Source organism: Streptomyces sp. NBC_01506 (genome assembly GCF_045040295.1).
Lineage (GTDB): Bacteria > Actinomycetota > Actinomycetes > Streptomycetales > Streptomycetaceae > Streptomyces.
This window is the reverse complement of record NZ_CP109422.1, coordinates 6,985,621-7,100,963: the sequence shown is the minus strand read 5'-3', so window position 1 is coordinate 7,100,963 and position 115,343 is coordinate 6,985,621. Positions and strand designations below refer to the sequence as shown.

General features: G+C 70.9%; 94 protein-coding genes, 1 other RNA gene and 2 pseudogenes (2 of these 97 only partly in view). 53 read left to right on the top strand and 44 right to left on the bottom strand.

From position 1 onward, the window contains the following. From OG329_RS31900 to OG329_RS31885, 4 genes and pseudogenes are all read right to left on the bottom strand, one after another. Positions 1-1,901 carry the 5' portion of a glycosyl hydrolase family 95 catalytic domain-containing protein gene (locus tag OG329_RS31900; RefSeq protein WP_405799847.1) on the bottom strand. The gene continues 889 nt to the left of window position 1, outside the view, so 1,901 of the gene's 2,790 nt are visible here — the first part of the coding sequence; its start codon is at positions 1,899-1,901; its stop codon lies beyond the left edge, outside the window. After that, positions 1,898-4,402 carry a PQQ-dependent sugar dehydrogenase gene (locus OG329_RS31895; protein WP_405799846.1) on the bottom strand — a complete coding sequence of 835 codons (2,505 nt, stop codon included), beginning with the start codon at positions 4,400-4,402 and terminating at the stop codon, positions 1,898-1,900. Before OG329_RS31895 ends, OG329_RS31900 begins: the two co-directional genes overlap by 4 nt. Positions 4,403-4,569: 167 nt before the next feature. Next, positions 4,570-5,940: pseudogene (locus OG329_RS31890) on the bottom strand (ThuA domain-containing protein); the annotation flags it as partial. Positions 5,941-6,239: 299 nt separating this feature from the next. Then, a complete protein-coding gene (locus tag OG329_RS31885) occupies positions 6,240-7,052 on the bottom strand; it encodes a hypothetical protein (protein WP_405799845.1) in 813 nt (270 codons plus the stop codon). A gap of 89 nt (positions 7,053-7,141) precedes the next feature. On the opposite strand from OG329_RS31885, the gene OG329_RS31880 reads away from it, so the two are divergent. From OG329_RS31880 to OG329_RS31870, 3 genes are all read left to right on the top strand, one after another. Continuing rightward, the gene (locus tag OG329_RS31880) at positions 7,142-8,530 is read left to right on the top strand and encodes a CoA transferase (RefSeq protein WP_405799844.1); all 1,389 of its coding nucleotides are present in this window, start codon (positions 7,142-7,144) and stop codon (positions 8,528-8,530) included. Positions 8,531-8,603: 73 nt separating this feature from the next. Then, the gene (locus OG329_RS31875) at positions 8,604-10,571 is read left to right on the top strand and encodes an SMI1/KNR4 family protein (RefSeq protein ID WP_405799843.1); all 1,968 of its coding nucleotides are present in this window, start codon (positions 8,604-8,606) and stop codon (positions 10,569-10,571) included. After that, positions 10,568-11,113, top strand: coding sequence for a GNAT family N-acetyltransferase (locus OG329_RS31870; protein WP_405799842.1), 546 nt, complete (start codon positions 10,568-10,570; stop codon positions 11,111-11,113). Before OG329_RS31875 ends, OG329_RS31870 begins: the two co-directional genes overlap by 4 nt. 125 nt (positions 11,114-11,238) lie before the next feature. Here the strand turns inward: OG329_RS31870 and OG329_RS31865 are convergent, their stop codons facing one another. Together OG329_RS31865 and OG329_RS31860 are read right to left on the bottom strand one after the other, a co-directional pair. After that, positions 11,239-11,526, bottom strand: a complete 288-nt coding sequence (locus tag OG329_RS31865; protein WP_405799841.1) for a hypothetical protein — start codon at positions 11,524-11,526, stop codon at positions 11,239-11,241. Positions 11,527-11,641: 115 nt separating this feature from the next. Then, the gene (locus tag OG329_RS31860) at positions 11,642-12,586 is read right to left on the bottom strand and encodes a Gfo/Idh/MocA family protein (protein ID WP_405799840.1); all 945 of its coding nucleotides are present in this window, start codon (positions 12,584-12,586) and stop codon (positions 11,642-11,644) included. Positions 12,587-12,696: 110 nt separating this feature from the next. On the opposite strand from OG329_RS31860, the gene OG329_RS31855 reads away from it, so the two are divergent. After that, the gene (locus OG329_RS31855) at positions 12,697-13,623 is read left to right on the top strand and encodes a DUF6891 domain-containing protein (protein WP_405799839.1); all 927 of its coding nucleotides are present in this window, start codon (positions 12,697-12,699) and stop codon (positions 13,621-13,623) included. Between the two features lie 412 nt (positions 13,624-14,035). Beyond that, entirely contained in the window at positions 14,036-14,641 is a 606-nt protein-coding gene (locus tag OG329_RS31850) for a winged helix-turn-helix domain-containing protein (protein ID WP_405799838.1), read from the top strand. A gap of 99 nt (positions 14,642-14,740) precedes the next feature. Here OG329_RS31850 and OG329_RS31845 read toward each other — a convergent pair whose 3' ends face one another. Together OG329_RS31845 and OG329_RS31840 are read right to left on the bottom strand one after the other, a co-directional pair. Then, positions 14,741-16,276, bottom strand: coding sequence for a PepSY-associated TM helix domain-containing protein (locus OG329_RS31845; RefSeq protein WP_405799837.1), 1,536 nt, complete (start codon positions 16,274-16,276; stop codon positions 14,741-14,743). 60 nt (positions 16,277-16,336) lie between these two features. Then, positions 16,337-17,038: a hypothetical protein gene (locus OG329_RS31840; RefSeq protein ID WP_405799836.1), complete on the bottom strand. Its 702-nt coding sequence runs from the start codon at positions 17,036-17,038 to the stop codon at positions 16,337-16,339. A 143-nt stretch (positions 17,039-17,181) separates the two neighbouring features. On the opposite strand from OG329_RS31840, the gene OG329_RS31835 reads away from it, so the two are divergent. The 4 genes from OG329_RS31835 to OG329_RS31820 all read left to right on the top strand — a co-directional run bounded on the left by OG329_RS31835 (position 17,182) and on the right by OG329_RS31820 (position 22,047). Next, positions 17,182-18,234, top strand: coding sequence for an NAD-dependent epimerase/dehydratase family protein (locus tag OG329_RS31835; RefSeq protein ID WP_405799835.1), 1,053 nt, complete (start codon positions 17,182-17,184; stop codon positions 18,232-18,234). Between the two features lie 246 nt (positions 18,235-18,480). Next, positions 18,481-19,752 carry a sensor histidine kinase gene (locus OG329_RS31830; RefSeq protein ID WP_405799834.1) on the top strand — a complete coding sequence of 424 codons (1,272 nt, stop codon included), beginning with the start codon at positions 18,481-18,483 and terminating at the stop codon, positions 19,750-19,752. Continuing rightward, the gene (locus OG329_RS31825; RefSeq protein ID WP_405799833.1) at positions 19,737-20,390 is read left to right on the top strand and encodes a LuxR C-terminal-related transcriptional regulator; all 654 of its coding nucleotides are present in this window, start codon (positions 19,737-19,739) and stop codon (positions 20,388-20,390) included. The genes OG329_RS31830 and OG329_RS31825 overlap by 16 nt, the downstream gene beginning before the upstream one ends. A 205-nt stretch (positions 20,391-20,595) precedes the next feature. Next, positions 20,596-22,047, top strand: a complete 1,452-nt coding sequence (locus tag OG329_RS31820) for a DUF1996 domain-containing protein (protein WP_405799832.1) — start codon at positions 20,596-20,598, stop codon at positions 22,045-22,047. 78 nt (positions 22,048-22,125) lie between these two features. Here the strand turns inward: OG329_RS31820 and OG329_RS31815 are convergent, their stop codons facing one another. Then, entirely contained in the window at positions 22,126-22,581 is a 456-nt protein-coding gene (locus OG329_RS31815; RefSeq protein ID WP_405799831.1) for a hypothetical protein, read from the bottom strand. A 131-nt stretch (positions 22,582-22,712) separates the two neighbouring features. Here OG329_RS31815 and OG329_RS31810 point away from each other — a divergent pair, with 131 nt between their 5' ends. After that, a complete protein-coding gene (locus tag OG329_RS31810; protein WP_405799830.1) occupies positions 22,713-25,835 on the top strand; it encodes an alpha-N-acetylglucosaminidase in 3,123 nt (1,040 codons plus the stop codon). A gap of 113 nt (positions 25,836-25,948) precedes the next feature. Further along, positions 25,949-27,958 carry a hypothetical protein gene (locus OG329_RS31805; RefSeq protein WP_405799829.1) on the top strand — a complete coding sequence of 670 codons (2,010 nt, stop codon included), beginning with the start codon at positions 25,949-25,951 and terminating at the stop codon, positions 27,956-27,958. 61 nt (positions 27,959-28,019) lie between these two features. Here OG329_RS31805 and OG329_RS31800 read toward each other — a convergent pair whose 3' ends face one another. Then, entirely contained in the window at positions 28,020-28,442 is a 423-nt protein-coding gene (locus tag OG329_RS31800) for a hypothetical protein (protein WP_405799828.1), read from the bottom strand. A 52-nt stretch (positions 28,443-28,494) separates the two neighbouring features. Between OG329_RS31800 and OG329_RS31795 the strand changes: the two genes are divergently transcribed. Beyond that, positions 28,495-29,271 (top strand): TetR/AcrR family transcriptional regulator, encoded by a 777-nt coding sequence (locus OG329_RS31795; RefSeq protein WP_405799827.1) that lies wholly within the window; start codon positions 28,495-28,497, stop codon positions 29,269-29,271. Here OG329_RS31795 and OG329_RS31790 read toward each other — a convergent pair. The 5 genes and pseudogenes from OG329_RS31790 to OG329_RS31770 all read right to left on the bottom strand — a co-directional run bounded on the left by OG329_RS31790 (position 29,253) and on the right by OG329_RS31770 (position 39,950). Further along, positions 29,253-29,897, bottom strand: coding sequence for a DUF4230 domain-containing protein (locus tag OG329_RS31790; protein ID WP_405799826.1), 645 nt, complete (start codon positions 29,895-29,897; stop codon positions 29,253-29,255). The two genes, OG329_RS31795 and OG329_RS31790, sit on opposite strands and share 19 nt — an antisense overlap. A gap of 196 nt (positions 29,898-30,093) precedes the next feature. Continuing rightward, complete coding sequence (locus OG329_RS31785) at positions 30,094-32,130, bottom strand: ATP-binding protein (protein ID WP_405802129.1); 2,037 nt, start codon at positions 32,128-32,130, stop codon at positions 30,094-30,096. Positions 32,131-32,271: 141 nt separating this feature from the next. Then, the gene (gene pulA / locus OG329_RS31780) at positions 32,272-37,563 is read right to left on the bottom strand and encodes a pullulanase-type alpha-1,6-glucosidase (protein WP_405802128.1); all 5,292 of its coding nucleotides are present in this window, start codon (positions 37,561-37,563) and stop codon (positions 32,272-32,274) included. A gap of 165 nt (positions 37,564-37,728) precedes the next feature. Then, positions 37,729-39,105: pseudogene (locus tag OG329_RS31775) on the bottom strand (alpha-amylase family protein); the annotation flags it as partial. Between the two features lie 278 nt (positions 39,106-39,383). Further along, positions 39,384-39,950, bottom strand: a complete 567-nt coding sequence (locus tag OG329_RS31770) for a CGNR zinc finger domain-containing protein (RefSeq protein ID WP_405799825.1) — start codon at positions 39,948-39,950, stop codon at positions 39,384-39,386. A 102-nt stretch (positions 39,951-40,052) separates the two neighbouring features. Here OG329_RS31770 and OG329_RS31765 point away from each other — a divergent pair, with 102 nt between their 5' ends. Then, positions 40,053-41,225, top strand: coding sequence for an epoxide hydrolase (locus OG329_RS31765; protein ID WP_405799824.1), 1,173 nt, complete (start codon positions 40,053-40,055; stop codon positions 41,223-41,225). A gap of 41 nt (positions 41,226-41,266) precedes the next feature. On the opposite strand, the gene OG329_RS31760 is transcribed toward OG329_RS31765, so the two are convergent. The 5 genes from OG329_RS31760 to OG329_RS31740 are packed head-to-tail and all read right to left on the bottom strand — an operon-like array spanning position 41,267 to position 47,295. Continuing rightward, positions 41,267-42,337 carry a LacI family DNA-binding transcriptional regulator gene (locus tag OG329_RS31760; protein ID WP_405799823.1) on the bottom strand — a complete coding sequence of 357 codons (1,071 nt, stop codon included), beginning with the start codon at positions 42,335-42,337 and terminating at the stop codon, positions 41,267-41,269. Then, positions 42,322-44,013, bottom strand: a complete 1,692-nt coding sequence (locus OG329_RS31755) for a glycoside hydrolase family 13 protein (protein ID WP_405799822.1) — start codon at positions 44,011-44,013, stop codon at positions 42,322-42,324. Before OG329_RS31755 ends, OG329_RS31760 begins: the two co-directional genes overlap by 16 nt. A gap of 55 nt (positions 44,014-44,068) precedes the next feature. Continuing rightward, positions 44,069-44,947: a sugar ABC transporter permease gene (locus OG329_RS31750; protein ID WP_405802127.1), complete on the bottom strand. Its 879-nt coding sequence runs from the start codon at positions 44,945-44,947 to the stop codon at positions 44,069-44,071. 5 nt (positions 44,948-44,952) lie between these two features. After that, positions 44,953-45,984 (bottom strand): carbohydrate ABC transporter permease, encoded by a 1,032-nt coding sequence (locus OG329_RS31745; RefSeq protein ID WP_405799821.1) that lies wholly within the window; start codon positions 45,982-45,984, stop codon positions 44,953-44,955. 36 nt (positions 45,985-46,020) lie between these two features. Then, positions 46,021-47,295 (bottom strand): extracellular solute-binding protein, encoded by a 1,275-nt coding sequence (locus OG329_RS31740; RefSeq protein WP_405799820.1) that lies wholly within the window; start codon positions 47,293-47,295, stop codon positions 46,021-46,023. Between the two features lie 383 nt (positions 47,296-47,678). Between OG329_RS31740 and OG329_RS31735 the strand changes: the two genes are divergently transcribed. Together OG329_RS31735 and OG329_RS31730 are read left to right on the top strand one after the other, a co-directional pair. Further along, entirely contained in the window at positions 47,679-48,758 is a 1,080-nt protein-coding gene (locus tag OG329_RS31735; RefSeq protein ID WP_405799819.1) for a LacI family DNA-binding transcriptional regulator, read from the top strand. Between the two features lie 74 nt (positions 48,759-48,832). Then, on the top strand, positions 48,833-50,011 hold the full coding sequence (locus OG329_RS31730; RefSeq protein ID WP_405799818.1) for a phosphatase PAP2 family protein: 1,179 nt from the start codon (positions 48,833-48,835) through the stop codon (positions 50,009-50,011). Here OG329_RS31730 and OG329_RS31725 read toward each other — a convergent pair. Then, positions 49,996-53,064 carry a bifunctional [glutamine synthetase] adenylyltransferase/[glutamine synthetase]-adenylyl-L-tyrosine phosphorylase gene (locus tag OG329_RS31725; RefSeq protein WP_405802126.1) on the bottom strand — a complete coding sequence of 1,023 codons (3,069 nt, stop codon included), beginning with the start codon at positions 53,062-53,064 and terminating at the stop codon, positions 49,996-49,998. The two genes, OG329_RS31730 and OG329_RS31725, sit on opposite strands and share 16 nt — an antisense overlap. A gap of 179 nt (positions 53,065-53,243) precedes the next feature. On the opposite strand from OG329_RS31725, the gene OG329_RS31720 reads away from it, so the two are divergent. From OG329_RS31720 to OG329_RS31705, 4 genes are all read left to right on the top strand, one after another. Continuing rightward, positions 53,244-53,756, top strand: a complete 513-nt coding sequence (locus OG329_RS31720) for a pyridoxamine 5'-phosphate oxidase family protein (RefSeq protein ID WP_405799817.1) — start codon at positions 53,244-53,246, stop codon at positions 53,754-53,756. Between the two features lie 142 nt (positions 53,757-53,898). Continuing rightward, positions 53,899-54,657, top strand: a complete 759-nt coding sequence (locus OG329_RS31715) for a sulfite exporter TauE/SafE family protein (protein ID WP_405799816.1) — start codon at positions 53,899-53,901, stop codon at positions 54,655-54,657. 86 nt (positions 54,658-54,743) lie between these two features. Further along, a complete protein-coding gene (locus OG329_RS31710; RefSeq protein WP_405799815.1) occupies positions 54,744-56,273 on the top strand; it encodes a hypothetical protein in 1,530 nt (509 codons plus the stop codon). Between the two features lie 6 nt (positions 56,274-56,279). Beyond that, entirely contained in the window at positions 56,280-56,975 is a 696-nt protein-coding gene (locus OG329_RS31705; protein WP_405799814.1) for an NUDIX hydrolase, read from the top strand. Positions 56,976-56,999: 24 nt separating this feature from the next. Here OG329_RS31705 and glnA read toward each other — a convergent pair whose 3' ends face one another. The 4 genes from glnA to OG329_RS31685 form a co-directional block, all read right to left on the bottom strand. Next, complete coding sequence (glnA, locus tag OG329_RS31700; RefSeq protein WP_405799813.1) at positions 57,000-58,361, bottom strand: type I glutamate--ammonia ligase; 1,362 nt, start codon at positions 58,359-58,361, stop codon at positions 57,000-57,002. A gap of 220 nt (positions 58,362-58,581) precedes the next feature. Further along, on the bottom strand, positions 58,582-58,968 hold the full coding sequence (locus OG329_RS31695; protein ID WP_405799812.1) for a VOC family protein: 387 nt from the start codon (positions 58,966-58,968) through the stop codon (positions 58,582-58,584). Then, positions 58,965-59,258 (bottom strand): ArsR/SmtB family transcription factor, encoded by a 294-nt coding sequence (locus OG329_RS31690; protein ID WP_405799811.1) that lies wholly within the window; start codon positions 59,256-59,258, stop codon positions 58,965-58,967. Before OG329_RS31690 ends, OG329_RS31695 begins: the two co-directional genes overlap by 4 nt. 67 nt (positions 59,259-59,325) lie before the next feature. Beyond that, complete coding sequence (locus OG329_RS31685) at positions 59,326-59,949, bottom strand: MarR family winged helix-turn-helix transcriptional regulator (RefSeq protein WP_405799810.1); 624 nt, start codon at positions 59,947-59,949, stop codon at positions 59,326-59,328. 136 nt (positions 59,950-60,085) lie between these two features. Between OG329_RS31685 and OG329_RS31680 the strand changes: the two genes are divergently transcribed. The 5 genes from OG329_RS31680 to OG329_RS31660 all read left to right on the top strand — a co-directional run bounded on the left by OG329_RS31680 (position 60,086) and on the right by OG329_RS31660 (position 64,403). Next, positions 60,086-60,505 (top strand): hypothetical protein, encoded by a 420-nt coding sequence (locus OG329_RS31680; RefSeq protein WP_405799809.1) that lies wholly within the window; start codon positions 60,086-60,088, stop codon positions 60,503-60,505. Between the two features lie 80 nt (positions 60,506-60,585). Next, complete coding sequence (locus OG329_RS31675; protein ID WP_405799808.1) at positions 60,586-61,233, top strand: DUF3105 domain-containing protein; 648 nt, start codon at positions 60,586-60,588, stop codon at positions 61,231-61,233. Further along, entirely contained in the window at positions 61,230-61,907 is a 678-nt protein-coding gene (locus OG329_RS31670) for a DUF305 domain-containing protein (protein WP_405799807.1), read from the top strand. Before OG329_RS31675 ends, OG329_RS31670 begins: the two co-directional genes overlap by 4 nt. 190 nt (positions 61,908-62,097) lie before the next feature. Beyond that, the gene (locus OG329_RS31665; protein ID WP_405799806.1) at positions 62,098-62,517 is read left to right on the top strand and encodes a CBS domain-containing protein; all 420 of its coding nucleotides are present in this window, start codon (positions 62,098-62,100) and stop codon (positions 62,515-62,517) included. Between the two features lie 125 nt (positions 62,518-62,642). After that, positions 62,643-64,403, top strand: coding sequence for an NAD+ synthase (locus tag OG329_RS31660; RefSeq protein WP_405799805.1), 1,761 nt, complete (start codon positions 62,643-62,645; stop codon positions 64,401-64,403). 16 nt (positions 64,404-64,419) lie between these two features. Here OG329_RS31660 and OG329_RS31655 read toward each other — a convergent pair whose 3' ends face one another. From OG329_RS31655 to OG329_RS31645, 3 genes are all read right to left on the bottom strand, one after another. Further along, on the bottom strand, positions 64,420-65,445 hold the full coding sequence (locus OG329_RS31655; RefSeq protein ID WP_405799804.1) for an endonuclease/exonuclease/phosphatase family protein: 1,026 nt from the start codon (positions 65,443-65,445) through the stop codon (positions 64,420-64,422). 192 nt (positions 65,446-65,637) lie between these two features. Further along, entirely contained in the window at positions 65,638-66,309 is a 672-nt protein-coding gene (locus tag OG329_RS31650; RefSeq protein ID WP_405799803.1) for a TetR/AcrR family transcriptional regulator, read from the bottom strand. 145 nt (positions 66,310-66,454) lie between these two features. Then, a complete protein-coding gene (locus OG329_RS31645) occupies positions 66,455-68,161 on the bottom strand; it encodes an MFS transporter (RefSeq protein ID WP_405799802.1) in 1,707 nt (568 codons plus the stop codon). Between the two features lie 175 nt (positions 68,162-68,336). On the opposite strand from OG329_RS31645, the gene panB reads away from it, so the two are divergent. The 3 genes from panB to OG329_RS31630 all read left to right on the top strand — a co-directional run bounded on the left by panB (position 68,337) and on the right by OG329_RS31630 (position 71,281). Beyond that, the gene (gene panB / locus OG329_RS31640) at positions 68,337-69,197 is read left to right on the top strand and encodes a 3-methyl-2-oxobutanoate hydroxymethyltransferase (RefSeq protein ID WP_405799801.1); all 861 of its coding nucleotides are present in this window, start codon (positions 68,337-68,339) and stop codon (positions 69,195-69,197) included. A 183-nt stretch (positions 69,198-69,380) separates the two neighbouring features. Beyond that, a complete protein-coding gene (locus tag OG329_RS31635; protein ID WP_405799800.1) occupies positions 69,381-70,415 on the top strand; it encodes an ATP-binding cassette domain-containing protein in 1,035 nt (344 codons plus the stop codon). Next, entirely contained in the window at positions 70,412-71,281 is an 870-nt protein-coding gene (locus tag OG329_RS31630; RefSeq protein WP_405799799.1) for an ABC transporter permease, read from the top strand. Before OG329_RS31635 ends, OG329_RS31630 begins: the two co-directional genes overlap by 4 nt. Positions 71,282-71,373: 92 nt before the next feature. Here the strand turns inward: OG329_RS31630 and OG329_RS31625 are convergent, their stop codons facing one another. Then, entirely contained in the window at positions 71,374-75,285 is a 3,912-nt protein-coding gene (locus tag OG329_RS31625; RefSeq protein WP_405802124.1) for an AfsR/SARP family transcriptional regulator, read from the bottom strand. A gap of 138 nt (positions 75,286-75,423) precedes the next feature. On the opposite strand from OG329_RS31625, the gene OG329_RS31620 reads away from it, so the two are divergent. Together OG329_RS31620 and OG329_RS31615 are read left to right on the top strand one after the other, a co-directional pair. Continuing rightward, entirely contained in the window at positions 75,424-76,224 is an 801-nt protein-coding gene (locus OG329_RS31620; RefSeq protein ID WP_405799798.1) for a site-2 protease family protein, read from the top strand. Positions 76,225-76,335: 111 nt separating this feature from the next. Then, a complete protein-coding gene (locus OG329_RS31615) occupies positions 76,336-76,983 on the top strand; it encodes an NAD(P)-dependent oxidoreductase (RefSeq protein WP_405799797.1) in 648 nt (215 codons plus the stop codon). Positions 76,984-76,998: 15 nt separating this feature from the next. Here the strand turns inward: OG329_RS31615 and OG329_RS31610 are convergent, their stop codons facing one another. Both OG329_RS31610 and npdG read right to left on the bottom strand, forming a co-directional pair. After that, positions 76,999-77,187 (bottom strand): hypothetical protein, encoded by a 189-nt coding sequence (locus OG329_RS31610; protein WP_405799796.1) that lies wholly within the window; start codon positions 77,185-77,187, stop codon positions 76,999-77,001. Positions 77,188-77,325: 138 nt separating this feature from the next. Then, on the bottom strand, positions 77,326-78,054 hold the full coding sequence (npdG, locus tag OG329_RS31605) for an NADPH-dependent F420 reductase (RefSeq protein ID WP_405799795.1): 729 nt from the start codon (positions 78,052-78,054) through the stop codon (positions 77,326-77,328). A gap of 150 nt (positions 78,055-78,204) precedes the next feature. On the opposite strand from npdG, the gene OG329_RS31600 reads away from it, so the two are divergent. Together OG329_RS31600 and OG329_RS31595 are read left to right on the top strand one after the other, a co-directional pair. Then, on the top strand, positions 78,205-78,876 hold the full coding sequence (locus tag OG329_RS31600; protein WP_405799794.1) for a hypothetical protein: 672 nt from the start codon (positions 78,205-78,207) through the stop codon (positions 78,874-78,876). A gap of 43 nt (positions 78,877-78,919) precedes the next feature. Then, complete coding sequence (locus OG329_RS31595) at positions 78,920-80,263, top strand: MFS transporter (protein ID WP_405799793.1); 1,344 nt, start codon at positions 78,920-78,922, stop codon at positions 80,261-80,263. A 428-nt stretch (positions 80,264-80,691) separates the two neighbouring features. Here the strand turns inward: OG329_RS31595 and OG329_RS31590 are convergent, their stop codons facing one another. Beyond that, positions 80,692-80,922, bottom strand: a complete 231-nt coding sequence (locus OG329_RS31590) for a hypothetical protein (protein WP_405799792.1) — start codon at positions 80,920-80,922, stop codon at positions 80,692-80,694. A gap of 70 nt (positions 80,923-80,992) precedes the next feature. On the opposite strand from OG329_RS31590, the gene map reads away from it, so the two are divergent. Together map and OG329_RS31580 are read left to right on the top strand one after the other, a co-directional pair. Continuing rightward, positions 80,993-81,850, top strand: a complete 858-nt coding sequence (gene map, locus OG329_RS31585) for a type I methionyl aminopeptidase (RefSeq protein ID WP_405799791.1) — start codon at positions 80,993-80,995, stop codon at positions 81,848-81,850. Positions 81,851-82,054: 204 nt separating this feature from the next. After that, on the top strand, positions 82,055-82,729 hold the full coding sequence (locus OG329_RS31580; RefSeq protein WP_405799790.1) for a heme oxygenase (biliverdin-producing): 675 nt from the start codon (positions 82,055-82,057) through the stop codon (positions 82,727-82,729). Positions 82,730-82,742: 13 nt separating this feature from the next. Here the strand turns inward: OG329_RS31580 and OG329_RS31575 are convergent, their stop codons facing one another. The 3 genes from OG329_RS31575 to OG329_RS31565 form a co-directional block, all read right to left on the bottom strand. Further along, a complete protein-coding gene (locus OG329_RS31575) occupies positions 82,743-83,411 on the bottom strand; it encodes a PhzF family phenazine biosynthesis protein (protein ID WP_405799789.1) in 669 nt (222 codons plus the stop codon). 105 nt (positions 83,412-83,516) lie between these two features. Continuing rightward, complete coding sequence (locus OG329_RS31570) at positions 83,517-85,091, bottom strand: HtaA domain-containing protein (protein WP_405799788.1); 1,575 nt, start codon at positions 85,089-85,091, stop codon at positions 83,517-83,519. A 66-nt stretch (positions 85,092-85,157) separates the two neighbouring features. Then, positions 85,158-86,555 carry an HtaA domain-containing protein gene (locus OG329_RS31565; protein ID WP_405799787.1) on the bottom strand — a complete coding sequence of 466 codons (1,398 nt, stop codon included), beginning with the start codon at positions 86,553-86,555 and terminating at the stop codon, positions 85,158-85,160. Positions 86,556-86,770: 215 nt separating this feature from the next. Between OG329_RS31565 and OG329_RS31560 the strand changes: the two genes are divergently transcribed. From OG329_RS31560 to OG329_RS31545, 4 genes are all read left to right on the top strand, one after another. Next, a complete protein-coding gene (locus OG329_RS31560; protein WP_405799786.1) occupies positions 86,771-87,820 on the top strand; it encodes a hemin ABC transporter substrate-binding protein in 1,050 nt (349 codons plus the stop codon). A 16-nt stretch (positions 87,821-87,836) separates the two neighbouring features. Continuing rightward, positions 87,837-88,943, top strand: coding sequence for a FecCD family ABC transporter permease (locus OG329_RS31555; RefSeq protein ID WP_405802122.1), 1,107 nt, complete (start codon positions 87,837-87,839; stop codon positions 88,941-88,943). Between the two features lie 94 nt (positions 88,944-89,037). Further along, positions 89,038-89,946 carry a heme ABC transporter ATP-binding protein gene (locus tag OG329_RS31550; protein ID WP_405799785.1) on the top strand — a complete coding sequence of 303 codons (909 nt, stop codon included), beginning with the start codon at positions 89,038-89,040 and terminating at the stop codon, positions 89,944-89,946. After that, on the top strand, positions 89,943-90,932 hold the full coding sequence (locus tag OG329_RS31545) for a hypothetical protein (RefSeq protein WP_405799784.1): 990 nt from the start codon (positions 89,943-89,945) through the stop codon (positions 90,930-90,932). The genes OG329_RS31550 and OG329_RS31545 overlap by 4 nt, the downstream gene beginning before the upstream one ends. Positions 90,933-91,032: 100 nt before the next feature. Here OG329_RS31545 and OG329_RS31540 read toward each other — a convergent pair whose 3' ends face one another. Together OG329_RS31540 and OG329_RS31535 are read right to left on the bottom strand one after the other, a co-directional pair. Then, complete coding sequence (locus OG329_RS31540) at positions 91,033-91,785, bottom strand: bifunctional DNA primase/polymerase (protein WP_405799783.1); 753 nt, start codon at positions 91,783-91,785, stop codon at positions 91,033-91,035. Between the two features lie 267 nt (positions 91,786-92,052). After that, positions 92,053-92,676 carry a TetR/AcrR family transcriptional regulator gene (locus OG329_RS31535; protein ID WP_405799782.1) on the bottom strand — a complete coding sequence of 208 codons (624 nt, stop codon included), beginning with the start codon at positions 92,674-92,676 and terminating at the stop codon, positions 92,053-92,055. Between the two features lie 165 nt (positions 92,677-92,841). Here OG329_RS31535 and ddaH point away from each other — a divergent pair, with 165 nt between their 5' ends. Beyond that, positions 92,842-93,699 carry a dimethylargininase gene (gene ddaH / locus OG329_RS31530; protein ID WP_405799781.1) on the top strand — a complete coding sequence of 286 codons (858 nt, stop codon included), beginning with the start codon at positions 92,842-92,844 and terminating at the stop codon, positions 93,697-93,699. Here ddaH and OG329_RS31525 read toward each other — a convergent pair. Next, positions 93,691-94,725 (bottom strand): small ribosomal subunit Rsm22 family protein, encoded by a 1,035-nt coding sequence (locus OG329_RS31525; protein WP_405799780.1) that lies wholly within the window; start codon positions 94,723-94,725, stop codon positions 93,691-93,693. The genes ddaH and OG329_RS31525 overlap by 9 nt on opposite strands. 215 nt (positions 94,726-94,940) lie before the next feature. Here OG329_RS31525 and OG329_RS31520 point away from each other — a divergent pair, with 215 nt between their 5' ends. Continuing rightward, on the top strand, positions 94,941-96,254 hold the full coding sequence (locus OG329_RS31520) for a hypothetical protein (protein ID WP_405799779.1): 1,314 nt from the start codon (positions 94,941-94,943) through the stop codon (positions 96,252-96,254). A gap of 127 nt (positions 96,255-96,381) precedes the next feature. On the opposite strand, the gene OG329_RS31515 is transcribed toward OG329_RS31520, so the two are convergent. Next, positions 96,382-97,704 carry a multidrug effflux MFS transporter gene (locus OG329_RS31515; RefSeq protein ID WP_405802121.1) on the bottom strand — a complete coding sequence of 441 codons (1,323 nt, stop codon included), beginning with the start codon at positions 97,702-97,704 and terminating at the stop codon, positions 96,382-96,384. 82 nt (positions 97,705-97,786) lie between these two features. On the opposite strand from OG329_RS31515, the gene OG329_RS31510 reads away from it, so the two are divergent. Both OG329_RS31510 and OG329_RS31505 read left to right on the top strand, forming a co-directional pair. After that, on the top strand, positions 97,787-98,851 hold the full coding sequence (locus tag OG329_RS31510; protein WP_405799778.1) for a Gfo/Idh/MocA family protein: 1,065 nt from the start codon (positions 97,787-97,789) through the stop codon (positions 98,849-98,851). 417 nt (positions 98,852-99,268) lie between these two features. Next, positions 99,269-101,437 carry a SpoIIE family protein phosphatase gene (locus OG329_RS31505; protein WP_405799777.1) on the top strand — a complete coding sequence of 723 codons (2,169 nt, stop codon included), beginning with the start codon at positions 99,269-99,271 and terminating at the stop codon, positions 101,435-101,437. 147 nt (positions 101,438-101,584) lie between these two features. On the opposite strand, the gene OG329_RS31500 is transcribed toward OG329_RS31505, so the two are convergent. Beyond that, positions 101,585-103,246, bottom strand: coding sequence for an alkaline phosphatase D family protein (locus OG329_RS31500; RefSeq protein WP_405799776.1), 1,662 nt, complete (start codon positions 103,244-103,246; stop codon positions 101,585-101,587). A 154-nt stretch (positions 103,247-103,400) separates the two neighbouring features. On the opposite strand from OG329_RS31500, the gene OG329_RS31495 reads away from it, so the two are divergent. Both OG329_RS31495 and OG329_RS31490 read left to right on the top strand, forming a co-directional pair. Beyond that, entirely contained in the window at positions 103,401-104,171 is a 771-nt protein-coding gene (locus OG329_RS31495; RefSeq protein ID WP_405799775.1) for an SDR family oxidoreductase, read from the top strand. Positions 104,172-104,229: 58 nt separating this feature from the next. Next, positions 104,230-105,150: a PhzF family phenazine biosynthesis protein gene (locus OG329_RS31490; RefSeq protein WP_405799774.1), complete on the top strand. Its 921-nt coding sequence runs from the start codon at positions 104,230-104,232 to the stop codon at positions 105,148-105,150. Between the two features lie 291 nt (positions 105,151-105,441). On the opposite strand, the gene OG329_RS31485 is transcribed toward OG329_RS31490, so the two are convergent. Next, entirely contained in the window at positions 105,442-106,473 is a 1,032-nt protein-coding gene (locus OG329_RS31485) for a hypothetical protein (RefSeq protein ID WP_405799773.1), read from the bottom strand. A 9-nt stretch (positions 106,474-106,482) separates the two neighbouring features. Next, the gene (locus OG329_RS31480) at positions 106,483-106,608 is read right to left on the bottom strand and encodes a hypothetical protein (RefSeq protein WP_405799772.1); all 126 of its coding nucleotides are present in this window, start codon (positions 106,606-106,608) and stop codon (positions 106,483-106,485) included. Positions 106,609-106,669: 61 nt separating this feature from the next. On the opposite strand from OG329_RS31480, the gene OG329_RS31475 reads away from it, so the two are divergent. The 6 genes from OG329_RS31475 to OG329_RS31450 all read left to right on the top strand — a co-directional run bounded on the left by OG329_RS31475 (position 106,670) and on the right by OG329_RS31450 (position 110,997). After that, positions 106,670-107,020 carry a hypothetical protein gene (locus tag OG329_RS31475; protein WP_405618642.1) on the top strand — a complete coding sequence of 117 codons (351 nt, stop codon included), beginning with the start codon at positions 106,670-106,672 and terminating at the stop codon, positions 107,018-107,020. 143 nt (positions 107,021-107,163) lie between these two features. Then, positions 107,164-108,510 (top strand): ABC transporter substrate-binding protein, encoded by a 1,347-nt coding sequence (locus OG329_RS31470; protein WP_405799771.1) that lies wholly within the window; start codon positions 107,164-107,166, stop codon positions 108,508-108,510. A gap of 406 nt (positions 108,511-108,916) precedes the next feature. Further along, positions 108,917-109,069, top strand: a complete 153-nt coding sequence (locus tag OG329_RS31465) for a hypothetical protein (RefSeq protein ID WP_405799770.1) — start codon at positions 108,917-108,919, stop codon at positions 109,067-109,069. 70 nt (positions 109,070-109,139) lie between these two features. After that, positions 109,140-109,595 carry a MarR family winged helix-turn-helix transcriptional regulator gene (locus OG329_RS31460; protein ID WP_405799769.1) on the top strand — a complete coding sequence of 152 codons (456 nt, stop codon included), beginning with the start codon at positions 109,140-109,142 and terminating at the stop codon, positions 109,593-109,595. A 602-nt stretch (positions 109,596-110,197) separates the two neighbouring features. Beyond that, positions 110,198-110,518 (top strand): DMT family transporter, encoded by a 321-nt coding sequence (locus tag OG329_RS31455; RefSeq protein ID WP_405799768.1) that lies wholly within the window; start codon positions 110,198-110,200, stop codon positions 110,516-110,518. Positions 110,519-110,565: 47 nt separating this feature from the next. Continuing rightward, on the top strand, positions 110,566-110,997 hold the full coding sequence (locus tag OG329_RS31450) for a DMT family transporter (RefSeq protein WP_405799767.1): 432 nt from the start codon (positions 110,566-110,568) through the stop codon (positions 110,995-110,997). 135 nt (positions 110,998-111,132) lie between these two features. Here the strand turns inward: OG329_RS31450 and rnpB are convergent. Next, positions 111,133-111,536: RNase P RNA component class A (rnpB, locus tag OG329_RS31445), an RNA gene on the bottom strand. 95 nt (positions 111,537-111,631) lie between these two features. Here rnpB and OG329_RS31440 point away from each other — a divergent pair. The 4 genes from OG329_RS31440 to eda all read left to right on the top strand — a co-directional run bounded on the left by OG329_RS31440 (position 111,632) and on the right by eda (position 114,770). Next, a complete protein-coding gene (locus tag OG329_RS31440; RefSeq protein WP_405799766.1) occupies positions 111,632-112,396 on the top strand; it encodes a MerR family transcriptional regulator in 765 nt (254 codons plus the stop codon). Continuing rightward, complete coding sequence (locus OG329_RS31435) at positions 112,393-113,223, top strand: hypothetical protein (protein WP_405799765.1); 831 nt, start codon at positions 112,393-112,395, stop codon at positions 113,221-113,223. Before OG329_RS31440 ends, OG329_RS31435 begins: the two co-directional genes overlap by 4 nt. 54 nt (positions 113,224-113,277) lie before the next feature. Next, a complete protein-coding gene (gene yaaA, locus OG329_RS31430) occupies positions 113,278-114,078 on the top strand; it encodes a peroxide stress protein YaaA (RefSeq protein WP_405799764.1) in 801 nt (266 codons plus the stop codon). A gap of 77 nt (positions 114,079-114,155) precedes the next feature. Continuing rightward, a complete protein-coding gene (eda, locus tag OG329_RS31425) occupies positions 114,156-114,770 on the top strand; it encodes a bifunctional 4-hydroxy-2-oxoglutarate aldolase/2-dehydro-3-deoxy-phosphogluconate aldolase (RefSeq protein WP_405799763.1) in 615 nt (204 codons plus the stop codon). Between the two features lie 46 nt (positions 114,771-114,816). Here eda and OG329_RS31420 read toward each other — a convergent pair whose 3' ends face one another. Beyond that, positions 114,817-115,343, bottom strand: partial view of a TetR family transcriptional regulator gene (locus OG329_RS31420; protein ID WP_405799762.1) — the 3' portion only. It continues 157 nt past the right edge of the window; 527 of the gene's 684 nt are visible here — the last part of the coding sequence; its start codon lies off the right edge, out of view; the stop codon is at positions 114,817-114,819.

Below are 115,343 nucleotides of genomic sequence, written 5' to 3'. Positions count from 1 at the left end.
TGGAGCGTCTGATTCCCGAGTCCGAGCCGGGCGGCCTGGATCGCGTCGTTGGCCCATACGTTCCCGTACGGGAACGGCCTGACGTTCCAGGTGTTGATCGCCTTCTGCTGGTCGGGATAGCCGATACCGGTGAGGTCGTACGGCCAGATCAGTTCGGCCGCGACATTCTCGTTGTTACGGGTCTGCGCGATCGGCGGGGTGTGCGGCAGATAGGTGTTCGCGCTCGTGTCGGACGGATACGCGATCAGGTTGTCCAGGATGTTCTGCCACTGCGGACGCAAGGAGGCGTCCAGGCCGAGTTGGTTGCTCGCCTTGATGGCGAGCGGGAACAGGGTGCGTACGGCGGCCACGTCCGTGATCGCGTTCGGCACGTTCCAGTACGTCTCGTGCGAGTGGGACGACGCGACGTAGTACTTACCGGTCGAGCTGTTGAACGACAGCTTCGCCTGGTAGAACTTGGCGACCTCGCGCATGAACGGATAGGCCGTGTTCCGCAGATAGTTGGTGTCGTTCGTGTACGTGTACTGGAGATACATGTTGTACGCGGCCTCGGTGCCGGTCGACCAGATGTTGTTCGTGTAGTCGCTGTTGACCGTGCCGCGCGCGTTGCCGTCCCAGCCCATCGTCTCCGGCACCCAGATACCGTCCACGTTGTAGCGGGTGCGGGTGTATGCCTTCAGCGCGTCGAAATTGCGGCTGTAGAGCTTGTTGAACCCGGCGATGAGATCGGTGTGGTTGGAGGCGAGGAACGAGTTGTAGATGTCCCGTTGATTCCAGTACCAGTACGCGTTGCTCCATTTCGTGGCGTCCCCGGTGGCCCGGAAGACGCCGTTGATGAAGTGCGCGGGATAGTTGCCGTATCCGGCCGCCGCGATCATGTACGTGGAGAGGTAGTAGACGTTCTCCATGTAGTCCGCTTCACGGGACCCGTTGGAGTACTGGACGAACGACTTCTGCCAGAACGCGTGCCACCAGTTGAGATAGGCGGCGTTGGTGTTCGTGTAGCCGGTGGCCTTGACCGCCGCGAGCGCGCGCTTGGCCTCGGCGACCGAGTCGTGGCTCGGCGCGTTGAGCCGGCTGCTCGCGGTGAACCAGATGGTGTAGCTGGAGTCCGGCGTGATCGACAGCCGCACCTTGCGGCCGTCCACGACACGCGCGGTGTACGCGGCGCCCTCCACGGTCGCGCCGAGGGTGTAGCCGAAGTTCTGCGGGTCCGACTGGCCCCGGCTGAGCCCGGCGCCGTTGGCGTCCGCGTACGTGGACACGGTCCGCCAGGTGTTGATGTCGGGCACATCACCGCTGTTGCCGAGATTGGCGACGTCCCACAGGCTCAGATCCAGCGTGATCGCCGAGACTCCGGAGCGGGTGTCCTCCACATGGATGCCCATGACCTCGGAGTTGGGCTGTCCCATCACCGTGACGGTGCGGTTGTTGTCGTACTTGGTGGTGAGGGTGCCGTCGTAGAGGGAAAGACGCTGCTGGAAGGTGGAGTAGCCGCTGTCCATCGCGGGGGTGGTGGACAGATTGAGCAGCCCGGCGCCGAAGGCCGTCTGCTGCGAGGTGTCCACGCCGGACACCTGCATGTTGAGGCCGTTGTTCTGCCAAGCCATCGCGCCCGTACGGCCGTTGCCGACCGTGAGGCCGTGCTTGGGCTCGGTGACCGGGCGGTTGTAGACGATGTCGTGCTTGGACAGATACTTCGCGTAGTCCACGTTCAGCGCGCCGGCCGAGGAGTTGAAGGCGTGGTCGGTGGGTGAGGCCATGGCCGGTGACACGCCGGACACGCCCGACAGGCCGGTCACCAGGCAGACGAGGACGAGGAACGCGCCGAGCAGGCGCGCGGCAGGTGTTCTTGTTCGTGTGCTGATCGTTGCTCTTGCTGACGATCTCGCGGTGGTCACTGTGCATCACTCCCACGGCCGGTCACGGTGACGGGACGGCTGATGCCGGGCCCGGTGAAGGTGTAGCTGTCCAGATCGAGAATGGCGCCGGAGCCGCCGGTGAAGACCACGAAGAGATCGCGCGGCTGCTCCACGGCTCCCGTGACGTCCGCGCTCACCTCGGTGTACGTCTCCCAGCCGCCCGTGTTGGGCACGGTCACCCGCGCGACGACCGGGCCGGTGATGGAGTCGTAACGGAAGGTCGCCACGTTCCCCGCCTTGTCGGAGGAGACCCGCGCCTTGAGGCCGGTGACGCCCTTGAGGCTCACCGGGTGGTACTTGACCCATTCGTTGTTCTGCACATCGCCCAGGCGTTTGCCGCCCTCGGCTCCGGCGGCCGTGATGATCTGCGGTCCGGAGAGCTGCGCGTAATGCTCCGCCTGCCACTTCTTGGGCCACAGGCTGAGTTCCTTCTCGCCGGTCAGCGGTACGGTGCCGGGCGCGCCGTTGTCGGTGTAGCTCGCCCGCACCACGTAGAACTGCGTGGCGTCGAGGCCGGAGTGGATCGGTCCGGTGTTGAACGTCGTGGAGCAGCCGGTGCCTTCGGCGACCTCGTGCGCGTGTTCCTGATGGCCCAGGGCGATCCGTACGATCACCTTCGAGCAGTCGACGGGGCCGTCCTGAGAATCGGTCGCCGACGCCGTGACGGTGACGTTCTCGTTCCACTCGAACGCGCCGCCCGCCGGTGGCTGCGAAATCGTCAGCGTGGGGCGGTTGTTGCCGACGACGACCGGGATCGTCGCGGTGCCGGTGCGTCCGGTGCCGTCGCTGACCGTGAGTCTGGCCTGGAAGCCGCCGTTCGAGGGGTAGGTGAAGGACGGGTTGGCGGCGGTCGAGTCGGTGCTGCCGTTGTCGGTGAAGTCCCACGCGTAGCTGAGCGGATTGCCGTCCGGGTCGCCGCTGCCCGCGCTGGAGAACGTGACGGCCAGTGGGGCGAGTCCGTTGTCCTTGTCCACGGACGCCTTGGCGAGCGGCGACCGGCCGCCCTGCACATAGTTGATCTTGTAGAGCCCGGCGTCCTCGGCGCCCGAGAAGTAGCCGCTGCCGTATTCGAGGAGATACAGCGAGCCGTCCGGGCCGAACTCCATGTCGATCGGGTGGACGAACTTCATACCGTCGAGGACCGGCTCGATGGCGGTCGGCGTACCGGTGGCGGCGTTGCCGTTGTTGAACTGCACCTCCTTGATCCAGTTGCGGCAGTACTCGGAGATCAGCAGCTTGTTGTCGTAGTACTGGGGCCACTTGACGTCGGAGTTGAGATTCGCGTCGTAGTGGTAGACCTCGGTGTGGTTGGGCGAACCGCAGCCGCCCGGCGTGTCGAGCTGCGGCCACTCCTTGCTGCCGCCGTGCTGCTCCCACACCAACGACGGCTTGGTGGGCGGCAGTTGCTGGATGCCCGTGTTGCGCGGGGAGTTGTTGACCGGGCCACTGCCGCCGCCGCAGGGGAACCAGCCGCGTGGCTGGTCGGCGGCGAAGTCCCAGTCGTTGTAAGCCACGTCGGGGCCGCCGCAGTAGGGCCAGCCGTAGTTGCCGGGGCCGGTGGCACGGTTGAACTCGTCGTACGCCGCGGGGCCGCGCGCGGGAATGGTGGCGCCCGCGTCGGGGCCGACCTCGCCCCAGTACAGGGTGTTGTTCGCCTTCTTGTCGACCCAGACGCGGTACGGGTTGCGTACGCCCATCACATAGACCTCGGGGCGGGTGCCCGCAGTGCCCTTGGCGAAGAGGTTGCCGTCCGGGACGGTGTAGGTGCCGTTGTCCTCCGGGTGGATACGGTTGATCTTGCCGCGCAGGTCGTTGGCGTTGCCGGAGGTGCGCTGGGCGTCGAACTGGGCGTGGCGGGACGGGCGTTCGTCGATCGGGGCCATGCCCTGCGCGTCGCCGCCGGAGTTGGTGTTGTCGCCGACCGCGAAGTAGAGATTGCCCGCCGTGTCCCAGGACATGGAGCCGGCCGAGTGGCAGCACATCTCACGCTCGGTCGGCCACTCGATGATCATGTCTTCGCCGGCCGGGGCGATGGTGTTGGTGCTCCGGCTGAAGGTGAACCGCGAGATCCGGTTCACCAGCGGGGTGCTCTTGGGCGAGTAGAAAAGCATCACCCAGCCGGTGGTGGCGAACTTCGGGTGCAGGGTGATGCCGATCAGCCCGTCCTCGAAGCGGGCGTCCAGCGGGAGGGTCAGCGCGACCGTGGTGGACCGGGTGGCCGGGTCGTAGAGGCGCACCTGTCCGCCGGCGGCGCTGGTGCCCCGGTTGATGTAGAGGACCTTGCCGTCGGGCAGTACGGCCAGCTCGATCGGCTCCCCCATGCCCAGACCGCCGTCCAGCTTGACCTTCTCGAAGCCGCTGGTGGGCGGGGGCGCGGCGGCTTTCCGGTCGGCTGTCTCGGCTGCTACGGCGCCGGGGGCCAGCAGCAGGGCGGCCAGGGTCAACAAGGCGGTCAGGTAGGCGACAGCGCGCGACAACACGGAACCTCCAGGGGCCGATCGCGGGTGGGGGCGCCCTGACGGCCCGGCGCGCGGCGGACAGCCGCGCGCCGGGTGGTCCGGGCGGTCGATCGATTACTGACTTACGTGCGTGCGTGCGTGCTTGCTTGCTTGCTGCTCGCTTGTCGGCGGGGCTACTGGCGGGAATCGCCGTCCCGCTTGATGCGGACGTCGCGGTAGTTGATGTCCAGACCGGCACCGTCGTTCTGGAGTCCGACATGGCCCAGCGCGATGTCACGGGTGCTGGTGTAGTCGTTTATCTTCACGCCGTTGAGATGGATCTCGACGTGCCGGCCGTGCACCGAGATCTCGTAACTGTTCCAGGTCCCGGGCGGGTTGAGCGCGGCGGCGCGGGCCGCCGGGTCGGGGGCCTGGAAGCTGTAGACACTCCCGGTGGTACGGGTCGGGTCCCCGTCCGACGCGTCGATCTGGATCTCGTGGCCGAGGTTGACCGGCTTCCACGGGTCGCCCCGCGGGTCGGGGAAGCCGATGAAGACACCGCCGTTGTCGTCACCCGGCATCATCCAGTCGGCCTTGAGCGAGTAGTCGGCGAACGGCGTCACCGGATACCAGAGCAGGCCCATGCCCCCGACGGAGGAGAGCGTGCCGTCCGCGAGGCTGAAACTGCCCGCGCCCGCCTGCCGCCACTTGTCGAGGCTGGCCCGGCTCCCGTCGAACAGCGGTGTGTAGCCGGTCTCCGGGCGGCAGTCGGCGGTCGTGGCGCGCGCGGCCGTCCGGATGCCGCCGAGCAGCATGGTGCTGAACGCCGGGTCCGCGTACGACTCCTCGGTGTGGCCGAGGCCGGTGTACCAGGAGCGTCCGCCCTGGTAGTCCTGGCACCAGGTGATCGGATGATCGCCCATGGTGCCGCCGCTGTACGACGTCTCGTCCAGGCTCGCGAGCACCTTGACCGCCGAGCGGGGATTGGCGCGGTAGTTGTACCACTCGTCGGTGCGGGTCCAGCGCTGCGGCAGATGCGAGGTGGAGGCGGACGCGCGGTCCTCGACCTTGACGGTGGCCTGCTGGGTGGCGGGGTGGGAGGCGAAGTACGCGCCGACCAGGCCGCCGTACCAGGACCAGTCGTACTCGGTGTCGGCGGCGGCGTGCACGCCGACGTAACCGCCGCCGTTTGCGACGTACGACTCGAAGGCCGTCTGCTGCGCGGCGTTGAGCACGTCGCCGGTGGTGGAGAGCCATATCACCGCCTGGTACTGCGCCAGGTTGGCGGCGGTGAACGCTCCCGCGTCCTCCGTGGCCGTGACGGTGAACCCGTTGGCGGCGCCGAGCCGTTGGACGGCGGCGATTCCGGCCGGGATCGCCGAGTGCCGGAATCCGGCGGTCCTGGAGAAGACCAGGACCTTGGTCAGGGGCGCGGCGGCGGCCGGGACGGTGGTGGTGGATGCCGGTGCGGCCGAGGCCGCTGCGGCGGGGGCCGTCTCCGCGGGCGGAGTCCGCGGTACGGCGACGAGCGACATGGCCGCCAGGACGAGCGCGATCAGGGCGCGGGACACAGGGCGCACTATCCGGTCCTCTCTCGAGACGCCCGAGGGCGCGGCTGAGCGAAGCGGTGACGGGTGATCTACGACGAGGCGGCGGCGTCGTCAGGCGTAGTGAACATCGGAGGTATAGGGGGGTCAAGGGTCGGCGCTGAACTATCCGAAGATTAGTTTTCCTCCATGACAAAATGGCGCCCTTGACTTCTCCCCTGGCGAAGACAGCGCTCAACAGCGCGGCCGGAGACGGGAATCGGCCACCGTCGATTGATCGGATCTTCACGCCGTCGTGGGTCGCGGCGGCGCTGTCGGCGGACGCGCCCCGTTCAGCCGAGGTCGAGGACGGGACGGATGCCGAACTCGTCGCTCATGTCCGCGCCCTCGGGGCCGTTGATGAATTCGGCCATGCCGGGGTTGCGGTTGGCGGTCGCCAGGGGCAGCCACCCCACGAAGGCGCCGTATCCGCCGCAGACCGCCTCGCCGCCGTCTCCGCCGTAGACGGATCCCGGATCGGAGGTCATCTCCGCCTCGTAGACATCACGGGCTATTCGCAGACCGAAGGCGTTCGGACGGCGCCGATGACCGGTCGGGTCGTCGTGATCGCCGTACGGGGACAGCTCCAGCGGACAGTCGGAGCCCCAGCGGAACAGCGTCTGCGCGCCCGCCCCGCAGGCGTGCTCCCACTCGTCCGGACCCGGCAGCCGCAGGCCACCCTCCAGGAGGAAATCCGTGACGGAATCGGCCTCTTCGGGAAGCTCGTGCGCCTCCACCGCCATCAGCACCGTCGGCACCGTGGCCGTACGCCTCGGACTCAGATAGCGCGCGAGATGGTCCACGAGGTCGTCGTCGAAGCCGAACCCACCGGCAAGGCTCTCGGTCCGGTACGAGTCGAGCTGTTCCGGCAGGGGCCGCCAGCCCGCCAGATCGAATCCCACCGTCACCTCGCCGCCGGGTATCAGGGCGAACCGCTGTCCCCCGCGCTCGATCACCGCACGGTGCAGAAGACCGCCCAGGTGGGGCGTGGCGTCGAACTCCACCAGTCGGCCGTCCGCCAGTCGCGCGGCTTCGCGCGCATGGTGGTGCGCGGCGTCCCGGTCCAGGGTGCGCCAGCGGTCGAAAGTCAGGTCGGCGAGAGACATGATGGGAATTCTGGCACCTGCCACTGACAACCCTGTCCCCCTGTGGAAAACAGCGGAACCCGCAGACCGGACAGAGAGGACCGACGCTCGTGACACAGGACATCGACGTGGCGACCGCGCACGCCTGGAGCGCTCTCGGCGGTGCCCCGGAGTCGGCGGGGAGGGTGACGTATGTACCGGCTCCCGGCGTGCTGCCGTCCCGGTTGCCCGTACGGCGGTTGGCGCGGGCGAGCGTGGGGGTCTGTTCCCTGGCCGCCGCCGAGTTGGTGGCGCTGCGGACCGGTCGGGAGGTACCGGCGGTCCGGGTGCACGAGGCGGCTGTCGGGGCGGCGTTCGTCAGCGAGCGCCACCTGCGCATCGACGGGCGGGCCTGGTCCCCTTTCGCCCCGCTCTCCTCGTTCTGGCCCACGGCCGACGGCTGGGTGCGGACGCATGCCAACTACCCGCACCACCGGGCCCGGTTGCTGTCCTCGCTGGGCATCCCCGACGACGGGGACGACGACGCGCTGCGGGAGAAGCTGGCCGAGGTGCTGCGGGCGCGGCCGGCCCGGTGGATCCAGGAGACGGTGTACGGCGCGGGCGCGCCGGCCGTGGCGGTGGCGGAGCCCGGGACGCGGAGATGGCCACTGATCGAGAGCCGGCGGGTGGGAGGCGGTGCGGGCCGCGCCGCCCGTCGTCGACTGTCGGCGGACGGCGAGTTGCCGGCGCACGGGGTGCGGGTCCTCGATCTGACCCGGGTCATCGCGGGACCGGTGGCCACCCGCACGCTGGGACTGCTGGGTGCCGATGTGCTGCGCGTCGACCCGCCCCTGCTGCCCGAGGACCCGAAGGCGCACGCCGACACCGGATTCGGCAAGCGCTCCACCCGACTGGACCTGGGCGCCCCGGCCGATCTGGCGGTCTTCCGCGAACTGCTCGACTCGGCCGATGTCGTGGTCCTCGGCTACCGCGCCGACTCGCTGGACCGCTACGGGCTCACCCCGGACACCCTGCTGGAGCGGTACCCCGGACTGATCGTGGCGGGGCTCGACGCGTGGGGCTGGACGGGGCCGTGGCGCGAACGGCGTGGATTCGACTCCCTGGTGCAGGCGGCGAAGGGGATTTCCCTCATCGAGCGGGGAGCGGACGGCCGGCCCGGCGTACTGCCCGCGCAGGCCCTGGACCACAGCACCGGCTATCTCCTGGCGGCGGCGATCCTGCGCGCGCTCGGCGAGCGTCATGACGACGGCGCGGGCCGGCTTCTGCGGCTCTCGCTCGCGGGGACCGCGTCGTGGCTGATGCATGACATCGAGCCGGAGCCGGCGAGTGAACGCCCGGAGGCGGCGGAGGCGAACGACCCCGAGGTGTGGATGGCGCGGACACCCTCGCCGTACGGCGAACTGCGGTACGTCCGGTCGCCGGTCAATTACGAGGGTGGTCCGGGTGATTGGGCCGGTCCGCCGTCGATGTGGGGTACGGACCCGGCGCGGTGGCTCTGACCCCGGCCCGCCGAATACCCCGGTCCGCCGGGTGTCCGACCGATTGTCAGTGGTCGATGTCACGATGAGTCACATGAAGAACGTGGGGTGGGGACAGTTTCTGGAGCGGTGGAGCGCGGAGTGGGCAGCCGCGCCGAGTACGCGAGAGGAAGTGGAGGAAGACGAGGGGGAGGGCGCCCTGGCGGAGCTGATCGAGGCGGGGCTCGGGTTTCCGCCTGCCGACGAGGAGCGGATCACCGCGCTGGAGCGGCGGCTCGGTGCGAAGCTCCCGCCGTCGTACCGCGCTTTTCTCGCGGTCTCCGACGGGTGGCGGCCCGCCGGGATCGCGGTCTATCTGATGGGCACGACCGAGGGCGTCCACTGGCACGGCGACCCGATGAACATGCGGGAGATGTACGAGGGAAATCTGACGGCCACGTCATCGGAGCCCGAGGTCCTGATGGCCGGGATGTGGAGCAGAGCCCTGCAACTGTCCGTCGACTCGGACATGACCGATGTCCTGCTCGACCCCGGCGATGTGAACGCCGAGGGGGAATGGGCGCTCTATGTCTACCGCGGCTATACGGGCGAGTATCCGGAGCGGTACGAGTCGTTCGGCGCGTTCATGCGGTCCGTCTATGTGGACTTCCACCAGGGCAACGGCGCGGATCCCGGCTTCGTCAATGACACGACGCGCGAGCTGGACGCGTCCCTGGAGCGGGCGCGGGTGGCCTGTCTGGCCGGGGAGGACATCGACCGGCAGATGGAGGTGCTGGCCGAGGCGGTCACGTACGGCAGACCGCGCGCCGTGAAGCCGCACCTCCAACTGACGGCGATGCTCCACCTGGGCGGCGTGCATTTCAACGGGCGCGGTCGTCTTGAAGACCCGCTGATCGAGAAGGAGTTCATGCCCCTCGCCGCGACGGACCACCTCCGTCACTACCGGGACGACGACTGGTTCCTGAGACCGTTCGACGAGGGTGAGCGGGACCGGGCGGCGGCGCTGCTGGAGCGGATTCGCGAGCGTACGTACGCGTACGAGACACCCGGCCCGTTCGGCGAGGCGGTCATCACGGCGCGGGAGCAGGCGCGTTGGGGTGACACGGACGGTGCGTGGCGCACGGTGGAGGCGGCGCTGGCCGAGTGGGAGCCGTACGAGGACGATCATGTCGCGCCCATAGGGCTGCTCGCCGATCCGCTCCTCGGGCCGCTCATCACGCCGGAGCGCGGACGGCGCGTCCTGTCGACACCTCGGGGCCCCGAGCGGGTCGCCGCTCCTGAGAAGCAGGCCGCGGACGGGCATCCCCCGGCAGTGCCGGACGGGCTCGCGTGGCTGGCCGACCGCGCGGGGCGTGAGCACTCGTACCGCTTCGTGCTCGCCGAAGGCGTCTCCCCCACGGAGTTGGCCGAGCGGTTGGGCGGCGAGACACTGCTGCCTCCGCACAACCAGGCGGAGACCCACCCCTGGCACGGCAAAGCCCGGGACGCACTGGACCGGGTCGGCTCCTGCGGGACGACGGACCGCGAGGAGGGGGGCGAGGACTGGAGCTTCGCGTTCAGGGACGGCACGTCGTCGTTCCCCTACCGACGGGTGAGTCCGATGGGCGAGAAGGCTTCGCGGAGTGGTGGGCGGGCGGTGCTGGTGTGGTGCGAGGTGCAGAGCGAGAGGTCCGAGACGTTCCCCGACGCTTTTCACTTCTCCTACTGCGAGGACGGGCGGGAGCGGTACGGATTCACGGTGCGCGGCGGGACGACGGAGCGGTCCGGGGATCTTCCGGACGCGCTCGATCCCCGGCACTTCTTCGCCGACGCGGGATCCGGCGCGGAACCGGAGGAGAAGCAGGAGAAGCAGGGGAAGGCGCGGGAAGAGGGACACGAGGGCGAGCGGAGGGCGCTCGCGGCCGTGGCGGAGATGTTCGGGCTCTCGCTGCCGCGCTTCGCGATCCAGCACGGGCGGCTGCACGCCGTCGCGACCGCACCGTGGACCAGGCCCCCCGGCCCGGGTGAGTCCCGAGTCCAGATCATGGTGCACCAGATCCCCGCACGGCGGCCCGAGCGATGAGCCGCGTCGTGGCGGAGGTCATCGGGACGCGGCGGCTGGTGCTGGTGCCACTGGGGGTGGAGCACGCGCCAAAGATGGCGGAGGTGCTGTCCGACCCGGCGCTGCACACCTTCATCGGCGGTGAGCCGGCGACCGCCGACGAGTTGCGCTCGCGCTACGCGCGCATGGCAGCCGGGCCTTCGGATCCGGCGGTCTCCTGGTGCAACTGGGTCATCCGGCTCCGGGAGGACGAAGAAAGCCGGAAGCAGGGGCAGTTGGCGGGGACGGTCCAGGCCACGATCCACCCGGCCGCCGGGCCCGAGCCGGGGCTGGTCGCGGAGATCGCCTGGGTGGTCGGGAGCGCCTTCCAGGGACGGGGCATCGCGAGCGAGGCGGCGCGCGGGCTGGTCGGCTGGCTCGGACAGCACTCGGTGCGCGAGATCGCCGCCCACATCCACCCCGACCACGCGGCGTCGAAGGCCGTCGCGCGCGCCGCGGGTCTGGAGCCCACCGACGAGTGGCACGACGGTGAGGTGAGATGGGTCGGCCGAGAAGCCAGGTGACACCGAGGAAACCCCCGTACGGAACCGGTGCGTCCACCAGGCCCGTACAGGGGTTTCGCCGTTGCGCTGTTTCGTCGTTGGGCGGTTTCGTCGTTGGGCGGTTTCGTCGTTCCCCGACCGCCCCGTCAGCGCCCGTAGCGGATCAGGGCGCGCACCATGCGGCACGTCGTGTCCGACGGCGGATGGATACCGATCAGCGACGCCGTCGCACGTATCTTCCGGTTGGTCGCGCTCGCCGGGTGATACACGCCCGAGTCGAGCAGGGCGATGGCGAGGCGCATGGCCTTCAGGCGGCGGTTGTGGGTCTCGTACCACTCACGGGGCTGTCCCGCGGGCAGTGGCTTGCGCTGCACGGACCTGGCTGCTGGCTGTGTGATGTCGAAAAGCTTCGTCGTGATTGTGGCAACGGCCATCGGCGACCTCCCGGCACGGTGGTGGAACCCTCACGAACACTGCCGATTCTACCGCCTCCCACTGACAATCGCCCCTGGCCAGACGGTGTTTGAGGCAGCGTTGAGGCAGTTGGGATCAGGCCGTCGTCCCGCGACCGATCAAGCCTTCCGCCTCGGCGAGGATCTCCGTCAGCCGCAGGCCGAACCGCACGTCGCACGCGTGCGGCAGGCCCGTGCGCGCCGCCGTGAGCAGCGCGTCGATCGCGGTGCCGAAGATGTCCGCCGGGTCGCCCCAGCCCTCGGGCAGGACCACCGTCCCGTGCTCGCCCCGCAGTTCGAGCCCCGCGCCCGCGCCCCGCTCCGGAGCGCTCAGGCTCAGCACCGCCGAACTCGCCACCCCCGACGTGTGCGTGAGCACCAGATGCGTGAGGTCGGGCTCGGTCCGTACGGCCGTCACACCCGTCACGTCGCCCAGGATCGGCAGCAGCGCGGAGAGCGCGTGCGGGCCCACGTCCCACAGGCCGCCCTTCTCGCGGCGCCAGGGCGAGTCGGCGTACGGGCTCTTGTCGCCCGCCCCGTAGAGCGCGCCGAGCCAGTGGGCGCGTGCGGTGAACCAGCCGCCCACGGCAGCCTGTTCCTCGACCCACCGCGCGGTTCCGGGGGCGAAGCGGAGCGTGCAGAAGACGAGGGAGGCGACGCCCGCGCGTTCGGCGGCTTCCGCGACGGCGCGCGCGGCGGGCACGGTCGTCGCGACCGGCTTGTCCATGAGGAGGTGGCAGCCGGCCGCCGCCGCGCGTACGGCGAGGGGCGCCTGGACGTCCGGCGGCAGTGCGAAGGCGACCGCGTCGCTCACGGCGAGGAGCGCGTCGAGCCCTTCCAGACCGCCCGCGCCGGGCGAACCGCCCTCGCCGGCGCCCGCGTACGCCGTGGTGTCGTGTGCGGCGGCGAGCGCGGTGGCGGCTTCGGGGCGCCGCCCCCACACGCCGCTGAACGCGACGTCCGGGTGGGCCGCGATGGCGGGGGCGTGGGTGCGCTCGGCCCAGGGGCCGGTGCCGAGGAGTGCGATGCGTAGCTTGCTCATGTGGATCAGTGTGCCGTCCGCGCCCCGGCCCGGCCCAGAGCGGGCGGGGACCGGATGGCCGCCAAACCGGGTTGGCGGTGTTGTCAGTGGCCTGTGCCACAGTGATTCCCATGCTGGACATCAGGGTGAAGACGGAGAACTGGCAGGAGTACGAGCGGATTTCGGCGGACCGGCTCGGGGAGCTGGTCGCGCGGATGGGAAGTGACGACGAACAGTTCGTGACCGCGGACCGGATCCCCGACCTGCCGTGCGTGTTCATCCAGGTGGCGCGTAACACCGACCGGAGCTACACGCTGGAGCACCGGAACGGGTCGGACGTCGACATGTTCGGCACGGAGCTGCCGGACGCGGAGTCGGTGGCCCGTCTCATGGTGGCGTGGGCCCGCCAGGAGCGCGGCTGGGACGCCGGTGTGGTCTGGCGGCAGGTGGGGCTGGCGGGCGGCGGCCCGGTGCCGGAGCTGGAGCTGGACGACACGACGCGGCAGGAGATCGAGGGGTACGTACGGGGGTTGATCACCTGTGGCTACGACGGGCGGCAGCGGCTCGCGGAGGACGCCGAGGAGTGGCTGGTGAACGGGGACGAGCGGCCCGTCTCCGCCGCGCAGGCACAGCGGATCGTGGACCGACTGTGGCTGGAGCGCGTCGAGGAGCAGGCCGGATGGGAGGGCGAGACCGACCCCGAGCGGATCGCGGCGGTGTTCGCCGGGCTGGACACACGGGGCATCGTGGCCCGCGAGAATTTCACCTGCTGTCGTAGCTGCGGGCTGGCCGAGATCGGCGCCGAGAGCGAGGCCGGGGACACCGAGGCGGTGCGCGGCTTCGTCTTCTTCCACGCGCAGGGCACCGAGCGGGTGGCGGCCGGGGGTGGGCTCTCGCTCTATTACGGCGGGTTCGACGGCTCGGAGGAGACCACGACGGCTGTCGGCCGGGAGGTCGCGGCGGCCCTGACGGACGCGGGTCTGGCGGTGAAGTGGGACGGGGAGCCGGGGACGGCGATCGAGGTCACGGACCTGGACTGGCGCAAACGGCTCGGCTGACGGGGGCGGGGTGGGGTGGGGTGGGGTGGGGTGGGGTGGGGTGGGGTGGGGTGGGGTGGGGTGGGGTGGGGTGGGGTGGGCCCGCGTGAACGGGCTGTGAATCCCATGAACAGCCCATGAAATCGCCAATGGATGTCCCTGCGCGTACCGACCCTTGAGAGGGCACTCCTGCTGCGCCCGCGTTTCTGCTTCAATGAGGTCATGGCCAGCCTTCTGCACGACGCGTCGGGTCGCATCGACCTTGAGCCGTTCTGGCCGTCCCGGCAGCATCACGACTTCGACCGGGTGTGTCGCCGCGCGAGGAACGCGTCGGCCCTCTAAAGCCTGTTCCCGGGCCTTCGGCCGTCGCGAATGACGTACGTCCCGTCCTGTCGACTCGACGACATCCTTCGCGCGAAAGAGCTGACCCCTCATGGCGAACTCCCGTCCCTTCTCCACCGTCACCGCCGCCACCGCCGCGGCCTCCTCCGCCACCTCCGGCCGGCACCGACTGCGGGCCGTCGACCGTGACGAGGTCGTACCGATCGGCACGGCCGGTGCGGCCAGCGCCGCCGACCGGCTCGTCGACTCCCTGCCGCCCGGCTCCACCTGGCTGCCGGCCCCGGCGCACACCCTGCCGACGCTGCCGGGCAGGCCCCCGATGATCGGCTATCTGGTGCTCGTACCGGCCGATCAGCACCCGGTGGCCACAGCCACCGCACACACGCCCGCGCCCGCCCCGGCTCCCGGCGCCGCCGAGGGACCCGTGCGGATCGACCCCGACGAGCGGACCGTCGAGGTGGACGGCCGGCCGCTGGATCTGACGTACCTGGAATTCGAACTGCTCGCCCATCTCGTGGCCCACCCCCACCGGGTGCACAGCCGCGACCAGTTGGTGACCACCGTCTGGGGTTACGGACACGTGGGCGACGGCCGGACCGTCGACGTGCATGTGGCGCGGCTGCGCCGGAAGCTGGGCGTCGAGCACCGCCACACGATCCGCACGATCCGCCGCGTCGGCTACAAGTACGCGCCGTAGGATCCCGCGGTCGCGGCACACGTGAGGCCCCCCGCCGGGCGAACCAACCGTTCACCCCCGGCAGGGGCCTCACTCAGGTGCGTACGGGCTACGTACGGGTTACGTACCGGCTCCCACCTTCGCCTCCGCCTCCGTCTTCGCGGCGCGCGCCCGCGCCCGCGCGACCACGCCGAGCACCACGTCCAGGATCAGGAACGCCACCAGCGTGATGCCGAGCAGCGGTACGAACCAGCCGATCAGCGCCGCCGCGGCGATCAGCGGCAGCAGCACGGACAGCGGCACCTTCCGCCACGCGCCGCGCGCCATGGGCCTGCCCACGCCCAGCTTGCGGTCCTGGGTGGGCCTGCGCTGCCACCACATGCGGTAGCCCCAGACGATCATCAGGATCAGCGAGAGGGCGAGGGCGGCCAGGAGCAGTTGGTTGACGACGCCGAACGTGAGGCCCATATGGGCGTCGATACCGATCCGGGTGAGCTGGGCGAGCAACGGGTAGTCGGCGAAGCGCAGTTCGTCGAGGATCAGTCCGGTGCCGGGGTCGACCGCGACGGAGTCCAGCCGGACCGGGAACTGGTTGTCGCGCTGCGCGACGACGTACGCCGTGCCGTCGGCGGGCGGTTTCACGCTCACCGGGCCGTCGAGTCCCGCCTGGCGCGCGGCGGTCAGGGCGTTGTCGATGCCGATGTCCATGCCCTGGTGGTCGCCGCCGGTCCCACCGGCCCCGCTGTCGCCGCCGTGGCCCTCATGACCTTCGTGGCCCCCGGCACCGCCCGCCGCGCCCTCGCCACTCTTCAAGGTGGCCGAGACGACGGGGGTGGCGCCGCCCAACTGGTCCTGCACGGCGCCGATGTTGGCGCCCGCGTACGTGGACCAGGTCAGCCCGGTCGCGGACAGCAGCAGGAATCCGGTCGCCGCCCAGATCCCGAGCGCGCCGTGCCGGGTGAGTGTTCCGCGGCGGCCGGTGGCGCCGGCTTCGGGCCGCAGCAGGGCGCGCTTCGCCCCCTTCGAGGTCCTTCTGCGGCCGGTCCACAGCAGCAGTCCGCCGAGCGCGACGACCCACAGCCAGCTCGCGGCCGTCTCGCTGTAGATACGGCCGGGTTCGCCGAGGTGCAGATGGCGGTGGAGTCCGGAGAGCCAGGTGCGCAGCGGGAGCGCCCCTGAACTGCCGTAGCTGTCCAGCTCACCGCGTATCTGGGCGGTGTGCGGGTCCACGAACACCGCCAACGACTCGCTCTCCTCGCTGTCCGGCATCGTCATCAGGACGCGGGTGGACTCCTCGCTTTCGGAGGAGGGCCAGACGGCGGTGATCTTGCCGTCGGGGTGCTTGGCGCGCGCGGCCTCGACCTGCTCGGAGAGCATGGCCGTACGGTCGCTGTCCGGGGAGCGCAGCTCCTGGCGGTAGACGATCTTCTCCGCCTGGTACGAGAGCGAGTAGAGCAGCCCGGTGGTGGCGGCGATCAGCAGGAGCGGGGCGACGAGCAGGCCGGCGTAGAAGTGCAGCCGCAGCACGAGCGGGCGCACGGCGCCCCACGTCGACACGGAGGCGGGGGCGGAGCCGGGGGCGGGGGGCTTCTTGACGGGCGGCTTCTTGCCGCTCGTTTTCTTGTCGGCGCCCTGTACGGGGTCGTCAATGGCCATGACTGTCCTAGGAGTTGGCGTGGCACGGGAAATCGACCCCCGGACCCCGCTCAGCTCAGCTCAGACCATGGCGGAAGCGGCCCCGGGGGCCGTCGTACGGATCACGGACACTCGTCCGTCGGGCGGCCCGCGCCGGGACACCGCGTGGGCCAGGACCGCGCCGCGCGGCCGGTGCGGGGCACGGGTGCGGTGCCGGGGCCGTACGGGCGGCGGCGGTACGGCGAGTGGCCGGGGCACGGCGAGGAGCAGCCGCAGCGGGGTGAAGGCGAAGGCGGCGACGGTCCGGCCGAGCCGGAAGAACGCGGCCTCGCCGCGGGCCAGCCAGAGCGCGCAGACGGCGCCCGCGAGCAGGTGGGCGGCGAGCATGCCCGGCGAGATGTCACCGGCGGCGGCCAGGACGGTGCCCGCGAAGCCGCTGTCGCCCTCCCCCACCCCCATGTCCGCGCCCGCGCCCATGCCCGCCGTCGCGTGGCCGGGCCCGTGGCCCCGCGACGGCATCGCGTCGTGCGTCCCCACGGCGGAGAACGTCATATGCAGCGCGCCCTGCGCGGTGAGCACGGCGGATCCGATGAATCCGATACCCCGGCGCCGTCCGCCCGCGAGCCATGACAGGCCGGTGAGCACGGCGAATGCCGCCGTAAGCACACCAAACGAAACTTCATGGGCAGACATGAACGAATGCCCCATCGCCGCCAGCGTCACGCACACCGCCGCGAAGATCGCGGCCCGCAAGGCGCGCATCGGCGACCGGGCATCTGTCATGGTGCGCTCATGCTGCCATCCCTGTGACGCGTGCGGCAGATGGTGTTAACGGCGCTGACCTGCTATGCCCGTGGTCACTCGGCGGCTCTGCCCGCAGCAGAAGAACTCCGGTGGCCGGACAGCCCCGTGGCAGGGTTTCGCACATGAGACTTCTGATACTGGGCGGTACTGAATTCGTCGGCCGTGCCGTGGCCGAGGCCGCGCTCGCGCGCGACTGGCAGGTGACCGTTTTCCACCGAGGACACCACGAGCCGCCGAAGGGCGTCGACGTCCTGCACGGTGACCGCACGGCCCCGGACGGACTCGCGGCCCTTACCGACACGACGGGTGGCGCGGCTCCCGATTGGGACGTGGTCGTCGACACCTGGTCGGGCGCCCCCTCGGCCGTACTCGACGCGTCCCGGCTGCTCGCCGATCGGGCGAGGCACTTCGCGTACGTGTCGAGCCGTTCCGTGTACGCGTACCCGACCCCGGCAGGGCTCCCGGAGACCGGCCCGCTGGTGGAGGGCGCTGCGGCCGACGCCGGGCGGCTCGACTACGCGCGGGACAAGCGCGGCGGCGAGCTGGCCGCCGAGGCGGTCTTCGGCGACCGCGCGCTTCTGGTGCGCGCGGGCCTGATCCTCGGCCCCTGGGAGAACGTGGGGCGCCTGCCCTGGTGGCTGGGGCGGATCGCGCGCGGCGGGCCGGTGCTCGCACCGGGTCCGCGTGACAACCCGTTGCAGTACATCGACGTACGCGATCTCGCCGAGTGGACCCTCGACGCGGCGGGACGCGGCCTCGGGGGCGCGTACAACCTGGTGAGTCCGCCCGGTCACACCACGATGGGCGAGCTGCTGGACGCATGCGTCGAGGCCACCGGCTCGACCACCGGCTCGACCACCGGCTCGACCACCGACTCGGCCACCGGCTCAACCGCCGAGCTGCGCTGGACGGACCCGGACACGATTCTCGCGGCCGGGGTCGAACCGTGGACGCAACTGCCGATCTGGCTGCCGCGCGGTGACGTGCACGACATGATGCACGCCGGCGACGTCTCCAAGGCGCTGGCGGCGGGGCTGCGCTGCCGGCCCGTGCGGGAGACCGTGGACGACACCTGGGCCTGGCTCCGGTCGATCGGCGGCGCGGCCCCGCAGCGCCCGGACCGCCCGTCTGTCGGGCTCGCGCCGGAGGTGGAAGCGGCGCTGCTGGGGTCGTGACCGGAGCGGTGCGGCGGCGGGTCCGTCCGGTCCGCCGGCGGGTCCGTCCGGTCGGCCGGCGGGGATGCCGGGGGTGTCCGAGTGGTGCTAGGTACACCACCGATTGGGGGCGAAGGCAGCTCACGTCGGACGGACCGCTCCCGGCAGACTGATGGTCGTGCCCGCCGGTCGGGCCGAGGACAACGAGCCGAGGCCCGGGGCCGATGGGGCGCCGACGAGGCACGGGCGACGAGGAGAGGAACGACGATGAACAGGACGAAGAAGGCGATCGCGGAGGCGGCCACGACCGCGGGCCGGGGGCTGGTGCTCGGGGTCACCGCCATCGCGGGGTCGGTCACCCTGTTCGTTCTCTCGGTCCTGTCGATCGTCTTCATCGTTCTCGGCATCGGCGTCTTCACCACCCCCCATGTCCTGGGGGCCGTGCGGGCGCACGCCAACCGGCGCCGGCTGCTGGCGGCCACCTGGTCGGACGTCAAGATCCCCGTTCCCTACCGCCCCATGCCCGCCGATCTGCGCTCCGGCGTCACCGGCCAGGTGGAGCGGACCACGCTGATGCTGAAAGACCCGGCGACCTGGCGGGATCTGGGGTGGCTGGTGGTGGACATGACGGCGGGCGCGGTCGTCGCGCTGCTCTCCATGGCGCTGCTCGTCTACCCGCTGGAAGGTCTCGTGCTGGCGGCCGGACTGTGGCGGGTCTTCGAGGAGGGCGGCGCCTACTGGTACGGCTTCGTCCCGGTCCACAGCCAGTTCACGGGCCTGCTGGCCGCCGCGCTGGGTGTGGCGCTCGGGGCGGTGGGCATGCGCTACGCCCACGACGTACAGCGCGGCTACTTCCTGCTGGCCAGGGCCCTGCTCGCGCCCGACTACGACCAGAAGCTGGAGCAGCGCGTCGCCCATCTCACCGAGACCCGGCACGACGCCGTCGACACCTCCGCCGCCGAACTGCGCCGGATCGAGCGTGATCTGCACGACGGCGCGCAGGCCCGGCTGGTCGCCATGGGAATGGACCTGGGCACGATCGAGGCGCTGATCGAGAAGGATCCGGCCAAGGCCAAGGAGCTGATCGCCAACGCCCGTAAGTCCTCCGCCGAGGCGCTGACCGAACTGCGCGACCTGGTCAGGGGCATCCACCCACCGGTGCTCGCCGAGCGCGGTCTGGGCGACGCGGTGAAGGCGCTGGCGCTGCGGCTGCCCGTGGAGACCGACGTACACGTCAGTCTGCCGGGCCGGGCCGAGGCTCCGGTGGAGTCGGCCGCGTACTTCGCGGTCAGCGAGATCCTGACCAACGCGATCAAGCACTCCGGCGCGGACCGGATCTGGATCGACATCAATCACGAGCAGTCCATGCTGCGGGTCGCCGTCGGAGACAACGGCGTCGGCGGCGCGAAGACCGGTTCCGGGACCGGGCTGAGCGGACTGGAGCGCAGGCTCGGTACATTCGACGGCATCCTGGCCGTCAGCAGCCCCGCGGGCGGCCCCACCATGGTCACCGTGGAGATCCCTTGCGAGTTGTCCTAGCCGAAGATCTCTTCCTGCTCCGTGACGGTCTGGTCCGGATGTTGGAGGCGTACGACTTCGAGGTCCTGGCCGCCGTGGAGACCGGACCCGAACTGACCAAAGCCTTCGCGGAACTGGAGCCGGACGTCGCCGTTGTCGACGTCCGGCTTCCGCCTTCGCACACCGACGAGGGGTTGCAGTGCGCGCTCGCCGCGCGCAGGGAGCGTCCCGGGCTGCCCGTGCTCGTCCTGTCGCAGCACGTGGAGCAGTTGTACGCGCGCGAGCTGCTGGCGGACGGCAACGGCGGCATCGGATATCTGCTCAAGGACCGGGTGTTCGACGCCGACCAGTTCATCGACGCGGTGCGCCGGGTCGCCGGCGGCGGTACGGCGATGGACCCCCAGGTCATTCAGCAACTGCTGTCCCGCCGGGCCCAGGACAAGCCGATCGGCCAACTGACGCCGCGTGAGCGCGAGGTCATGGAGCTGATGGCGCAGGGGCGGTCGAACGCGGCGATCGCCGCCCAACTCGTCGTCACGGAGCGGGCGGTGTCCAAGCACACGTCGAACATCTTCGGAAAGCTGGGGCTGCCGGTGTCGGACGACGACAACCGGCGGGTGCTCGCGGTGATCGCCTATCTGGACCGGGGACAGCGATAGCGACCCGGTGGGCGGGTCGGCCCGCGTGTGGCCCAAGGGGCTGCCGGGCGGGGTGTGTTGAGGGCATCCGCCCGGTTTGTTGCTGGAGATTTCTATGAATTCCTTGTGTGGCTGAACAGGCCGCGAATGCCGTCCGTATGGAACGGAGCGCTTCCTCCCCCCGCCGGAGATCCCCCAGAACCGGCACCGAAGCTTGAGGAGTTCCATGGGACGCACGTCAAGAAAACGCTCGACAGTGGCGAACCGGGCCATAGCGGCCTCGGCGGCCTTGATTCTGGGCGGGGGTGGGCTGGTAGCGGTAAATGTCTACGCATCCGCGGGAGAAGGCTCGTCCGGTCAGGAGCAGCGGATCCAGAATGCCGGACGCCAGATGTCCACCATCGACTGTCCCGAGGTCGCCAATGCGCTCACCAAGGTGCCGAGGCGGGCCCGTGCTCAGGTCGACCGGGAACTGGCCAGGATGGATACGCAGATCACCGCCGCGTACAAACGGTTCGCCGACAACAAAGAGCTGTTGGAGTCAGATCCGAAACTTACCGAGAAGAAGATCCTCAAGCCGTTGAAGCAGAAGAGGCTCGTCAGCCTCAAGCGCATCCGTTCCGCGCTCAAGCGTGCGGGGCATCCGCAGAAGAGTCTGGATTCGCTGGCCCCTTGCACCATGCGCCCCGATGACGGCACCAACGAGGGCGACCCGGGCGGCGGCCAGAACGGCGGCCAGAACGCGGGCCAGAACGGCGGTCAGGGCGGGGGCGACGGCGGGCAGCCTCCCGGCAACGGCCCCGACGCCTCCGACTTCGTCGACATCGAGTCCGTCGAGCCGAACGTCCAGCAGCCCCAGGAGCAGGAACAGGCTTCGACCGGCACCTTCACCACCGACTGCGGGCGCAACGAGAACGGCCTCTTCAACTCGGACAACGTCATCGCCGCGCCCGGCGTGAGCAACGGCGCCCACCACAAGCACGACTACATCGGCAACCAGGCCAACAACGCGTTCGCGAGCGACGACGACCTCGCCAACGGTGAGACGACCTGCAACGAGCAGGGTGACAAGTCCACCTACTACTGGCCGGTGATCCGCCTCCAGAACGGTCAGAACGAGGGCGACGCGAACGAGGACGGCGGCGGCAAGGACGGCAACGTCGGAGAGATCCAGACCCCGTCCGAGGTCACGCTGCAATTCGTCGGCAGCGCCACGTCGAAGGTCACGGCCATGCCCCGTTTCCTGCGCATCATCACCGGTGACGCGAAGGCGTTCGTCAACGGTGACGCCAACGCGAATGCCTCGTGGAGCTGCACGGGATTCGAGGACCGCCAGTTGAAGGACAAATACCCTATCTGCCCGGCCGGTAGCCAGGTGGTGCGTTCCTTCGCCTTCCAGAGCTGCTGGGACGGGCAGAACACCGACAGCGCGAATCACCGTACACATGTGGCGTTCGCCGACGAGAACGGTCAGTGCCAGGAGGGATTCCAGGCCATTCCGCAACTCAGGCAGCGGATCGTCTACGACATCCCGCCGGGCCCCGGATTCGCGGTGGACTCGTTCCCCGAGCAGTTGCACAAGCCCGTCACCGATCACGGTGACTTCATCAATGTCTTCGACGAGAACGTGATGAACAAGATGGTCGACTGCATCAACACCGGTAAGGAATGCAACTAGCTGCGGTGTGAGGTGATCCGCTGATCCGTGGGCGCCGGAGGGGCTGTGTGTACGTGGCCCCTCCGGCGCCTGCGCGCGTCAGCCCTTCTCGGGGTGCCCCGAGTGGTCCCCACCGCCGCCGTCACCGCCGCCGCCGTCGGTCCCCACGTGGTGCTCCGGGGCCGTCTCGACCGTCCCGCCCAGCTTGCCGCGCAGCGTCGCGACCACCTTCGCGTCGCCGCTGACGACCCACTTGCGGCCGACGAGATACGAACCGCCGTAGTCGTTGGCCTCGTTGATCCACTCGCGCAGACCGCGGTCGGTCGCGAAGGTGGTGAGGACGTATCTGCCGTCGCCCGTCTCGCAGTTCGCCTGACGCAACTCCTGCGCGTCGGTCTGCACGTTCGGGTCACAGGTAACCTGCTCGGCCAGTTGTTCGAGACTCCCGGTCGCCGTCTTCGGCACCTTCGGGTCCTCGTCGTCGTTCGCGCCGCAGCCGCTCAACAGGGCCAGGGCGAGCACCACCAGTGCCAGTCGGGGTCGCTCGGTACGCATTCGGCCATCGTGCCCTCTCCACAAGCCCCCGCGCGGGTGAACGGGGCATCACATCGTTGCCCGCCCCCTTCCCCGTCATTAACGTGCGCTCCGCACGCACCTGTTGTCACACCCGTAACAGAGGACCGCTGATGACCGAGCTGCCGAGTCCCACCAGCCACGCCGCCCCCTCCAGACGCGCCCTGCTGGCGGGCGCCGGAGCGATCGGTGTCGGTACGGCACTGACCACGCACTCCGTCGCCGCCGCCCGCCCGGCCGCGCCACCGTCCGCTACGGAGCCACCGTCTGCCCCCGCGTCCGCGATCGCCGCCGCCCGCGCCGCCGTGGAACGTCTGCTGCCCCGCCACGCCGACCAGTTCCGGTGGAAGGTGACGCCCGGCCCCGAGCGGTTCCGGGTCGCCGGGTCCGCGGGCCGGATCGAGGTGTCGGGCACCGACGCCGGTGTCCTGCTCACCGGGGTGCACTGGTATCTGAAGTACGTGTGCGGCGCCCATGTGAGCTGGTCGGGCAGCCAACTCGACCTGCCCGCCACGCTCCCCGCGCCCCGCCGCCCGCTGGAGCGCTCGGCGACCGTACGGCACCGGTTCGCCTTCAACGACACCCACGACGGCTACACCGCCCCGTACGCCGACTGGCCGCACTGGGAGGCGATGCTCGACATCCTCGCCCTGCACGGCTGCAACGAGGTCCTTCTCACCACCGGCCAGGAGGCCGTCTACCACCGGCTGCTGACCGACTTCGGCTACTCCGACACCGAGGCCCGCACCTGGCTGCCCGCGCCGTCCCACCAGCCGTGGTGGCTGCTCCAGAACATGAGCGCGTACGGCGGCCCGCTCTCCCCCGAGCTGATCGCCGCCCGCGCCGCGCTCGGCCGGCGGATCACCGACCGGATGCGCGAGTTGGGCATGTCCCCTGTCCTGCCCGGCTACTTCGGCACCGTCCCGGACAGCTTCGCCGCCCGCAACCCCGGCGCGAGGACGGTGCCGCAGGGCAGTTGGAACGGGCTGCCGCGCCCCGACTGGCTCGACCCGCGCAGCCCCGTCTTCGCCGAGGTCGCCGCCGCCTTCTACCGACACCAGCGCGACCTCTTCGGCGAGGTGAACCTCTTCAAGATGGACCTGCTGCACGAGGGCGGCAGCGCCGGGGACGTCCCCGTGCCCGACGCCGCCCGCGCGGTCGAGACCTCGCTCCGCGCGGCCCGCCCCGACGCGACCTGGGTGATCCTCGGCTGGCAGACCAACCCCGTACCGGCCCTGCTCGACGCCATCGACACCGACCGCGTGCTGATCGTCGACGGTCTGTCCGACCTCGACTCCGTGACGGACCGCGAGCGGGACTGGGGCGGCGCTCCGTACGCCTTCGGCACCATCCCCAACTTCGGCGGCCGTACGACGCTGGGCGCCAACTCCGACCGCTGGACGGATCGGTTCACGCGCTGGCGCGACAAGCCGGACAGCGCGCTCGTCGGCACGGCGTACATGCCGGAGGCCGCCGAACGCGACCCGGCCGCCTTCGAGCTGTTCAGCGAGCTGGCGTGGCGTCAGGATGCGGTGGACCGGGAGAGCTGGTTCCGCTCGTACGCCGATCTGCGCTACGGCGGCGAGGACCGCGCCGCGCGGGACGCGTTCGGTGTGCTGGCGGCGACCGCGTACCGGCTGACGACCGCCGACGGCCGCCCCGTCGACTCGCTGTTCTCCCGCCGTCCCTCCCTCACCTCGTCCGTCGGGACCGCCTTCGACACCGGCGAGTTCGACAAGGCGTTCGGCTCGCTGCTCGACGTGGCCCCCGCGCTGCGCGGCTCGGACGCGTACCGGCACGATGTGACCGAGCTGGCCAGACAGGCGCTCGCCAACCGGTCCCGGCTGCTGCTGCCGCAGTTGCGCGGCGCCTTCCAAGGAGGCGACGCCGACACCTTCCGCGCGCTGGCCGCGCTGTGGCTGAGACTGATGCGGCTGAGCGACACGATGGCGGGCTGCCACCGCTCGTTCCTGCTCGGGCCGTGGCTTCAGGACGCGAAGCGGCTCGCGACCGGTCCGGCGGAGGCCGCGACGCTGGAGTGGACGGCGCGCACGCTGATCACCACCTGGGCCGACAAGTCGGCCGCCGGGCACTTGAGCAACTACGCCAACCGCGACTGGCACGGCCTGCTCGCCGACGTCCATCTGCCGCAGTGGCAGGCGTATTTGGACGAGCTGGCCGACGCCCTGGCCGCCGGACGGGAGCCCAAGGTCTTCGACTGGTATGTGGACGAGGAGGCGTGGACACGGGCGCGCGACAGCTATCCGGTGCGGGCGACCGGTGACGCGTACCGGACGGCCCTGCGCGTACGGGACACCCTGGCCACCGCCCCGTACCAGGGCACCGTCACCGTCACCGCCGACCCGCTCGCCTTCACACCGGGCAGCACGGGCACCGTGCGGGCCGACTTCCGCTACGTCAACGGACTGCGCGGCACCGGCCCCGTCGACTTCGCGCTGACCGGCATCGAGGCCCGGCCGGACGGCCCCGCGCGACTGCCCGCCGTCGACCCGGCCGGCGCCGGGTCCGTCTCCTGGTCGGTGACGGCGCCCGCCGAGCCGCTGACGGTGCCGCTGCGGCCCCTGCCGTACGCGCTGGCGCTGGAGTACGGGCCGCGCGGCGAGGAGCGCGTGAAGGCCGTCCAGCGGGGCTCCGTGTATGTCGCGGGGCCACTGGCCGGGGACTGGCGCACCTACAGCAACACCGGGGCGGTCTTCGGGCAGCTCGGCGAGCGCTTCGCGGTCAACGGCGGCGGCCAGGACCTGTGGCGGGCGACCACACAGTTCGGCACGGCCTTCAAAGAAGGCGCGTTCAGGGACGGTGCGATCGTGACGGTGCGGGTGGACGCGCAGGAGAACACCGGGGCGTGGGCCCGCGCGGGCGTCATCGTCCGCGACCGCCTGGCGACGCCCGGTTCGCCCGGCATCGTCAACCTGGCCGTGACGCCGTCCAACGGGGTGGTGCTCTCGTACGACACGACGGGCGACGGCACGCTCGACACCTATCAGCGCGTCACCGGTGTCACCGCTCCGGTGCTGCTGCGACTGGCGCGCGCGCAGGGCCGGTTCACCGGTTCGTGCTCGACGGACGACGGCGCGACGTGGCGGACGGTGGCCACGGTGCCGGTACCGGGAGCGGCCGATGTCCAGGACGTGGGGCTGTTCATGAGCGCGACGAACGGGAGCAGCGGGCTGCGCGGCACGGTGGAGTTCAGCGGGTGGGCGGTCACGGGGTAGGGGTGTCCGGGCGGGCCGTGGTGCGGCCCGCCCGGTCGACGCGAGAGTGCCCAAGCCGCCTACCGCGTACGTCAGTTGGGTGACCATCCGACGCATCGCTCGTTCTGCTGAATGTGCCCCCATCCGACGCCGCCACGGCCACCACCGCCGTCACCACGCCCACCGCCCCCGGTCCCGCCCCCGGTCCCGCGGACCCCTCCCCCATCGACGTGGAGCAGGTCGAGGCCGCGCTCGTCGAGCACTACCAGCGGCTGGCGCGGCTCGCCTATCTCGTGCTGCCGCCGTCCCTGGGCCGTAACCGCCGCGTGCTGACCGCGCACGCGGTCGTCCAGCGTTCCCTGCCGCGCGGCCGTACGGCGGCGACGCGCGACGGCGGATACGCCTACGTACGCGGCCGGGTGCTGCGGCAGGCGCTCGACGCGGGGCGCACGCTGCGCCGCGCGGCGTGGCCCCGGCGCGCCCAACTGCCGCCGCTGCTGCCGCACGTGTGGGGACTGCGGCTGTTCCCGCGCTCGGGCGGCGCCGACGAACTCGCCCTCGACCGGCGCCTGTCGGCTCTCTCCGGGGGCGCCAGGGCCGCCTTCGTACTGAGAGGGCTGGAAAAGCTGTCCGACACGGAGGTACGCCGGCTGCTGACCGCCGCCGGGGTCGAGGACCCGCACGCGGCTCTCGCGGAGGCGGACGGTATCGGTACGAAGGACGTGGCGCTGCTGGAGTCCCCCGAGTTCGACCCCTGTTCGCTCCAGGCCCGCCCCACCGATCTGCTGCGGCGGCGCCAGCACGCGCGCGCGGCGGTCGCGGGCGTCGCCGCCGTGGCCGTCTGCGGCGCGCTCCTCGGGCTGCCCGGCGGCGGCTGGGGCGCCAACGGCGCCGCCGCGCCCGCGTACGCGCGCAACTCGGCGGCGGAGGCGGCCCTGGACCCGGCGAAGGTGCTGCGCGTCCCCGCGAACGCGTGGGAGACCTCCGCGCGTACCGACTTCTCCGTGTGGCCCACGCGCGGCGCGCTGGCCACCGACCGGCCGCTGCTGCGCAGGGCGCTGGCGGCCTGGGCGAGACCGGGCGCGTCGGTACAGGTCTCCTCGACACCGGGCACACCCGTGGGGCCGCCGATGGGACCGGCGCAGTTGCTGTACGCGGGCGAGGTCGACCAGGCGCGGGTGGTGCTGCTGTACGACGGGCTGCGGATCGCCCGGTACGCGGAACCTGGCACCGGCACCGGCCCGGTGGCGCTGGACTTCGCCCGCGTCGACGGGGCGGCGGCCGACACCGCGCCCGGCGCGGCCCCGGCCACGTACGCGCTGGTCGCCGGTCGCACGGACGGCAACGTGCGCTATCTGACGGCGCCCTGGGTGGCGGCCACGTCCGTACGAGACCTGCTCGACCCGACCGGCGACGCCCGGCCCCTGCGGCGCGGCGCGGACGGTGTGACGGACCCGCTGCCGGCGCCGGGCGCGAAGGGTGAGTGCGGGGCGTGGGATGTGCTGGAGGTGGCGGAGAAGGCGGCGGGCGGCGCCGACGCCAAGGCCGGAGCCGGGGCCGGAACCGGAGCCGTACGGCTGCTGTCCGATCTTGGCGAACTCGCGCCCGCGCGGCTGACGTCGGGCCCGCCGACCGCGCCCGCCGACGTGTCGGGCGACGCGGCGCGCGCCGCCTGGGCGCGTACGGCGTGTCTGCTGCCGGCGGTGCGTTCGCACGGTGTGCGCACCGTGAACTCCTGGCAGTACGCGAGCCAGCCCCTGCCCGAGTCCAACGGCGACGCGCGATGGGTGTGCACGCGCGCCGACACATGGCGCGGCACGGACAGCAGGGTGCTGGCGCAGTTCCAGGCACCATCGGCGAAGGCCGGGACACCGCCGCCGGGGGCGGTCGCGGCGCGGGCTTCGAGCACGGCGGCGTGCGGCGCGCGCGAGCCCCATGTACTGGCGGGCGTGCTGTGGAAGTCACGCGCCGGCCGGTGGTACGTGGTGGCGGCCGGCGGCGGCGAGTTCCGCTCCGTACGCGCGACCGGCGGCGTCACGGGCGACGCGCGGGGCGCACTGCTCGCGGTACCGGCGAAGCCCGGTGACCGCGCGGAGCTGGACGGGCTGCTGGCGGACGGCACCCGGGTGGGCGCGCTGCGGTGACGGGCGGGCCCGGTCGGTCGGTCCGTCGGTCCGTCGGTCGGTCGGTCGGTCGGTCGGTCGGTCAGGGCAGGAGCAGCCAGTCCGTGGCGAGCGTTCCCGCGAGGCCGAAGCCGAGCACCCAGGTGGCGAGGCGGGTGCGACCGTGCCTGCTGAGTTCGATGACGACACCGCACAGGATCATCGCGAACCCGTAGAGGCCGACGACGAGGACGGAGCTGCGGTTGGCGAGGCGTACGGCCAACAGGGCGGCCATGGTGACCAGAAGGACCGAGGCGACGACGACGCGGATGCGGCGGGCCTGGCGTGGGGTGAGGGCGTTGTCGTCGCCGTGGGCGTCGGGGGCGGGGGTGGGGGCGGGGGCGACGTCGGCCGCCAACTCCCCCTTGACCCCGGACTCCGGCTCCCTTTTGGCCCCGGATTCCGGCTTGGACTCCGGCTCGGATTCCGGCGATTCGGTGACCTCTTCCTGGTCAGATGCGCTCATGGTCGGCGAGCGTAACCGACAGGCTTCAGCCACCGACGGTTAGGCTGTTCATATGACGACCGTGGTCCGACGCAGAATGGGCGTCGAAGAGCGTCGCCGGCAACTGATCGGTGTGGCGCTGGAACTGTTCAGCCACCGCTCGCCCGATCACGTCTCCATCGATGAGATCGCGGCGGCGGCCGGCATCTCCCGGCCGCTGGTCTACCACTACTTCCCGGGCAAACAGTCGCTGTACGAGGCCGCGTTGCGGCGGGCCGCCGACGAACTGGCCGACCGTTTCGTCGAACCGCACGAAGGTCCGCTCGGCGCCCGGCTGCTGCGCGTCATGGCGCGCTTCTTCGACTTCGTGGACGAGCACGGCCCCGGCTTCTTCGCGCTGATGCGGGGCGGCCCCGCCGTGGGTTCGTCCACGGCCAACGCGATGATCGACGAGGTGCGGCAGGCCGCGTACGAGCAGATCCTGTCCCACCTCCGCGTCCAGTCACCGCCGCCCCGGCTCGAACTCGTCGTACGCTCCTGGGTGTCGCTCGCCGAGTCGACGGCGCTGCTGTGGCTGGACGGGCGCCGGATCCCGCGCGGCGAGCTGGAGCTGCAACTGGTGCACGACTTCGCCGCGTTGGCCGCGGTGAGCGCGGCGTACGACGACGAGATGGCGCGGATCCTGCTGCCGGTACTCGCCGACGAGCCGGCGGGCGGCCCGTTCGGCGATCTGACGGACCGCCTCACGGCCCTGGCGGCGACACTGCCGGTACCAGTACCAGTACCAGTACCAGTACCAGTACCGGTACCGCTACCGGCGCCGAGGCCGGGTCAGCCCGCCTCCCCGTAGACCACCGTCACTTCCTTGAAGCCGAGGGAGGTCAGCAGCCCCCGCAGCATGCTGGTGGTGTTCTTCTCGGCACGCTCGGTCAGTCCGCTGTCCTTCGCCGCGTCCTGGATGTGTCTGGTGGCGAGCTGAGTGACGGCGCGCTCGTCGGCCGGGTTGTCGGAGAAGAAGTCACCGAGCCGGTCGAGCAGTCCGCGCTGCTTGGAGACGGCGTACGACCGGTCGGCGTCGAGCGTGGCCCCGCCCAACCGCGCGTGCGGCAGCCGCAGTGTCGCGGTGGTGCGCTCCTTGTTGACCAGCACGTTCTTGTCGCCGATCCCGCCGAGGTCAACGTACGACCCCACGCTGCCCGCGCCCACGTACAGCGTGCGGCTGCCCTTGATGCTGTCAGGCAGGTACTTGGTGTCCTTCTCCAGATCGACCACGACCTGGAAGTTCCCGGACGCCGCCTGGTACCGGCTGAGATCCTGGATGGACTTGAGCAGTGTCGGCCCGGTGCGGTCCCGCGTCTCCTCGCCGAACACGTCGCCGAAGCCGGGCAGGAGATCGAGCCGGGCGCCGATCCCGAGCAGCACGACAAGCACCACGAGTGAGACGGGCAGTCTGATCCACCAGGGCGCGCTCGGCATACGTATCCCCCGGGTCCTGGTCCGGCCCTGAGGCTGTCGGGGGCTCTGTTCGGGGCCCGGTCGGGGACTCTGTTCAGGGTCTGGTTTCACGTCGGTGGACGTCATACCTAACGGGTTACCCGTCCAGCCGTGTTCACGCCAGGACAGGGTCGCAGCAAGTTCCACCAACTCGCCTGCAGGAAGGGAACGTTGGCCGTCAGGGCATCGGCCCGCGCAGGGCCCGTGCCAGATTCCGTACGCTGTCCTCCGACAGGCCCCGGCGGAATTCCCTCTCGTACGCCCGGTCACCCGCCGCCCCGCGCGCCCGGCGTTCGCATTCCGTGCGGACCGCCGCCAGTTCCGGGGTGCCGCGCTGGGGGTGGCCGACCATGTCCCAGTACGCCTGACCGGTGCCGTAGAGGCGGGCCGCCCGCGCGCCTTCGCCCTGGGCGGCGACCGCCGCCGCCAGCAGGTCGAGGCCGAGCGCGATGCCGAAGCTGTCGCGCAGTTGGTGTTTGCCGGCCAGCATCGAGCGGGCGTGTATCTCCGCCGCGTTCGGGTGGCCGCTCAGGAGGTGGACCAGCGAGAGCTGGTAGTCGGCGTACGAGCGGGTCCAGCACTCGCCGCGTGCCGCGCACTCCGCCCGGAGGGTGGCGGCCTCCGCCCCCGCCTCCTCGAGCCGGCCGAGACCGGTGAGGGCGAAGACGCGCACGAGGCGGCAGCGCAGCTCGGAGGCGTAGGAGAAGCCGTCGCCCCCGACGGCGCTCAGCATGCTGTCGGCGACCGTGTGGCCCGTCTGCGCGCCGCCGGTCATCAGTGAGGTGAGGCCGAGGAGGTACGCAGCCGAGAGCATGGACTCGGGGTCGTCGTCCCGCTGGGCGGCGGTGCCGCACTCTTCGCCGAAGCGGTAGGCCGCCTCGTGGTCGCCCTGGAGCATGACGGTCAGCCCCAGCGCCCACATGGCGCGGGTGCGGTCCGGGCCCGGCGTGTGGTCGGCGTCGAGCGTGCGCTCCAGATAGATCCTGGCCTCGTGGAGATGGCCGCAGCAGGTCCAGAAGAAGCCGACCCGGCCCGCCATCTCCAGCGCCGCCGCCGGGTCCGTGCCGAGCAAGTGGTCGAGGGCGGCGCACAGTTCGGAGTGGCTGTCGGCGATCCTGCCGTACCAGGCGACCTGGTCGCGGCCGAGCCAGCCGGCGTGCGCGCCTCGCACGAGCGCGGCGAAGTGCGTGGCGTGGCGGTCGGCGAGGGCGCGCTCCTCGCCGAGTTCGGCCAGCCACAGGGCGCCGTACTCGCGCAGTGTGTCAAGCATCCGGTAGGAGGTGCCGTCGCGGCGGATCACGGAGCGGTCGGCGAGCCCGGTGAGAGCGCGGGTGACGTCGTCGCCGGAGAGCGGCCCGCCGGCGCAGACGGCCCGCGCGTCGGCCTCCTCGATGTCGCCGCTGAACACGGCGAGTCTGGCCCACAGCAGCCTCTCCAGCGGCGCGCACAGTTCATGGCTCCAGCCGATGGCGGTGCGCAGGGCGCGGTGGCGCCGGGGCCGGGGGCTGTCGTCGGTGAGGACGTCGAGGCGGGAGGTGAGCCGGTCGGCGATCTCCTGGACGCTGTTCTCGCCGAGGCGCGCGCAGGCGAGTTCGAGGGCGAGCGGGATGCCTTCGAGGCGGCGGCAGATCTCCTGGGCCGCCGCCACGGTCGCCGGTTCGTCGAGGGAGATGCCGGGTACCGCCGTCGCGGCCCGCTCGCGGAACAGGGCGAGCGCCAGGCCCTTCTCGTCGCCGCCGGCCAGTGGCAGGGGTGGCACCTCGACGCGTTTCTCGCCCTGGGCGCCGAGCGGCTGTCGGCTGGTGGCGAGGACGGTGAGGCCGGGTGCGGCGCCGAGGAGGTCGGCGACGAGCTGGGCGCAGGCGCTCACGAGCCGTTCGCAGCAGTCGAGTACGAGCAGCAGCTCGCGGTCGGCGAGCCATTCGCTGAGCGCTTCGACGGGCATGCGCAGCGTGTGGTCGGAGAGTCCGACGGCGTCGGAGACGGTGACCAGGAGCAGCCGGTCGTCGGCGAGCGGCGACAGGTCGACCCACCACACGCCGTCGGGGAACGCCTCGGCGGCTCTGCCCGCCGCGCGCAGCGCGACTCTGCTCTTGCCTACGCCACCGGGGCCGGTGAGCGTGGTCAGCCGGTGTGTGCGTAACGCGCGTTCGACGGTGACCAGTTCGCTCGCGCGTCCGACGAAGCTGGTCGTCTCTTCGGGAAGGTGTCCCACCACGGGGACAGTCTGGCCCAGTCGGTGACCGGGGACCGGCCCCCGTGGTGAGAATCAGTCAAAAATGGGCGGGATCGGGCAGGTTGTGGGGCTCGTTGTCGGACACGTCGCCGAACCCCCGCCCGCTGCCGTTCCCTTCGCTCACCCGCCCGCCCGGAAGACCGCCACTGTCCGCGCCGGTACGGTGAAAGTGCCCGAACTCACCTCGTACGACGCCTTTTTGACCGTGGCGTCCGAGCCCGTCCCCTGCACCGGGTGCAGGTCGTACGCCCGGTCGGCGAGCGCGGCGACCCGCTGTCGCGCGCTGTCCGGTGTGGCGTTGAAGACCACCACCAGTTCGCCGAGGCGCATCGTGATGACTCCCGGTGTCTCGTCGGGGCCGGACAGCGGGAAGGACAGGGCGGACTGGACGGCGCCCGTGGAGGAGAGGCGGAAAACCGACTCCGTGGTACGGATTCTCAGCAGATCCTGGTACGCGGCCGAGGCGCCGGAGATTTCCGGGCAGCCGGGTGTGATGCCACGCGTCCCCAACAGGGGCTTGGCGTAGGGCCACTTGTCCGCGTTGTCGGCGGCGGGCGGCAGTCCGCGCCCGAAGCCGTTGCCGTCGCGGCAGTCCCAGTTGATCGCGTTGAACCAGTCGCCGCTGTCGTACGAGTTGCGGTCCAGCGACTTGGAGCGGAGCAGGTCCGTCCCCGCCTGGGACAGCGAAGGACCCTGGGTGAGCGTCGCCGTCGCCATGGCGAGCACCTGTGCCCTGGCCCGCTCGGCGGCCGGCGTGGCGCGCGGGAGCTTGAACGCCAGTGCGTCGTAGAGGCTTTCGTTGTCGTGCGCGTCCGCGTAGGCGAGCGCGTCGCCGGGCTCGGCGGCGTATCCGGCGGGCGCGCCGTTGTAGTCGACCTCGGAGCCCTTGACGGTGCGGCCCGCGCTGTCGGTGAAGGAGTAGTCGGCGAGATTGCCGGTGAGTCCGACCTTGATCAGGTCCTGGTAGTGCAGCAGCCTTGCCCGCTGCTCGGCCGAAGTGCCGTTCGAGTCGGAGGAGTTGGGGTCGGTGAACAGTCCGGACGCGAAGCCCTGGACCCCCGGGTCCTCGTCGAAGGGGCCGCCGCCGCGTACCGCGTCGCGCGCCCGGTCGGAGAAGGTCGCGATCCCGGTGCCCGCCATGTTCTGCTGCGTGGCCTGGACGAAGCGCGCGTCACCGGCGATCTCGCCGAAGTCCCAGCCCTCGCCGTAGAGGACGACCGCTTTCCCGTCGACGCCGTCCTTCGCGACGGTCAGCGCGTCCAACGCTTCGCGCACGGCAAGGATGTTGGCCTTGGGGTGATGTCCCATCAGATCGAAGCGGAAGCCGTCGACCTTGTACTGCTTGGCCCAGGTGACGATCGAGTCCACCACGATCTTGCCCATCATGGCGTTCTCGGGCGCGGTGTTGGCGCAGCAGGTGGACGTCGCCACGGTGCCGTCGTCCAGCAGCCGCTGGTAGTAGCCGGGCACGATCCGGTCCAGTACGGATTTCGGGTCCTGGCCGCTCGCCACGGTGTGGTTGTAGACGACGTCCATCACGGTCCGCAGCCCGCTGCCGTTGATGCCCTGCACCATCCGCCGGAACTCCACGGTGCGCTTCGTGCCTTCGGGGTCACTGGCGTACGAACCCTCGGGCACCGTGTAATGCAGCGGGTCGTAGCCCCAGTTGAAGCCGTCCTTCGCCGCCGCCTTCGCGACGCACGCCTGCTGCTCGTCGGAGTCGGGGGCGTACACGGACAGATCACAGGCCGGTTTCTGCTGGTCGGCGGAGTTCTCCGGGATGGTGCCGATGTCGAACGCGGGCAGCAGATGCACGTACGACGTTCCCGCGTCGGCCAGTTGGGCGAGGTGCTTCATGCCCTTCGATCCGGCGTCGGTGAAGGCCAGATAGCGGCCGGGGTGGTCCGAGGTGCGGTCCGCGATCGAGAAGTCGCGGATGTGCAGCTCCTGGATCTGCGCGTCGCGCATCGGTACGGCCGGCGGCTTCTTCAGGGTCGACCAGCCCTTGGGCGCGAGCTTCGGGTCGGTGAGGTCGACGGCGAGACTGCGGGCCGAGTCCGTGGTCAGGGCGGTGGAGTAGGGGTCGGTGACCTTGTTGATGACCATCTTCCCTACGCTCGGCGCCCAGACGTCGACCACATAGCGGTACGGCTTGCCGGTCCAGCTCCGGCTTCCCTCGACGGACCACACCCCACTGCGGTCGTCGCGCCGCATCGGCACGCTCCTGCCGTCGAGTTCGAGCGCGACCCGCCGGGCGGTGGGCGCCCACACCGACAGGGTGGGACTTCCCTTACGGAAGACGGGACCGAGCGAGGCGCGCGTCGCGTCGGCGCTGTACACGTCGTCCAGCACACCGGGGAGTTGTACGCCGGTCGCCTCCAACAGCGCCCCGTTCGCGGCCCGTTGAGTGGCGATGAGCTGGCCGCGCAGGGACTCCTTCACCCTGTCCCGGTCGCGCGGGTCGACGGTGAAGGCCGGATAGTCCTTCAGATGCGGGTATTTGGCCTTCTGCGCGTCGGTCAGCGTGCCCGGGGCGAGCCGCAGCCACTGCCCCTCCTTGGACAGCGCGCCGTTCTCGACGGTGATGCCGCCCTCGGGCGCGTACACGAGCTGCTGGCTGGTGGCCTCGGTGGCCTTCACCTTCCACACCACGGTGTCGCGGTCGATCCACTGCGCCTCGGCCTTGCCGAGATCCGGCGTGGGTACGGCGCCGGCGGTCGGCAGCAGATACGTCGGCCGGCCGCCGAGCAGCCAGACTTCGTTGCCGTACGTCGCGAGGTCGAGCGACTGGTCGGACGGCAGGTCCTTCTCGTCGCCCTTGTGCAGGATGTAGCTGAGCGACGTGGCGCCCTCGGCGAGCGGCACCTCGTACGTCACTCCGTACGCGTCCTGCTTGACCGGCGTCAGCGGCTTCGCCCAGTCGGTCGGGTCCTTGGCACCGGTCCAGGTGTGCAGACCCCAGCCGTCGTAGTCACCGTCGGCGCGCTGGTAGTGCAGGACGGCCTTGGTCTTGTCCTGCGGCGGGTAGGCGCCGTCGGGGGCCCGCTCGCTCTGGCCGTCGCCGCCCTGCTCGATCCAGACCTCGCCGGTCTTCGCGAGGTCGACGGTGCGCTCGGGTCCGTCCGTCGCGCCGTCCTTGACGACGGTGTACGGGACGGCCGCCGCGCCCTCGGTGACGTCGACCCACGCGAACGCGCCGTACGCGTCGCGCCCGGTGAACTGCGCTGTCTGGCCGCCGGATCTGAGCTGCCACCCCTCGTACTTCCCGTCCGGGCGCTTGTAGTGCACGATCGCGTGCTCGCGCTCGACGGCCGTGGGCGGCTCGGGCGTGGGGGTCTGTCCGGCGGTCGAGGAGGCGAGGTCCGAGGCGGTACGGCCCCGGCTGTCGACCACAACAGCCTTGTAGCGCAGGGGTGTTCCGGCCGCCACCTCGGCGTCCAGATACTGGGTGACCTTGTAGGGGGCGTGGTCGGCGCTGCCGAGGGTGCGCCACTTGCCGTTGCCGACCTGGGCGGCGAAGACGACCCGGTTGAGCTGTCCGCCGTCGACGTCGGCCGCGATCTCGAAGGTGCCGGTGGCACCGGCCTCGGGGGCCGTCAGGGTGATCGTGGGCTTGGCGGCGGGCGGCGCGAGCGGTTCGGCGGCCCGCAGGACGAGCGAGGACAGCGCCGGGACGGTGACCTTGATCTTCGCGTCGGCCCCGCTGCGTACGACGGCGCCCACGTCCGAACCGCCGTACAGGGTACGGAAGTCGGCGCGCGCCGACCCGGTCGGCACCTCCACGGTCTTCGGCGTCGCGGCGTTGTTCACGGCGACGACGTACTCGACCCGCTCGCGCGCGTCGGTGCGGGAGAACGCGTACACCGAGTCGGCCGCGTACCGCTGCGTCTGCACGCCGTCCCGCAGCGCCGGGTGCTGCTTAGTGAGCTTCGACAGCTCCGCGATGGACCGGTAGAGCGGGTGCGTGGGGTCGTACGCGTCGGTGGCGTGCGTCCGGTCGGTACCGAGCTGGTCGTCGTCCAGATAGTCGCCGGTCGTGGAGGCGAAGAGGCTCTGGCGGGCGTCCTTGTCGCCGCCGGGGCCGGTGAAGCCCTGCTCGTCGCCGTAGTAGATCACCGGGTTGCCGCGCGAGAAGAACATCAACTCGTTGGCGAGGCGGGCCCGTTCGATCAGCTCGGCGTCGCCGGCCGCCGGGTTGTCCTGCTTGAGGAAGGTGCCGATCCGGCCCATGTCATGGTTGCCGAGGAACGAGACCTGCTCGTAGGCGTTGGCCTTGTCGGTGGTGTAGCGGTAGTCCTCGCCGAAGACCTTGGCCAGTCGCTCGGCGGGCGCGCCCTGTGAGGCGTAGGCGCGCGCGGCGTCCTGGAAGGGGAAGTCGAGCGTGGAGTCGAGCCGCCCGCGCGTCACATACGGCGAGGTGACGGCCGTGTCGGCGGAGTAGACCTCGCCGAACATGAAGAAGTCGTCCCGGCCGCGCTTCGCGGCGTAGGCGTCGAGCGCGGTGGCCCACCGGGTCCAGAAGTCCAGGTCGACGTGTTTGACGGTGTCGATGCGGAAGCCGTCGATGTCGAAGTCACGGACCCACTTCTGATAGATCTCCGCCATCTGGTCGACCACTTCGGGCCGCTCGGTCCACAGATCGTCAAGACCGGAGAAGTCGCCGTACTCGGAACTCTCCCCGGCGAATGTCGAATCGCCCCGGTTGTGGTACATCGTCGGGTCGTTGAGCCAGGACGGGACCTTCTTCTCGCCGGCCTTCGGGGCGGGCGTGTACGGGAACGCGTCCGCGTCGACGCGGCCGACGCCCGCACGGTCGTCGAAGGGGCGGCCGTCCTGGTCGAGATACGGATAGGCGCCCTTGGGGCGGTAGTTGTACTTCTTCTCCGCGTAGTCGACGGTGTCGGCCGTGTGGTTGGTGATGACGTCGAAGAACACCTTCATGCCCTTGGCATGGGCCTTGTCGATCAGCGTCTCCAGCTCGGCGTTGGTGCCGAAGTGCGGGTCGACCTGCGTGAAGTCGGTGATCCAGTAACCGTGGTAGCCGGCCGACATGTCGTCGCCGGTGCCCTGTACCGGCTTGTTCTTGAAGATCGGCGCCATCCAGATGGCGGTGGTGCCGAGCCCCTTGATGTAGTCGAGCCGGTCCGTGATCCCCTTGAGGTCGCCGCCCTGGTAGAAGCCCTTGTCGGCGGGGTCGTAGCCGGTCCGGCTGCGCGAACCGGTCAGCCCGCCACGGTCGTTGGACCGGTCGCCGTTGGCGAAGCGGTCGGGCAGTACGAAGTAGAACTGATCGCGTGTCAGATCGTGCCGGGCGGGTTCGCCGGCGAGCCGGGCGTCCGACGGCGGGGCCGGGGGGCGGGCGGCGACGGCCGGCAGCGCGGGCACCAGGGCCGCGCACAGGGCGGCGGCCACGACAGCGACGGCCGTTCTTCGCGGCAGCGCGGGCAGGGGCAGGCGTATCACGCGGGGTCTCCTCGGGGTACGGGAAGAGGGCCGGCCCGGCGACATGCGTCGCCGGGGCGGCCGGATGGTGCGGGGGGTGCGGGGGTGCGGGAAGGCCGTCCAGAGGGACGATCAGCAGGTGCGGGCCCCGGTGTGCAGGGCGACCGCCGTGTTGACACCGAGCGTTGCCGTGAACTGACCCGAGCCGTTCACGCTCACGCCGTTGCCGCTCTGGACGTCGCAGTAGTTGCCGGCGGGCAGCGAGGTCTGGAAGGTGCGGCTGAGCGCGGAGCCGGTGTAGTTGATGGCCACGTACGCCTTCGAGCCGCGCCCGAAGGCGATCTGGTCGCCGCCGTTGTCCCACCAGTCGGTGACCGCCTGGCCGCGTGCCGCGTTGCGGAAGCCGACCATGGAGGAGATCTCGCGCCAGTCGTGCTGGCACTTCCAGCCGTCGGAGTAACAGGCGTTCACGGTGTCGCCGTTGGGCGGCCCGGCGTCGTGGTCGCTGAACTCGTAGCCGGAGTGCACGTCGGGCGAGCCGTACGGATACGCCAGCATGAAGACGTTGGCCAGCGTGTACGTCGCGCCGTTCTTGTAGTTGAGGGTGTCGCCGCCGCGCTCGGTGTCGTGGTTGTCCACGAAGACGGCGGACCTGCCGCTCTCCATGAAGCCCCAGCCCTCGCCGAAGTTCTTCAGATAGGCCAGGTTCTCGTTGTTGAAGACCTGCTTGAGGCTTCGGCCGTAACGGAATTCCTGTACGTCTCCGTTGCCCAGGTACTCGCTCGGCGACACGGCCTCGCCGCCGCCGTAGATGGCCTCCTGCTTCCAGTACACGCCCGGATTGCTCAGCCTGGACTTGATGTTGGCGAGATCCCCGGCCGGCATGTGCTTGGCGGCGTCGATCCGGAAGCCGTCCACGCCGAGCGAGAGGAGGTCGTTGAGGTACGTGGCTATTCGGCCGCGTACGTAGTCCTCACCGGTGTCGAGGTCGGCGAGGCCGACGAGTTCGCAGTTCTGCACGTTGCCGCGGTCGCCGTAGTTGCTGATCTGCGAGCGGCAGTCGTCCATGTCGGCGCCCGAATAGATGCCGGGATACTCGTACTTGGCGTACGAGGTGCCGCCGGTGCCCGTGCCGTTGCCCGCCGACATGTGGTTGATGACGGCGTCGGCGACGACCTTGACCCCGGCGGCGTGACAGGTGTTGACCATGCGCTGGAAGGCGGCGCGGTCACCGAGGCGGCCGGCGATCTTGTAGCTGACGGGCTGGTAGGAGGTCCACCACTGGCCGCCCTGGATGTGCTCCTGAGGCGGGGACACCTGGACGTAGCCGTATCCGTCGGGGCCGAGGCTGTCGGTACACGCCTTGGCCACCGAGTCGAACCGCCACTCGAACAGGACGGCGGTGACGTCCTTCTCACCGGGCGGCGCCGCCTGGGCGGGGCTGCCGGGCGCGACGAGAACCGCCGCGCCTGCCATCAGGGCGAGCGCGAGGGCGGGGGCTCTGCGGGCCATGTTTCCTCCTGTGTGGGGGGAGGTGCGGGGGTGACGGAAGAGACCTCGCACGGCAACGCGCCCTGCCCTCAAGGCTCTTGAATGTTCTTGCTGCAAGAAAGCAAAACCTTGCCGCGCCCAGACCGTACGAGCCCCGTCGTTCCCGGTCAACCCTCTGGACATGACGGGGTAACACCGGGGAAACGTCAGGATCGTTGACCTGCAACTGCTTTCGCAAAAAATTGCCGCGAGGTACGTTCACCCCACCCGCGGCCCGCCCAACCCACGCCGGACGGCTCCTAGTGCTGCCGTTCGCGCTGGTGGGCGTGGAAGCGCGCTTTCTTCTGCCGATTCCCGCACGTGTTCATGTCGCACCATCTGCGGGTGCGACTCCGGCTGGTGTCGAAGAAGGCGGCACGGCACGTCGGCGACGCACACAGGGCCAGCCTTCCGTCCCGTTCGCCCGCGATGACACCGATCGCGTCGGCGGCGATCACGCTCAGGGCATCTTCCACGCGGGAAGCCGAGCCGAGCAGCCATCGCCGCTCACCCTCGGGCGTCAGAACAGCCGCCGCCCGGCCCTGAGCGCTGCGGTCATTGATGACGTTGACAGCGGACGCGGGGAGAGCGTCCCCGATCGCCGCCGCTGTCGCGACGGCGTGAATCGACTCCCGCAACTCCCGGGCGAGGTCGAGCTGGGCTTCCGTGCAGGAGTCCACGGCGAGGCCGTACACCGCCAGCCAGTCGATGAGCCGGTGCGGCACGGGAATGCGCTCCACAGCGTTGCCGTGCCGCTCCGACAGAGTCCCCGTGAAGCTCGTCGCCAGCACGGTACCGAGGCGGAAGTCGGGGAACTCAGCAGGCATGGAACCACCATAGCTGGTTGCATGCCGACAGACGGCGTAGTAGAACCGTCTTAGCCGGTTCGCCCCAGCTCGCGGCCGGTTCCACGACGGCCAGGAGGTCTCATGCCCCGCCCCACCAGCGACGTAGAAGCGTTCGAAGCCCACGCGACCGACGCCGATCTCGACGGTCTGCGCGCGCGACTGGCCGCGGCGCGGCTGCCGGAGGCCGAGACGGTCCGCCGCGCCGCGCCCGGCCCTCGCCGATGGGAACAGGGCGTTCCGCTCGCCGACCTCGTGGACGTCGTGGACTACTGGCGCACCGGGTACGACTGGCGGTCGTTCGAAGCGCGCCTCAACCGGATCGGCCAGTTCCGCACGACCATCGACGATCTGGGAATCCACTTCCTGCACCGCCGGTCCGCGCGCGCGGATGCCACTCCTGTGCTCCTGACGCACGGCTGGCCGGGCAGCGTCGCCGAGTTCATCGATGTCGTGGACGAGCTGGCGGATCCGAAGGACGCGGCCGCGCCGGCGTTCCACGTCGTGGTCCCGTCGCTGCCGGGATTCGGCTACAGCGACAAGCCGGCCACCACCGGGTGGGGAATCGAGAAGATCGCGGCCGCGTGGGTGGAGCTGATGGGAAGGCTCGGCTACGGCGAGTTCACGGCCCACGGCGGCGACTGGGGAGGTGTGATAACCACGGTCCTCGGCGGCAGGTTCCCCGCGCACGTTCTCGGCATCCACACGACGCTCGCGCAGGCACCACCCGGGCTGACGACGGACGGGCTGACGGCGGCCGAGCGCGAGTGGGCCGAGGAGACCCGCGATTTCTGGAGCCACCGCGCGGCGTACGCGAAGCAGCAGGCGACCCGGCCGCAGACCATCGGCTACTCGCTCGTCGACTCACCGGTCGGGCTTCTCGCCTGGATCCTCGACAAGTTCGCCGAGTGGTCGGACACCGAGGACAGCCCGTTCGAGAGGATTTCCAGGGACCGCGTTCTTGACGACGTCACGCTGTACTGGCTGACGCGGACCGGAGCGTCGTCCGCCCGCATCTACTACGAAAGCCACCACTCGCTCGATCCCGAACTGCGGGTCGACGTCCCGTCAGCCATCAGCATGTACCCCCGCGACATCGAGAAATGTCCGCGCCCCTGGGCACAGGAGCGGTACCGGCGGATCGTCCGGTGGAGGTCGCCCGAGACCGGGGGCCATTTCCCGTCGCTGGAGGTTCCCGACTATTTCGTCAAGGATCTGCGAGAGGGCCTCGCGGCCGTGCTGGCCGCCCGCCGGTGAACGCGGCTCGGCGAGGACGGCGAGCGGCGGGCGGCGGGCGTTCAGCTCCTCGCCCCCGCCGTCGACCCCCGTACCACCAGCTCCGGCTGGAACACATACTCCGTGCGCTGTACGGGACTTCCGCCGATCTCCTCCAGCAGCGCGCCCACCGCCGCCCCCGCCATCGCCTGGACCGGCTGCCGCACCGTCGTCAGCGGCGGGTCGGTGAAGGCGATGAGCTGCGAGTCGTCGAAGCCGACCACCGAGATGTCGTACGGGACCCGTAGCCCGCGCTCGCGGGCGGCCCGGACCACGCCCAGCGCCATCATGTCGCTGCCGCAGACGATGCCCGTACAGCCGCGGTCGAGCAGCGCGCCCGCCGCCACCTGGCCGCCCTCGACGCTGAACAGCGTGCAGCACACCAGTTCCTCGGCCTCCTCGCGCGAGCGCCCCAGCGAGGCGCCCAGCGCGTCGATGAAGCCCTCGCGCTTGCGCGCCGAGGGGACGTAGCGCAGCGGTCCCGTCGCGAGGCCGATCCGCCGGTGGCCCAGATCGGCGAGGTGCCCGACGGCCATGCGCATGGCCGCCCGGTCGTCCAGGGACACGAACGGCGCGCTGACCCGGTCGTTGCAGCCGTTGATCATGACGAACGGCACCCCCCGGTCGATCAGCGCGGCGTAGCGCGAGGGGTCCGCCGAGGTGTCCGCGTGCAGCCCCGACAGGAAGACGATGCCGCCCACGCCGCGCTCCACCAACTGCTCGACCAGCTCGTCCTCCGTTGCCCCGCCCGGCAGTTGGGTGCACAGGACCGGGGTGTAGCCGTGCCCGGCCAGGACCTGTTCGACGGCCTGGGCGAACGCCGGGAAGATCGGGTTGACCAGCTCCGGGGTGACCAGACCGATCAGCCCGGCGCTGCGCTGCCGCAGCCGTACGGGACGCTCGTACCCGAGGATGTCGAGCGCGGCGAGCACCCGTTGGCGGGTGCCGTCCGCGACGCCGGGCTTGCCGTTGAGCACCCGGCTCACCGTCGCCTCGCTGACCGACGCCTGCCCCGCGATGTCCGAGAGCCGTGGTGTGCCTGGTGCGCCGGCCCCCGTCGTCCTGGGCAGGGGCAGCGTCACACCGTCCACCACACCGTCGTGTCGGCGGGCAGCTCGGCCTCGGAGCCCTCGCCGGACTCGATGAACGGCCCGCTCGCCAGCAGTACCCGGCCGCGCACCGGGATCCGGACGGGCGCGCCGGTCGTGTTGACCGTGCACAGGAAGCCGGGGCGGGCGAAGACGAGCACCCCCTCGGGGGCGTCGCGCCACTCGACGGACGCCCCGGCGCCGAGCCCCGGATGCGCGCGCCGGGCGGCGATCGCCGCGCGGTACAGCTCCAGGCTGGAGCCCGCCACCCCGGTCTGCGCCTCGACGCTCAGCGCGCCCCAGTCGGCCGGCTGCGGGAGCCAGCTCCCGCCGCTGCCGAAGCCGTACGACGATCCGTCGCGGGTCCACGGGATGGGGACCCGGCAGCCGTCGCGGAAGCCGTCCTGCCCGGCCGCGCGGAAGTACGAGGGGTCCTGCCGGGCCTCGTCGGGCAGGTCGGTGACGTCGGGCAGCCCCAGCTCCTCGCCCTGGTAGAGGTAGGCGGAGCCGGGCAGGGCGAGCATCAGCAGCGTCGCCGCGCGGGCCCGGCGCGCGCCCAGTTCGCGGTCGCCCGCGTCCCGGAGCTGGGTGCCGAGGGCGACGGGGTGGGCGAAGCGGGTGGTGTGCCGGGTGACGTCGTGGTTGGACAGCACCCAGGTGGTGGGGGCGCCGACGGGACGCATCGCGGCGAGCGAGGTGTCGATGACGTCGCGCAGCGCGGCGGCGTCCCAGAAGGTGCTCAGATACTGGAAGTTGAAGGCTTGGTGCATCTCGTCGGGGCGCACGTAGTTCGCGGTGCGCTCGACGGTCGGTGTCCACGCCTCGGCGACGGCGATCCGGTCGCCGGGGTATTCGTCCAGGATGGTGCGCCAGCTCCGGTAGATCTCGTGCACACCGTCCTGGTCGAAGAACGGCATCACGTCGTTGCCCAGCAGCTTGAGCTGGCTGTCGCCGCCGGTTTCGCCGATGTCGGGCAGCCCGGCGGCCTTGACGAGTCCGTGCGCGACGTCGACCCGGAAGCCGTCGACGCCCATGTCGAGCCAGAAGCGCAGGATGGAGCGGAACTCGTCGGCGACGGCCGGATGGTCCCAGTTGAAGTCGGGCTGCTCGGGCGCGAAGAGATGCAGATACCACTCGCCGGGGGTGCCGTCCGGGTCGGTGGTCCGGGTCCAGGCGGGGCCGCCGAAGATGGACTCCCAGTCGTTGGGCGGCAGTTCGCCGTGCGCGCCCTTGCCGGGACGGAAGTGGTAGCGCTCGCGCAGCGCGGAGCCGGGGCCGTCCTTGAGGGCGCGGCGGAACCAGTCGTACTGGTCGGACGAATGGTTGGGCACCACGTCCACGATGACGCGCAGGTCCAGCTCGTGCGCGTCACGGATCAGCGCGTCCGCGTCGAGGAGCGAGCCGAACATGGGGTCGATGGCGCGGTAGTCGGCGACGTCGTAACCCGCGTCGGCCTGCGGCGAGGCGTAGAACGGGCTGAGCCAGACGGCGTCGACACCCAGCGCGCGCAGATACGGCAGCCGGCTCCGTACGCCTTCGAGATCGCCCATGCCGTCGCCGTTGGAGTCGGCGAAGCTGCGCGGATAGACCTGGTAGATCACCGCGTCCTGCCACCAGCCGCAGCGGTGGCCCGGAGCGTCGTCGGACGTGCCGGTGGAAGGGGCAGCGAGGTGCTGGGTCATGTCGTCCCTGGGGGGTCTGGGTGGTGGGTGGGGGCGAGTCGGGGAGGGGGCGCCGTCAACCCTTGACGGCGCCCGCGGAGACACCGGTCACCAGATGGCGCTGCGCGAACAGGAAGACGATCGCCGCGGGTATCGCGATGAGCACGGACGCCGCTGTCATCGGACCCCATTGGGCGCCGTACTGGTTGACGAACTTCTGCAAACCGCCCGCGAGGGTGAGGTTCTCGTCGCCGACCATGAACGCGGAGGCGTACGCCACCTCGCCCCAGGCGGTGACGAAGGAGTAGAACGCGGTCACCGCGAGGCCGGGCTTGGCGAGCGGGAGGATCAGCCGCCAGAAGGTGCCGAACGGGGTGAGTCCGTCGACCATGCCCGACTCGTCGATCTCGCGCGGGATGGTGTCGAAGAAGCCTTTCATCATCCAGGCGCAGAACGGCACGGCGATCGTGAGGTACGTGATCACCAGCCCGGCGGCCTGGTTGAGCAGACCGAGGCTCGACATGATGTTGTACAGCGGCACGATGAGGACCGCCATGGGGAACATCTGCGTGATCAGCAGGGTCCACATGAGGCCGCGTTTGCCGGGGAAGCGGAAGCGGCTGACGGCGTAGCCGGTGGTGGCGGCGGTGAACACGCCCAGCACGGTGGTGAGTCCGGCGATGAGCAGCGAGTTGCCGAACCAGGTGAGGAACGGCGTGTCGTCCAGCAGGTTGGTGTAGTTCTCGAACGTCGTCTCTTTGAAGAAGTCCGTCGTCGTCGCGTACGCGGCGGGCTTCAGCGACGTCAGCAGCACCCACAGCACGGGGAAGACCGCGATGACGGACGCCACGATCAAGGTGGCGTGCAGGCCGACGGACGCGGCCCTGGAGCGCTCGCCGCGGCGCCGTACCTTCGCGGTCGGCGGGTTCGAGGTGCTCGTCTGCGGACCGGTCACGGCGGTCACCAGGTATCTCCCTGCTTGCGGAGGACTCGTTGGTAGACCACGGCGAAGATCATCAGCAGTACGAGGATGAGCACGCCCCAGGTGGACGACTGGGCGAAGTCGCGTGGACTGATCTCGAAGGAGAACTTGTACGCCTGGGTCACCAGGATCTGGGTGGCCTCGCCGGGACCGCCTCTGGTCAGCAGGAAGATCACCGGGAACATGTTGAACGTCCAGATGGTGCTGAGCAGGATCACGGTCGTGCTGACCGATCGCAGGCCCGGCATGGTGATGTGGCGGAAGCGCTGCCAGGGGCCCGCGCCGTCCATCTCGGCGGCCTCGTACATCTCCCCCGGAATGGACTGGAGTCCGCCGAGCAGCGCCACGAGCATGAAGGGCACACCGAGCCAGATGTTCACGGCGATGACCGAGAACTTGGCCCAGGTGGGGTCGTTCAGCCACGGCACGGCGTCGATGCCGCCGCCCGCGAGCAGCTTGTTGAGGAAGCCGCGGTCCTCGTTGTAGAGGAAGCGCCAGGCGAAGACGGAGACGAAGCCCGGTACGGCCCACGGCAGGATGAGCATCATGCGGTAGGCGGAGCGGCCCGCGATCCGGCGGTTGAGAATGTTCGCCAGGCCGAGACCGAGGGCGAAGGTGAGGCCGACGCAAGACACCGTCCACACCAGTGTCCAGCCGAGCGTGGACAGGAACTGATTGCCCGTCAGGGCGTCGGCGTAGTTGTCGAGGCCGACGAACTCGTAGGTGGCGGGCAGGTGGTTGACGCCGATGTTGCGCTCGACGTTGCGCTCGTTGGCATCGGTCAGCGACAGATAGATGCCGCGGACCAGCGGGTACCCGACGATCACGCCGATCACGGCCACCACGGGGGCGACCATGGCCCACGCGTACCAGTGGGTCGAGACCGAGCGCCGCAGCCCGCCGGGGGTTTTGCCGGTGCCGGGGGGTTTGCCAGTGCCGCGGCTCCGGCCGCGGGCGACATCCGAGTCACCCGCGGCCTTCACCGCCGACTGGCCGGTGGGGACAGCCATCAGCCGGCCTGCCTTCCTTCCTCTCGTTCCGTCGTCCTACTTCCAGCCCTTGAGCAGATCGCGGTAGGAGTCGCCGGTCGCCTTGACGCCCTTCTCGGGGGTCGTCTGCCCGGTGAGCACCTTGGTGTACTCGGTCACCAGCGGGGCGAACAGGCTGCCGGTCTCCGGGATCCAGGGGCGCTCGATGGCCTTGTCCACGACCGGCTTGAAGAAGCCGACGATCTCGTTGCTCGCGACGTCGGGCTGCGAGTAGACGGAGGTACGGGTCGGCAGCAGGTTCAGCTCGGTGGTGATCTTCGCCTGGGACTCGGCGGAGGACATGTACTCCACGAACGCGTACGACGCGTCGAGGTTCTTGGAGCCCGCGTAGACCGCGAGGTTGTGGCCGCCCTGCGGGGCGCCCTGGCCGGCCGATCCTGCGGGGACCGGGGCGACGCCCAGGTTGGCCTTGTCCTTGAACTGCGGTCCGGCGTAGGTGTCGGCGATCGCCCACGGGCCGTTGATCATCATGGCCACGTCGCCGTCCTTGAAGGCGGCCTGCATGTTCTCCCAGCCGTCGGTGGCGTCGGTCTTGGCGGCGCCGGAGTCGACCAGGTCCTTCACGACCTCCATGGCCTTGACGCCCGCCGGGCTGTCGACGGTGACGGTCTTGCCCTTGGCGTCGACCAGGTCGCCGCCCTCGCCGTAGAGGAACGACAGGAACCAGTACGCGTCGTCGCCGCGCAGATACATGCCGGTCTTACCGGTCTTGTCCTTGATGGTCTTCGAGACGGTCTTCAACTCGTCGATGGTGGTGGGGACTTCGACCCCGGCGTCCTTGAAGATCTTCTTGTTGTAGAAGATGCCGAGGGAGTCGATGACCTGCGGGACGGCGTACGTCTTGCCGTCGTACTTGGTGGAGGCCGCGGCCTGCGGTACGAAGTCCTTCTCGTCCTTCAGCGCGGCGGTGCCGTCCAGCGGCGCGAGGTAGCCGAGGTCGGCGAACTCCGGCGTCCACGCGACCTCGGAGCGAATCACGTCGGGGGCACCGGAGTTGGACTGCGCGGCGTTCTTGAACTTGTTCTGCGCCTCGCCGAACGGCACGTTGACGTACTTGACGTCGACGCCCTTGTGCTTGGCCTCGAAGTCCTCCGCGAGCTTCTTGAAGACCTTGTCCTCGCTGCCCACGGTCGAGGTGTCCCACCACGTGACGGTTCCCGTCAGCTCGCCCGAGCTGGACTTGCCGCCGGTGGACTCCTCGTCGCCGCCACAGGCGGTCGCCGCGAGCGCCAGGGTCGCGACCAGGGCGGTGGCCGTTATGCCACGTCGCATCTGAAACTCCTTCAACTGCCGTACCGCTCCGTCGCGGCGCCGGGTCGACGTGAACGTAACAAGGATGAAAGAAGGCCGAAAGAGCTTGCGGAAGATTTCTGCAAGCATCTGTGATCGTTACATTCACGTGTCCTCACAGTTGCCGCAAGGACTCTTGACGAGAGGCGCCCGAGCTGACAAGTACGGTACGTGTCGGCCGATACCGGCTCCGTGAGCGCCCGCGAGGCTCCGGCCGGACCGTCCCGCAAGGCATTGCAAGATTTTGCCGAGCCGGCCACCGCAAGGCGCTGCAAGGCATCCGCCGCCGGCCGGCCCGCGGGCCCCGGTGGCCGATTCAGGCACCTGGTGGGCAATCCGGCACCCGCCCGGTACAGTCCACTTCCATGACCGCACGGCTAGCCGACATCGCAGCCCAGGCGGGGGTCAGCGAAGCGACGGTCAGCCGCGTACTGAACGGCAAGCCGGGTGTTGCCACGGCCACCCGTGAATCCGTACTCGCCGCACTCGACGTCCTCGGCTACGAGCGCCCCGTACGGCTGCGCAGGCGCAGCGCCGGCCTCGTCGGACTGATCACGCCCGAGCTGGAGAACCCCATCTTCCCGGCGCTCGCCCAGGTCATCGGCCAGGCGCTGACGCGCCAGGGCTACACGCCGGTGCTCGCCACCCAGACCCCCGGCGGCTCCACCGAGGACGAGTTGACGGAGATGCTGGTCGACCGCGGCGTCTCGGGCATCATCTTCGTCTCCGGGCTGCACGCAGACACCTCGGCGGACATGCAGCGTTACGAGCAACTGCGCGCCCAGGGCGTGCCGTTCGTCCTCGTGGACGGTTTCTCGCCGAAGGTCCGGGCGCCGTTCATCTCGCCGGACGACCGGGCGGCGATGCGGCTGGCCGTGACGCATCTCGTCTCGCTGGGCCACCGCCGGATCGGTCTCGCCGTCGGACCCAAGCGCTTCGTGCCGGTGCTGCGCAAGATCGAGGGTTTCCGCGCCACGATGCGCGAGCAGTTGGAGCTGACGGCCGACGACACAGAGGAGTTGATCCAGCACTCTCTGTACACCCTGGAAGGCGGCCAGGCGGCCACGACGGCGCTCATCGGGCGCGGCTGTACGGCGGTGGTGTGCGCGAGCGACATGATGGCGCTGGGCGCGATCCGCGCCGCCAGACAGCTCGGCAAGGCCGTGCCGCGCGAGGTGTCCGTCGTCGGATTCGACGATTCACCGCTCATAGCGTTCACCGATCCACCACTGACCACCATCCGCAAGCCGGTGCCGTCGATGGGCCAGGCCGCCGTGCGCACGCTGCTGGAGGAGATCGGCGGGACGCCCGCCCCGCACAGCGAATTCGTCTTCATGCCCGAGCTGGTGGTCCGCGGTTCGACCGCTTCCGGCCCGGCGCCGGGCCCCTTGGGGAATCCCCCCGGAGAAACCGGGTGGAAGTCAGGGTCGCCGGCTCGTCCGTAGGGCGTAGCGCGTGCGTTCGGGACCCACCCGAGGGATGATCGGTCGAGGGCGGAAATCTGGCAGACTCTCTCCCCATGGGTGAAACGACCGTGAAGATTCCGGAAGGCACGAAGGCCCCGCCGACACCCCCCACGGGTGCGACGGCGGACGAGTCCGGCCCGGTGTCCCCCACCGGTCGCCGGCGCCGTATCCGCTCGCCACGGCGCCCCCGTATCTGGTTCGAAATCCTGCTGATCGCGGTGAGTTACTGGACGTACTCACTGGTCCGTAACGCGGTGCCCGAGCAGAAGGCCGAGGCCCTGCGCAACGCGGACTGGATCTGGCACGCGGAGCGCACCCTGGGTCTCAATTTCGAGGAGGCCGTCAACCACGCGGTGAATTCGGTGACATGGCTGGTCGTCGCCATGAACTACTACTACGCGACGCTCCACTTCATCGTCACGATCGCCGTGCTGGTCTGGCTCTACCGGCGCCATCCGGGCCGTTACGCGGCGAGCCGGCTCATCCTCTTCGCGACCACCGCTGTGGCACTGGCCGGTTACTATCTGTATCCGCTCGCACCGCCTCGGTTGATGAACGGGCAGAACTTCATCGACACGGTGCAGCTCCACGAGACCTGGGGTTCGATGGCCTCGGGCAACTTCAAGCAGATGTCGAACCAGTACGCGGCGATGCCCTCGATGCACATCGGCTGGTCGCTGTGGTGCGGGCTGACCATATTCGCGCTGGCCAAGGCGCCCTGGGCGAAGATCCTGGGGCTGCTCTACCCGACAGTCACGCTGGTGGTGATCGTGGCCACCGCGAACCATTTCTGGCTGGACGCGGTGGGCGGCATGATCTGCCTCGCGTTCGGATTCGCGGTCTCCTACGGCTGGTACCGGGCGCTGCCGCACCAACTGCCGAGGCTGGTCGAGGACGACCGCCCGAGGCGGCGCCGGTGGCCACGCAGGGCGGGTACGTCGGGTACGTCGGGTACGGGGGCGGGAGAGGGTGCGGAGCCCCGGCCGCAGCCGGCCGGACAGAGCGCGACGGGCGCGGTGGCGGCACGGACCGCACTGCCGGCGCCCGGTGGGCCCGGTGCGCCCGGTGCGCCTGGTGCGCCCGGGGCCAAGCCCGCGCCGCCCACCCCCCGCGTCCCGCCGTCGGCCCGGACCCCACCGTCGTCACGGACGGCGCCGCCGAGTCAGCCGGCGCCCCCCGGTCAGGCCGTACCACCCGGCCATAGCGCGCCGTCCTCTCAGACAGCGCCGTAGAACAGCTCCTCCATCACCGCGCGGGCCCGCCTGGTGGTCCGGCGGTAGTCGTCGATCATGTCGCCGCTGTGTCCGTTGTACGGGCCGGCGCCGGGCGGCACCGATCCGGGGCCGTAGCCCAAGTACCGCCCCATCGCGGCCAGTTCACGGCCGTCCGAGGGGAACGTGTCGCCCGCCCTGCCGCGTACCAGCATCACGCCGTTCCGCACCCGGGTCGCCAGGACCCATGCGTCGTCAAGGATCTGGGCGTGCTCGGCGGAGATCAGGTCCGCGGCGTGCGCGGCGGCCAGGGCCTCGCGTGTGCGGGTCGTGCGCAGGCCCGGCACGTACCAGGCGTGCCGCATCTGGATCAGTTGCACCGTCCACTCGACGTCCGAGAGCCCGCCCCGGCCCAGCTTCGTGTGCAGGGTGGGGTCGGCTCCGCGCGGCAGCCGCTCCGTCTCCATCCGCGCCTTGAGCCGGCGGATCTCCCGTACGGCGGCCTCGTCCAGGCCGTCGGCGGGATAGCGCAGCGGGTCGATCAGCTCGATGAAGTCCCGGCCCAGCTCCGCGTCGCCCGCCATCGGCTCGGCGCGCAGCAGCGCCTGGCTCTCCCAGCCCAGCGACCAGCGGCGGTAGTAGGCCGCGTAGGAGGCGAGGGTGCGCACCAGCGGGCCGGTCTTGCCCTCCGGGCGCAGATCGGCGTCGATGATCAACGGCGGGTCGGACGTGGGCAGTTGGAGGAGTCTGCGCATCTCGGTGACGACGGTGCTCGCGGCCCGTGACGCCTCCTGGTCGCTGACGCCCTCGCGCGGCTCGTACACGAACAGCACGTCCGCGTCTGAGCCGTAGCCCTGCTCGTGGCCGCCGAAGCGGCCCATGCCGATGACGGCGAATCTGGCGGGGAGAGTGTCGCCCCAGCTCTGGCGCACGGCGGCGCGCAACGCGCCCGACAGGGTGGCGGAGTTGAGGTCGGTGACGGCGTTGCCGACGCGGTCGACCAGCTCGCCGGGGTCCTCCTCCGCCGGGTTCTCCTCGGTGCCGTAACTGCCGATGATGTCGGCCGCGGCGGTCCGGAACAGCTCGCGCCGGCGCACCCCCCGGGTGACGGCGACGGCGATCTCGGCGGTCTCGGCCCGCCCGACGGCGGCCAGCACCTCCAGCTCCAGATGTTCGCGCCCGCGCGGTTCGAGACCGCCCCGGTCGCCGAGGATGGCGACCGCCTCCGGCGCGCGCAGCAGCAGGTCGGGGGCGAGCCGGCCGGCGGACAGCACCCGGGCCAGATTCTCGGCGGCGGCCCCCTCGTCCCGGAGCAGCCGCAGATACCAGGGGGTCTTGCCGAGCGCGTCGGACACCTTGCGGAAGCCCAGCAGTCCGGCGTCCGGGTCGGCGGAGTCCGCGAACCAGCCCAACAGCACGGGCAGCAGGGTCCGTTGGATGGCGGCCTTGCGGCTCACACCGGACGACAGCGCCTCCAGATGCCGCAGCGCGGCCACCGGGTCCGCGTAGCCGAGGGCTTCGAGGCGCTGGCCCGCCGCCTTCGTGCTGAGCCTGATCTCGCCGGGGGCGAGCTGGGCGACGGCGTCGAGCAGCGGCCGGTAGAAGATCTTCTCGTGCAGCCGCCGGACCATCGAAGCGTGGCGTTTCCAGGCCCGGTTGAGTTCGGAGACCGGTTCGGTGCGCAGTCCCAGCGAGCGTCCGAGGCGGCGCAGATCGGCGTCGTCGTCGGGCACCAGATGTGTACGCCGCAGCCGGAAAAGCTGGATGTGGTGCTCCATGGAGCGCAGGAAGCGGTACGCCTCGTCCAACTGCGCCGCGTCACTGCGCCCGACGTAGCCGCCGGCCGCGAGGGCCCGCAGGGCGACGAGCGTGGTGCCGCTGCGCAGCGAGGCGTCACTGCGGCCGTGCACCAACTGAAGGAGCTGTACGGCGAATTCGACGTCGCGCAGCCCGCCGGGGCCGAGTTTGAGTTCCCGGTCGATCTGGCCGACGGGGATGTTGTCGACCACCCGGCGGCGCATCTTCTGCACGTCGGGCACGAAGTTCTCGCGGTCGGCGGCCTGCCAGACCATGGGCGAGACGGCTTCCACGTAATCCTTGCCGAGCGCGATGTCACCGGCCACGGCGCGGGCCTTGAGCAGGGCCTGGAACTCCCAGGTCTTGGCCCAGCGCTGGTAGTAGGCGAGATGGCTGGAGAGGGTGCGTACGAGCGGGCCGTTGCGGCCCTCGGGGCGCAGATTCGCGTCGACGGGCCAGATGGTGCCCTCGGCCGTCGTCTCCGAGCAGATCCGCATCATGTGGGCGGCCAGCCTGGTGGCGGCCTGGACGGCCTTCGCCTCGACGCTGGCGGAGTCGGCGGCGTCCTCGGGGAGCCCGTGGTCGTGCGCGGCGGCGTGGGCGGGCTCGCCGACGAAGATGACGTCGACGTCGGAGACGTAATTCAGCTCGTTGCCGCCGCACTTGCCGAGCGCCACGACCGCGAGCCGGCACAGCGCCGCGTCCTCGGGCGCGGCGGCGCGGGCGATCGCGAGCGCGGCGCGCAGCGTGGCGATCGCCAGGTCGGCCAGCTCGGCGGCGGTCTGGGCGACGTCGGTCGTGCCGCAGACGTCGCGGGCGGCGAGGGACAGCAGACAGCGGCGGTAGGCGATACGCAGCGAGTCGACGTCGTGCGCGTCCGCGAGACCGGCCTCGAACTCGGCGACGCCGGGGTGCAGATCGGCCGACTCGTAGGTGACGAGGACCTGCCAGTCGGCGGGGTGCCGGGCGAGATGGTCACCGAGCGCCTCGGAGGCCCCGAGCACCCCCAGCAGCCTGTCCCGCAGCGGCTTCGCGGCGAGCAGGGTGTCCAGCAGGGCGTGGCGGTCGTCGGGCTCGTGCGCCTCGATCAGCCGGACGAGACCGCGCAGCGCCAGATCGGGATCGGCGGTGGCGCCGAGCGCGTCGAGGAGGACGGTATCTGCGCGTACGGACCCCAGCTCGGGGACATCGAGCAGCCGCTCCGCCGCGGACGGATCGGTGAAGCCGTGCCGGAGCAGACGGGTGAAGGTACTGCTCCTGCGTCCCTGCACCGTTATCCGGCCTTTCGTCTGTCCGATCAAGGTCCGGGGCCGAGCCTAATACTCGACCGGTCCCACGGGACGGGGTTGTGCCCCCTTGGCCGATGAGTCCTGTTGTCGCGGCCGGTCATCACTTACGGAAGGGTCGTGAGCGTACTCCGCTCACGGCCGTACGGGACCTCCGAAGGGACGGCGCCATGGCGCACGACGAACCGACCAGCACCTACCTGGACACCCGCTTCAGCGATCCGCGGGCCGCGGCGGCCGACTGGGCGGACGCGGTGACACAACTGACCCGGGCGGAACTCTTCTGGCTGTCGACCGTACGCCCCGACGGCCGCCCCCATGTCACCCCGCTGCTGGCGGTCTGGTGGCGGGGCGCGCTGTACTTCTGCTCGGGCGAGCGGGAGCGCAAGGTGCTGAATCTCGCCGAGAACCGCGAGGTGGTCCTGACCACCGGCACGAACGCGCTCAACGAGGGCCGCGACCTGGTGATCGAGGGCGAGGCGGTCCGCGAGACGGACGACGCGCGACTGCGCGAGCTGGCCGGTGTGTGGGAGTGCAAGTACGGCGCCGACTGGCACTTCGACGTGAAGGACGGGGCGTTCACGGGCGCGCACGGCCCGGCCCTGGTCTTCGGGGTCACCCCCCGCACGGCGTTCGACTTCGCCAAGTCCCCGCACGGCCAGACGCGTTGGCGGTTCGCCTGAGGGGTTGATATACAGCCCGTCCGGCGATTGAGGACGAACCGGTCCACCGGACGGACCCGGTGAAGCCGACCCGGCATCGGCACGGTGCGGTCCGGCTCGCCTGAGGTGGCCTGGACACGTGGCCGTAGCATGGGTTCTCGCCATGGACACGATCAGCGTATGGGAATTCGTCGCGCTCGCCGCGGCCGCCGCTCTCGTCGGCTTCTCCAAGACGGCGGTCAGCGGCGCCAACACGGTCAGCCTCGCGGTGTTCGCCGCCGTGCTGCCGGCCCGTGAGTCGACCGGGGTGCTTCTGCCGATCCTCATCGTCGGCGACACCATCGCCGTCCTCACCTACCGCCGCCACGCGCACTGGCCCACCCTGTGGCGGCTGTTCCCGGCGGTCGCCGGGGGTGTGGTGGTCGGCGCCGTCTTCATGCTGTGGGCCGACGACGGAGCCGTACGCGTCTCGATCGGCTCGATCCTGCTCCTGATGGCGGCGGTGACGATCTGGCGGCGGCGTTACACCCCGGACGAGGACACCCCGGAGGAGACGGCGTCGCTCAAGGGGCGTGTGAAGGCCCGCTCGTACGGGGTGCTCGGCGGCTTCACGACGATGGTCGCCAACGCGGGCGGCCCCGTCATGTCGCTCTACCTGCTGTCGGCGGGCTTCCGCAAGCTCGGCTTCCTGGGCACGTCCGCGTGGTTCTTCCTGATCGTCAACACCACCAAGGTGCCCTTCAGCGTGGGCCTGGGCCTGGTCGACCGCGACTCGCTGCTGCTGGACGCGCTGCTCGTGGGCTTCGTCCTGCCCGGCGCGCTCATAGGCAAGTTGTGCGTGGACCGTATCGACCAACGGGTCTTCGAACGGCTGGTGATCGGCGCGACGATCCTGGGCGGCCTCCAACTCCTTCTGCGCTGAGGGGACCTGTTGGCAAGACAGAGCGGCGCCCGCCGTGATCGGATCTCGCTCGACAGTCATCGAGCGCGGGTGTGGGGGGATGGATCATGAGCAGTGACCGGACCGGTGAAGAGACGGTGACTCGCATACGTCCTGACGATCTCGATCCGGGCGCGGTCGTGGCGCAGTCGCTGGACAACCAGTGGGTCGGCGCGGACCTGACGCGAAGAATGATCGCGAAAGGCAAGTCCCTGAGGGATGTTCAGGACCAGCGGAACGACGAGGTGCGTGCCGAATACTTCCGCAGTCTGATCAATACCCGGCAGATCGTTGTGAACCGCGTGTACTTCTACAACAACCCCGCCATGAGCTGTGATCTGTCCGCCGGCGGCGAGGCCCGACGCGCCCATCAGAAGTTGCTGGCCGAAAGCGCCCTCGTCCCTTTCCTGCTCGGCGAGCGGGAACCCACGGATCACCCGCAGGCGCTGGATGTGGACGAGCCCGCTTTCGACGCCTGGCGTGACACACTCGCGGAAATGCCGGCCACGGAGAAGGTGACCTGTCTGCGGCTGTCCTGGAACGACCAGGAGAACGCCAGGGACGCCAAATCGGCCCTGATCAATCCGTTCGCCGCCAGGGTGCAGGGGCTGACCGCCAAGGACATCCCACTGCTCGCTTCCCAGGTCGGTGTGCCGGTCCAGCGAATCCCCGAATTCGCGGAGAAGATCGGTGAGGTCGTCGACCACAGCAATCACCAGCGGATTCGTGGCGGCGCCGTCACCCGCAATCTGCTGTACGAGAAGTTCGTGTGCGTGGACGGCACGCCCACCACCGAGGGCCGTTACGACGGCACCAAGCCTTTCGCCGCCGAGATCAAGCAATTGCTGGACCTGGTCTACAACGTCAATCTCGCCGACGCCCTGGGCATGTATCCGCTCACCCCGGCCGGCAGTCTGCGCCGGGTGGCGCTCCAGGAGTGGCGGGACGTACGCGCGAACTCGGCGGCCGGAATCATCCGGGATCCCGAGCAGTTGGTGACGTTCCTCCAGCGCCAGGCGTTCTCCGCCGTCCAGGACCGGCTCACTCCTTCGGCGATCGACACCCTGGGCCTGGAGGACATCTGGCGGCTGCGGCAGAGCGGCGCGTGGCACCGCTACATGGCGGCGTTCACCTCGCTGACAGGCGATCCGCTCGCTTTCCACGACAGTGTCGGCGACGTCTTCGACCGGTACGTGCAGCTCAATTCCGAGATCGTCAAGCTCGCCGAGACAGGTCGCGGCAGCCGGATCGAGGCGAACAACTGGTCGCCCGTGGTCGAAGTCGTCGTCACCATCGGCGGAGCCGTCTTCACCGCGGTGACCGGTGACGAGGGATGGGCCGTGGCCGCGAGTGTGGGAGCGGCGGTGATGGGATCGCGCGGTGGTTCCGTCCAGTTGGTCCTGCGCAATCGGGCGGCCGGAAAACGGGAGCAGAGATTCGCCCGCGAGATCGCCTCCGTACGGCTCGACACCGAGCGGGAGTGGGCGCAGTTCCGCGAGCTGGCCCGGCGACTTCCGGGATATACGGAGAACGGCGGATCCCCGTCCGCCAACAGCTCCACCACCATTCAGGAGACCGACGAAGTCCCGGAGTACTGACGCACCATGGAACGCACCACCCCCTCTTATGAGGACCTGCGGCGGGACCGCCCGGAGATGTTCGCCAATGTTTCGGACGGGATCGAAATCCTGCTCGACCCGGTCGATATCGAGGCGGCCCGTCATAGTGTCGGATCCGATGAGCCGGTCGGCGTGGTGTATTCCGACCGCTTCATCACCCTCATTCGTGACGCCGTCCGCTTCCCCGGTGGCGGACTGGGCCTGCACCTGCGCATCCTGACTCCGGGGAACGTCCCCGGAGTGGTGGTCCTCCCCCTGATCGACGCCGGCGCGGACGGCCCCGACGTCGTCCTGGTCGAGCACTACCGGCACGCCACCCGGGCCTGGCACCTGGAGGCACCGCGCGGCACGGGCGAACCGGGGATGACGGCACCGCAGAACGCGATCCGCGAACTCCAGGAGGAGTTGGGCGTGCGGCCCGACGAACTGACCCCGCTGGGCAAGATCCACGCCGACACCGGACTGCTCGGCGGCCACGCCGAGTTGTACGCGGCGCGCATCTCCGCGATCGGGCCGCTGGACAGCGCGGAAGGCATCCGGCGGGCGGTCGTCATGCCCGCCCCGCGGGCCGAGGAGCTGATCGGGAACGGCGAGATCACCGACGGTTTCACGATCGCGGTGATCGCCCGCGCCCGGCTGGCGGGACTGTTCACGAAGGACCAGGGACACGCGGCTCGTTGACGGATGCCCCCGGCCCGCCGTTCGCTACAGCACCGGCAGCAGGTTCTTCAGCTCGAAGGCCGTGACCTCGGAGCGGTACTCCTCCCACTCCCGCTTCTTGTTACGGAGGAAGAAGTCGAAGACGTGCTCGCCCAGCGTCTCGGCGACCAGTTCACTGCGCTCCATCAGCGAGATCGCCTCGCCGAGGTTCTGCGGCAGCGGCTCGATGCCCATCGCGCGGCGCTCGGCGTCGGACAGGGCCCAGACGTCGTCGTCGGCGCCCGCCGGGAGTTCGTAGCCCTCCTCGATGCCCTTGAGGCCGGCCGCGAGGAGCACCGCGTAGGTCAGATACGGGTTGGCGCCGGAGTCGATGGAGCGGACCTCCACGCGCGCGGAGCCGGTCTTGCCGGGCTTGTACATCGGGACGCGGATCAGGGCGGAGCGGTTGTTGTGGCCCCAGCAGATGTACGAGGGGGCCTCACCGCCCGAGCCCGCCGTGCGCGTGGAGCCGCCCCAGATGCGCTTGTAGGAGTTGACCCACTGGTTGGTGACGGCGGAGATCTCGGCGGCGTGTGTGAGCAGTCCGGCGATGAAGGACCGGCCGACCTTGGAGAGCTGGTACTCGGCTCCCGACTCGTAGAACGCGTTGCGGTCTCCCTCGAAGAGGGAGAGGTGGGTGTGCATGCCGGAGCCCGGGTACTCGCTGAACGGCTTCGGCATGAACGACGCGTGGACGCCCTGCTCCAGCGCGACCTGCTTCATGACCAGCCGGAAGGTCATGACGTTGTCGGCGGTGGAGAGCGCGTCGGCGTACCGCAGGTCGATCTCCTGCTGGCCGGGGGCGCCCTCGTGGTGGCTGAACTCCACGGAGATGCCCATGGATTCGAGCATGGTGATCGCCTGGCGGCGGAAGTCCATGCCGACGTTCTGCGGGGTGTGGTCGAAGTAGCCGGAGCTGTCGGCGGGGGTGGGGCGGGTGCCGTCGACCGGCTTGTCCTTCAGGAGGTAGAACTCGATCTCGGGGTGGGTGTAGAAGGTGAAGCCGAGGTCCGAGGTTTTGGCGAGCATCCTCTTGAGGACGTAGCGGGGGTCCGCGAACGAAGGGGAGCCGTCGGGCATCAGGATGTCGCAGAACATCCGCGCGGTGCCCGGGGCCTCCGCGCGCCACGGCAGGATCTGGAAGGTCCCCGGATCGGGTTTGGCGATCATGTCGGACTCGTAGACCCGCGCGAAGCCCTCGATCGCCGAGCCGTCGAAGCCGATGCCCTCGTCAAAAGCCTGTTCAAGCTCGGCGGGGGCGACGGCGACCGACTTGAGGAAGCCGAGCACGTCGGTGAACCACAGGCGTACGAAGCGGATGTCGCGTTCCTCAAGGGTCCGGAGCACGAATTCCTGCTGCTTGTCCATGTCTGCTGTCCTACCCATCCTTGCCGGTCAGGCCGCCTGCTCCCACGCTGCCGAGTACACCGGGGCACCCGAGCATGACACCACAGGATTTCCGGAAGGTTGCACACCGGCGTACTAAAGCATTGTCGGACACACGCCCCATGGTGCGCGCGTCCGGGTGCCCCGGTGCGGGACGGGGGAAGGCGGGCGGACCGCCCGACGTACGCGGGCGGCCCCCGGCTCAGGCGTTGTGGGCGATCTGGATGAGATTTCCGCAGGTGTCGTCGAACACGGCCACGGTCACCGGACCCATCTCGACCGGCTCCTGGGTGAAGCGCACACCGAGCCCCTGAAGGCGCGCGAACTCGGCGTGGACGTCCTCCACGGCGAAGGAGGTGTACGGGATGCCGTCGGCGACCAGCGCGTCCCTGAAGGGCTTCACGGCGGGGTGGCCGGACGGTTCGAGCAGCAGCTCGGTGCCGTCGGGCTCGGCCGGGGACACGACGGTCAGCCAGCGGTCCTCGCCCACCGGGACGTCGTTCTTCGCCTGGAAGCCGAGCACCTCCGTATAGAAGCGCAGCGCCTCGGCCTGGTCGTTGACGAAGACACTGGACAGATGGATCTTCATGGGGTTTCTCCTGATCGTTCGGGCGCGAGCCAGCGGTCGGTGAGGTGTTCCAGCGGGCCCGTGTCGAGGTGGTGGAATTTGTAGCGGCCGTCGCGCCGGGTCTCCACGAGGCCGGCGGCCTCGAGGAGCGCGAGATGCTGCGAGACGCCCTGCCGGGACAGGGCGAGGCCGTGTTTGGTGGTCAGCCGCCCGCAGATCTCGAAGAGCGTCTGTCCGTCGCGTTCGGCCAGCTCGTCGAGGATCGTGCGTCGGGTGTGGTCGGCCAGGGCCTTGAAGACATCATCGGACACACCTCCACTATAGGCAAGTCATTCCTTGCCTATCAATGTCGGTGGCCGTACCGGCCGGCTGGGGGCGTCAGTGGAGCGGGGCCGCGGTGTCCGACCAGCCCAGGGGGTACGGCTCCCCGTCGTCGCCCGGCATGGGCCGCTCCCCGCCCGCCTCGGTGAACGCCGTGAGGGCGGCCACGAGCGCCGTACGCTGCTCGGGAGCCATCCGCTGGACGATCGAGGTGATCTCCCGGTGGCGCGCCGCCGAGACGTCCGCCACGAGCGTGCTGCCCTCCCGTGTGAGCCGCAGCACGGTCTCGCGCCGGTTGCCGGGGTTGACCCCGCGTTCGGCGAGCCCGGCGGCGATGAGCCGGTCGACCATCCGTGTCGCGGTGGAGGGGTTCACCCCCAGCCAGTCGGCGAGCGACACGAGTTTGGCGCCCCCGTGGGCCGAGAGGACCTTCAGCAGCCGGAACTGGGGCAGGGTGACCCGGTCCTGGACGGTGGCCAGGGAACGCACGGAGACGGCGACGAGAAGCCGCGAGGCGATCAGCACGGCGCGGGCGACGGCGTCGACGTCGGACTCGGCGTCGGGCCCGATGACGGACGCGGTGGCGGACGCGGTGGCGGACTCAGTGGCGGGCTCTGCGGCGGCAGCGGGCTGGGGCGCGGCGTCACGCGCGCTCGGCAGGGGTTCGGGAGGGTCGGCCATGCCTCTTTGTACCGCGCCGCAGCCTCGCCGGGCCCACCCCGTACCGCCGCGCGAACGACCCCCACAGGCACGTTCCGGACTCGGAACCCCCTGCGCCCTCCTGCTCGACCACCTGTACGGACTACGATCTGCGCCCATGGGGGGACGACGGCACATACGCGACGCGCGTCCCACGGCCTTGCTCAGTGCCGTGGCGACGCTGCTCGCCGCGCTCTACATCTGTCTGGCCCCCGCAGACACACCACACCATCCGTCGCCGTCGTCGCCGACGGCGCAGGCCGCGGCGAGCGCCGGCATCACCCTCCGTACGGATGTGAAGGCCACCGGTCCCGCCTCGGCCGCCGAGTTCACCTGCCCGTACGACCGGAGCAACTGCCGCTTCGTCCCGCACCTCAGTCCGGCCGTGCTGACCGCGCCGCACCCCGCCGACCCGCTCGGCGTGGACGACGTCAGTCCCGCGCGTCTCGCGCTGCCTTCCCGCTCCGGCCAGGTGCCGCGCTCCGGAGCGTTTCCCCGCGCACCGGATCTCCACGTCCTTCAAGTACTGCGGACGTAGCCGGGCCCGCGCCCCCACCGGGTTCCCGTAACTCCCCCACCCCCGTTCCGCAGGTATTTCGAGAAGGACGAACACACACCATGGCTTCCAAGTCCCAGAGCACCGAGCGCAAGGCCCGAATAGAGCAGATGCGCAAGGCGGAACGCGCGCGTGAGCGCCGTAACCGCATCATCACGATCACGGCGAGCGCGGTCGTGGTCGTGGCGCTCGTCGCTTTCGGCGCGTTCGTGCTGAACAAAGAGTCCGAGGACCAGAAGAAGGAGGACAAGGCCGCCGCCGAGCCCGTCAAGGGCGAGAAGTCCTGGGACGCGGAGGAGCTGGGCCGCGACCATGTCGCCGAGGCGGTCGAGTACCCGCAGACGCCGCCGGTCGGCGGCAACCACAACCAGGTCTGGATGAACTGCGCCGGCGACGTCTACAAGGACGCGATCCCCGACGTGAACGCGGTCCACTCGCTGGAGCACGGCGCGGTCTGGGTGACGTACAACGACAAGGCGCCCGAGGGCGACGTGAAGGCGCTCGGCGACCTGGTCGGCAAGACGCAGTACTCGCTGATGAGCCCCGTCAAGGAGCAGGCCGGGGCGATCATGCTGACCGCGTGGGGCAAGCAGGTCACCGTGGACAGCGCGGACGACCCGCGCGTCGACCAGTTCTTCTCGAAGTACGTGCAGGGCCCGCAGACGCCTGAGCCGGGTGCGGCGTGCACCGGCGGAATGGGCGCCCAGTGACCCGCACGAACTGGGCGGCCATCACGGCGGTCGTACTGGCCCTGCTGTTCGCGGGGGCGGCCACCGTCGCCTCCGCGGGGCGCGACGACTCGCCCGGCGCGGCGGCCACACCCACGGCGGACTCGGCCGAGGCGGGCTTCGCGCGTGACATGGCGGTCCACCACCAGCAGGCGGTGGAGATGTCGTTCCTCGTGCGCGACAGCACGGACGACGAGGAGGTGCGCCGGCTCGCGTACGACATCGCCAACACCCAGGCGAACCAGCGCGGCATGCTGCTGGGCTGGCTGGACATGTGGCGACTGCCGAAGGTCGCCACCGGCCAGGAGCCGATGGCCTGGATGGCGCAGGACGGCGCACACGCCGACATGGACGGCATGGAGGGCATGGATCACGGCGCCCACGAGGTCCGTGACGGCTCGCTGATGCCGGGCATGGCGACGAAGACCGAGCTGGACGCCCTGCGGGCCGCCAAGGGCGAGAAGGCGGAGATCCTGTACCTCCAGTTGATGACCGACCATCACAAGGGCGGCGTCACGATGGCCCAGGGCTGCGCCGAGTTGTGCGAAGTTGACGCCGAACAGGCCCTGGCCAAGGGCATGGTGACGGCCCAGCAGTCCGAACTGGACCTGATGGCCGACCTCCTGAAGGCACGGGGCGCCAAGCCGCGCGCCTGACGGCGCGGTGCGCCACTCCTCGACCGCGACCGCCGGACGGGCCCGTCGAGCCCGTCCGGCGGTCGCGGACGTTCCGGCCTCGGGCTTGACCCCTCATTCACCCGTACGGCTGACAGCGGTCGCGTACGCCGGACGGCCCCATGACGATGGGGGCGCTCGGGGCGGACGGCATTCAGGAGGTAGGAACCCCATGACCACCGCCAAAGACATCATGCATCCCGGCGCCGACTGGATCCCCTCGCACGAGACCCTGGACCGGGCCGCGCAGCTCATGCGCGACCTGGGCGTGGGCGCCCTGCCCATCGCCGACACCGAGGAGCGGCTGACCGGCATCCTGACCGACCGCGACATCGTCGTCGGCTGTGTGGCGCAGGGCCACGACCCCGCGAAGGTCACCGCGGCCGAGATGGCCCACGGCACGCCGCGCTGGATCGACGCGGGCGCGGACGTGGCCGCCGTGCTCACCGAGATGCAGGACCACCAGATCCGCCGGCTGCCGGTGATCGAGAACAAGCGCCTCGTCGGCATGATCAGCGAGGCGGACCTGGCGCAGCACCTGACCGACGCGCAGATCGCGGCGTGGGTGGAGCGGGTGTACGCGTCCGGCTGAGCCACCGGACAGACACGGACAGACACGGACAAGGGTGTGCGGGCCGCCGCCCCGTGGCGCGGCCCACACACCCTCACCCGGCCCCGCCCACCCCATCGCGTCAGAAAGACGATTACACTGGCGGGGTGCCTCAACTACGTCTCGCTCTGAATCAGATCGACTCGACCGTCGGCGATCTCGCCGCGAACGCCGAGGCGATCGTCCACTGGACCCGGCACTGTGCCGAACAGGGCGCGCATCTCGTCGCGTTCCCCGAGATGGTGCTGACCGGCTATCCCGTCGAGGACCTGGCCCTGCGCTCGTCCTTCGTCGAGGCGTCCCGCGACGCCCTGCGCGCGCTCGCCGCGCGCCTGGACGACGAAGGCTTCGGGGAGCTGCCCGTCGTCGTCGGCTATCTCGACCGGTCCGAGCGGGACCGGCCGCGGTTCGGCCGGCCGGCCGGGTCGCCGCAGAACGCCGCCGCCGTGCTGCACCGGGGCGGTGTGGCGCTGACGTTCGCCAAGCACCATCTGCCCAACTACGGCGTCTTCGACGAGTTCCGCTACTTCGTGCCGGGCGACACCATGCCCGTCGTGCGGGTGCGCGGCGTCGATGTCGCGCTCGCGATCTGCGAGGACCTGTGGCAGGACGGCGGCCGGGTCCCGGCCACCCGTTCCGCCGGCGCCGGGCTGCTGCTGTCGATCAACGCCTCGCCGTACGAGCAGGCCAAGGACGACACCCGGCTGGAACTCGTACGCAAGCGCGCCCAGGAGGCCGGCTGTGTCACCGCCTATCTGGCGATGATCGGCGGGCAGGACGAGCTGGTCTTCGACGGCGACTCGATCGTGGTCGACAAGGACGGTGAAGTCGTCGCGCGCGCGCCGCAGTTCGCCGAGGGCTGTGTGGTCCTGGACCTCGACCTGCCCGCCGCCGCCGACGAACCGCCGAGCGGCACCCTGGACGACGGTCTGCGCGTCGACCACGTCGTCCTGTCCGAGGAGCCCGTCCCCGCCTACGAGCCGCAACTGGACGGCGGCTACGCCGACCGGCTGGACGACGACGAGGAGGTCTACACCGCCCTGGTGGTGGGCCTGCGCGCGTACGCCGCCAAGAACGGCTTCAGCTCCGTCCTGATCGGTCTCTCGGGCGGTATCGACTCCGCCCTCGTCGCCGCGATCGCCTGCGACGCGCTGGGCGCCGCGAACGTCTTCGGCGTCTCGATGCCGTCCAAGTACTCCTCGGACCACTCGCGGGGCGACGCGGCCGAACTGGCCCGCCGTACGGGGCTGAACTTCCGCACCGTGCCCATCGAGCCGATGTTCGACGCGTACATGGACTCGCTCGCCCTGACCGGACTCGCGGAGGAGAATCTCCAGTCGCGGCTGCGCGGCACGATGCTGATGGCGCTGTCCAACCAGGAGGGCCAGATCGTGCTGGCGCCGGGCAACAAGTCCGAGCTGGCGGTGGGGTATTCGACGCTGTACGGCGACTCCGTCGGCGCGTACGGCCCGATCAAGGACGTCTACAAGACGTCGGTCTTCCGGCTCGCCCGCTGGCGCAACCGCGCGGCCGAGGAGCGCGGCCAGACCCCACCGATCCCGGAAAGCTCGATCTCCAAGCCGCCGAGCGCCGAACTGCGCCCCGGTCAGGTCGACTCGGACTCGCTGCCGGACTACGACGTGCTGGACCGGATACTGGCGATGTACGTGGACCGCGACCAGAGTAGGGACGCGATCGTCGCGGCGGGTTTCGACCCGGCGGTGGTGGCGAAGACGCTGCGCATGGTGGACACGGCGGAGTACAAGCGGCGGCAGTATCCGCCGGGCACCAAGATCTCCGCGAAGGGCTTCGGCAAGGACCGGCGGCTGCCGATCACCAACCGCTGGCGGGAATCGCCGACCGCCTGAACACGGGGCGAGGCTCTCAGAGTTCGACGCGGGCGGCGATCGGCAGATGGTCGCTGCCCGTGCGAGGCAGCGTCCACGACGACTTCGGCTCGACGCCCTTGACCATGATCTGGTCGATCCGCGCCATCGGGAACGCCGCCGGCCAACTGAACCCGTAGCCGTCACCGGCGGCGCCCTGGGTCGAGCGCATCTGCGACGTCACGGCGTTCAGGGAGCGGTCGTTCATCGTGCCGTTGAGGTCACCGAGCAGCACGACCCGGGCGATCCGCTCGTCGGCGATCGCCTCACCGAGCGCGTCCGCGCTGTCGTCACGCTGGTTGGCGGTGAAGCCGGCGTGCAACTTCACGCGTACGGACGGCAGGTGGGCCACGTAGACGGCGACCTCGCCCTGCGGCGTCGTCACCGTGGAGCGCATCGCGCGCGTCCAGCCCATCCGGATGTCGACGGGGCCGCTGCCGGCCAGCGGGTACTTGCTCCAGAGACCCACCGTGCCCTGCACCGAGTGGTACTTGTACGTCCCGGACAGGGCCCTCTCGTAAATGGGAACCGCCGACGCCTTCAACTCCTCCAGCGCCACGACTTCCGCGCCGGAATCCGCGATCTTCCGCGCGGTTCCCTCGGGGTCGGGATTGTCGGCGTTGACGTTGTGCGTGGCGACGGTCAGATCGCCGCCGGGGCCCGACTTGCCGCTGAGCAGCCCGCCGAAGAGGTTGACCCAGACGATGGCCGGCAGCAGCAGCGCGATCAGCGCGGTGGCGGAGCGCCGTACCAGCGCGGCCACGAGAAGCACGGGGACGAAAAGCCCCAGCCACGGCAGGAAGGTCTCCATGAGAGAGCCCAAGTTGCCGATGCGGTTGGGGATCTGGGCGTGCAGGATCATCAGCAGCGCCGTCAGCACGGCGAGCACCGCGATGACGATGCCGCGCCGCCAGATGCCCCGGTCCTCGCGCCATCGGTCGGTGAGGGCCCGGAACCGGCTCGTGGGAGCGTCGTTGCCGTCGGCGCCGTCCACCCGGGACTCAGCCGTGTACTCCTGCGTCATTCCGCTGCCCTCACTGCCTTGCCGTTCACGCCCGCCATCGACCCTAGGCGATGACGGACCCTTTCCCCGCCGTTCCCCCGACGGCCGTACGGGCACAAGGACGAGTTGTGAGGGGCGGCGGGTTCCTGACATGGGCGGATAGCGGGCCGCTGTGACACAACACGCACGACCGGCGCGACCACGCGGCGACGGTCAGCTCTCGCTGTGACGGGCCGTTTTCGTGGCCGGTGCCGCGGCTGATGCCGCGTCCCTGGGGCGCAGTCCTTCCAGCAGCGCCCGCAGGATGCGCTCGGCGAGGTCGTCGTCCAGCGGCGCGTCCTTGCGGTGGACGGTGCGCACGAGCATGGGGCCGACGATGAGTTCGTCGATCAGCTCCACGTCGATGTCGTCGCGCAGTTCACCCGCCGCGACGGCGCGGCGCACCGCCGCCGTCATCGCCGCGCGCCGCGGCTCTATCACGGTCTGCTGATACGCGCCCCACAGCTTCGGATGACTTTTCATCTGCGCGAAGACGTTGTGCAGCAGGGCGGAGCTGCGCTGGGCGAGACCGCTTCTGCGCAGGGACTCCAGGCCCACGAGGATGTCGGCGAGGCCGGAGGTGCCCGACAGGGCGGGCTCGGGCGGCTCGATGGCGCGCAGGACGTCGACGAAGAGTTCTTCCTTGCCGCTCCAGCGCCGGTAGATGGTGGCCTTGCCGACGCCCGCCGTCCGCGCGATGCGCTCGATGGAGAGCCCGGCCAGCGGCTCGCCCTCTTCAAGAAGCTTCACCACGGCCTGGAGGATGGCGCGTTCGGCCGCCTCGCTGCGCGGCCGGCCGCGCCGGGGCTCCCGTTCCTGCCCCTGGTCCCGTTCCTGCCCTCGCAATGCCCCACCTTTCGCCCTGCCCTGCCCTGCCCTGCCCCGTCACGCCCGTACGCGCCCCGCACGGTCCGCACGGTCCGCACGGTCCGCACGGTCCGCACGGTCCGCCGATTCTCGCCGACGTCGGCGCGTCCGGTCGACCATCGGCTCAGTCGCGGACGGCGGGCGCGGTCACTTCGGCCGGCGGTTCGGCCTGGGGTTCGGCCGGCTCCTTCGGAGCGGGTCGCTCCGGAGCCGTACGGCCCGGCATGAAGAGGGCGACCACGACCGTGCCGATCAGCGCGACCGCGGCCGAGCCGAGGGCGGTGACATGCATCGCGCTCAGGAAGGCGTCGTTCGCGGAGGAGATCAACGGGCCGCCGGCGGGGCCGAGTTTCCCGGCGACCGCCATGGTCGCCTCGATCGACTCCCCCGCCGCGTCACGCGCGGCGGCCGGGACGGCGCCGAGGCGTCCCTCGATCTCGCCGCGGTAGGTCGTGGACAGCAGCGAGCCCAGTACGGCGACGCCCAGCGCCCCGCCGACCTGGCGGAAGGTGTTGTTGATCGCCGATCCCGAGCCCGCCTTCTCGCGCGGCAGGGCCTGCATGACGGCGACCGTCACCGGCGGCATGATGTGCGCCATTCCGGCGCCCTGGACGAAGAAGACCAGGCACAGCACCCAGACCGGTGTGGTGGCGTCGAAGAGGGCGAACGCGGCGAGTCCGGCGGCCACGAGCAGCATGCCGCCGGTGCACACCGCGCGGGCGCCGAACCGCTCGACGACCAGCCGGGCGCGCGGCGCGAAGACCATCTGCGCCACGGCGAGCGGCACGATCAGCAGGCCCGAGTCGAGCGCGCTGTATCCGCGCACGCTCTGTAGGTAGAAGGCCGAGAAGAAGGTCACGCCCATCAGGGCGAAGAAGACCAGCGCCATCGCGGCGACGGCGGCGGAGAAAGCCGGCTTCTTGAAGTAGGCCATGTCGATGGCGGGGTGGTCGCTGCGCTTCTCGTGCACGACGAACGCGGCCAGGACGGCCAGACCGCCGATGATCGAGGCCAGCACCGTGACGTCGGTGAAGTCGGCGAGTTCGCCCGCGCGGATGATCCCGTACACGAGCAGCACGAGGCCGACGATCGAGAGCAGCACGCCGACCGGGTCGACACGGCCGGGGGCGGGGTCCTTGGAGTCCGGCACCAGCGCCACCATCAGGATCAGCGCGACGATCACCACCGGGACGTTGACGAGGAAGATCGAGCCCCACCAGAAGTGTTCGAGCAGTACGCCCCCGGTGATCGGCCCGATGGCTATCGCGAGTCCGACACCACCCGCCCAGATGCCGATGGCCTTGGGCTGCTCCTCGCGCTCGAAGACGTTCATCAGTACGGAGAGGGTGGCCGGCATCACGAAGGCGGCGCCGAAGCCCATCAGGGCGCGGTACGTGATGAGTTCACCGGGCGATCCGGATATCGCGGCGAGCGCGGAGCCGATACCGAAGACCACGATGCCGAAGAGGAGCACCTTCTTACGGCCGACGCGGTCGCCGAGCAGACCGGAGGTGAACAGCAGCCCCGCGAAGACCAGTGTGTAGGCGTTGATCGCCCACTCCAGCTCGCTCTGGGTGGCGCCGATCCCGACGGGCTCCGGGCTCGCGATCGTCTTGACCGCGACGTTCAGGATCGAGTTGTCGAGCACCACGATGAGCAGGCTGAGCATGAGGACGCCGAGGACGGCCCAGCGGCGCCGGTGAATGACTTCGGGGACCCGGCGCTCGGCGGCGCGGACGCCGGGCGGTGGCCCGGACGGCGACGGCGACGGCGGTGACGACGGGGATGACGGGGATGACGGGGATGAGGACGAGGGTGGCGGTGTGGGCATGACGGCGAGCGTAGGCCCATTTCAATACGAGACCGTCTCGTATTGTAAATTCTTTACCCGGGGACCGGCGACAACGGAGTAGCCCCACTTCCCGTCGGTGGTGCGCGGATGCCACCATGGAGACGGTCCGGGGACACCGTCAGGGTGCCTCGAGATGACGAAGGAGCCGTAAGCCATGACGTTCGAGGCTGCGCAGACCCCATCACGTGACCCCAAGTCGCTCTACGGCGGCACGGGCACCCGCCGCGTCACCGTCCACGACATCGCCGCCGCCAAGCGACGCGGCGAGAAGTGGCCCATGCTCACCGCCTACGACGCGATGACCGCGTCCGTCTTCGACGAGGCCGGCATCCCGGTCATGCTCGTCGGCGACTCGATGGGCAACGTCCATCTCGGCTACGAGACGACGGTCCCCGTCACGCTCGACGAGATGACGATGCTGTCCGCCGCCGTCGTACGGGGCACCAAGCGCGCCCTCGTCGTCGGCGACCTCCCCTTCGGCTCGTACCAGGAAGGCCCCGTACAGGCCCTGCGCAGCGCCACGCGCCTGGTCAAGGACGCCGGGGTCGGCGCGGTCAAGCTGGAGGGCGGGGAGCGCTCGCTGCCGCAGACGGAGCTGCTCGTCCAGGCCGGCATCCCGGTGATGTCGCACCTGGGCCTGACGCCGCAGTCCGTGAACACCCTGGGCTACCGGGTGCAGGGCCGCGGCGACGAGGCGGCGCACCGACTGCTGCACGACGCCAAGGCCGCGCAGGCGGCGGGCGCGTTCGCGGTGGTGCTGGAACTGGTGCCCGCCGAGGTCGCCGCCGAGATCACCCGGTCGCTGGAGATCCCGACCATCGGCATCGGCGCCGGTCCCGACACCGACGCGCAGGTGCTCGTCTACACGGACATGGTGGGGCTCACGGGCGGGAAGGTGCCGCGCTTCACCAAGCAGTACACGAACCTGCGCCGGACGCTCGGGGACGCCGCGAAGGCGTTCGCGGACGACGTCGTCGGAGGAACGTTCCCGCAGGAGGAGCACACCTTCCACTAGGCCCGCCGGAGGGCCTGGCTCACCACAGCAGCCACTGCCGCACGAGAAGACAGCCCGCCGACATCCCCCATCGGCGGGCTGTCGGCGTTCGCGGTCCCCCGACAGATGGCTGTCGGTGTCCTGTCGGTCGGTTGTTCGTCGGATGTCGGTCGGTTGTCAGTGGCGGCTGCCAGGATCGACGGCATGACGCGAATCGACACAATCCCTGCCGGCGGCACCACGGCCGTCACGGTGCGGGGCCTGGTCAAGCACTACGGTGCGACCAAGGCGCTGGACGGCGTGGACCTGGACGTGCGCGAGGGCACGGTCCTCGGTGTCCTCGGCCCCAACGGCGCCGGCAAGACCACCCTCGTACGCTGCCTGTCCACCCTGATCCTGCCCGACGCCGGTACGGCGGTCGTGGCCGGTTACGACGTGGTGAAGCAGCCGCGACAGCTCCGCCGCACCATCGGCCTCACCGGGCAGTACGCCTCGGTGGACGAGAAGCTGTCCGGCTGGGAGAACTTGTACATGATCGGGCGGCTGCTCGATCTGCCCCGTACGGCCGCCCGCAAGCGGGCGGACGAGCTGCTGGAGCGGTTCTCGCTCACCGAGGCGGCGAAGAGGCCGGTGCTCCAGTACTCCGGCGGTATGCGCAGGCGCCTGGACCTCGCGGCCTCGATGATCGGGGAGCCCGCGGTGCTCTATCTGGACGAGCCGACGACGGGCCTCGACCCCCGTACGCGCAACGAGGTGTGGGCCGAGGTCAAGCGGATGGTCTCCGACGGTGTGACCGTCCTGCTCACCACGCAGTACATGGAAGAGGCCGAACAGCTCGCGAGCGAGCTGACGGTCATCGACCGCGGCCGGGTCGTCGCGGGCGGTCAGGTCGACGAGTTGAAGGCGAAGGTCGGCGGCCGGACCCTGGAGGTCCGCCCGACCGACCCCGGCCGACTGCCCGAGATGGCACGGGCGTTGAGCGAGACCGGCCTGGACGGCATCGCGGGGTCGCAGATCCACGACGGCATGCTGTTCGTGCCGATTCTCGCCGATGAGCAACTGACCGCCGTGATCGGCCTGTTGGGCGCGCGCGGCTTCGACATCGCGCACATCGGCACCCATCTGCCCAGCCTGGACGAGGTGTTCCTGGCGATCACGGGCCAGAAGACGAGCGAACAGACCGACGACGTGCGCGACGGCGCCCACGACGACGCGCAGCCGAAGGAGGTCGCGGCATGAGTGCGGTGACGACGACGAAGGTGACGGACTCCGAGCCGTCCCCCGGGCCCGAGCGGTCCCTCCGCGCCCCCCGTGGCGCCGCCGACGAGGGCCGGATCTCTCTGCGGGCCAATCTGCGGCACATCGGTGCCCTCACGCGCCGTAACGCCCTCCAGATCAAGCAGAATCCGGAGGCGATGTTCGACGTCCTGCTGATGCCGATCATCTTCACTCTGCTGTTCGTCTTCGTCTTCGGCGGGGCCGTCGCGGGCAAGGGCAACCAGTCCGAGTACGTGAGCTATCTGGTCCCCGGCCTGATGGCGATGATGGGGCTCAACGTCTCGATGGCGGTGGGATCCGGAATCAACGAGGACTTCCAGAAGGGGGTCATGGACCGGTTCCGGACGATGCCGATCGCCCGGTCGTCGGTCCTCATCGCGAAGATCGTGGTCGAGGTCGGCCGGATGGTGGTCGCCTTCGCGATCCTGCTGGCCGTGGGCTTCGTGCTCGGTATGGAGATCGAGACCTCGGCGCTCGAAGTGCTGGGCGCCATAGGGCTGTCGCTGCTGTTCGGCGCGTCGCTGATGTGGATCTTCATCCTGATCGGGCTGAGTGTGAAGACGGCGCAGGCGGTCCAGGGTGTGGGCATGCTGGTGCTGACGCCGCTCCAGTTCGGCTCCTCGATCTTCACCCCGCCGTCGACGATGCCGGACTGGCTCCAGACCTTCACGGACTACAACCCGCTGTCGAATCTGGCCGACGCGGCGCGCGGGCTGTTCATCGGCGGCCCCGTCGCCCACGACCTGTGGATGACACTGGCCTGGTCGGCGGTGATCACGCTGGTGACGGCGCCGATCGCGGTGGCCAAGTTCCGCAAGAGGACCTGACGCGCGGGCGGGCCCGGCTCCGGGGGGAGCCGGGCCCGCCCGGAGACATGTGCCCCGATGTATGCCCCGGGGACGTATGCCCCGGGGACGTGTCAGGCGCCGACGACGGCGAAAGCCTCGGCGAGGGTGAGAGCGCGGCCCTCGGCGAGGGCCTTTTCGTACGCGGCGCCGTCCAGGCCGGCGGCCCGGACGGCCGCCTCGGCCGCCTGCCGGCTCTCGCGCTCCTGCGAGGCCCGGAAGTGACCGCGCGGCAGATGCGTCTCGTACGCGCCGATCAGCCGGGCCCCGTCGCGGACCCGCTCCGGACCACCGAGCCCGGCCAACGACCAGCCCGCGACCAGCAGATGGACCGCGGCCATCTGCGGGGCCACGATCCGCGACATCGCGTCGTTCGACCGGTCCAGCGCCTGCCGCGACCAGTCGAGCCCGGCCGCGTAACGGGCCTGAAGATTCTCCAGCCAGGCGAGCAGGCCGAAGACGAATCCCTCGAAAATGGCCAGGTTGGAGTGTTTGAACTCCTCACGCAGCCGGTCCAGTTCACGGCGTGCCTCGGTGGAGCGCCCGCTGCGGCCGAGCCAGATCGCCAGAAAGAGCCGGGCGGCCGGTTCCGCCTCGTAGTCGTGCCGGTTGTGCTGGGCCAGGATCTCGCGCAGCATCGTCTCGGCCTCGTCGCCCGCGCCCGTCTCCATCATGACGCCCGCCAGGCGCGTGCGCAGGAGCGCGACCTGGGACTCCACGCCGAGCAGTCGCGTGTTCTCGATGGCGGCGAGGAAGTCGTCGGTGGCACGGGCGAAGTCACCGTTGCGTTCATGGGCTTCGGCGCGCGCCGACAGCGCCTCGGCGGCGCCCCACGCGTCACCGAGCCGGGTGAAGATCTCCAGGCTCTCATCGGCGTCCCGGCCCGCGTCGCCGACCCACTCGGTGCGATTGGCGAGGATGTTGGCCCGCACCTGGAGAGCGGAGGCCAGCTCCCACTCGTAACCGAAGTCCCGGCACGCCTTCACCCGCGCGTCGATCAACTCGCGGAGCTGGCCGGCCTGCCCTGTCAGCATGACCGCGAAGAACCAGAGCGAGCCGGGCGTACGGCAGGTCTGCGGCAGACCCGGCCGGTAGACCTCGCTGACGCGGCGCAGCCACTCCATGGCCTCGGGCGAGGTCCACTCGTCGAACTCGTGGTTCATGCTGGCCAGATGGATCAGCCGGACCCCGCGCCGCGCCTCCAGCAGCACCTCGGGCGCCATCGGCGGCGGGGCGTCCGTGCACTGCTCGTACACGGGCGGCGCGGGGACGGTCGGCGCGGCGAAGGGGTCGGGGCCGAGGTCCGCGACGGCGCGCGACCAGTGCCGCGCGTCGCCGCGCAGATCGCGGATCTGCCAGTAGAAGGCGAGCGAGTGCACCAGGCACAGCGCCTCGTGCTCGTCCCGGTCGGCGACGGCACGCCGCAGCGCGGTGCGCAGATTCTCGTACTCCTGCGTCATCCGGGTGATCCAGTGGGCCTGTTCGGGCCCGCGCAGCTTCGGGTCGGCGCCGCGGGCCAGCTCCCGGAAGTGGACGAGATGGCGGCGCTCGGCGGCGGGGCGCTCACCGGACTCGTCCAGCCGCTCACCGGCGTACTCCAGCACGGTCTCCAGCAGCCGGTAGCGCATCGTGCCGTCCGGGGCGGGGGCGGCGATCACGAGGGACTTGTCCACGAGCGAGCCGAGCAGTTCGAGCGCGTCGGGCCCGCACACGGCTTCGGCGGCGGCGAGGTCGCAGCCGCCCGCGAAGACGGACAGGGCGGCCAGCGCGCCGCGCTCGGCGGGGTCGAGCAGATCCCACGACCAGTCCACGACGGCGCGCAGCGTCTGCTGCCGGGGCAGTACGGTGCGGCTGCCGCCGGTCAGCAGCCGGAAGCGGTCGTCCAGGCGGTCGGCGATCTGCCGGGGGGTGAGCATCCGCAGCCGGGCGGCGGCCAGTTCGATCGCGAGCGGCAGCCCGTCGAGCCGCCGGCAGATCTCGTCGGCGGCGGCCGGGTCCTCGTCGGTACGGAAGCCGGGCCGGGCGGCGGCGCCACGGTCGGCGAGCAGCCGCAGCGCCATCGGTTCCGGCAGCGGGCCCACCGGGCGTACGACCTCGCCGGGCACGCCCAGCGGCTCCCGGCTGGTGGCGAGGACTCTCACGCCGGGGCAGCGGGCCAGCAACTCCTCGGTCAGTTGGGCGGCGGCGTGCACGACGTGCTCGCAGTTGTCGAGCAGGAGCAGCATGCGGCGGCGCGAGCAGTGCTCGACCAGGCGTACGAGGGGGTCGTTGGCGCCCGGATCGACTGCCCGCAGCCCCTCGGCCCCGGCGCCGCGCAGCACGGTCTCGCGGGCGCCGAGCGCGACGAGGACGACCTCGGGGACGGTCGCCGGATCGTCGACGGGAGCGAGTTCCACGAGCCACACCCCGTCGGGCCACCCGCCGTCCACGCCCTCGGCCCCGGCGGCGACCTCCTGCGACAACCGCGTCTTCCCGGCCCCACCGGCCCCGAGCAACGTCACGAGCCGCGCGTCCCGCAGATCCCCCCGAAGGGCGGCCATGTCGTCCTCCCGCCCGACAAAACTGTTGATCCGGGCCCGGAGGTTGCCGAGGGGCGGGGACGGGTGCACGGGGTTGGCCCCGGACGTGTCCGGAGCCGCCGCCGGACCGTGCGCGGCCGGCGCGGGACCGGTTCCGGAGCCAGGGGCGTCAGGGCCGGACGACGTGCCGTGCGGGGTCGACACGGGGTCGGAACCCGCTTCCTCGCGGGGCGCGGCACGCCCCGCACCGTACGGAGCGGGGGCGGGGCTGGTCGCGGAGGTGTCCGGCTCCGCCGGACCGGCAGAGCCGGGCGACGGCGGGTGACCGACAAGGCGGGACGCGTCGGCCGGACCGGACGGCCCCGCAGGGATGCGGTCACCGCCGGGGACGACGCCCGGAGCACCGTCCGGCGCGCCACCGACGGAATGAGTTCCGTCCGCCGAATCGGCACGGCGGGATTCGTCGGCCCGACCGGACGGCCCCGTCCGGTCGGCGGTGGGACCGCTCAGGTGCGACCCGTCGCCCCGGTCGCCCGCCGGGCTGCCGCCACGGCCCGCGGGGCCGTACGACCCCGCACGGGCACCGTCACCGCCCTGCGTGGCACCGTCCGCATGAGATCCACCGCCCGGCCCCACAGACCCCCGCGACGGGCCGCCGCCGGAGTGCGTCCCGCCACCGGGCCGCCCCGCGCGGTGCGTGCGGTCGTCGGCATGCCCGTACGCGTCCGGGTTCAGCAACTCCTCGTGCAGCGCCCGCAGTTCGGGGCCCGGGTCCATGCCCAGGCGGGTCGCCAGGTCGCGGCGGATGTCCTCGTACGCCGACAGGGCCTCCGCCGTGCGCCCCACCGCCCGCAGCGCGCGGACGCGCAGCGCCTGGAGCAGTTCGTCGATCGGGTGCTCGTCGCACAGCGCCGCCAGCTCCGGCAGCGCCTCCTCCGCGCGGCCGAGCGCGAGCGCCGCCGTGAGCCTGGCCCGGCGGGCGCCCAGCTTGCGGGCCTCCCAGCGCGCCGACTCCGCCCTGCGGTCGGGCAGGTCGGACAGCGCGGGACCGTGCCACAGCCCGAGCGCCTCGTCCAGCAGGTCGGCCGCCCGATCGGGGCTGCCGTCGTCCAGGGCCCTGACCCCCTCGGCCGTGAGCCGCACGAAGCGGTACAGGTCCACGTCGTCCTCGTCGGCGCACAGCCGGTAGCCGCCGCCGTCGGAGACGACCGTCCCGGCCCCCAGTGCCCGCCGCAGCCGGCTGACCAGGGCCTGGAGCGCGCCCGCCGCGTCCGCGGGTGTGTCGCCGTCCCAGACCTCGTCCACGAGCGTGGCCACCGGGATCGTCCGGCCGGGCCGCAGCGCCAGCACGGTCAGCAGCGCGCGCAGCCTGGAACCGCCGACGGCGTACGGGGTGCCGTCGGCGCGCAGTGCCCGCGTGGGGCCGAGAAGCCGGTAGCGCACCCCACCATTGTCCGTTACGGCCATTCGGTCGGCCGCCCGCTCCCCCAAGTCCGCCGTGTCCATACGCCCAGCCTCACCGGAACCAACCCCCGTACGCGAGACGTTTTCGCCGTGTCGCCTGTACGGTTACCCGTCACCGCAAGGACCGCGAAGGAGTCGCGCATGAGCATCGCATCCTCCCGTCGCGACCGGCGGATCAGTCCCGTCTTCCTCGGGATCGCCGCCGTCACGGCGGTCACGGGATGGGCGGTGTGGACGGACTTCGCCGCCGACGCCCGTATCGCGGTCTTCCTCTTCGTCACGTCCGCGTGGATCGTCTCGCTCTGTCTGCACGAGTACGCGCACGCGCGCACCGCCCTGCACAGCGGCGACATCTCCATCGGCGCCAAGGGGTATCTGACGCTCAACCCCCTCAAGTACACACACGCGTTGCTGAGCATCGTGCTCCCGGTGATCTTCGTCATCATGGGCGGCATCGGTCTGCCGGGTGGCGCGGTCTTCATCGAGCGCAGCCGCATCCGGGGCCGGTGGCGGCACAGTCTGATCTCGGCGGCCGGCCCGCTGACGAACGTCGTGTTCGCGCTCGTCTGCACGGCGCCGTTCTGGCTGGACGCGCTCGACGGCGTACCGGCGACCTTCCGCTTCGCGCTCGCGTTCCTCGCGCTGCTCCAGGTGACGGCGGCGATCCTCAACTTCCTGCCGGTGCCGGGACTTGACGGCTACGGCGTGATCGAGCCGTGGCTGTCACGCAAGTTCCGCGCGCAGGTGGAGCCGTTCGCGCCGTTCGGGCTGCTCGCGGTCTTCGGCATCCTCTTCATCCCCGAGGTGAACCGCGCGTTCTTCGACGGGATCGACGCGATCCTGAGCGGGCTCGGCATCTCCGACCTGGAGACGTACTGCGGCCAGGACTTCTACCGCTTCTGGACGACGCGTAACGAATTCTGTCAGTCGTTCGTCAGCTAGGTCCTGTCCGATGCGGCGTTGCCACAAGGTGCCCCCGCCCCGGAGGAGAGCTACTTTCGTACGGAAAGCAGCGCGTCGTCCGACGCCACCCGCGCCGTGGAAAGGCACCCCGTGTCTCGCATCACCGTCATCGGCGGCACCGGCTACGCCGGGTCGGCCATCGTCGCGGAGGCCGCTTCCCGCGGTCACCAGGTCACCTCCCTCAGCCGCTCGCTCCCCGACGCGCCGATCCCGAACGTGACCTATGTAGAAGGCGACGTCACCGACGAAGCGACGCTCTCGGCACCCATCGAGGGCGCGGACGTCGTCGCGGGCGCGATCGCCCCACGCGGCGCGCTCGCCGGCACCTTCCGCGACGCCTACAGGACCCTCGGGCGGCTGGCCGATGCCGCGGGCTCACGCCTGTTCGTCGTCGGCGGCTACTCGTCGCTGCGCCCCGCCCCCGGGGCGGACCGCTTCGCCACCGACCTCAGCCACATCCCCGCGGAGGTCCTGGACGAGGTCCGCGCCGGAGCCGGGCTCATCATCGAGGACCTGCCGGCCACGCCCGCGACACTCGACTGGGTCTTTGTGAGCCCGGCGGCGAGGTTCGGCGCGGATCAGCCCGGCGAACGACTCGGCCGCTACCGGCTCGGCGACGAGGTCGCGGTCGAGCCCGAGGACGGCGGCGCGATCTCCGCCGCGGACTACGCACTCGGGTTCGTCGACCTGATCGAGAAGAACGACCACCACAGGGCACAGGTCAACCTCTGCCACTGAGCCGCGGCCTGGACCCTAAGGGGTGTCTTGCCGGGCTTCGCGGACGCGTGCCGACCGGATGAAGTAGAACACCATGTTCGAGGACAGCCCGGCGAGCAGCACCCAGACGACGCCGAGCCATGTCTCCCCCCGCACGAAGGACACCACGGCCGCCGCGATGGCCAGGAGGCAGACAGCGAGGGCGTAGAGAGCGAGGCGGGGCATGGGGTCGGCTCCTGTCGGGGGCGTGAGGGGCGTGCGCGCACGCGCGTACGGCGCCCGTCCAGTGTCCCCCACCCGCATGTCCCGCCCGCGCTCAGGTCCGGCCGCTTTCGAGCGCCGGATCACGGGTGCCGGGCGGCCTCAGACGTCGGTGACGCGCAGGCCCGCGTGCGCCTTGTAACGGCGGTTGACCGAGATCAGGTTCGCCACCAGCGACTCCACCTGGTGCGCGTTGCGCAGCCGTCCCGCGAACACCCCACGCATACCGGGGATACGCGCCGCCAGCGCCTGCACGATGTCGGTGTCGGCCCGTACCTCGCCGAGCACCATCACATCGGTGTCGATCCGCTCGACCGCGGGGTCCTGGAGCAGCACGGCGGACAGATGGTGGAAGGCGGCGGTCACGCGTGAGCCGGGCAGCAGGGCGGCGGCCTGTTCGGCGGCGCTGCCCTCCTCCGGCTTCAGCGCGTAGGCACCCTTCTTGTCGAAGCCGAGCGGGTTGACGCAGTCCACGACGAGCTTGCCCGCGAGTTCGTCCTTGAGCGATTGAAGCGTCTTGGCGTGGCCGTCCCACGGCACGGCGATGATGACGATGTCGCTGCGGCGCGCGCACTCGGCGTTGTCGGCGCCCTCGACGGCGACACCGGCCCCGGCCCCGGCGCCGAGTTCGGCCGCCGCCGCCTCGGCGCGCTCGGCGGCGCGGGAGCCGATGATCACTTTCTGCCCGGCCCGCGCCAGCCGGTAGGCGAGCCCGCGCCCTTGGTCGCCGGTGCCGCCGAGCACACCGACGGTCAGATCCGAAACGTCGGGAAGCTCCCAGGGATCCTTGGCGGGAGGCTTCGGCGTGCTGCCACTGTCAGTAGAGGTCATGACCCCGACAGTACTTCTCGCCGATCCCGGTCCGTACGGGCGCCACCCGGCCCGGCCCGCGCGGCTCCCGCGCGGCCACGGGTGGCCCGTTCGGGTGACGCGACGCCGACCCCCGGCGCGGAGCGTGGCGCTGCGGCAGGATCCCGGCCCATGGATGCCGTACGCGTCGCCCTGCTGCGTGAAGTCCTGGCCGGTACGCGGTGGCCGGCGGCGACCCGCCGGTTCGCCGCGTCCCTGCGGTCCTCCGTCGTCCCGAACGGGGGCGGGCTGCTGCTGGTCGGGACACAGGCGTACGAGCCGTGGCACCTGGCCGCGCACCTCGTGGACGAGGCGGCGTGGTCCGGCCGCCCGGAGCTGGCACCGCTGCTCGTACGGCACCGGGTACGGCCCGCCGACCCCGCGCACCTGGCCGTCGGGCTGGGCAGGCTGGAAGGTGCGGGCCGGGGCGAGACGCTGCTGCTGGTGGCGCCGGAGCGGCCGGACGGCGGGCTGTTGGAGCGGGTGCACGACGCGCGCAGGGCGGGGGCGACGGTCCTGTCGCTGGGCAGCGGGGACCCCGAGGTGGTGGGACTGGCGCACGACGCGCTCACGATCGCCCCGGACGTACGGGCGGCGGGCGGGGAGAGGGAGGGGGAGGCGGAGGGGGAGGGAACGGTCGGTACGGACGCGGCCGACGGCGTCGACCTCGACATGGTGCAGCACCTGGTCAGCGCGGCGGCCGGCGAGAACAGCCTGCCCACGACGCGCGGCAGGCTCCGCTTCCGGGACCGACTGTCCCGGCTCGCCGACCAGTTGACGTCGCCGCCGCCGGGCCGCTGGTAATGGAGTTGCCCGGTACGACAGTCACGGCGCAGCATGGCCTCCCGTGACCAGAAAGCTCTCCGCGATCCTCCCGGACCTCACTCCGCTGCGCACACTGCGCGAGTTCCGACTCCTGTGGATCCAGGGCCTGGTGACGTACTTCGGCAGCTCCATGGCCATGATCGCGCTGCCGCTCCAGATCAAGGACCTCACGGACTCGCCGCTCGCGGTCGGCGCGATGGGCGCCGTCGAGCTGGTCCCGCTGATCGTTTTCGGGCTGTACGGCGGCGCGCTCGCCGACGCGGTCGACCGCCGCAAGCTGATCCTCCTCTCGGAGGCGGGCCTCGGGCTGCTCGCCGTCGTCCTGCTGATCAACGCGCTGCTGCCGCGGCCGGCGCTCTGGCCGCTGTACGTCGTGGCCGCGGGCGTCTCCGCCCTGGCGGGCATCCAGCGGCCCGCGCTGGACTCCCTGATCGCGCGGATCGTGCCGCACGCCCAACTGACGGCGGCGGCCGCGCTCAACGCGCTGCGCTGGCAGACCGCGGCGGTCGCCGGTCCGGCGACGGCCGGTGTGGTGGTCGCCTTCTCCGGGGCGGCGACGGCGTACGCGCTGACCGTGACCGGGTTCGTCGCCTCCGTACTGATGTGTCTGCGGCTGCGACCGGCGCCGCCTTCCAAGGAGGCGGCGAAGCCGTCGCTGCGCGGGATAGCCGAAGGCGCGCGGTACGCGTGGAGCAAGCCGGTGCTGCTGGGCACGTACGTGATCGACCTGAGCGCCATGTTCTTCGCCTTCCCGCTCGCGATCTTCCCCTTCCTGGCGGAGGACCTGGACGCGGAGTGGGCGCTCGGCCTGATGTACGGGGCGATCCCGCTCGGCTCCGTACTGATCAGCCTGACCAGCGGCTGGGCCTCGAATGTCCGGCGGCACGGTCTGATGGTGGTGCTCGGCGCGGGTGGCTGGGGTCTGGCGATGACCCTGGCGGGCCTGATGCCGAACATCTGGCTGGTGCTGTTCTGCCTGATGCTGGCGGGCGCCGGCGACATGCTCAGCGGGCTGGGCCGCTCGACGATCTGGAACCAGACCATCCCCGAGGAGCTGCGGGGCAGGCTGGCGGGCCTGGAGGTGCTGTCGTACAGCGTGGGGCCGCAGCTCGGCCAGGTCCGCGCGGGAACGGTGGCCGGCTGGACCGGGACCCGCCCCGCCGTCTGGAGCGGCGGGGTGGCGTGCGTGGTGGCGGTGGGTTTGCTGGCGGCGGTGCTGCCGAAGCTGATGACGTACGACTCGGAGACGGACGAGGACGCGGTGCGGCGCAAGGCGCGGCAGGAGGCGGAGCTTGCGGGCGGGGGCGGAGATGGGCCTGCCGCCGAGGGCCCGGCGCCCGCGTCTTCGCCGGGGGCGGCCGTCTGAAGGCGGAGCCGGCTCCGGGCGGGGCCCTGGGCGGGAGCCGGGCGGGTCCCTGGCGGGAGCCGGGCCATGGGCGGGCGGTCCGTCCTCAAACGCCGGACGGGCTGGAAACGCGGCCCCGCCCACCGGCTCAGGTCCCAGGCAGGAACCGCCCCCCCGGGCCGGCGGTCCGTCCTCAAACGCCGGACGGGCTGGAAGTGGCCGCCCGGTCCGTCCCCGGACCCCGGACGGGCTGGAAGTGGCCGCCCGGTCCGTCCCCGGACCCCGGACGGGCTGGAAGTGGCCGCCCGGTCCGTCGCCAGACCCCGGACGGGCTGGATGTGGCCGCCCGGCCCGTCCCCGGGCCCCGGACGGGCTGGAAGTGGCCGCCCGGTCCGTCCCCGGACCCCGGACGGGCTGGATGTGGCCCCCAGTCGGGCCCGAAATGGTCGTCAGGGCTTGTCAGGGGGGTTCGGGGGGTTGTCGTGCCAGCGGGGGTCCGTCTCCCAGTCGAGGTTGCGTTCGGCCGCCGTCTCCATCGCGCGTTCCGCCTCCTGTCTCGAGGCGTACGGGCCGAAGCGGTTCTTGGCCGGACAGTCGGGGCCCTCCTCGACCCGTTTGTGCTCCAGGCAGTAGTACCACTCGCCCGGCTTGCCCACCGTGCGCTTCTTGAACAGGGCCATCGTCGGCTCCTTCCTCTGAACGCCATGCTGCCCCACCGGCGGCTTCGACACGCTGGTTAGACTCGCTGGTATGTCTGGCCAGTCGCTGCTCGTGCCCGGGGAACTCTCCCCCGTCCGTTCCGTTCCCGGAAGAATCCCGCGTCCCGAGTACGTCGGGAAGCCTCTGCCGACCCCGTACACCGGGCCTGAGGTGCAGACCGACGAGACCGTCGAGCTGATGCGGATCGCCGGGCGGATCGCCGCGCAGGCGATGGAGGAGGCCGCGAGGCACATCGCGCCCGGCGTCACGACCGACGCGCTCGACAAGGTCGCGCACGAGTTCATGGTCGACCACGGGGCGTATCCCTCCACCCTCGGCTACCGCGCGTTCCCGAAGTCGCTGTGCACCTCGGTCAACGAGGTCATCTGTCACGGGATCCCGGACTCCACCGTCCTGCGCGACGGTGACATCGTGAATCTCGACGTCACCGCGTTCATCAACGGCGTGCACGGCGACAACAACGCCACCTACCTCTGCGGTGACGTCGACGAGGAGTCGGCGCTCCTGGTGGAGCGGACCCGGGAGGCCCTGAACCGGGCCATCAAGGCTGTGCGGCCCGGCCGGCAGGTCAATGTCATCGGCCGCGTCATCGAGTCGTACGCCAAGCGCTTCGGTTACGGGGTCGTCCGGGACTTCACCGGGCACGGCATCAACTCGTCCTTCCACTCCGGGCTGATCATCCCGCACTACGACAGCCCGCACGCGACGACCGTCATGCGGCCCGGCATGACCTTCACCATCGAGCCGATGCTCACGCTCGGGACCCACGAGTACGACATGTGGGACGACGGCTGGACCGTGGTGACGAAGGACCGCAGGCGGACCGCCCAGTTCGAGCACACGCTCGTGGTGACGGACACCGGCGCGGAGATCCTGACCCTGCCCTGACCACAGGCCCGACCGCTCACGGGGGTCACTCGCGCGCCAGGTGTCCCCCGCGTGGTCAAGGGGTACCTCTTTTACCGACAGGACGTCGGGAACCAGTTGACTTAGGTAAGCCTAAGTAGGAGGATCGGCGAAGGCAAGCGCCCCCGCTGGCCCCGCCGGATCTCGGTCTGGTTCTACGTCCCCCTCGGTCCCCGGAGGCCCATCTTGGACGCAACCGACGCCGCCACCACCGCGACTCCCTTCTCCACGCTCATCCGTGTCGCCACGCTGGAGAAGCACACCGAGGTGAACACCTCGACGTTCATGAGCGACCTGCTGGGCAAGCGCTACGGGGTGGAGGCGTACGCGCGCTACACGGAACAGCTCTGGTTCGTGTACCGGGCCCTGGAGAGCGCCGCCGGGATCCTGGAGCGGGATCCGGTCGCCGGACCCTTCATCCGGCCCGAGCTGATGCGCACCGACGCCCTGGAGCGCGACCTGACGCATCTGCGCGGTGCCAAATGGCACGAGGGTCTTGAGCCGCTGCCGGCCACCGCCGCGTACGCCGCGAGGATCACCGAGTGCGCCCGCACCTGGCCCGGCGGCTATGTCGCCCACCACTACACCCGCTATCTCGGGGATCTCTCCGGCGGCCAGGTCGTGCGCGACATCGCGGAGAAGACCTGGGGCTTCGCGCGCAAGGGTGACGGCGTCCGGTTCTACGTCTTCGAGGAGATCGCCAACCCGGCGGCGTTCAAGCGCGCCTACCGCGAGCTGCTGGACGCGCTGCCGGTGGACGACCTGGAGAAGCAGCGCATCGCCGACGAGTGCAAGCGGGCGTTCGATCTCAACGGGGCCGTGTTCAGCGAGCTGGGCGGCGAGTTCCCCCTCAGCGCGTAACGGAGTTCAGCGTTCAGCGGGGCGGGAGCAGCCGGACGCGTCCGCCGATCTCGATCCAGCCGTCAGGGCCGGGGGCCGTGAGGATCTGCGACCCCCGGCCCTGTGTGATGTTCAGCGCGCGGCCCAGCTCGGCGGTGAGGAGCAGGGCCGCCGCGCCCGTCGCCTCGTCCTCCATGATGCCGTCGTCACGGCGCGGGAAGCCCCGCGCCCTGACCCGGCCGGCCGACTCGTCCTCCCAGGCCCACGCGTAGAGCCAGCCCTCGCCCGGCGGCGGGGCGGGGAGCGCGTCGACCTCGGCGACCGTGTCGTAGCGGCGCAGGATGCGCGGCGGGGACCATTCGGGGCGCACCGTGATCCAGGTGAACTCGCCGTCCTGGCGCACCCACACCTCACCGACGGGCGGGTTGACGACCTCCAGGTCGAGCAGCCAGGCGGCCCCGACGAGCGGGTACCCGGCGAACAGCAGCCGCAGGCCGGGCGTGTAGATGTCCACGTTGCCGCGTTCGGGGTCGTCCACGAACACGGTCTCGCTGAAGCCGAGTTGGGCGGCGAGCGCCTGCCGGGACGTCTCGTCGGGGTAGTTTCTCCCCTCCCGTACGACGCCGAGCGGGTTGCCGTACCGGCCGTCGCCCGCGCAGAAGACACTCAGTACTTCGATGTCGCCGCTGCCGATGTCGTTCACGCTGGCATTGAAGCATCACGTGCACCGGGCGGCTGACGGGGCAGGGCCGTACCGCGATCTCCGTGCGGTACGGCCCTGCTTTCCCTGCCTTGGTCAACTCACCTGTCAGACCTCGACCTCGCCGGTGGCCGCGCTACGGCGCCGGGCGATGAAGACCGCCGCCGCGCCGGCGACGGCCAGCGCGCCGCCCGCGCCCAACAGCGCGCCGGCCGGGACCTCGGCGCCGGTGCTCGCGAGGCTGCCCGTGCCACCGGCGGAGCCGCCGACAGAGCCGCCGCCCGCCGTGCCGGTGGTGCCGCCCGTACCGCCCGTACCGCCGGAGGCGCCCGAACCGCCCGTACCGCCCGGAAGTTGGCCGTCCTTCGTAAGAGAGACGGCCGCCGTGACGGCGTCGAGCGTGTCGCCCTCCTTGTACATGCCGCCGAACGCCTTCGTGCCGTCCGCCGTGAGCGAGGCGGGCACGGCGTTCAGCGCGACGACGCCGTCCTTGGCCGTCAGCTCACCGGCCGGCAGATCGAGCGTGGCGATGGTCAGGTCCTTGAAGGTGGAGACCTTGTGGGTCGTTCGGTCCTTGGTGCTGACGTCCGCGACAAGCGTGCCCTTGCCGTTCCCGACCTCGGCCTCCAGACCACTGAGCTTGAGGTCGAGCACGTACGAGCCCGCCTCCTCGTGGCCCAGGAAGCGGACCGATCCCTCGAACTCGGCGGACAGGGTCTGCGCGTCCGCGTCGAAGGAGCCGGTGGCCTTCGGGAAGCGGTACGCCTCGCCCGACCGGGTGGCGCCGGCCGCGAGTTCGACCTTGCCGTTGGCGATGGGGCCCGTCACATACGTACGGAAGCTGTCCTTGACGCCCCAGTCGAGATTGCCGTCGACGATCGCGCCGTCCACGCCGGCCGGCGTCGTCGGTTCGTCGGTCGGCTTGTCGGTCGGTTCGTCGGTCGGCTTGTCCGTGGGCTCATCGGTGGGTTCGTCCGTGGGTTCGTCGGTCGGCTCATCGGTCGGCTCGTCCGTAGGCTCGTCCGTGGGGGCCTTTCCCGCCGTTACGGTGAGCGTCGCCGGGTCCAGCTCGGCGCCCGCCGCGTAGAAGCCCGCGAACGCCTCGGAGCCCGCGGCCGTCAGCTTGGCGGGGATGTCCTTGAAGACCATCGCGCCGTTGGCGCCCTGCCCCGGCTTGACCGCCGTCAGGTCGAGATCGGCGATCGAGACGTCGTCACGCGTCTGGGGCTTGCCCTCGGTGACGCTGGTGACGTCGGCGGTGATCTCCCCGTCCGCGCGGCCGGTGTTGACCTTCACATCGCTCAACTTGATGTCGAGTACGCCGTGATGGCCCTCGAAGTGAACGCTTCCCTTGAAGGTGGTCGCGGTCGCGTGGGTGCCGGTGTCGTAGGTGCCCTTGCCGTCCGTGAAGGTGAACACGCCGTTGCCGGCGGCCTGGGTGGCACCGTCGGCGGCCGTGATCTTCCCGGCGGCGACGGGCGAGAGCAGGTACTTACGGAAGGACTCCTTGAAGCCCCACTCCAGGGTGCCGTCCTTCAGTTCGAGCTGCGGAGCGGCGGGCGCCGCCGGGGCGGCCGGGGCGGATCCGGCCGCGAGCGCCGGGACGGCGAACGCGGTCGCGCCGATGGCCAGGACGGTGGCGACCGCTGCGGCAAGGGCTATGGGACGACGGGTGGTTGGCATGTTCGGGGGTCTCCTCGGGGGATGGAATGCGCGAACGGAACGGGGGGTGGGGAGGGGGAAGGAAAGTCAGGAGTTACGGCGCCGCACGCCGACGTACACCGCGAGCGCGGCGGCCAGCAGCACAGCGGCGCCGATGCCCACGTACGTCAGGGCGTTGGAGGACGACGAGGACGAGGAAGCAGTGGCGGCAGTGGCGGCCTTGTCCGGTTCGGAGGCGGCCTTCGGCTCGGCGGAGGCGTCGACGTCACTGCCCAGATCGGGCAGCGCGGGCAGCTTCGCCTTCTTGTCGACGGCGACGGCGAGCGAGACGGGGTCCATCACCGTGCCCGCCTTGTACATGGACCCGAAGGCTTCGGCACCGGCCTCGGTCAGCGTCGCGGGGGCCTCGGTGAGTGCGGCGAGACCGTTCCTCGGCGTGAAGTCCCCGGCGGCGAAGGTCACCAGCGGGACCGCCTTGCCCGGCGCCCGCCCCTCGCTCGCGACGTCGGCGGTCAGGGTGCCCTTCCCGCCCTTGACCTGAACACCGATCCGACTGAGCGTCAGATCCAGTTCACTTCCGGTGAAGTGCACGCTGCCCGCGAAGTCCGCGTCGAGCGTGCGCTTCTTCGCGTCGTAGGTGCCCTCGCCCTTCGGGAAGCGGAACAGCGCGCCGCCGTCCTGGGCCCCGTCGCCGAGCGTCCAGCGGCCCTTGGCGATGGAGCCGGTGACGTACTCCCGGAAGGTACGGCGTACGCCCCAGTCCACGGCCGCGTCCTGGAGTGCGCCCTTGGTTGCCTGCTCGTCCTCGCCGGCCGGTTTCTCGGCGGGCTCTTTCGACGGCTTCTTCGGCGGCTCCTTCGCGGCGGCCACGTCCACGGAGAGGCTGACGGGGTCGAGCGGTGTGCCCGCCGCGTAATACCCGGCGAAGGCGGTGGCGCCCTGCCCGGTGAGCGTCGCGGGGACGTTGCTGAGGGCCACCGGGCTGCCACCGCCCCTCATGTCGATCCCGCCGAGATCGAGCGTGGCGAGCGGGACTTGCGACGACGTGGTGACCTTGCCGCTCCCCTTGGCCTTGCCGGCCATGTCGGCGTGCACGGTCCCCCGGCCGCCGGAGATACGGACCGTGGGACGGCTGATGGTGAGGTCCAGCTCGTGCGATCCGTCGGCCTTGGTGTGGCCGACGAAGCGGACGCCGCCGCTGAATCCGGCGCGCGTCGCGCCGCTGTCGGGGTCGTACGTCCCCGAGGCGGAGTGGAACCGGAACTGGCTGCCGCCCACGGTGGCCGCGCCCCCGCTCAGGCTCCAACTGCCGCCCGCCACCGGGCCGGTGACATAGCTCTGGAAGGACGACTTGATCCCCCAGTCGAGCCTGCCACCCTGCACGGCGCGGTCCGCCGCGTGGGCCGTGGCCGCCGGGAGCAGGGCCCCCAGGAGCCCGGCGAGGAGCGCGACAGCGAGAGCGCGCACCGGTCTGGACGACAGCATCAGAAGTTCACTCCCACGGTGGAGACGGAGACACAGACAGGGCGGAGGCGGCCCACGGGCACGCCGATGAAGCCCGGTTGAGAGGGGCACCCCGGGCCTGGTCAATAAGGTAAGGCTAACCTAAGCTATCTCCAGCCTGGCCGGAACCCTTCCGTCCGTGACGGCTCAAACGGAATCCACCCAGGGCTCCACTGACGACAGGGACGGTGCACTGCGTGCGCACTCAACGCCTGGCGGGCGCAGTCATCTCGCTACTGACTCTCGCCCTGACCGCCACCGGCTGCGGCGAAAGCGGAAGCCGAAGCGAAAGCGGAAACGGAAACGGAAACGGAAGCGGAAGCAGCGGGACGGCGAAGGACGCCGGAACGAGCGTCACCGCCGACCGCGTCGAGCCGCTGGCCACCGTCCCCGAGCCGAGACTCCCGGTCACCGTGGACTCCGCCGACGGCACGGAGGTCACCGTCACCTCCGCCGACCGCCTCGTGCCCCTGACCGGATCGCTCAACGAGATCGTCTTCACCCTCGGCCTCGGCAAGCGCGTCGTGGCCCGCGACATCACCGCCACCTTCGAACAGGCGGAGAAATTGCCCGTGGTGACCCGCGCGCACGACGTCTCGGCCGAGAGCGTCCTGTCCCTGCGGCCGACGCTCGTCATCGCCGAGACGACCACCGGACCGGCGGAGGCCGTCGACCAGATACGCGACGCCGGCATCCCGCTCCTCGTGGTCGAACCGGCGAAGGGCCTGGACGACGTCGGCAGGCGCATCGCGACAGTCGCGCACGCCCTGGGCGTCGACGCGGCGGGCGACGAGCTGAGCGCCCGTACGGCCGAGCGGATCGCCGCCGTACAGAAACGGATCCCGGCACCCGAAGACGGCGAGAAGCCGCGCGTCGCCTTCCTCTATCTGCGCGGCTCGGCGTCCGTCTATCTGCTCGGTGGCCGTGATTCGGGGGCGAGTTCACTGCTCGAGGCGGCCGGTGCCGTCGACGCGGGCAAGGAGTCCGGCCTGGCCAAGGACTTCACCGCGATCACCAGCGAGGCACTGGCGAAGGCGGCGCCCGACGCGATTCTGCTGATGAGCAAGGGACTTGAGTCGGTGGGCGGTCCGGACGGTCTGGTGGAGATCCCGGGCGTGGCCGAGACGCCCGCCGGTCTCGACCGCAGATTCGTCTCCGTGGACGACGGCGTGCTGCTCAACTACGGGCCCCGTACGGACCAGGTGCTCGCGTCCCTGGTCGAGCAGCTCTACCCGGACGGCGCGTGACATGACGGCGAGTGACATGACGGCGACCGCACCCACCGTCCCCACCCCGCCGCAGGGCCGGCCGCCTTCCGAGGTCGCGCCCAAGGAGCCTCAACGACGCCGCGACACCTGGCTGTTGACCGCCGGGCTCCTCGGCGTACTGCTCCTGCTCTGTCTGCTCTCCGCCGGGCTCGGCGCGTACGACATCCCGCTCGGCGACGTCCTGTCCTCCGTCCGACACCGGATCGGCCTCGGCGGCGCCGCGCTCGACCGGGTCCCCGAGAGCGTCCTGTGGAACGTGCGGCTGCCGCGCGTCGTCCTCGCGCTGCTCGTCGGCGCCTCGCTGGGCTGCGCGGGCGCCCTGATGCAGGGCGTGTTCGGCAATCCGCTCGCCGAACCGGGAGTCATCGGCATCTCGGCGGGCGCGGCGGTCGGCGCCGTCGCGTCGATCGCGCTCGGTCTGAGCTTCCTCGGCAACTGGACGGTCACGGTCTGCGCGTTCGTCTCCGGGCTGCTGACGGTGCTGCTGGTGTACGCGATGTCCCGCTCCGGCGGCCGTACGGAGGTGGTCACGCTCATCCTCACCGGCATCGCGGTGAACGCCTTCGCGGGCGCGCTCATCGGGCTGTCCATCTTCTTCGCCGACAACGCGCAGATCAGCCAGATCACCTTCTGGCAGCTCGGCTCGCTGGCGCAGGCGACCTGGCCCAAGGTGCTCGCCGTACTGCCGTGCGCGCTCCTCGGTCTGGCCGTCGCGCCCTTCTACGCACGGAAGTTGGACCTCCTGGCGCTGGGCGAACGGCCGGCCGGTCATCTGGGCGTCGATGTCGAACGGCTCCGTGTCGTCCTCGTCCTGGTGGTCGCGCTGCTGACGGCCGCCGCCGTGGCGGTGGCCGGGATCATCACGTTCGTCGGCCTGCTTGTCCCGCATCTGCTGCGGATGGCGAACGGCCCCGGCCACCGCTTCCTGGTACCGGGCAGCGCGCTCGGAGGCGCGCTGGTCCTGGTCGCGGGCGACCTCGCGGCCCGTACGGTGGCGGCCCCGGCCGAGCTGCCGCTCGGCGTCCTGACGGCGCTGTTCGGCAGTCCGTTCTTCTTCTGGTTGCTGCGCAGGACGCGGCGCAGGCAAGGCGGTTGGGCATGAGAAGCGTCGCCCTCGGCCGGGGGTCCGGGGGTTGTCCCCCGGGAAAGCACAGTTGGTTGCTGCGCAGGACGCGGCGCAGGCAAGGGGGTTGGGCATGAGAGGCGTCACGGTGTTCCGGAGCCTGTTCGCCGTACGGAGCCGGGAGGTGCCCGCGCCCGTCGCCCACGGCGGTGTCGTCGCCGAGGTCCGAGGGCTGCGCGTACGGCTCGGGCAGCGCGACGTCCTCGGCGGTTGCTCCGGCTCCGGAGTGGACCTCGTCGTACGCGCCGGTGAGGTTCTGGCGCTCGTCGGGCCCAACGGGGCGGGCAAGTCGACGCTCCTGGCCGCACTCGCCGCCGACCTGACCGCCGAGAACGGCGAGATACGGATCGCGGACCGCCTCGCCCACGACTGGTCCGCGCCCGAACTCGCCCTGCGCCGCGCCGTGTTGCCGCAGGCCGCCACGCTCTCCTTCCCCTTCCCGGTGGAGGACGTCGTACGGATGGGCCGCGCCCCGTGGGCGGGCACGGCGTACGAGGAGGACGACGACGCGGCCGTGGCCGAGGCGATGGCGGCGACCGAGGTCGGCGAATTCGCGCACCGCCCGTTCTCCGCGCTCTCCGGCGGCGAACGCGCCCGCGTCGCGCTCGCCCGGGTCCTCGCCCAGCGCGCCCCGCTGCTCCTGCTCGACGAGCCGACCGCCGCACTCGACCTGCGCCACCAGGAGTTGGTGCTGCGCGTCTGCCGGGCCCGTGCGGCGGCCGGTGACGCCGTCGTCGTCGTCCTGCACGATCTCGGGCTGGCCGCCGCGCACGCCGACCGGGCAGCCGTGCTGCACGAGGGACACCTCGTGGCGGACGGCCCGCCGGCCGAGGTGTTCGACGGCCAACTGCTCAGCCGGGTCTACCGGCAGCCCGTCGAGGTCTTCCCGCACCCGCGTACCGGGACCCCGCTCGTGATTCCCAGGCGGACCGGTAGGGTTCGGACGGTCAGTGGGGGACACGGAGCAGAAGGCGACCGATGAGAAGGCCGATTCGGGCAGCGGCGGGGCTGGCGATGGTGACGGTGATGTCGCTGGTCGCGAGTGGGTGTATGACGGTCCACGGTGAACTGGCGGTGCTTCCGGGCGCGAAGAAGTCCGAGGCGGCCCAGGCGCTCGCGGATTTCACCGAGGCGTACAACAAGGCGGACAAGGCGTACGACCCGGGGCTGGACGCCGGGCGGGTCACCGGTGCGCTGGGCGCGATCAACCAGGCCGGACTCAAGGCCAGAAGCATCACGAGCCCGGACGGCAACGACGGGCACCAGCCGCTGGAGTTGACGGACGCGAAGTTCCTCATCCCCAAGAAGGCGGGCTGGCCACGCTGGTTCGTCGCCGACACCGACAGCAACCGCGACGAGGACGACGGCCCCGGTGACAACCGCTGGGTACTGGTCTTCGTACGCAACGGCGCGGATCAGTTGTGGGAGGTCGCCTATCTCGCGATCCTCACGCCGGACGAGATCCCGGAGTTCAAGACCGACAAGGACGGCTACGTCGAACCGGTGGCGGCGGACGACGGGTCGCCGGCGGTGGCTCCCGGGGATCTGAGCACCGAGTACGCCTCGTATCTGAAGAACGGCGAGCCGAAGCACTTCGCGCCGGGGCCGCACACCGACGAGTGGCGCGACATCCGCGCGAAGAACGCCAAGCTGCCCGGCCTGACCATCCAGTACATCGATCAGCCCCTGGACTCCGGGGACTTCGCGCCTCTCGGGCTCGCCACGAAGGACGGCGGCGCGCTGGTCTTCTTCGCGATCAAGTACTTCGACCGGGAGACGGCGGCGCGCGGTTACACCCCGAAGGTGTCCGCCGATGTGAAGGCGCTGATGACCGGTGAGGTGAAGGACACCCTCACCAAGGAGTGGGTGTCGAGCCAGGCGGCGCTGGTGAAGCCGGACGGGGCCGGCGGTGACCAGGTGAACGTGGTGAGCAGGCTGCAAGGGGTGATAGGGGCCGAAGGCTCCTGACCACCCCTCGCGGACGGTCCCGGCGTACGCGCACTGTCCTGCCGTACTGCCCTGCCGTACGCGGACGGTCCCGGCGCGCGGCCGGGACGACCGGGACCGGTCAGCGGCCGAGCGGCCAGGCCACCGGGTGCGGGTCCAGCTCGTGGTTCTCCCCCGCGTACCGCGCGCACGCGTCCGTCAGCGATTCCAGCAGCGTCAGCGGGTCGGGCAGCGGGTGTTCGGGGCCGCGCAGCCAGGTCATCGACAGTTCGCCGGGCAGTCTGGCCGGCGGTACGAGGACGTAACTGCCCCGGCAGTGCCAGCGGAAGCCCGGATGCTCGTCCATCGTCTCGGGGTGGCAGTCCAGTTCACAGGGCCACCACTCGTCCTCGTCCTCGGGCGTGCCGCGGGTGGCGGTGAAGAAGAGCATCCGGTCGCCGCCGGAGTCGGCCACCGGGCCGACGTCGATACCCGCGCCGAGCAGCCGCTCCAGCGCCCTGCTGCCCGCCTCCAGCGGCACGTCCAGGACGTCGTGGACCATGCCGGTCGCCGTGATGAAGTTGGCCTCGGGCTGGTTCCTGGCCCAGCGCTCGATCTGCGCCTCGTCGGTCGTGGACTGCGTCTGCCAGGCGAACGAGACGGGATGCCTGGCGGGGGTGGGACAGCCGATGCGTTCGCACGAACATCGGTAGCCGATGGGATGTGCGGCGGGCGAGATGGGCATACCGGCGGCGGCTACGGCGAGGAGCAGTGCCTCGCGGGCGTCGGCGTCCGTGGCGGCCCGCGAGCCGTCGTCGTGCTTCCCGGCGAGTCGGCGCAGCCACTGGGAAACCTTGCCCTCAGTGCCGCGGTAGCGGCCGAAATCGTCGCCCATCTATCCCCTCACCTCATGCATCGGCCCTCTCGGACACTTCCATGTTCGCACCATCCTGCGCTTCGGGGGGCCGCACTCCTCAACCGGGGTGGGGAGGCGGATGCCGATCACCGGGCACTATCACATGCCATTTCGGGAAATAGCCCACCGATGTGGTCGATGAGGAGCGGTGGTGTGGGACACATTCACCGGATCCGAATCTGGTCTGGGCCAAGTCGGGCCACATCCGGACGAGGCCGGGACGGGCCCCGGGTCTCGATACGGCACTCAGTGCCGCGGAGCCAGCCCGTTCAGCGCGTAGTCGACCAGCGAGTCCGCGTAGGCGTGCGTGAGCGGCAGCGTCCGCAGCAGCCAGCGGTGCAGGATCGGGCCGGTCAGCAGCTCCATCGCGGTGCGCGGGTCGATGTCGCCGCGTACGGTCCCCGCCTCCTGGGCGGCGCGCAGCCTCCGTACATAGAGCGCGGCCTGCGGCTCCAGCAGCTTCTCCGCGTACTGGGCGCCGATCCGCGCGTCCACGATGCCCTCGGCGGCGAGCGCGCGGGCCGGGGCCTCGAAGGCCGGATCGTTCAGCTCGTCGACCGTGGCGCGCAGCACCGCCTTGAGGTCCGCCGCCAGATCGCCCGTGTCGGGGATCTCGTAGTCGCCGCCGGCGTCGCGCGCGGCTTCGGCGGCCTGTTCACCGAGGTCGAGGAAGGCTTCGAGGAGTACGGCGCCCTTCGAGGGCCACCAGCGGTAGATCGTCTGCTTGCCGACGCCCGCGCGGGCCGCGATGCCCTCGATCGTCGTCTTCGCGTAGCCGGCCTCGCCGACCAGCGACAGGGCGGCGGCGTAGATCGCGCGGCGTGACTTCTCACTGCGGCGGGTGGAGTCCGGTGCCTTGCTCTCGGCCATGGCGCCAGCCTACCAGCGAAGCGAGACGCACCGTCTCGCCCTGCTGGGGCCAGGTGTCCATCGCGTGAACCACCCGATCGGATCACTGCGCGAACGGCCCGCGCGGCGGACCATGGGCTCAGCGCACACACCCCGTGCGCCCCCATCGTTCGTGAGGAGCCCTCGTTGCCTCGTGACGCCTCTCCCCGGCGCTATCTGATGTGCCCACCGGCGCATTTCAGAGTGACGTACTCGATCAACCCATGGATGGATCCGTCGAAACCGGTGGACCTTCCGATGGCTCTCGCGCAGTGGGAGGTGCTCCGCGACCGCTACCGCGCTCTCGGTCACACCGTCTCCCTGCTCGAACCCCAACCCGACCTGCCCGACATGGTGTTCGCCGCCAACGGCGCCACGGTCATCGACGGCCGTGTGCTCGGCGCGCGGTTCGCCTACCCCGAGCGCACGCGGGAGGCCCAGGCGCATCTGGCCTGGTTCCGCGCGCGCGGCTTCACCGACATCCATGAACCGGCGCACATCAACGAGGGCGAGGGCGACTTCGCCGTCACCGCCTCGTACATCCTGGCGGGGCGGGGCTTCAGGTCCAGTCCGCTCTCGCACGACGAGGCACAGGAGTTCTTCGGCCGGCCGGTGATCGGCCTGGATCTGGTCGACCCGCGCTACTACCACCTGGACACGGCGCTGTGTGTCCTGGACGACGCGGCCGACGAAGTCATGTACTACCCCGGCGCGTTCTCGCCCGGCAGCCGGGCCGTACTCGCCCGGCTCTTCCCGGACGCGATCATCGCCGAGGAGCCGGACGCGGCGGCCCTCGGACTCAACGCCGTGAGCGACGGCCGCCATGTGCTGCTCCCACAGGCGGCGGCGGGCCTGTTCGCACCGCTCAGGGACCGGGGTTACGAGCCGATCGCCATGGATCTGGGCGAACTGCTCAAGGGCGGCGGCAGCGTGAAGTGCTGCACGCAGGAGCTACGGCAGGAACAAGAGCTGGACGTACGACGGGAGTTGCTGCTCTCAGCGTGATCGCGGCGGGTGATCACGCGCGTCGTGGGGAGGCCAGGCGTCGCCCCACGACGTGTCCCGCGCCGCGCGGTAGAGCGCACCGTGCCGCTTGGTCACCGTCTCGCGCCGCAGCCCGTCCGTCTCCGTACAGAGGTCGAGCAGCATCTGCCCCTTGCGGGTCTGCGGCTTGCGGGTCACCCGCGCCCGTACCGGCTCCGCGTCGAAGCGCACGGCCGCCACGTAGCTGAACTTCTCGTCCTCGTACGCCAGCGAGCCCCCCTTCACCTGCCGGTGCAGCGAGGACCTGCTGACCCGCGCCGCGAAGTGGCACCAGTCCGTGCCGGGTTCGATGGGGCAGGCGCCGCTGTGCGGGCAGGGCGCCGCCACGCGCAGGCCCGCCCCGATCAGTACGTCGCGGGCCTCGATGACGCGCCGGTAGCCGTCGGGCGTCCCCGGCTCCACGATCACGACGGCCTGTCCGGCGCGCGCCGCCTCGGCGACGAGGGCGCCCCGGTCGCCGTCGGTCAGCTCGTTCAGGACGTACGAGACGGTGACCAGGTCGCACTCGGGCAGACTCAGGCCCGTACCGATCCTGCCGCGGCGCCACTCGACGGCGCGCAGCGCGGGCACCGGTGACTCGGCGGCCAGCTCGCGGCCGAGGGCGAGGGCGGGTTCGGCCCAGTCCAGCACGGTGGTCGTACGCGCGCCGTTCCCCTCCTCTTCCTCCCATGTCGCCTCGGCCGCCCAGACCGCCGCGCCCGTACCGCCGCCCACGTCCACGTGGCTGGCCGGAACCCACCCGGGCGCGGCCACGGCGAGCGCGTCGAGCGCGGACCGTACGGCCTCGAAGGTGGCGGGCATCCGGTACGCGGCGTAGGCGGCCACGTCGGAGCGGTCGCGCAGCAGCGGCGTGCCGGTCGGGGTATCGCCCCGGTAGTTGGCGATCAGCCGCTCGACGGCCCTCGCGGCCTGGCTCGGCGGCAGTCCGTCGAGCAGCCCGGCGAGGGCGGCGCGCAGGGCTTCGGCGGTGGGGAGGGAGGCGTTCACCGCCGAAAGTGTATGCGCCTCGGGCATGGCCGAAACCCGCCCCCAGGACACCTTCAGTACACGGAACGGGGACGGAATCGGGACGGAGCCGAACCTCTGGGGGCACAGACGCGGTTGCTACGCTGACGGCCGTTGCCGCTCCATCGCCACACCGTGCTCGCAAGGGGACCAAGTTGTCGTTTTACCGGGCTCGCGGTCTGGCGCCGATGTCCTTGATGACCAAGCGGCAGAAGATCGTGCGCGTCTCGCTCATCGCCGGGGTGCTGATCCTGGTGATGCTGCTCGTCCTGGCGAGCTGCGGCGGGAGCAAGGACGACGCCAAGCCCGCGAAGCCTGTCGTCAACGCCGGTCCCGAAACCCAGTTGAACGTGCCCGACGGCTACGACACCCGGCGCGGCTGGGAGATCACGGATGTGTCGCCGCAGTACGCGGTGGCGTCCGCGACCGGTCTCGTGGCGTATCTGGCCAAGATCGACGAGAGCCGCTACCAACTGCGCACGCGGTACGCCGAGTCCGGCAAGGCCGGCTGGTCGGGCGAGGCGTGGCGGCCGCTGGCGCCGGTGGACCGCTATCCCCGGCTGCTCTCGGTGACCAAGGGCGACAAGCAGTACTTCGTGACCTGGTCGTACGGGCGGCTCGGCGAGTACGCGGTGGCGTCGGCCGACTCGCTGGTCTCCCTCGACGTGTACGACGCGGCCACCGGTGAGCAGCGGCGGGTCGAGGTCCCCTGGGGGGACGCGCCGACGGTGACCGCCACCGGCCCCGGCATTCTGATCAGCGACGGCAAGGCCGTCAGCGCGGTGGTCGACCCGTCGACGGGCGAGGTGTCCAGGACGGCGCCCGGCTCGCTCGGCTATCCGAAGGACTGCCCGAACTGCGAGAAGCTGACCGAGGTACGCGGAGTGACCTCGAACGGCCTGCTGGTGAGCGGGGCGAAGGAGTTCTGGGTACGGGGCGGCTGGTTCAGCCGGAAGGTCGCGCCGAAGGGCACCGAGCCCAGGTCCGGGGTGCCGGCGTCCGTGTCGTCCGGCCAGGTGCTGGCCAAGTGGCAGATGAAGAAGGGCGCGAAGGACGCCGCCACCCACGAGATGTGGGTGGTGCACTCCCTGGACACCGGCAAGGCCGTGGCGCAGGTGCGGTGCCGTAAGCCCGCGATCGATTCCGGCGCCGAGCCGCAGCTCGTCGCCTCCCCCGACGGCCGCTATCTCATCGCGGGCAGGCTCGCGTTCGATCTGGACGAGAAGACGGGGTACTGCTTCGAGGAGCCGGACGGCACCAAGCCGCTGACGCTGACGTCGGTGGCGGACACGGGTATGGCGTACGGGGCGACGAGCGCCCGTACCGTGACGGACGCCCTGTCCGGCGGCGGCAATCCCGTACAGGTGAATCTCGCCACCGGTGAGCCCGAGCCGCTGGCTCTGAACGTACGGCTGCCGACCGGTGACACCAACGGGATGGGGCTGTTCCGCTGGACGGACGGCAAGGACCGCCCGCGTCTGATCGTCTACGCGCAGCGCGGCGAGAGCTGACCGCCGTCAAGGCCGCTCGAACTCGGCTCGGACTCGGCTCGGACTCGGCTCGGACTCGGCTCGGACTCGGCTCGGACTCGGCTCGGACTCGGAAGCCGGTCAGGCGCCGATCAGGAACCGTCGGGGACTAACTCGCCGACTCCCGTGTCTCCGCCCGGTGTTGCGGCTGCCACGGGCGGCACAGCGCCAGGAAGCAGACCAGCGCCCCGGCCCCGCACACCAACTGCACGACGGCCATCGGCACCGCCGTCGCCTCGCCCGCGATCCCGACGAGCGGCGAGGCGACGGCGCCGATCAGGAACGACGACGTACCGATGAGGGCCGAGGCCGAACCGGCGGCGTGCGGAGTGCGGATCAGCGCCAGGGTGTTGGTGTTGGGCATCGCGAGCCCCATCGCCGACATCAGGACGAACAGCCCGGCCGCGACCGGGAGGAGGCCGGGCTCGCCGAACACCCCGCTCGTCATCAGCAGCAGCGCCAGCCCGGCGAGCACGATGACGACCAGGCCGAAGGCCAGCACCTTGTCCATGCTGACCCGGCCGACGAGCAGCCGGCCGTTGATCTGGCCGACGATGATCAGGCCGATGGAGTTGACGCCGAACAGCAGGCTGTAGGTCTGCGGGGAGGCGCCGTAGATCTCCTGCACCACGAACGGCGACGCCGCGATGTACGCGAACAGGGCCGCGAACGCGAGCCCGCCCGCCAGCAGATAGCCGGTGAAGACCCGGTCGGCGAGCAGCCCGCGCATCGTGCCGAGCGCTTCGCCGACGCCGCCGCTGTGCCGCTTCTCGGTCGGCAGTGTCTCGTGCAGCCACTTCATGACGACGAGGGTCAGCGCGATACCGACGACCGTCAGGACGACGAAGATGCCGCGCCAGTCGGTGATCTGGAGCACCTGGCCGCCGATCACCGGGGCGATGACCGGCGCGACGCCGGAGATCAGCATCAGGGTGGAGAAGAAGCGGGCCATCTCGACGCCGTCGTAGAGATCGCGCACCACGGCGCGGGCGATCACGATGCCCGCCGCGCCGGCCAGCCCCTGGAGGAGGCGGAAGGCGATGAGGAGTTCGACGGTGGGGGCCAGGGCGCAGATCGCGGTGGCGAAGATATAGACGACCATGCCGAGCAGCAGCGGCTTCCGGCGTCCCCATCGGTCGCTCATCGGGCCCACGACGAGCTGGCCCAGCGCCATGCCGGTCAGACAGGCGGTGAGGGTGAGTTGCGCGGTCGCGGCCGACGAGCCGAGTGCGCGGGTGACGGCGGGCAGTGCCGGGAGGTACATGTCCATCGACAGCGGCGGCAGGGCGGTGAGTCCGCCGAGGACGAGCGTGACGACGATGCCGGCGCGACGCGCGGCCGGGATGCCGACGCCGGTGTCGGTCTCCCTCGGGGTGGTAGCGGTGGGTATGTGTCCTTTTCGGGCCCGTGTGGACTGGCCGCCGTCCGGCATTCGCATCTCCATGTAGTTGAAACCGTCCCTATGCTCTCAGCTCCGGCCGAGTGGTCGGGACCTTTTTGTGTAAGGGGCACATATGACGGCGGAACACGGCAGGAACGGCAGGAACGGCGGGTTCGGCACGGGCAGCGGCACCGGGTCCGAGGTGGATGCCCGTACGGTGCGGTGGGGCGTGCTGGCGACCGGCGGTGTCGCGGCGACGTTCACCGAGGACGTACGGCGCATGGCGGGCGCCGAGGTCGTCGCGGTGGCCTCGCGCGGCGAGGCGTCGGCGAAGGCGTTCGCCGACCGGTTCGACATCCCTCGGGCGTACGGCGATTGGGCCGCTCTCGTCGCCGACCCGGACGTCGACGTGGTGTACGTCGCGACGCCGCACTCCGCGCACCGCGCCGCGGCGGGGCTGGCCCTGGAGGCGGGAAAGGCGGTGCTCTGCGAGAAGGCGTTCACGCTCAACTCGCGCGAGGCACGGGAGCTGGTGTCGCTCGCGCGTGAGCGGGATCTGTTCCTGATGGAGGCCATGTGGATGTACACCAGCCCGGTCATCCGGCGTATGACGGAGCTGATCGCGGACGGCGCCATCGGCGAAGTCCGCACGGTCCAGGCGGACTTCGGGCTCCAGGGCCCCTTCGCTCCGGAGCACCGGCTGCGCGATCCCGCGCTCGGCGGCGGTGCGCTGCTGGACCTCGGGGTCTACCCGGTGTCGTTCGCGCACCTGATCCTGGGCGAGCCCGACCGCGTACAGGCCGACGCGCTGCTGTCGCCCGAAGGCGTGGATCTCAACACGGGGATGCTCCTCGGCTGGGACTGCGGGGCGACGGCGCTGCTCAGTTGCTCCGTGACGGCGGCGACGCCGTCCACGGCGACGGTGACCGGCACGGCGGGCCGGATCGAGCTGCCGAGCGGCTTCTTCGCACCGGACGGATTCACTCTGCACCGCGGCGGGCGCGAGTCCGAACAGCACACCGCCCAGAGCCCGTTGGCGGGCATGCAGCACGAGGCGGCCGAGGTGATGCGGTGTCTGCGGGCCGGTGAGAGGCAGTCGCCGCTGGTACCGCTGGAGGGCAGCCTGGCGGTGATGCGCACGCTCGACGCGGTACGTGAGCGCGTCGGCGTCCGCTATCCGGCGGACGCGGTCGCCTGAGGGGAGCGGCGGGCCGGCCCGGCGGCCCGGCGGCGCGCCGAGGGACCGCGCACCCGGGCCCTCGCGCGCCCGCCCCTCGCGCGCCGCCCCGAGCCGGACGCCCGCCTCCCTCGCGCCGCCAGGGCGGTGACATCGCTGCGCCGTACGACACGGAGAGGATGACGCCACAGGGGCGCAGACCTATTGTCCATTTATGGGTTACATCGTCCGTCACGGCTGGTGGGGATCTCCGCTCGCTCCGGTGCTTGGCCGGCCCGTTCCGTCTGCCGTCGCACCGGCAGGCGGCTCGGCGCGGTGTGCCCGCCGTCACCGGCAGGAGCAGGAGGAGGAAGCCGTGATCCGGGAAGCGGCGGCTCACCGCCGTTCCGGCCCCGTTCACCGTGCCACCGCTCCCAGCGCCAAGGCCGGCTGAGCGCCGTGCCGCAGCCCGCCGACTCCGGCCCCGACTCCGGCCCCGACTTCGACTCCGGCCCCGGGCTCGGCCCCGGCCCCGGCCCCGGCTTCGGACTCGGAGACCTGGATGAACTGATGACGGAGGTGATGCGCGACACCGGCGCGTCGATCGGCGTGCTGTACCTGTTTCCGCCGGGGGTGGACGTGTTGTGGCTGACGCTGGTGTCCGGCGTGTCACCACGGGTCGCCGCGCCGTGGGCCCGTGCCCCCCTCGACATCCCCAGTCCGATGGCCGACGCCGTTCGCCGCGGACATCCGGTGTGGCTGGGCAGCCAGGAGGAGATGTCCGCCCGCTACCCGCAAGTGGGCCTTGTGGTGCCGTACGACTTCACTCTCGCCGTCCTGCCCGTGACCGGCGGACCCCGGACCTGGGGCGGTATCGCACTGTTGTGGCCCGTCCGGCACCCGCCGCGACTGCGCCCGCACGACAGCGAGGCGATCTCCACCTTCTGCCGGAAGACCGCGCGGTTGCTGGAGGTGGCCCACGACCTGGGCCGTCCGCTGCTGCCCCCGCGCGAACCGCGGATACTGTCCACGTCATCCGGCGAGGCCGACCCCTCCCGTGCCGCGGCCGCGCTCCGCTTCACCGAACGCCTTCCCGTCGGCTGCTGCGAACTCGACCTCGACGGCAGGGTCACCTTCATCAATTCCGCCGGGGCGGACCTCGTGGGCACCGGTTGGGCCGCCCTCGTGGGGAACTACCCCTGGGACGTGCTGCGCTGGCTGAACGGTCCGGCGTTCGAAGACCGCTACAGGTTCGCGGTGATCACCCGCCGGTCCACCTCGTTCACCGCCGTCCGCCCCCCGGACACACCGCTTCACTTCCAGCTCTACCCCGGTGACGGCGGTATCAGCGTGCACATCACACCGTCCCGGCAGGAGGGCGCCACGCCCCGGGAGGCCGCGCCGTCCGACGAACCCGTCGGTGCGATGGGGCTCTACCACCTGACCCATATGTCAGCCGTACTCGCCCAGGCCGTGGGTGTCCAGGACGTGGTCGATCTCGCCGCCGACCAGATCGTGCCCGGCTTCGGCGCACAGGGCCTGGTGCTCCTGATGGCCGACGAAGGCCGCCTGCGCATCATCGGTCACCGCGGCTACAGCACCGGGTTCATCGACCGCATCGACGGCGAGCCCCTGACCACGCACACCCCGGCCGCGCGCGCCCTGTCCGCCGACGCGCCCACCTTCTTCCCCACCTTCACCGACTTCCGGCACGAGTACCCCGACGCGCCCCGCTACCGGAACAGGAGCGCCTGGGCCTTCCTTCCGCTGACCGCCTCCGGCCGCTCCGTCGGCGCTCTCGTGCTGTCCTACGACCAGCCCCGCGCCTTCGCCCCGGCCGAACGCGCCCTCCTCTCCTCGCTGGCCGGGCTCATCGCCCAGGCCCTGGCCCGCGCCCGTCTCTACGACGCCAAACAGGCCCTGGCCCACGCGCTCCAGACCTCCCTGCTGCCGCACGCACTGCCCCGTATCCGCGGCCTCGACGTCGCCGCCCGCTATCTTCCGGCCGACCACGGCACGGACATCGGCGGCGACTTCTACGACCTCGTCCGCGGAACGAGCAGCATCACGGCGGCGATCGGCGACGTCCAGGGCCACAACACCGCCGCCGCCGCGCTCATGGGGCAGGTCCGCACCGCCGTCCACGCCCACGCCACCGCGGACACGCCTCCCGGCGAGCTTCTCGCCCGCGTCAATACGCTCCTCACGGAGTTGGACGCCGGGCTGTTCACCAGTTGCCTGATCGCCCGCCTCGACCTCACCCACCACCGCGTGCACCTCGCCAGCGCCGGTCACCCGCCGGCCCTGCTCCGCCACCCCGGCGGAGCCACCGAAGTGCTCCGCGTGCCGCCCGGACTGCTGCTCGGCATCGACCCCGACCGCGAATACCCCACCACCGAGTTCCCGTTACCGCCCGGCTCGGTACTCGCCCTGTACACCGACGGGCTCGTGGAAATCCCGGGCACGGACATCGAGGACATCACCAACGCCCTCGCTCTGCGCATCGGGCAGGACCAGAGCCGGGACCTCGGCCGACTCGCCGACGCCCTCATCCACGACGCCGAACAGTCCGCCCCCCGGCTGGACGACATCGCTCTGCTGCTTCTGCGTCGGCGAGCCGTCTCGTGATCGGGCGAGCCGGCGGCCACGAGACGGGCGGGGCCGGAGCCGTCGCCGACCGAGGTCGCCGAGGGTTCCGGCCCTGTCACTTCCACGCCGGGCACGGCGTGCGGGTCAGGCGTCACGCGTCAGGCGTCACGCGTCAGGCGTCAGGCGTCAGGCGGGCTTCAGACCCGGGTCGCCCGCCTGCGTCACGAAGGACCCGGCCGTCGTCAGGGGCGCGCCGGGAGTCGTGACGGCGGACACCGTCTTGAAGTCGGCGCGCGCCTGCTCGCCGCCGAGCGTGACGGTCACAAAGCCGCGCCGCCCGTTGTAGAACTTCATGTGCGGGTTGGCGGTGGTGAGGTTGTCCCAGTTGGTGGGCTTGTCCGCGCCGTCCTTGCCGCTGGTGATGGAGGTGGCGACGATCTCGGTGCCGACGGTGCGGGAGTCGGGGTCGTCGAAGTCGGCCTTGACGTCGAAGCCGTAGCCGACGTGGACGTCGCCGGTGAGCACCATCAGGTTGTCGACGCCGGCGCCCGCGGCGCCGTCGAGGATCCGCTGCCGGGAGGCGGGGTAACCGTCCCAGGAGTCCATGGAGTACTTGAAGCCGTCCCTGGGTACGTCGCGGCGCCGGGAGAACGTCACCTGCTGCGGCACCACGTTCCACAGGGCGCGGGACTGCTTCCAGCCGTTCAGCAGCCACCGCTCCTGGGTCTCGCCGGTCATGGTGCGCGCCGGGTCCTCGGACTCCGGTCCCGGGACCTGCCAGCCGTCCCCGTACGCCTGGTTGGAGCGGTACTGGCGGGTGTCGAGGATGTCGAACTGCGCGAGGCGCCCGAAGTGCAGCCGGCGGTAGAGCTGCATGTCGGGTCCGTCGGGCCGCTGCGGGGTGCGCAGCGGCTGGTTCTCCCAGTACGCGCGGTAGGCGGCGGCCCTGCGCAGCAGGAACTCCTCCGGCGGTACGTCGTTCTCCGGCGTCTCGCCCGCGTAGTTGTTCTCCGTCTCGTGGTCGTCCCACGTGACGACGAAGGCGTGCGCGGCGTGCGCGGCCATCAGGTCCGGGTCGGACTTGTAGAGGGCGTAACGCAGCCGGTAGTCCTCCAGCGTGACCGTCTCGCGGTTGTAGTGCGCGGGCAGCCGCCGGTCGGTGTAGTTGCGGGCGCCGCCGACCGCCGTCACGGCGTACTCGTAGAGGTAGTCGCCGAGATGGAAGACGACGTCGAGGTCTTCGGCGGCGAGGTGCTTGTACGCGGTGAAGTAGCCGTCGTGGTACGCCTGGCAGGAGACGGCGCCGAACCGCAGCTCCGAGATGTTCGCGGAGCGCGCGGGGGCGGTGCGGGTGCGGCCGGCCGGGCTGATCCAGTCGCCGGTGCGGAAGCGGTAGAAGTAGACGCGGTCCGCGTCGAGGCCGGAGACCTCGACATGGACGCTGTGGTCGAACTCGGGGTGGGCGGTGGTGGTGCCGCGTCTGACGATCCGGGTGAACCGCTCGTCGTGGGCGACCTCCCACCGTACGGAGACCCTGTCCCGGGGCAGACCGCTGTCGGGCTCGTACGGGCTGGGCGCGAGGCGGGTCCAGAGCAGTACGGAGGCGGGCCGCGGGTCGCCCGAGGCGACGCCGAGGGTGAACGGGTCGCTCTTGATCTTCGCGGCGTCCAGCTCGGCGGCGCTCGCGGTGCCGGCCGTGGGCAGGTTGACGGCGAAGGCGAGCGCGGCGGCTGCGCCGGTGACGGTCAGGAATCTGCGACGGCCGAACCGGGCCGCGGCGGCGCGCAATTCGGGCGAGTGCGCGGCGGCGGTCGGGCCGGCGGGCGTACCGATGCGTGCGGGTGTCATGTGATGTGCCCCTCCCCTGACGGCTGTTGTCCTCAGAGGAAGTGCAGCCGGGCGCGACGTCCGATCGTTGTCGGGTACACAACATCGAGGTGTCCACCTGATGAGTTCCCCGTTCCGTTCGCGCGCCGCTCCCGCTCCCGTACGCTGCGGCTCCATGAATGCTCTGCGGAAGATCGCTGTGGTGACGGGAGCGGGTTCGGGCATCGGACGGGGCGTCACGCTCGCCCTGGCCGGGGCGGGCTGGTCGGTGGTGCTCGCGGGACGCAAGGCGGAACGCCTTGAGGAGACGGCGGCGCTGGCGGCGGAGGCGGGCCGGGCGCGGGAGGACCTGGTGTGCGTGCCGACGGACGTGGGGCGGCCCGAGGACGTGGACGCGCTGTTCGAGACGGTGCGTGAGCGGTACGGCCGGATCGACTTCCTCTTCAACAACGCGGGCACCTTCGGCCCCGGCGGCGTACCGCTGGAGGACCTGCCCTACTCGGCCTGGCGCAAGGTGGTCGACACCAACCTCACGGGCTCGTTCCTGTGCGCGCAGGCGGCGTACCGGCTGATGAAGGAGCAGGACCCGCAGGGCGGCCGGATCATCAACAACGGCTCGATCTCGGCGCACGCGCCACGCCCGGACTCGGTGGCGTACACGGCGACGAAGCACGCGCTGACCGGCCTCACCAAGTCGCTGTCCCTGGACGGCCGTCCGTACCGCATCGCCTGCGGCCAGATCGACATCGGCAACGCGGCGACGGACATGACGCAGCGGATGCGGCGGGGCGTCCCGCAGGCGAACGGCGAGCTGGCGGTGGAGCCGGTGATGGACGCGGCGGACGTGGCGACGACGGTGCTGCACATGGCGGAGCTGCCGCTTGAGGCGAACATCCAGTTCGCGACGGTGCTGGCGACGACGATGCCGTTCGTCGGACGCGGGTAGTGGTGTCCGCCGTCCCGGTGGTGGGAATGCCCCCGCGCCCCGTGTCGTTGGCACGCGCATGAGCGAACCCACACTGACCGGCGAAATCCTCCGGTACACCGCCTTCTCGAGCGATCCCGAAGGCGGCAACCCCGCCGGTGTCGTGCTCGACGCCGCCGGGCTGACGGACGACGCGATGCTCGCGATCGCCGCCGACCTCGGCTACAGCGAGTCCGCCTTCCTGACGGCGGCCCCGGCCCCGGACGGCGTGGGTGAGCCGGGGCGGGCGCCGGGGCAGGCGCCGGGGCGGGCCTTCACCATCAGGTACTTCAGCCCGAAGGCCGAGGTCCCGTTCTGCGGGCACGCCACCGTCGCCGCCGCGGTCGCGCTGGGCGAGCGGATCGGCGCGGGGGATCTGCTCTTCGAGACGCGCGCCGGGACCGTGCCGGTGACGGTCACGGCCGCCGGGGACGGCGGTGCGCCGCGCGCCACGCTCACCAGTGTCGAGCCGCACGTCGAGGACGTCGCCGACGCCGACCTCGCCGAGGCGCTGGCCGCGCTCGACTGGCCGGCCGCCGATCTCGACCCGGACCTGCCGCCCCGTATCGCGTACGGCGGTGCCCGCCATCTGGTCGTCGGCGCGGCGACCCGCGCGCGGCTGGCCGACCTGTCGTACGAATTCGCCCGCCTCGAAGCGCTGATGCACCGACTGGACCTGACCACGGTCCAACTGGTGTGGCGCGAGTCGGCGGACGTCTTCCACGTACGCGACCCGTTCCCGGTCGGCGGCGTGGTCGAGGACCCGGCGACGGGCGCGGCGGCGGCGGCGTTCGGGGCGTACGCGCGCGAACTCGGCCTCGTGCCGCAGACGTCGGTGCTCACCCTCCACCAGGGCGAGGACATGGGCCGCCCCGGAGTCCTGACGGTGGAGCTGCGGGCGGGCGACGCGCGCGTACGGGTGTCGGGCGCGGGCGCCCTCATCTCCGCGGAGTCGGTCTAGGCCGTGTTTCAGAAGTCCCGCCTGCCCCGCGACGCCCGGCACGCACACTCTCCCCCGTAGCCCCCGAGGGGCACGGGAGGTATGTCGCCCAAGTACACCCAGTACGGGAGCGATCCTCCGCCTTGCGATCGCACGCACCGACGCCAGTCATCAGCCGCTCCGCGGCGGGCGCGCGCCCCGCCCTGCGGGCGGACGGCGCTACTTCTAAACCACGGCCTGGCGACCGGACCCGTCCGGTGGCCGGTCGATCCTCGACCGGCCACCGGCCACCGGACGGATCGGCGGCTTCGGCTACGTCGTCTCCTTCGGGTCGGCCACCCGTGCGTACCAGCTCTCCGCCTCGTCCCGACCGAGGACGCGCTCCAGCACCAGATCGCCGCTCATGCCGGGGAAGTACCGGCCGGCGGGCCAACTCCGTTCGTACGGGGGCGGGTCGAGGACCAGCAGTCGCGTGCCGTCGACGACGGGTATGTCGGACGGAGTTCCCTCGTTCCAGATCCAACTGCCGTCCGGAGCTCCGAGGTTGTACGTGCCGGTGGTAAGGATCTGCCCCTCCTTCTCCCGGCACACGGCTATCGCCTCGGCGCTCGGGCTCTCGCCCGGCACATGCAGCCCGCCGACGAGCGCCCCGGCGAGCAGCGTGTGGAGCTGGAAGTTGTCGCCGATGCCGGTCATCCGCATCAGATATGCGGTGCGTGTCGCGCGGTGCAGGACGATCAGCGGCTCGTCGTCCAGCACGCGGAGCGCGTACACGAGACTCTTGAAGTCCTCGCCCGCGTCACCCGCCGCCGACTGGACCCGCTCCACGAGGGACCTCAACTCGCCCCCGTCCGAGGCGATCCGCCGCCGCACGGCCTTGCTGCCGAGCAGTGCGAGCGCCGCCATCCCCCACTGGGGCAGCGTCCACCAGCCGAGCGCGGGCCCGAAACCGGCACGTTCGACCGCCCGGTCGTCCAGCTCGTCCCGGCCCGGATCGGGCAGCTCGCCGCCGCCGGTGGCCGCCCACCGCTCGGTGAATTCGAGGGCGGCGGTGAATGCCTCCCGCACCGCCGCGAAGAGTGCGGGCGCGCATGGTACGGGGTCGGCGCCGCGCTCGACACAGGCGCCGACGAGCACCGCGGTCACCGCCCGCGGCCCCGGCGGGACATGCTCCAGCAGCGCGGCCAACCGGGGCGCGCCCAGGCGGAGTTCGTCCGGCCCCGCCTCCTGGAAAGCCTGGTGGACAAGCGGGAAGGCGCGGTCGCAGCGCTCGCCGTCCTGATCGCGCACGGCGGACTCGAGCGCACTCAGGGCGTCGGTGAATGTGTGTGGTGCCGAGGTCATCGGGAAACCCTATGCGACGGTCACAACCGCGTGAGTGTCGCGCCCGGTCGACGCGAGGAGCGGCGAGTCGTGCTCTATCTCGTGCTCGATCTCGTGCTCGTTCGCGGCTGACTCCTCCGCTCCCCTCGCACTCATCTCACTCCTCCGGCTCGCGCTGCTACCCGCGTCCCCCATCCCGCCCGCCTATGCTCACGGCATGGAGCAGAGCGAGGTCCTGAAGCGCGTGATCGGCATCCTGACGCAGGCCGGTGACTGGCAGCGCCGACTCGAGGAGGACACCGGTCAGGAACAGGACATGGACGCCGAGATGGGTGTCGTGACCGAACTGCTCAACGAGACGATGCCACGGGTCGAGGTACCGGCCGACGCGACCCCGGAGGAGCTGAGCGCCCTGCTCGGCCGGGAGGTCGGCGGCGCCGTGGAACAGCTCGTGGGGGCGTTCACGCTCGCCTTCGTGACGCTGGCCCGCGTGCACGACGCCGGCGGCCCCGATGTCTCGTCGGCGGACATCCTCCAGGACCTGGCACTGCGCGCCGAGGAGATCTGACGGTTCCTGGGGAACTGAACGTCGCCCGAGTCCAGTTGGTGAGGGCGCGGCGCACGGCGCGTTCGGGTACGGGCTCACGGCTCAGGCACAGGAACCGGCGCTACCGTCGGCCCCTGTCCCGCTTCTGAGCCGAAGGAGCCCCGATGTCATCTCCCCACACCCGCAGGCCCGTTGCCGTCCCTTCGCGCCGCGATGTCCTGCGCCGAGCCGCCTCGCTGGCCGTCGCCGGCCCCGCGCTGACGGCCCTCGGCGGTACGGGCGCGACCGCCGCCACGAGGACCGCCGCGTCGCTCGACTTCGAAGGCGTCACGCTCAAGGTTCTGTGCAACACCCCGCACCTGTCCATGTACAACAACTTCCTGGCCCCGGCCTGGCAGCGGTTGACCGGTGGCACCTTGCAGGCGAGGGCCGTCGACTACACCCAGTTGGCGGACACGATCATCCAGGACGTACGGAGCGGGACCGCCGAATTCGACTGTTTCGATTACTACTACTACATGCTGGGGTCGATCGCGGACGCCGGAGCACTGGTCGACCTGACCCGGTGGATCGCCGCGCAGGACGACCTCGACACCGGTGACTTCCTGCGGTCCGTCTACGACCCGTACACCGTCCACCGGAACCGGCGCTACGGCCTGCCCTACGACGGCGACCAGCACCTGGTCTTCTACAACGAGGAACTGCTCGGCACCTACGGGCTCGAGCCCCCGACGACTTGGGACGAGTACGACGCCGCGGCCAGGACGATCACCGAGGGCGGCGGTGGCGCGTACTACGGGGCCGTCCTGACGGGCCAGCCGGACCCCCTGGTGCTGGGCCCCGCCTTCATCAACCGGCTCGTCGGCCACGGCGGCGACCTCGTCAACCGCGCGGGCCGGCCGACCCTCACCACGGACGCCGCGCTCGCCGCCGCCCAGCACCTGATCGACATCGCACCGTACGCGCTGCCCACCCCCACCGAGACCGGCCTGGGCGCCGCCACCGACGCCTTCCTGACGGGCCGGGCCGCGCTGGTGGAGACCTGGACGGGCCTGGCGCAGCGGGCCGCCGACCCCACGCTGTCGAAGATCGTCGGCAAGTGGGGCGTGACGGCGCTGCCGCTCGGCGGCGGCAACACCCGCCGCCGCACACCGCTCGACGGGGGCTACGGCCTCGGCGTCTCCGCCGCGTCCAGGAACCGCGACGCGGCGCTGGAGTTCATCAAGTGGGTGACCAGCGCGGACGAGATGCTGCTGGAGACCACCCAGAAGAACAGCGCCATCGACCCCAACCGCACGAGCGTGCTCCACTCCCCCGCGTACGCCGCGAACACACCGCTCGCCGCCGACCTGATCCGCTCCGGCCTCGACGGCCCCACGATGATCTGGCCCCACGGCCCCGCCGACCCCGACAACCTGCAACGCCTCGTGGACCAACTCGCCCTGGCGATCGAGGACAAGCAGAGCGCGCCCACGGCACTACGGAACGCGCAGGCGTCCTGGCGGCTGTAGCCCACGCCCGAAAGCACACGGGTGAGAGCGTGCCGGTGAAACTCGAACGCCAGGCTCAGGCGCGGGTGGCAGATCCGGGTTGGCCGGCGCCGCTGTTCCGATCGCCAGGATGTCGGCGTGTCCCTCGTCCAGGACCCGTCGTGCCACCGCCTTCTGGTGCGGTGTCCGTTGGCCACCACGGTAAGGCCGGTGGCCTTGCGAGCGAGGTCGCTCGCCTCGGGGTCGCACGGCGGAGGGCCCCGCCGGCCGGTCGCGGAAGCGGTTGCCCTGAGCGAGGGCTCCGAAATGCATCAGTCGCAGAACGATGCGCGCTCCGGCCGCGTGTGCCCGCTGGACCGTGGGCCGCCAGGCCGCGGCCTGCGCGTCGTCGGTGATTCCCGGTTGAAGCCGGTACCCAGGAGGCGACGTGTTCGCGGCTGATCCTGACCGCTTCTTCGACGTGGTCGGTGAGGTCATCGAAACTGTCGGTCTTGATGAGAGTCCGTTCTGGGGGCAAGTCCGCGGTCAGACACAGGGTGAGAGCATCGATGCCCGGCATGTCGAGTTCATGGGCACGTAACGCACCCCAGAGTCATTGCTTGCATGAGCATGTACCCTTGCTCAAACACCAGCCCCCGAAGGACGCGCTCATGGCAACCTCACCCCGCACACCTTCGCTCATCTCCGACCAGGCGATCTGGAACCGCGTGCTGACGCTCCACGCGCACGTGGAACGAGAGCTCAGCCGGGCAATGCAGCGCCAACACGGCATCGGCCTGTCCGAGTTCCTTTCGCTGGAGCACCTCGACCAGTCCTCGACGAACGAGTTGCGCATGCAGGACTTGGCCGACAGGGTCGGTCTCGGCCAATCCTCCATAACCCGACTGGTAGGACGGCTCGAAACCGCCGGATTCGCCTACAAGGACCTCTGCCCGTCGGACAAACGGGGCGTCTACGCGGTCATTACGAACGAGGGGCGACAGCGCTACCAGGAGGCACGCGCCACCTATGCGGAGGTCCTCTCCTCCTCGCTGAACGCCTTCACCGCGGATCCCGAACTCGGCCCGATCGTGCAGGCCCTTCGCGGGGCCCACAGTCACGGCTGACCGAGCCCCACCAGCGGTCGCCATGACGCGGCACATCCCGGACGCACCTGGTGCGTCCGGGTTTTTTGTTGCTCGATCAAGCGTCACGACCTGGGTCACAACCACTTCGGCAAGTAGATGGTGTCCCGCGTCCTGTCCGCGACCGCCGAAAAAGGGCCTGGTGGCGGAACCGGTGGTGCCGAACGAGCAGGAGGCGGCGGGATTCGACACCCCCGATCCGGCCCGGACCCACCGCGTCAGTTGGTCACAGGCGGGTGCCCAGTCCCGAAGATCCGGTCGATACATGACCATGCAACCTCTTCCTCGACTCCACCTCTGCACATAGGGAGTTACCCCTCTCAATCTATTTGCACGTACAAGCAACATCTTGATAGAGTCACTCTGGCGGCTATCGGAAACAGCACTCCCCGTACGTCCTCCGAGCCGCTCGGGCACACCACACGCCCGATGCCGCGTGCGGCAGCGACGCGACCGAGCAAGGCACCACCGCCAGAAGGGACTTGACGCACCACCGCTTACGGCGCCGACAGGCCGCCGCCGCCATGAACCGCGCCGCGCGAAACCCCGCGGGCACCGCCCGTCATCGACCGTAAGGACCACTCATGCACTGGCTCTACCTCGCCATCGCCGTCATCTTCGAGGTCGCCGTCGCCATCGCGGCCGGCAAGGCCGAAGGCTTCACCAACCGCAAGTGGACTGCCACGACGCTGATCAGCGGCGCCATCGCGACCTTCTTCCTCAGCAAGGCGCTGCTGACCTTCGATGTCGGTGTCGGCTACGCCCTCTGGACGTCCGTCGCCGGTGTCGGCATCACCGTTCTCGGAGTTCTGCTCTTCGGCCAGCGCCTGGACTGGCGCAAGGGACTCGGGATCGTCGTCGTCATCGCCGGGGTCGTCGGCCTCCAGCTCAGCGGCGCCGCCTGAGCGAACCGCCGCCACCCGACTTCTTCTCCCCGAAGGGACTCACGCACATGTCCGACAACAGCACTCCCACCCCGGCTCGCTCCTGGCTCATGCTCCTGCTCGCCGGCGGATTCGAAATCGGCTACGCGCTCGCCGTGGGCGGCAGCCAGGGCTTCACCATCCTGCCGTGGTCACTGGTCGCCGTCGTGTTCTTCCTTCTGACGCTGTACGCGCTGAGCGCCGCACTCCGCACGATCGACGTCGGCATCGGCTATGCCGTCTGGGCCGGCATCGGCGCAGTCGGGGCGGCGCTGTTCGGTCCCCTCTTCTTCGACGAAACGCTGACCCCGGCCAAAGCCCTGTGGTTGGCGGTCATCATCTCCGGCGTGGTCTGGCTCAAGCTCAGTGACAGGCAGAAGGGCGCTCCGACGACCGTCGACGCTTCGCGGGGCAGCGGCCAGGAGGTCACAGGCAGGACGCGGGACACCCAGACAGTGTGACGCCGATGCCGGATCGTCGGCCGCGCGCCTGTCCCGGAACTGCGCTGAAGCTAAGGCGTGTCCCGGCCGAGCCTCGGATCTGCCGCGAAAGGGGCCTGAGGACCAGTGGGTTCGCTGGTCAAAGGCCGTGGGCGGCAGACGAGTCGGGCTCTACGCCGGATTCTGTCGCCCGGTCGCCTCGCGGCGGCCGGGGAGACGGCCATCCATCTAGGACCGACGTTGCCGTCGGCCTCTTGCGGTCTACCCGCGGACTCGGGCGGGCAGCCCTCGAACGTCCGCGCAGGGCCGTCTCGCGACGGCCCCTCTTGACCTTGCTCCAAGTGGGGTTTACCTAGCCGCCTGAGTCACCTCAGGCGCTGGTGGTCTCTTACACCACCGTTTCACCCTTACCGGGGGCCGAAGCCCCCGGCGGTCTGTTTTCTGTGGCACTGTCCCGCGGGTCACCCCGGGTGGGCGTTACCCACCACCTTGCCCTGTGGAGTCCGGACGTTCCTCGGGAAGACCCTTGAGGATCCTCACGCGGCCGTCCGCCCGGCTCGTCTGCCGTGATCGTCATGATACCCGCCCGGCAGTGCCCGCCCGGCCGGGCGATCGTCCTTGACCTTGTCGCAGCGTCAGGGTTTCTACTGGGCTCATGCGAATCGGAGAGATCGCCGCCCTCGTGGGGGTCACCTCGCGGGCGGTGCGGCACTACCACCACCTGGGGCTGCTGCCCGAGCCCGAGCGGCGGTCCAACGGATACCGCGTCTACACCGTGCGCGACGCCGTCCTCCTCGCCCGGATCCGGCGGCTCTCGGAGCTGGGGCTCAGTCTGGACGAGGTACGGGACGTGCTCGCCGACGACGCCGGGCGGGAGCTGGCCGAAGTGCTCGGTGAGCTGGACGCCGATCTGGCGCGGCAGGAGGAGGAGATCCGGGCCAGACGGCGCAGGCTCGCCGAGCTGATGGCGGGGACGCTGCCTCCCGAGGGGCCGGTGTCGCCCGCGCTGGCGCGGTTGCTGGGGGCCATGCCGCGGACCACCTCGGCGATGGCGGCCAAGGACCGCGAACTCCTCACGCTGCTCGACACCGTGGGCGGCGACGAGTCCGTCTACGACGCCCTGCACCCCCTGGCACACGACCCGGACGTCCTCGCGCTCTACCACCGCCTCGACGCGCTCACCGACGCGGCGACGGACGACCCGCGCGTCGGACCGCTCGCCGCCGCGCTGACGGCCGCCATCCCGGACGAGGTGCTGGCCGCGATGTCGGCGGCGGACGGCCCCGTGCTGGAGGGGTTCGGCGACGCGTTCCTCGCGGACTTCACCCCCGCCCAGGGCGAGGTGGCGCGACTGGTGGCACAGGCGCTCGCGAAGCGGATCGACGGAATGGACGGGACCGACGGGGAGGGAGCGGGATGAACAAGGTCCTGTGGGTGCTGGTGCCCGCCGAGATCACACTGGTCGTGTGTCTGCTGGCGGGCGTCGCCGTCCCGGCGCCGGTGATCTGGGCCGCCGAGACCGTCGTGCTCACGATGGTGGCGGTCGAGGCCGTTCTCGTACGCCGGCACTACAGGGCGGCGCGCCTGGCCGGAGCCGAGCGCCGGGCCGCCCTCGCGCGGGCCGTGGAGGCCGCCGTACCGCCCACCGTGCGCCGGCTGCTCGTCAACGAGATGCGGGGCATGACCAGTCTCGTACGGTGGGTGGCCCGGCGTACCCACGGCGTACGCGAGGGCGATCTCGCCGCCGCGTACACCGGTCCGCAGACGGCGATGATGTACGGCTTCCTCTTCGTGTCCGTGGTCGAGACGGTGGCGCTGGCGGTGCTCATCCCGTGGCCGCTGGTGCACATGATCATGCTGGTGCTGGATGTGTACGGCGTGCTGATGATGCTCGCGCTGCACGCGGCCTGCGTCACCCGGCCGCATGTCGTGGGCGCCGACGGGTCGCTGCGGGTGCGCTGGGGCGCGCTGTTCGACATGCCGATAGAGAGCGGTCAGATCACCTCCGTACGCGTCGAACGCCGCTACCCGGAAGGGTCGTTGGTCAAGATCGACGAGCCCGGCGGAACGCTCGATCTGATCGTGGGCGGCCAGACGACGGTACGGGTCGACCTGGCCGAGCCGGTCGGCTTCGTACGTCCCATGGGCGGACGCGGCACGGCGACGGCGGTCCGATTCCACGCGGACGACCCGGCGGCGCTCGTGGCCCGGCTCACGAAGGACGGGATCGCGCGCGGCGTCGCTTAACCTGGCGGCCGGGGGCCGCACCCCCGCGTCCGTACGTCCTTGAGGAGAACCACCGTGCTCGTGCTGCTGCCACCGTCGGAAGGCAAGGCCGCTTCCGGCCGCGGGGCTCCGCTGAAGCCGGAGTCGCTGTCACTGCCCGAACTGGCCGAGGCGCGGGCCGCCGTGCTGGACGAGCTGGTCGAGCTGTGCGCCGCCGACGAGGAGAAGGCCGCGGAGGTCCTGGGGCTGAGTGAGGGCCTGCGCGGCGAGATCGCGAAGAACGTGGAGCTGCGCACCGCGGGCACACGTCCGGCCGGGGACATCTACACCGGTGTGCTGTACGACGCGCTCGACCTCGCCACGCTGGACACCGCCGCGCGGCGGCGGGCCGGGAAGGCGCTGCTGGTCTTCTCCGGGCTGTGGGGCGCGGTGCGGATCGGCGACCGGATTCCGTCCTACCGCTGCTCGATGGGCGTGAAGCTGCCGGGTATCGGCGCGCTGGGCGCCCACTGGCGGCGGGCGACGGCCCCGGTGCTGCCCGAGGTGGCCGGGGCCGGGCTCGTACTGGACCTGCGTTCGTCGTCGTACGCGCCGGCCTGGAAGCCGATGGGTGATGTCGCCGCCCGTACGGCGACGGTGCGCGTCCTGCACGCGCAGTTCGTGGACGGCGTGGAGAAGCGTTCGGTGGTCAGCCACTTCAACAAGGCCACGAAGGGGCGGCTGGTCCGGGATCTGCTCATGGCGGGTGCGAAGCCGCGGAAGCCGGAGCAACTGGTGGAGATGTTGCGCGAGTTGGGGTACGTGGTGGAGGTGGCGGCGCCCGGCGGGGCGGGGCGGTCGTGGGCGCTGGACGTGGTGGTGCGGGAGATCCACTGAGAGGTGCCGCCGGGCATCCGTTGCGCAGGGCGCAACGCTCGTTGCGCGGAGCGTGGGCGGCGCGGCAGGATGGCGGCATGACCTCCGTGCTGGACCTCGCCCCCGTTGTCCCTGTCGTCGTCGTGGACGACGTCGCCGACGCCGTACCGCTGGCCCGCGCCCTCGTGGCGGGCGGACTGCCCGCGATCGAGGTAACGCTGCGCACCCCGGTCGCGCTGGAGGCGATCCGGGCGATCTCCACTCTGGTGCCGCACGCCGTGGTCGGCGCCGGGACGGTCATCTCGGCGCGGTCGGTGACCGACGCGGTGACCGCCGGGGCGCGCTTCCTGGTCAGCCCCGGCTGGACGGACACCCTGCTGGAGGCGATGGTGGCGTCCGGGCTGCCGTTCCTGCCGGGTGTCTCGACGACGTCGGAGGTCGTGGCGCTGCTGGAGCGCGGGCTGACGGAGATGAAGTTCTTCCCGGCTGAGGCGGCGGGCGGTACGGCGTATCTCAAGGCGCTGTCGGGGCCGTTGCCGCAGGCGCGGTTCTGCCCGACGGGTGGGATCTCCCTGGCGTCGGCCGGGTCGTATCTGGCGCTGGGCAACGTGGGCTGTGTGGGCGGCTCCTGGATGCTGCCGGCCGACGCGATCGCCGCGAAGGACTGGGGCCGGGTGGAGAAGTTGGCCCGCGAGGCGGCGGCCTTGCGCTGACGGGCGGCCCGGCAAGGCATGGGCCCCGTCGCGGCCGGTGCTGTCCTCAATCGCCGGACGAACGTGATGAGCCCGGCCGGCCACTGAGCACGCCCCCGCCCCTGGACAGCAGCGCGAGCGCCTCCGTCAGCAGCTCACCCCGGTCCGCCGCGCCGCCTACCCGCAGCCACTCCCGTGACGCCGCGTCCAGCGCGGACGCCGCCGCCGCCGTCAGGACATCCGAGGCGAACGGGTCGAGCGACACACCCGGCCGCTGCCTCAGCGCGTCACTCACCTCGCGGCGCAACTCGTCGCGTTTCTTGTGCAGTCGGGCCCGCAGGGACGGGGTCGACTCGATCAGCGCGAGCCCCGCCAGCTCCCCCTCCGCCGCGTGGATGTCCCCCTGCCACTCGCGCAGCGCCGCGCACAGCGACTCCCAGGGCGATTCGTCGCGGGGACGCGCCCGTACGGCGTCGGCCACCCGGGCGGCGGTGGCGTCCACGCCGCCGAACACCACGTCCTCCTTGGACGGGAAGTAGCGGAAGAAGCTGCGCTTGGACAGGCCCGCCGCGCGGGCGATGTCGTCCACCGTCG

Coding starts and splice junctions, on each gene's coding strand:
- OG329_RS31885 (WP_405799845.1), bottom strand. CDS start 7,052: ATGTCTCTCGCCGACCTGACTTTCGACCGCTGGCGCACCCTGGACCGG.
- OG329_RS31875 (WP_405799843.1), top strand. CDS start 8,604: ATGAAGAACGTGGGGTGGGGACAGTTTCTGGAGCGGTGGAGCGCGGAG.
- OG329_RS31870 (WP_405799842.1), top strand. CDS start 10,568: ATGAGCCGCGTCGTGGCGGAGGTCATCGGGACGCGGCGGCTGGTGCTG.
- OG329_RS31865 (WP_405799841.1), bottom strand. CDS start 11,526: ATGGCCGTTGCCACAATCACGACGAAGCTTTTCGACATCACACAGCCA.
- OG329_RS31860 (WP_405799840.1), bottom strand. CDS start 12,586: ATGAGCAAGCTACGCATCGCACTCCTCGGCACCGGCCCCTGGGCCGAG.
- OG329_RS31855 (WP_405799839.1), top strand. CDS start 12,697: ATGCTGGACATCAGGGTGAAGACGGAGAACTGGCAGGAGTACGAGCGG.
- OG329_RS31850 (WP_405799838.1), top strand. CDS start 14,036: ATGGCGAACTCCCGTCCCTTCTCCACCGTCACCGCCGCCACCGCCGCG.
- OG329_RS31845 (WP_405799837.1), bottom strand. CDS start 16,276: ATGGCCATTGACGACCCCGTACAGGGCGCCGACAAGAAAACGAGCGGC.
- OG329_RS31840 (WP_405799836.1), bottom strand. CDS start 17,038: ATGACAGATGCCCGGTCGCCGATGCGCGCCTTGCGGGCCGCGATCTTC.
- OG329_RS31835 (WP_405799835.1), top strand. CDS start 17,182: ATGAGACTTCTGATACTGGGCGGTACTGAATTCGTCGGCCGTGCCGTG.
- OG329_RS31830 (WP_405799834.1), top strand. CDS start 18,481: ATGAACAGGACGAAGAAGGCGATCGCGGAGGCGGCCACGACCGCGGGC.
- OG329_RS31820 (WP_405799832.1), top strand. CDS start 20,596: ATGGGACGCACGTCAAGAAAACGCTCGACAGTGGCGAACCGGGCCATA.
- OG329_RS31815 (WP_405799831.1), bottom strand. CDS start 22,581: ATGCGTACCGAGCGACCCCGACTGGCACTGGTGGTGCTCGCCCTGGCC.
- OG329_RS31810 (WP_405799830.1), top strand. CDS start 22,713: ATGACCGAGCTGCCGAGTCCCACCAGCCACGCCGCCCCCTCCAGACGC.
- OG329_RS31800 (WP_405799828.1), bottom strand. CDS start 28,442: ATGAGCGCATCTGACCAGGAAGAGGTCACCGAATCGCCGGAATCCGAG.
- OG329_RS31795 (WP_405799827.1), top strand. CDS start 28,495: ATGACGACCGTGGTCCGACGCAGAATGGGCGTCGAAGAGCGTCGCCGG.
- OG329_RS31790 (WP_405799826.1), bottom strand. CDS start 29,897: ATGCCGAGCGCGCCCTGGTGGATCAGACTGCCCGTCTCACTCGTGGTG.
- OG329_RS31770 (WP_405799825.1), bottom strand. CDS start 39,950: ATGCCTGCTGAGTTCCCCGACTTCCGCCTCGGTACCGTGCTGGCGACG.
- OG329_RS31765 (WP_405799824.1), top strand. CDS start 40,053: ATGCCCCGCCCCACCAGCGACGTAGAAGCGTTCGAAGCCCACGCGACC.
- OG329_RS31755 (WP_405799822.1), bottom strand. CDS start 44,013: ATGACCCAGCACCTCGCTGCCCCTTCCACCGGCACGTCCGACGACGCT.
- OG329_RS31745 (WP_405799821.1), bottom strand. CDS start 45,984: ATGGCTGTCCCCACCGGCCAGTCGGCGGTGAAGGCCGCGGGTGACTCG.
- OG329_RS31740 (WP_405799820.1), bottom strand. CDS start 47,295: ATGCGACGTGGCATAACGGCCACCGCCCTGGTCGCGACCCTGGCGCTC.
- OG329_RS31735 (WP_405799819.1), top strand. CDS start 47,679: ATGACCGCACGGCTAGCCGACATCGCAGCCCAGGCGGGGGTCAGCGAA.
- OG329_RS31730 (WP_405799818.1), top strand. CDS start 48,833: ATGGGTGAAACGACCGTGAAGATTCCGGAAGGCACGAAGGCCCCGCCG.
- OG329_RS31720 (WP_405799817.1), top strand. CDS start 53,244: ATGGCGCACGACGAACCGACCAGCACCTACCTGGACACCCGCTTCAGC.
- OG329_RS31715 (WP_405799816.1), top strand. CDS start 53,899: ATGGACACGATCAGCGTATGGGAATTCGTCGCGCTCGCCGCGGCCGCC.
- OG329_RS31710 (WP_405799815.1), top strand. CDS start 54,744: ATGAGCAGTGACCGGACCGGTGAAGAGACGGTGACTCGCATACGTCCT.
- OG329_RS31705 (WP_405799814.1), top strand. CDS start 56,280: ATGGAACGCACCACCCCCTCTTATGAGGACCTGCGGCGGGACCGCCCG.
- glnA (WP_405799813.1), bottom strand. CDS start 58,361: ATGGACAAGCAGCAGGAATTCGTGCTCCGGACCCTTGAGGAACGCGAC.
- OG329_RS31695 (WP_405799812.1), bottom strand. CDS start 58,968: ATGAAGATCCATCTGTCCAGTGTCTTCGTCAACGACCAGGCCGAGGCG.
- OG329_RS31685 (WP_405799810.1), bottom strand. CDS start 59,949: ATGGCCGACCCTCCCGAACCCCTGCCGAGCGCGCGTGACGCCGCGCCC.
- OG329_RS31680 (WP_405799809.1), top strand. CDS start 60,086: ATGGGGGGACGACGGCACATACGCGACGCGCGTCCCACGGCCTTGCTC.
- OG329_RS31675 (WP_405799808.1), top strand. CDS start 60,586: ATGGCTTCCAAGTCCCAGAGCACCGAGCGCAAGGCCCGAATAGAGCAG.
- OG329_RS31665 (WP_405799806.1), top strand. CDS start 62,098: ATGACCACCGCCAAAGACATCATGCATCCCGGCGCCGACTGGATCCCC.
- OG329_RS31655 (WP_405799804.1), bottom strand. CDS start 65,445: ATGACGCAGGAGTACACGGCTGAGTCCCGGGTGGACGGCGCCGACGGC.
- OG329_RS31645 (WP_405799802.1), bottom strand. CDS start 68,161: ATGCCCACACCGCCACCCTCGTCCTCATCCCCGTCATCCCCGTCATCC.
- panB (WP_405799801.1), top strand. CDS start 68,337: ATGACGTTCGAGGCTGCGCAGACCCCATCACGTGACCCCAAGTCGCTC.
- OG329_RS31635 (WP_405799800.1), top strand. CDS start 69,381: ATGACGCGAATCGACACAATCCCTGCCGGCGGCACCACGGCCGTCACG.
- OG329_RS31630 (WP_405799799.1), top strand. CDS start 70,412: ATGAGTGCGGTGACGACGACGAAGGTGACGGACTCCGAGCCGTCCCCC.
- OG329_RS31625 (WP_405802124.1), bottom strand. CDS start 75,285: ATGGCCGTAACGGACAATGGTGGGGTGCGCTACCGGCTTCTCGGCCCC.
- OG329_RS31620 (WP_405799798.1), top strand. CDS start 75,424: ATGAGCATCGCATCCTCCCGTCGCGACCGGCGGATCAGTCCCGTCTTC.
- OG329_RS31610 (WP_405799796.1), bottom strand. CDS start 77,187: ATGCCCCGCCTCGCTCTCTACGCCCTCGCTGTCTGCCTCCTGGCCATC.
- npdG (WP_405799795.1), bottom strand. CDS start 78,054: ATGACCTCTACTGACAGTGGCAGCACGCCGAAGCCTCCCGCCAAGGAT.
- OG329_RS31600 (WP_405799794.1), top strand. CDS start 78,205: ATGGATGCCGTACGCGTCGCCCTGCTGCGTGAAGTCCTGGCCGGTACG.
- OG329_RS31590 (WP_405799792.1), bottom strand. CDS start 80,922: ATGGCCCTGTTCAAGAAGCGCACGGTGGGCAAGCCGGGCGAGTGGTAC.
- map (WP_405799791.1), top strand. CDS start 80,993: ATGTCTGGCCAGTCGCTGCTCGTGCCCGGGGAACTCTCCCCCGTCCGT.
- OG329_RS31570 (WP_405799788.1), bottom strand. CDS start 85,091: ATGCCAACCACCCGTCGTCCCATAGCCCTTGCCGCAGCGGTCGCCACC.
- OG329_RS31565 (WP_405799787.1), bottom strand. CDS start 86,555: ATGCTGTCGTCCAGACCGGTGCGCGCTCTCGCTGTCGCGCTCCTCGCC.
- OG329_RS31555 (WP_405802122.1), top strand. CDS start 87,837: ATGACGGCGACCGCACCCACCGTCCCCACCCCGCCGCAGGGCCGGCCG.
- OG329_RS31550 (WP_405799785.1), top strand. CDS start 89,038: ATGAGAGGCGTCACGGTGTTCCGGAGCCTGTTCGCCGTACGGAGCCGG.
- OG329_RS31545 (WP_405799784.1), top strand. CDS start 89,943: ATGAGAAGGCCGATTCGGGCAGCGGCGGGGCTGGCGATGGTGACGGTG.
- OG329_RS31540 (WP_405799783.1), bottom strand. CDS start 91,785: ATGGGCGACGATTTCGGCCGCTACCGCGGCACTGAGGGCAAGGTTTCC.
- OG329_RS31535 (WP_405799782.1), bottom strand. CDS start 92,676: ATGGCCGAGAGCAAGGCACCGGACTCCACCCGCCGCAGTGAGAAGTCA.
- OG329_RS31520 (WP_405799779.1), top strand. CDS start 94,941: ATGACCAAGCGGCAGAAGATCGTGCGCGTCTCGCTCATCGCCGGGGTG.
- OG329_RS31515 (WP_405802121.1), bottom strand. CDS start 97,704: ATGCCGGACGGCGGCCAGTCCACACGGGCCCGAAAAGGACACATACCC.
- OG329_RS31510 (WP_405799778.1), top strand. CDS start 97,787: ATGACGGCGGAACACGGCAGGAACGGCAGGAACGGCGGGTTCGGCACG.
- OG329_RS31500 (WP_405799776.1), bottom strand. CDS start 103,246: ATGACACCCGCACGCATCGGTACGCCCGCCGGCCCGACCGCCGCCGCG.
- OG329_RS31495 (WP_405799775.1), top strand. CDS start 103,401: ATGAATGCTCTGCGGAAGATCGCTGTGGTGACGGGAGCGGGTTCGGGC.
- OG329_RS31490 (WP_405799774.1), top strand. CDS start 104,230: ATGAGCGAACCCACACTGACCGGCGAAATCCTCCGGTACACCGCCTTC.
- OG329_RS31485 (WP_405799773.1), bottom strand. CDS start 106,473: ATGACCTCGGCACCACACACATTCACCGACGCCCTGAGTGCGCTCGAG.
- OG329_RS31480 (WP_405799772.1), bottom strand. CDS start 106,608: ATGAGTGCGAGGGGAGCGGAGGAGTCAGCCGCGAACGAGCACGAGATC.
- OG329_RS31475 (WP_405618642.1), top strand. CDS start 106,670: ATGGAGCAGAGCGAGGTCCTGAAGCGCGTGATCGGCATCCTGACGCAG.
- OG329_RS31470 (WP_405799771.1), top strand. CDS start 107,164: ATGTCATCTCCCCACACCCGCAGGCCCGTTGCCGTCCCTTCGCGCCGC.
- OG329_RS31460 (WP_405799769.1), top strand. CDS start 109,140: ATGGCAACCTCACCCCGCACACCTTCGCTCATCTCCGACCAGGCGATC.
- OG329_RS31455 (WP_405799768.1), top strand. CDS start 110,198: ATGCACTGGCTCTACCTCGCCATCGCCGTCATCTTCGAGGTCGCCGTC.
- OG329_RS31450 (WP_405799767.1), top strand. CDS start 110,566: ATGTCCGACAACAGCACTCCCACCCCGGCTCGCTCCTGGCTCATGCTC.
- OG329_RS31440 (WP_405799766.1), top strand. CDS start 111,632: ATGCGAATCGGAGAGATCGCCGCCCTCGTGGGGGTCACCTCGCGGGCG.
- OG329_RS31435 (WP_405799765.1), top strand. CDS start 112,393: ATGAACAAGGTCCTGTGGGTGCTGGTGCCCGCCGAGATCACACTGGTC.
- eda (WP_405799763.1), top strand. CDS start 114,156: ATGACCTCCGTGCTGGACCTCGCCCCCGTTGTCCCTGTCGTCGTCGTG.